This window comes from Fictibacillus phosphorivorans (assembly GCF_001619875.1).
Lineage (GTDB): Bacteria > Bacillota > Bacilli > Bacillales > Fictibacillaceae > Fictibacillus > Fictibacillus phosphorivorans_B.
In genome coordinates this window covers 1-115,343 of sequence record NZ_LRFC01000012.1, presented here as the reverse complement: position 1 = coordinate 115,343, position 115,343 = coordinate 1, and the positions used below count along the sequence as shown (strand labels likewise).

Below are 115,343 nucleotides of genomic sequence, written 5' to 3'. Positions count from 1 at the left end.
TCCTGCGAAACTGGCATTATATTAGCAGAAACATGCAGCACCTACGATAATCAAAAGAATAAACAATACAACGATCAATGCGAAGCCTTTTCCATGCCCGTGTCCACCGTAACCCATGAAAGCCACCTCCTTTAGTCATCTGTACACTATCCTATGCATGACCAGTAATTGACGCATAGGTATTCGCCCTTTTTATCCATTAAAAATTCTATTCTCCATCAATGGCAGTAACAAGCTCCTATAATGATGAGAAGGATAAAAAGAACTAAAATTAATGCAAATCCTCCCCCACAATCATGACCATAACCATAACCCATCATCATACCTCCCTTTTCTTTCTCCATATCATATAGTGATGCGCCCTGTTTTGATTAGACGAATGACCCGGTTTTTAAAATTTTTTTCTCTAAATTGCTCGGATTACCCGTAATTACTGGATTTATAATGTGTAAATTTTCTCATATTTCATTTATTGAATAGGAATACACGCAACGTTTATGCTATAGTAAGAGATGTTAAATTATTACTTCACAGTAGGAGTGTTTAAAAATGAAAAAATGGATGTTATCAGTAGGGCTCACAGCGGGACTTATTTCACTATCCGCTTGTAATAATGCTGGTGGTGCAGATTCTGAAGCCATCGTTGAATCTAAAGCTGGAGATATTACAAAAGAGCAATTCTACAATAAAATGAAGGAACAATACGGTGATCAAGTACTAAATCAAATGATTGACGAAATGGTACTTGAAGATAAATATAAAGTAACAGACAAAGAGATCGAGAAAGAAATGGACAAGATCAAAGAAGAGCTTGGCGGCGAGGATGCATTCAAACAAGCTCTTGAGCAAAACGGCTTATCTGATGAGAAGCAGCTTAAAGAACGCATCAAGTCTATGCTATTAAATGAAAAAGCAGCAACTGAAGGCGTTAAGATCTCTGACGAAGAAATGAAGAAAACGTTTGACGAAAAATTCAAAACAGAAGTAAAAGCAAGTCACATTCTTGTTGATGACGAGAAAACAGCAAAAGAAGTTCAAAAGAAACTGAATGAAGGCGGAGACTTTGCTAAATTAGCAGAAGAGTACTCTAAAGATCCTGGTTCTAAATCTAAGGGTGGAGACCTTGGCTTCTTCGGTAAAGGTGCAATGGTACCTGAATTCGAAAAAGTAGCGTTCACTCTTGATAAAGGTGAAACAAGTGACCTTGTTAAGTCTGATTACGGTGTACACATCATCAAAGTAACGGACAAGCGCGAAAACAAGTTCGAAGACAAGAAAGAACAAATCGAACAAGAATTGAAGCAGCAAAAAGCGAAACCAATCACTGAAATCTTAGAAAACCTTCGCAAAAAAGCGGATGTTAAAGTAAAAGATAAAGCTTTAAAAGAAAAGATGGAAAAGAAAGCTGAGCAGCCACAAATGCCGGAAATGCCACAGCAATAATGTTAAAAACCAGGCCCTTAAAGGGTCTGGTTTTTGTTTTGTACGATTATTTGTACGCATGCAGGAAGCAGCGGGCACTATGATTGGCTGGAAAATCCTTTTGAAAAAAACAGAAGATTTGTTATCACATAAAAACATGTATCATCACATAAAAAATACACGTAATCACATAAAAAAAGCTGATTATCATATTAAATGATCAATCAGGCAAATACCTGTCTTCCTTAGAAAGACAGTCAAAAGACCTGCTATCAGCAGGTCTTTTTCCTAGCTTATTCTACTATCGATCTGATCCATCATTATTATCATCTTCATACCCTGCTGCCACTAGATCTTCCGTATCATCATCTTCAGCGGAGCCTTGAGCTTTTGCTCTCTGAATACGCTCCATGTATACTCTGCCTTCTTCTTCAATGACTCTTTGCTCAATTTCGCGATCTTCCTGAAAGAGAGTGACTATCCGATAACCGCTATAAATAATGCCGCAAAGCACAAAGTACATCCACCATGGAGTTATAGTAAAGAAACTGCCCACTCCTGCCGAATATTCTTTTAACACAAATGCAGCAATGAGTATGGCTCCGAAAAATAATGCAGCGTATCCTTTCATCGATTAACTCCCCCTTAATTAGACAAGCTTTTAATACAGTCTATGAAGGAGCTTTACTAGATATGTCACGAAAGTGCAGGTTCAGGACTTGATTCTTTTTCGGTTTCTGGTTTTCCCTGTAACTGAACTTTTTTATCAAATGCACGGAACATTAAGTAATAAATTCCGGCACTTATTACAGCTAGAACAAAGAGAAGATAAAACGTATTTTCGAATCCAATCCACATTGTTAAAGGGATAGAAATCGGAGCGATCGTACGGCCGATTGTAAAACGCAAACCAGCTGCTGCAAAATATTGACCTCTCATGTTCTCTGGAGCAAGCTTTGAAATAAAGCTTTCTTGAATCCCGACAACCATCAGCTCAGCCGTTGTGAAGATCACCATTGCACCAAATAAAACCCACATAAACGTTGTGCTTCCGAAAACCAGCATGGAAACACCGTACAATAGGGCAGAAAGAACAAACACTCTGCCTTCTTTGAAACGGTTCATCCATTTAGCCATCCAAACTGTACAAAGCGCGACCATCAATCCGTTTAGTGAGATTAAATAACCAAACACTTTTTCTCCAGTCAGAGAAATATCCCAGTTCCCAATAGCAAGCAGCGATTGCTCTGGCACTTTTTCCGTAGTGTACACCGCTAAGAGCAGATCCATCTGCATAAACGTTTGGGCGACAAGAATCCCAGCTAAGATAAACAGCAAAAACAATTTATCACTTGCGATTACCCTATAGTCTTTTAACTGTTCACCGACAGCTTGGTACCATTTTTTATCTGCCCCAACATGCTCGAGCACTTCTTTTTTTACCGGAACTGTTTCACGAATATACTTTGCAAGTACGATCGCTAACACGATACTGACGGCTAAACAAGCAAGCAATAGTTCAAAACGGTATGAGAAAAAGAAAATACTTCCCAAAACAGGACCGAATACTACGGAAATATTAATTGATGTGTAAAACACCGCAAATACTTCACTTCTATGCTTCTCTTCTACTACATCAGCGATCATCGCATGACTTGCCGGCCAGTAAAGAGAACCGAATAGGCCTAAAGCCGAAAACGCGATAAACGTTAATATTGGTGAATCCATCCACGGCGAGTTAGCAAGACAGAAGAAAATAAAGGTTGCAGCCTGACCCCAGGCAGAGATCACCATCATCTTCTTTCTTCCGTATTTGTCTGCGCAATAGCCTCCTATAAGGTTTGTAATGACACCGACTACTTGTGACAAAACCAAAAGCATCCCAGCAGTCGTTTTCCCTAGCTCATCTGAAAAATAGATCGCCATAAACGGGAAGAACATCCAGAATAATAGATTTACAAAAAATTCTCCGATCAATCGAACTTTAATATTGGCATCCCAGTCTTTCCACTTCATGCTGTGTTCACTTCTTTCATTTCATAAATTCCGACACTGTTGTGATCTATACCTGTCTTTTGAGCACTCACTTCGCAAGCAGTGAATAAAGCGGGTTTCTCCAATACACACAGAAAAAAGCCCATGACTATACACGTTGACATGTGCATACCACAGGCTTTTCATTGAAAAGGCGCTTGATTGGCACATGGAGAGATTGCTCAAAAGCAGGTTAGAACGCATAACAAAATAAGCCTTCCCTAAAGGGATTTGACGTTATTATGCTTGCTTTCTTACCTTACCTTGAACAATGCTTTCCATGAGTCATTGCCTCCTAAAAATACGTTTTCTTGACTTCCAATTCCAAATTTATCATAATTCCCAATTTTACACAATGGGTTTTTGTTATTAAATTTTAAGTGGTTGCTTTGTTGCTCTTGAAAGTAGTTGATTTCCGTTACAGATGCTCGCTTTCCGCGGGGCAGACGGTGAGCCACATTCGTACGTTTCACGTATAAGTGTCTCACCTGTCCAGTTGCAGTGGCTAGCCCCTCGAGGTCAAAAGCTAAATGGCCCGTGATGAACAAAGTGCGCCTTCTTTGCCCATTCATGTTTTGCTTGTCGGGGCAAAACGAGCCACTTCTACTTTTCGGACTGCCTGCCTGTCCCACAGGAGTCTCCCATCTTACACTTCAATCAACTGGTCAAGGAAGCCAATAAAAAATTAATAACACTCAATCCTTTAAAGCAATTCTTTAGGAAAGAATTCTAACTTTTAGCAAATTCCGCCTGAAATAAAGGCTTATATAACGATCTATTTTCAAGCGCAAATTGCTTATCTGTAAATTCACCTGGCTGTACTTTTTCCAGTGCTCGGTCCATCATGTTCATTCGAGCATCAAAATTGTCGATCATATGAAGGATCTCAGCTTCACGGATAAGGGGTGCTTTCGGGCTTCCCCACTCTGGTTTGCTGTGGTGGCTGAGCACGAGATGCTGGAGAACGGTAACTTCTTCTCCTTCAATCTCTAACTCGTCTGCTGCCTTGCCAATCTCGTTCACCATTATCGTAATATGACCCAGAAGTTTTCCTTCTAGCGTATAGGAAGCCGCTACAGGTCCCGATAACTCGATAACCTTACCAAGATCATGAAGGATAATTCCTGAATAAAGAAGGTCCGTGTCCAGCGACGGATATAGCTTGCTGAACGCTTTTGCCATATCCAGCATGGATACAACGTGGAATGCTAGGCCTGATACAAATTCATGGTGGTTCTTAACTGCTGCTGGGTATTCTAAAAATTCCGCTTGATGCTTCTTTAGTAAGTGCCTTGTGATACGTTGTATATTTGGATTCTTCATCTCAAATATGTATTTCGTGATCGTCTCTACCATTGTCTCTTGTGTTAGTGGAGCAGTTTCTAGAAAATCGCTGATCTTAACGCCATCAAGTTCCGTTGCAGGGCGAATGGCTTTTAGTTTCAGCTGCATTTTTCCTCTATAATTACCCATTTCACCAGATAGCTTTACGATGGCTTGAGCTGCATAAAGCTCCTCATCCTCAGGAGAACTATCCCACAATTTTGCCTCCACATCACCTGTTTGATCTTGAAGGATCAACGTTAAAAACGGCTTACCGTTACTTGCCGTTCCTTTAACAGATGATTTGATAAGAAAAAATCCGTCGACCATCTCTCCTACCTTATAAAACGCAAGTCCTTTTTTCATCTTTCACCCCGCCTCTCTTTGCTTTAATATAGTATATCACTCTATTTGACTACTTTCTGCAACGCGCTTCTCATGAAAGAGTTCAGCGTTGTCTTTCCTTCTGGTGTTGGTCTGTTATTTGCATCTTAATCTGAAAGGCAACGCCATTTTGCAGATTTTTTGCAATTACATTGCCCCCGTGAAGTTCCGCAATCCTCTTGACGATCGCAAGGCCAAGACCAAACTGGCCTTTGTTTCCTTTGCGAAACGGCTGGAAAATTTCTTCTCCTGTCACTTCCGTTATCTGCTCACCATCATTAAACACTTCAATGACAAATTCGGATCCTTTATAAAAAGCCGATAGCCGGATTGTGTGATGAGCGTACCGCAAAGCATTTTGCACCAGATTATCCAGCAAAATACCCCATTGCTCTTTATCTCCATTCATTTTGTAATGATTACCTGTAATCTCAAAATCAATATCTTCACGTTGATATCTAAAGCGCTCAACAATATCTTCCGCCAAATCGCCAAAGTTAAAATTTTCGGTTGTAACGACATCAAGCTTCACCGCATCAAGCTTTGTGTAATACAACATGTTTTGAACACGCTTTTCCATCCGTTGTGTCTCTCTTAAAATAACATCCATCATATCTTCCGTTGTCTCTTTTGGCATAATTCCATCTTTAACAGATTGCGCGTAACTCTTTATCGTCATAATTGGCGTTTTCAATTCATGTGAAGCGTGCTGAATGAATGTTTTCTGAGCCTGATCATGTCTTAATAGATTCTGCCGCATCTCTTCAAATTGTTTTGAGAGAACGTAGAATTCGTCGTCCCCTTTCCAGTGAAACGGTTCCTGCCAGTTTCGTTTAGCGATCTGTTCGAACCGTTTTCCTAAAATGATGAGTGGTGACCGCAGATAACGCGCAAGCCATATAGCAGGAATAATTGAGAATATTCCGGTGAACAACAAAATGAGTACAAGTCTTAACCAAAGCCGGTTAACCATTTGATCACGATACGTATCCCACATATATGAGATTAAGTACACTTTTTCACCTTTCACATTTGTCTTTGTTGTGATGGCATAAAAGAGTGTCGCGTCTTCATACGTTAATTCGTATCTCCCCTTGTCATTCTTTTGCTCGTATGCTTTTTCAGCCATTTCAACGAGTACTTCCTGTGGTACGGGGTCACCTTGTGAATTTGCATATTTATCGACAATAAGGAAGTGGCCAACATCACGGGCAGCGTTCCTTCTCTCAATAAAATCTGTAGGTGATTCTCCTTCTTGAGGAATCTGGTTCTGTGGATCCCAAACATTCTGCTGCTCATTCTCTATGATCCGGTACGTTTCCTCTGTCAGCGTATCTTTAATAGAAAGCGGATAGATGATGGCTGTTAGTAGACCGATCGTAAATAGCAATAACCCGAAAGAAAGCCAAATGCGCTGGGTTAGATTTAACCGGATCATGACGGTATAATCCTATAACCTGCACCATAGACAGTCTCTAAGTTTAACCTCGGCATCTTTTTGCGTACACGTCTGATCACATCATCTACCGCGCGTTCAGATCCGAAATAATCGTCTCCCCAAACATATTCTAAAATCTCTTCACGCTTACGAGATTTCCCTTTGTTTTCTATTAAATAAAGAAGAACATCAATTTCTTTTCCCGTTAGGTTGATCATTTCACCATCACGCGTAATCTTTCTAGAGATCGGATCAATCGTATACCCCGTTATTTCAATAATTTGCGGCAGGCGGTTTCCCGTTTCATAGATTCTTGTTAATAGTTTTCTTACCCGAATAACTAGCTCTCTAGGCATAAAAGGCTTCGCTAAGTAGTCGTCACTGCCCAGTTCAAGACCCACGATTCTGTCTAAATCTTGGTCTCTTGCAGAAACAAAAATAACAGGTATGTCAGAGTTCTTTTTAATCTCTTTTATGATTTCATAGCCATCCATACCAGGAAGCATAATATCTAAAATCCAAAGGTGCGGTTTGTTTTCCTCAGCGCTTTTAAGGGCGTCTTCCCCATTGTGGAAAACCGAAACATCCCATCCCTCTTTTTCCATATAAGCTTTCAGAACTTGTGCAAGATCTTGCTCATCTTCTACTAAGTAAATGGAATACTCATTAGACATGAGTCATTCCCCTCCTTTGTTTACAATTCAGCGATAACAGATTGGCTTGGCCAATGTATAAGAGGAACAGACGGAACGATTGAAGCTACATGTTTATGGCAGGTAAAGAACAAAATCTGCCTTTCCTGTGCAGCTTTTTGAATCAGCTGCAGTGTGCGTCTTGTTCTCTTTTCATCAAAATTCACTGCAATATCATCCATCAAAATCGGAAAGTCTCTAGGTCCAGCATGGAGGGCAACAGCCATTCGAATCGCCAAATAAACTTGTTCAGCAGTTCCGCGGCTCAGCTCATGCGGGTAAAAACGAGTTCCGTCCTCTTTTATGACCATCAGTTCATTTTTTTCTGTGAACAGGATGGATTGGTATTCACTTTCTGTTATTTTACTAAAATAAACGCTGGAAGTCTCTAAAACCGCTGGCAGCTTTGTCTTTTGATAGTTTTCTTTCACTTTTGAAAGTGCGTGCTGTGCAAGACGTAAGCTCGCCCACTTCTTTACATAGCTGTTCCATTCTTCTTTTAACAGTTCATACCGGTGCAAATGTTCGGAATAACTTCCGTCCTCAAGAAGTTTTGTTAACTCCCAGTCCAATCTTCCCTTTTCTTCCACTTTCTCCGAGTAATCTTTTTGTATGTCTTCTTCCTTTTTCTCCAAATTCTCTATAAGCTGGACCGTATCCTCATAGTGAAGTGTTACACTATTAGCCATTTTCTCTATTTCTTCTGATGAAAAACCAAGCGAGATTAATTGATTAGTAAGTGCAGTTAATTCTTCTTTAAGCTTTGTTAAGCGAGCTTTCTCATGCGCTCTTGTGTAAAAATCAATTTCTTTGGTGACATTTGCTTCTTTCCATAAATTCTTCATTTGGTTCTCAGTGAATGTTAATTTTTTCAGAAGTTCTTCTTTCCGTTCAATGAGCTGTTCACCATTTTTTGAGAGATGCTCTGCTCGCGATCTATTTTTCAACTGATCTTCTAGCGAAGAATAACACGAAACGATCCAGTCTTTCGTGTCGCCGTTATACTCTATTTCCAATACATCAGACAAGGAAGCCGCTTCATGTTCGTATTCTTCTTGCTGTACGTTTAACTCCCGCATCTTTTGAATAGTCGTCTCTTTTTGCTTCAATAATTCCTTTAGCTGAAGAATTCTTTTCATATAACCTGATATCAAAAGTTGATCTACGGTTCCTTTATATCTGTTTTGGAGTGCCCAATGTTCTGCTCTTTCCAAAATGGACGCTTCTTCTACTTCTAAATAATCCAGTTGTTTGGCAAGCTGTACATAGATGTTATTTTCATTAGAAAGCTGAGCAGTTACGTGCATCCACTGCTTCCTGTTCACTTCGTCCTCCATTATTCTGTGAGGTGTATGACTGGGTATTTCTCCACTCGCCTTGTCATTTTTCATGTGGATAAAGGCTAAGATGATGGCAGCAGCGAACACGATAGCGCCACCTAGCATAACGGGTAAAGAACTTGAAGACCAGCCTGACCAAAAAAGCACAATAGCAGCAAAAAGGGGCAGGAGTGCTGAATACAATGGAATGCTTTTTGTCTGATATTTTTTATTTGCGGTCTGGTATTTTGCTACTTCTTCCTCTGATAAGAGCAAATCTTTTTGTTTTGCTTCCTCTTTTTCCAAATGTTCGAGCTTTAATCTTGAATCCTCCAGTTCATCTTCCAATCTGCGCTTTTTGTCTTCTATGTGTCCAGACTGTTTTATAAGATCTTCGAGGTGATGAAGAGAAGATAATGTGAGCGATAAATTCTTTAGTTCTGTTTCAGACCACGTTTCACCGATCGCATCAAACAGCTCTGTTTCTTCCTTTTCAATAAATAGAATCGTACTCTGTGTATCTTGAAGCTGGTTAAAGAGGTGCTCATATCGCGGCAGTTTGTTAAACAGTTGTTTAATCTCTTTTTCATGACGGACTAATTTTTCTTTGATTACAAATGAGTTTTTCTCTTTTTCGGCTTCGATAAGACGGTCCTCTATATATGTAAGTTCACCTTTCAAAAGCGTGCATTCCTTTTGCCAATCCTCATATTTCCCAATTCCGTTTTCAGGAAAACGCAATTCTGTTGAGTCAAAAGAATGCCATTCGGTTTTCAGTTGCTTATATTTTTCCAATACGGGTTTTAGTTCAAACAATCTTTTGACTGAGCGCATTTCTTTTTGCACATCTACCAATTCTTGTTTCGTTTTTTCCAACGCCTTCTCAAGGCTTTCCTTCTGAATTTTAATAGCTAGATAACTTTCATTCTTGCTTTTTAAGCTTTCAAGTGTTTTTCCAACGGACTTTAACTGATCTAATTTTTCATTGATGATCGGTTTTTTTCCAGACTTTTTAAATAAAGCAGATTGTTTCTTCTCAAAAACCTGCTCAACCTCAAGGAGATCACGGTCACCTGAAAGAGCTGTACTTAACAAGAAGTTTCCAAGTTCTTCAGACGAAAGCTTATCCAATTTTTGCAGCCCATCGAGCCCAAAACAAAAAGCACCCGTAAATAAAGACTGCTCCATATTGTCCAGCAACTGAATCAGAAAAGATCCGTCATTCTTCTGTCCTGTTTCATTATAGATCGAGACATCACCAGATACCGAAGAATCTGCTATTCTCTCAATCGTCCACACCCCATGGTTTTGATGCTCAATCGTCATCTTCCCTCCCATTCTGTTTCCGTTCTTCGGCTCATAGCGGCGTTGTGACTGATTTTTTGAAGGAAAGCCAAATAACATGCACTTTATAAAGTCCATTAATGTTGTTTTCCCGACTTCATTTTCACCATAAAGCATTTGTAAGCCGTTATTTTCGAACGATATCTTACAATCCCTCAATCCTCCAAAATGATAGATATGAAGTGACAAGATTTTCATTTTCTCACCTACCTGTTTTTATGCAGCTCAGATATTAGTAAATGTTCTGCTTGTTTCTGAATCTCTTCCCAATCTTGATCCTCAAGCTCTAAAAATTTTCTAGCTGTTTTATGTGTGGTCAACTCTGCAATCGCCTTTTGAAGTTCTAAGTCATCCTCTATAACAGATCGTATATCTTTGAAGAATTCAGACTGTTTAAGCGATCGTTCATCCTGTAAAGATGGCTTCGTTTCATTCTTAATGGAAACCACATGTACGAACGATGTGGTGTAATCATCTTCAAGCAAGATTTCTTGTAGGTCCTCCAAAAACATGCCATCTAATAGATTTTCATAAAGCGGCGTTTGTCCAGACAGTGTAAGAACAAGAAATACACCTTTATACGTTTGTTGATAGGTATTTACTTTTCTTTCACAAAGCGTGATCACTTCTTGAAGACTATCCGCTTCCGTTAGATCAATCATTGCTTCATGCCATTCAATTTCAGATGTAGCCTGAAACACGCTCTCCACTTCCGTACCGTTCAGCGTAACGATATATCCGCCTTTTTCACCTGTTTCTCCACTATGTCTTCCTTGTATGTTTCCTGAATACCGAATTGGCGGTTCTATACTCAGATCTACTTTTTTATGAATGTGGCCAAGCGCCCAATAGTCGTATCCCTTTTTTAATAGCTCAGAAACCAAAAAAGGAGCATACCTGCTGTGGCCGCTATATCCATCTGCCTGGCCATGCAAAATACCAATATGGTACAGATCGTCCTTCTTTTCAGGGTAACTTAACGTACGGTTATCGGTTACAGCCGCTGTTTCATAACTAAAGCCGTGAAGACAGACCATTTTTCTTCCTTCTTTTTCAAAGTGAAATGTCTGAATGCTGTTCCCTTCAAAAAAGTGCACATTACTTGGCCAATCCAGATTGACCCATTGCCCGTCCAATGGATCATGGTTTCCGTGGCTGATATAAACGTGTATGTTATGACTTTCAAGTTTTACAAAACAATTCTTTAGAAAGGACTGCGCTTTTAAACTGCGGTTTCCGCTGTCGTAAAGGTCACCTGCGATAACAACAAAATCTACTTTTTCTGAAATCGCTAGATCAATCAGTCTTTTAAAGGATAAAAACGTACTCTCAGAAAGACGCTTAAAAAGTCCTTCTGGCAGTGAGGAAAGTCCTTTGAACGGACTATCTAGATGAAGGTCTGCACAATGTAAGAATTTTATCATTTCACTCATCCTCTTTTTCTACCATTCTTCCCTTCATTTTATCATATATACGAAAGCACGTTCGCTTACATTCTTTTTTTGGTTATGCATTATGGCTTTTGAAAGTGGGTGATTTCCGCTCCAGGTGGCTCGCTTTCCGCGGGGCAGGCGGTGAGCCACATTCGAACGTTTCACTCTAAGTGTCTCACCCGCCAGCCTGTCCCGCAGGAGTCTCCCCACCTTCCACTCCAATCAACATGCAAAAGAAGAAATTAAAAGCCAAAAGCAACAAACCTTAAAAAAATCACAAATAAAAAAAGAGAGCAACTACACTCTCTTTTAAGGTCCATTTTATACCCCTGTTGTATTTTTCTTTTCTTCTTTTGATAGCAACAGAGCCTGTTTGATTAGTTTTAATGATGGGGCGTTGCCGTACATTAAAACGCCTCCGCGGTAAACCCTTGCTCCGATCACTGCGAATAAAACGATTGCTGCGACAAGCCCTCCAATACCTAAAGCTACTTCCCAAACTGGCAATGACAGCATACCTACCCGGAGCAGCATGAGCATCGGCGTGAATAATGGGAAGTAAGAAGCTCCAGCTACGAATGCAGATTCTGGATTTTCTCGTCCGTACATCGCGATCATGAATGCTGCGACAATTGCAAAAACGATAGGAGTCATAATGTTGTTCACTTCTTCTACTCTGCTAATCAACGAACCAAGCATCGCAAATAGAGTAGCATACAGGAAAAATCCTAGTACGAAGAAGATTAGAGCATAGACAATTAATGGCGTTGGGATCTCGTTCAGTTTAAGTTCTTGTATAATGCTTTCACTTCCACTAAGATTTTCATTTAATTTTACCGCTGCGAATCCACCGATGACGAACAATACGAGTTGCGTAAGGGCGATCAGCACGATACCAAATATCTTTCCAAACATCTGTTTAACAGGTGAAACCGACGAGATTAAGATTTCCATCACACGCGACGATTTTTCGGTTGCCACTTCAACTGCTATCATACTACCGTACATCATGACAGAAACATACATAAAAAATAAAACAAAATAAACGAGAATGTAGACTTGAGCAGCTTCTTCTTCACTCTTTGCCGTATCTGACAGAGATTGTTTTTCAAACGATACTGGAAGATAGATAGCTGCCAGCTGTTCTTGATTCAAACCAATGGATTCTGCTGCCGACTTATTTTTAATCTGTTGAAGTGCTATCTCAATATCTGTGATCAAGTCCTGGCTTGTAACATCCTCTGCTCTATAGCTTCCAGTAATCATTCCTGAAGCATCTTTATCAAGGATTAAAAGACCGTCCAAGTCTCCATTTAACACAGATTTTTCTGCGTCTTTTTCAGATTTATCAACTGCTTCTGCTTTCAAGTCAGCTCCAGCAGCCTTAAGCTGTTCTTGAAGTGCAGGGAGGGTATTTCCCGTGTTGTCAATAACACCAATTTTAGACTCTTCATCCCCGCCAAACATTTTTGTAATCTCACCCATATTTGAAACAACAAATAATAAAGCGATTGTAACAAGTGTTGAGATCAGGAATGGTTTCGATCTTATCTTAGAACGATATGTATGCATCAATACCGTAAAAAATTTATTCATGAACGACACCTACTTTCTCGATGAAGATATCATTTAAGGATGGTTCTTCGAGTTCAAACTTTCGTACAAATCCCTTTGACTGTATCGCTTGAAACAAGTCATGAGCCACTTCTTCCCGTTCTACTTGAAGTGTTATACCATCTGCTGTTAACCGATGTTTCACAACGCCATTCGTCTCTTTTAAGTAAGTTAGATCAAAATCAGCTTTCACCGAAACGTTCTTCTTCCCGAACGATCGCTTAATGTCTTTTAGATTACCTTGAACGACTGATTTCCCTCTATGCATGATGCAAAGGTGCTGACACAGTTCTTCAACATGCTCCATTCTGTGTGAGGAGAACACGATCGTTGTTCCATCTTTTTTAAGTTCATGTACAGCATTCTTTAAAAGTTCAACGTTCACCGGGTCAAGACCGCTAAACGGTTCATCTAAAATTAAAAGTTCTGGTGAATGAAGAACAGCAGCAATAAACTGTATTTTTTGCTGATTCCCTTTAGACAGCGATTCTACCTTCTTATTTAAATATTCTTCTGCTCCAAAACGCTTAAGCCACTTATGAGTTTGTTCTTGTATTTCTGATCGAGTCATGCCGCGCAGCTGTCCGAGATAGATCAACTGCTCTCGAACTGTCAGTTTAGGATATAATCCTCTTTCTTCAGGTAAATAACCAACCAGGTCACTCGTCTCATACGAAATCTCTTTTCCGTTCCAAGTAATCTTTCCTTCTGAAGGTGTTAAAAGCCCTAGAATCATCCTGAATGTTGTTGTCTTTCCAGCACCGTTTGCACCTAATAGACCAAAGATTTCCCCCTTAGGAATTTCCAATGTTATTCCTTCTACGGCTGTAAAACTTCCAAACTGTTTTCTTACATCTTTAATGGTTAACATGAATTTCCCTCCCGTTGTAAAATATACCATATAATTCCTTATACGAGATGATAAAGAACTAAGTTTCGCTCAAATTCTAAAGTTAGCGGCAGGAAAAAATCGTCGAATGTTGAAATGAAACTTAGATACGAAAGGAGTTAGATCACCATGAATACATACGCCTTAACAGCTTATGAAAGTAACGGGGAAAAAATATTGGATGAAAACATAACGGCATCCAACGACTCTGAAGCGAAACAACGGGGAGAAGCCCGTTTGGCTGAACTAAACATGCAAGAAAAAACGCATCGTCTGACTTCACCAAAGGGACAATTGCTTCTTTTCCATCGCTAGTGAAACTCATGGAAACGAGGGGAAAAACAATGAGTGAAGTGATTCTGCGCGAAGCACGATACGATGACAGTTATGAACTATCTTATCTTATGGGCGAGCTGGGTTATCCGACAAAGCCAGAAGAGATGACAGAGCGTTTGGAAACTCTGCTCCCAAATGCAGCGTATGCTTGTTTTGTGGCATGTGTAAACGATCAAGTTATCGGGATGATCGGACTAACAAAAGGAATTTATTTCGAAAAGAACGGCTGTTACGCCCGGATTACTGCACTTGTTGTCAGTGAAGAGTTCAGAGGAAATGGAATTGGTAAAGAGCTCGTTCGTTACGGAGAAGAATGGGCAAAAGAACAAGGCTGTACAGCGATACTACTAAATAGCGGCAAGCAGCGGACAGACACGCATGAGTTTTATCGCAGCCTTGATTATGATGACACCGGATTAAGGTTTATTAAGGTAATGCTTTAAGAATTCGCTGCTATCAATGTTAAAATTGTTCATTCAGAAGCAAGAAGGTCGAGGAAGTGAAGTTTTTGAGGAGCGGAGTGTAGTCCTCCTACATGAGTACCGAGAATACAAATCTGACCAAGAGATTTGCCGCTTATCAATGAACAAAGAAAAAACCGGATGCTGGATCTAGCACCCGGTTTTTCCTATTTGTCCGTTCAGTTTTTTGACCCCGTCATTCTATGTTGTCTATTTAAGGTTAACCCACACGCTCTTTACTTCTGTATAGTTATTTAATGCATAAGATCCCATTTCACGGCCGATACCAGATTGCTTGTATCCGCCAAATGGTGAAGCCGCATCAAAAGCATTATAGCAGTTTACCCAAACTGTACCCGCACGTAATTTGTTAGATACATAGTGAGCTGTTTTTAAGTTCTCCGTCCATAGTCCTGCAGCAAGACCATATTCAGAGTCGTTCGCACGAGAGATTACATCATCTAAGTCTTCAAACGGCATTGCTGCCACAACCGGTCCGAAGATCTCTTCTTTTGCGATTGTCATCTTATCATCAACATCCGCAAAGATTGTCGGCTCAACAAAATATCCTCTATCAAAAGGAGCAGTACCACCAGTCAGAAGCTCAGCACCCTCATCTTGTCCTTTTTGGATATAACCGAGAACGCGGTTATGCTGTTCTTGAGATACTAATGGCCCCATTGTTGTATCAGGATCTAATCCAGGACCTTGCTTGATTTTTTTCGCATGAGACACAAGATCTGCTACGACATTATCAAACGATTTCTTTTGGATATACAGACGTGATCCCGCACAGCAAACTTGTCCTTGGTTGAACATGATTCCGCTTAACGCCCCTGGAATCGCACGGCTCATATCAGCATCAGGCAAGATGATGTTCGGAGATTTTCCGCCAAGCTCAAGTGTTACACGCTTCAATGAGTTAGACGCATTGCGCATGATCAACTTTCCAACTTCTGTTGATCCGGTAAATGCAATCTTGTCCACATTTGGATGGTCAACTAATGCCGCACCTGTTTCACCAGCACCTGTTACAACGTTTAACACACCCTCAGGGAATCCTGCTTCTTGTGCTAATTTTGCCAAGTAAAGTGCAGAAAGAGGTGTTTGCTCAGCCGGCTTCAATACAACTGTACATCCTGTTGCAAGTGCCGCACCCAGCTTCCAAGCTGCCATTAATAGCGGGAAGTTCCAAGGAATGATCTGTCCTACTACGCCAAGCGCTTCATGACGTGTGTAGTTAAAAAAGCTTCCTGCTACAGGAATCGTCTGCCCTACGATTTTTGTTGCCCAGCCTGCATAATAGCGGAAGTGCTCGATCGCAAGCGGAACATCCGCATTCATTGTTTCACGGATCGGCTTTCCGTTATCCAATGTGTCAAGCTGTGCCAATTCTTCTTTATTCTCTTCCATTAATTCTGCTAGTTTGTAAATTAAGTAACTGCGCTTTGAAGCAGGCATCTTTGACCAATATCCTGTTTCAAATGCTGCTCTTGCAGCCTTCACCGCTTTGTCAATATCTTCAGTACCACCTTCAGATACGACTGCTAGTACTTCTCCTGTTGAAGGGTTTAACGTTTCAAATGTTTTACCACTAGCTGAGCTGACCCATTCTCCATTGATAAAATGTTTTTTCGTTCCGTTTAGGAACTCGGCCACCTTTGGTTTTAATTGAAGGTCTACTGTTTTTTCCATTTGAATCCTCCCTTTGCATTGTGGTTCTTACATAAATATTATTCGGCATGATTCATGAAAACCCTTTCATTTTCTACATTTGTAACAAAACTGAAACGTTTTTTACGAAATTCGACGGTGGATGTCGAAGGGAGGCGGAGGTTATGTAGGCGAGCATAAGATTCGTGAACGAGCATAAATCTCTGTGAACGAGCATAAATCTTCACGAACGAGCATAAATCTCCGCGAACGAGCATAAACTCCCGTGAACGAGCATAAACTCCCGTGAACGAGCATAAATCTCCGCGAACGAGCATAAATCCTGCTCTCCCCGCCTTCTCACACAACAAAAAGACTCCTCTCAGACAAAAATGTCCAAAAAGAGTCCCTTATCATTACTAACTTCTCTATTTTTTCAATGTTTGGAAGCGCATCTGCTTTCGGAACACTTCTTTTACCATGTACGGAACACCTAACTGATCGTTCGTACGTGTGATCCACTTCGCTTTTCTCTTTACTTCGTCAGGTGCATTTGCCATCGCCACACCAAGACCTGCGAACTCGATCATGTCCATGTCGTTATACGAATCCCCGATCGCCACCATCTCGTTTGGTGCGATACCAAGTTTCTCACCAAGAAACCTTAAAGCATTCCCTTTTGTTACTTTTTTAGCCGTGATCTCTAACTGGCACTTCGTTGAAGATGAATACTCAAAGTCTGGCATTTGCTCTTTCAAATACTTAATTGCAGATTCGCATTCTTTTTCATCAAAGAACTGCACATCCATTTTTGGCGGTGCCACTTCTTGCGCCAAAATATAATCTCCGAGGTTTTCTGTAAACGAAACCGGGTAAAACAAAGGATCACCTGTGCTTAACGTTAACTTTGCTACAAGCTGGCTTTTTTGTTTCAGCTGATTCCCTATAGAAAAACGTTCATGAACTACTCGCATGTGGCATTCATAATTCTCGAGGATCTCTACAATCTTGTAAGTATCTTCGACCGACAACCTGTTTTCTTGCAGAGGATCATCAAGGGACGCTGATATGAATCCTCCGTTGTGGCTGATCAGATAGCTGTCGATCTTTAACGCTTTTGCGATCTTTTGTGTAGATGGAAAGCTCCTGCCCGAAGCGAGTGTGACATATACCCCTTTTTCCTGCACATAATCAATGGCTTCTTTCGTTTCTCTATCGATACGGAAATTGCTTCGCAGTAGGGTTCCGTCGATGTCAATCGCTAGTAAACGGTATACCATGTTGCTCCCCCCATTTCGCGAAAATAAAGTATAAGAACTCGAGTTAAGTCTATGACCTTGAAACATGCTTTAGAACGCTGACAAGCCTAGGAATTCTTAACACATAATAAAAAACCCCTGTTTCGTAAAGAAACAGGGGTTTATCAAAAGCTGATTATTGTTTTTGTCCAGCTTCATCAACCATTGGTCCGTAAAGTTCTTCCAAAGGCTTTGTGATTACTTTGTTTAAATCATTAATGATCATGCTCATGCGTTGTTCTGCAGCCATAAGCTTTGAGATCGTTTCGTTCTGCTGAACATCAGCAAACAGTTTTTGAGCTTCTTCAATTTCTTCAGGAGTCACTTCTTGGCCGCTCATTTGTTTTTGTTGCAGATTTACTTGAATATCACGGAACTTGCCAAAAAGTTCTTTTGTTTCCGGATTGTTATTTACTTCATCATAGCTTTGTTTTAAAGCTGTAAAGTCCTCACTATTGCGCAGTGCTTTTTCTAAGTCGTATGCAACATCGTATACGTTTGCCATTGGTAAAAAACCTCCTATTGATTAACTACGGTACCCACTATAACAGACTCTACAAAAATAGTACAAGGATACCTTGTAATAATCCGATCACTCCACCTAAAAGAGCTCCTAGCCAAGTGATCATCTTCAGTTCACTTTTCGCGATTGCAATAATGATCTCTTCTAAACGCTCTAGTGAAAATGCTTCTACTTGTTCTTCCACGATCTTTGCCAAGTGCATTTTTTCAAGAAGAACTTCTAATTTTGCTACAAACAGATCAAGACCAGCCGCTACTGCTTTTGGCGTAAGATCGTCTACAATCCATCCTTCTACAGTTCCTGCTAGCGAATGAACGGGTGTATTTAAATACTCTTCGATTGGCAGTCTTGCTGTAATCTCTTTTGCAAGACCTGCTGTAATTTCAGGCAAATCTAGCAACCCTAAAGCCTCGTCCATTTTTTTATCCATGAAATTTCGGTATTCTTGCTGAAGAAGCTGCAGCATTGTTTCGCGTGTGTTTTCATGCTTCATAAACTTAATCAGTTCAGGCTGTACTTTTTCAGCGATACTCACATTTCCAAAGAACATAGACACCATGTTCACGAGCATCCCTTTATCCATTAAAAACGCATCGATTCCGTTAGCCAGTGATTTTCTGCCTTCGTCACTTTCTAAGTACAGGATGCCTTTATTTAAAAGCCAGTCCACTACTTCAGGAAGCTTATCTTCACCCGCAGCAACAAACTTTTCCGGCAGTATGTCTTTCATTTCCTTGCCGTTTGACTCTTCAAGCATGAGTTTCATTCGGTTGGCTAGCCATGCTTCAGTTGTCGTTTGAATACGACTTTGAATATCAGCCACACCAAAATCTTTTTGCAATAATTCGCTGATCGTCATGTCGCTTTTTAAAAAGCGTTTCACTTCACCTTGAACAAGTTCCGTCATTTCTGTACGAAATCCTGAATCGTTAATTTTCGCCTGCACTCCCTCAGCCGTCAGCAGATGATTCGTTACCGTTTCACCTAGCTGAACCGCGAGCTGCTTTCTTCGTTTTGGAATTAACCCAGGTGTGAATGGTATTCTGAATTTCCCAATATATAAGGTGTTAAATGGGCGGAATAACATTTTGATGGCTATCAGATTGGTTAATCCCCCAATTAATGCACCGACCACAACCATGATGATTATTGTAATCCACATATCCATAATGATTCTCTCCAATAACTGCGTATTCTATTTACCTAGTATACGTCATTTCAAAAGTCTCAAGCAATTTGGACACCAATCGGATATCTATTTCTCTACACCAACGGGAAGCAAGTCAACGTAATAAAATCGGTCTTTGTTCGTCAACATATCTTTTGCCAACCGATTCTCGCCTAACTGATACGCAACTGGAATAGAAAAGTTAGGTCCATCAAATACAAAGGTATGGAATTCTCCGTTCTCTCCGCAAATGTCATGCTCTGCGGGAAACTCTTCAATAAATTGTTTGTCTAAAACTCTTCCTGTAAAAGAAGCATCTATTTTATCTGTGTCAGAACAGCAAACAACCGTTTTAAACCCCTTCTCTAAGAACTCCGCTATAATAGCGTCTGATTGTTCTCCCCAAAGAGGAAAGATAGGAGTCAGCCCCGTCCCCTTTAGCATTTTTTCTCGATACACTTTTACATCTTCTAAAAAGATATCCCCAAACATCATATGGTGAACACCGTCAGCAAGTATTCCATTGACCGCTTTCTGCATCCTTTCTTGATACACCTCATTAGAGCAATTCCGTGGAATCCACACGATTCGAAGGGGGATACCTAGAGATTCAGCTTGCTGCTTTAATAGTTCATATCGAACACCATGCATGGTTGTTCGGTCATAGTCTTCCGTTAAAGTTGTCACCAAGGAATCGATCTCCCATTCCCCTGATGTTTGCAGCCTATGCAGAGCTAGAATAGAATCTTTTCCACCACTAAAAGAAACAACAATTCTTTTTCTCATCCTTTTCCTCCACCTTCTTCATTATTCAGGAGGCAGTATAAACTCATAGCCTTCTCTTTTAAGTTCATCTATTAAATCATCCAAGATCATAACCGTTTGCTTTAGCTCATGAAGCAAAATAATCGACCCATGATCTGCATAATTCACGACATTATGTACAATTTGATTTTGGTTGTGCTTAAGCTCCCAATCCAGTCCTGCGACCTCCCATAAGAAAGGAACCACATCTAATTTCTTTAAAACTTGCAATGTATCTTCGTTAAACTGACCGTATGGCGGACGAAAGTATTTTACCTTTTGTCCTGTCAGGCTCTCAATATGTTTTATATTGTTATGAATATCATGTTCCTGTTCATAACAGCTCAGTCTCGTAAGGTCACGATGACGCAATGAATGGCCGCCGATCATATGCCCTTCTTTCAACACCCTTTTCCAGGGTCTTTTTTTATAGAGAAGCCTTGATTGCCAAAAGAACATCGCTTTCACATCATGTTTCTTTAAAATATCCAGCAAGGGAATGAGTACCGAAGACGGGCCATCATCGAATGTGAGTATAAGAGACTTTGATTGCGGCCTATCCCAATTTTGTTGATTCGTCCAGATTTCTTTGTTATTCCAGTCGTACACGACCGTAGAAGTCGTTACTCATGGACAATTTTTCATGATGGCTCCTCCCTTTACATTCTGTTTGTTTAGTAAACCACTTAACATTGTTATAATAATAGCAAGCTTTTTCTTGAAAGGATATGAAAAAGGATGCTCGATAAGTTAAAGAAACATTACGGAAATTCGATAACAACGGATACCTCACAACAGTCAGGGTACCTCTGGTTCATTACAGATGAAGGAACGCGTTTTGGCATATCTCAATCTTCCCTTTCTGATTCAGAGAGCCGATTGCTTCGGTCCATGTTTAACACCTATGAAAATGATACAAATACACCTGCTTATTCTACTGCACAGTTAAAATGGGAATCCATCCTTAAGGGAGACGCATTACTAGATGAAGAAACCTTCTACCGTTTTGTGCACTTTTTTAGCAAGCAGCCGATCACCGATTTTATCTCTTTTTCAGAAGCGGTTAACGGACTCTTTCCTGAAGATGCCGTCCTCCTGTTAAATAAAGACCACAAAGGCGGAGTAATTATTGAAACGTCGAAGCAAGAGTTTATCGACACGCCTTATGAAGCGCTTAAAGACATGCTGTCAACTGACTTTTATATTGATGTTTCCGTCTATATCGGATCCTATCAGTATCAATTATCTCATGCCCAAAAAACTTACGAGCGTGAACAGCAGCAATTTATTGAAGTCAAAAATCAGTTACACCCCAAACCTGTGTATACGATAGCGGATGTGGTTCCTCATTTACTTCTTCAGTCTGCAAACCCGTTGGCAGAGAAAACCTTACAGGCGCTATTAACAGAATGGGATAACGAAGACCAAGAAACATTAAAAAGCATCAAAGTGTTTGCAGAATGCAACATGAACGCTTCACTAGCTGCGAAAAAGCTATACATTCATCGAAATAGTCTCCAATACCGAGTAGATAAGTTTTATGAGAAGACTGGTTTAGACGTCAAACAGTTTAAAAATGCACTAACTGTCTACATGGCCATTTTGTCTTACGAACAAAATAGAAATTTATAACTTTTATAAAGATTGCTGCTTCAGTTGCATTTTGTTTCAATTCCTTCTATGAAAAGTTGATTGGAGCGTAAGGTGCGAGACTCCTGTGGGACAGGCTGGCAGTCCGAAAAGTGGAAGTGGCTCGTTCAGCCCCGACAAGCAAAAGGTGAATGGGCAAGCAAGGCGTACTTGCCTTGTGGACCATTTAGCTTTTGACCTCGAGGGGTAGCCACTGCAACTAGACAGGTGAGACACTTAAAAGTGAAATGATCGAATGTGGCTCACCGCCTGCCCCGCGGAAAGCGAGCACCCTGGAGCGGAAATCAATACTTCCAAACCCTCTTTGTGCACATTGCATAAAGAGGTGTTTTCATTTTAGGCATGTCGTCCATTTACGACTATGGTTCTTAAGGCGTAAACTTAAAACATTAAGAAAACGTTTACATCGGAAGGGGATTTTACAATGGCAGGAATTAAATTAAATAACATCGTAAAACGTTATGATAACAAAGTAACAGCTGTACATGATTTTAACCTTGATATCTCGGACAAAGAATTCATCGTATTCGTAGGTCCATCAGGTTGCGGTAAATCTACGACTCTTCGTATGATCGCTGGTCTTGAAGAAATTTCGGAAGGCGAACTTGTAATCGACGACCGCGTTGTAAACGATGTTGCTCCAAAAGATCGCGATATCGCGATGGTATTCCAAAACTATGCGCTTTACCCTCATATGAACGTTTATGACAACATGGCGTTCGGACTAAAGCTGCGTAAATTCAGCAAAGAAGAAATTGATAAGCGCGTGAAAGAAGCAGCTCGTATTCTTGGCCTTGAGCAATACTTAGACCGTAAACCAAAAGCTCTTTCAGGTGGTCAGCGTCAGCGTGTTGCACTAGGACGTGCGATCGTTCGTGATGCAAAAGTATTCTTGATGGATGAGCCGTTATCTAACCTTGATGCAAAACTTCGTGTTCAAATGCGTGCAGAGATCACAAAGCTTCACCAACGTCTTCAAACGACTACAATCTATGTAACGCATGACCAAACTGAAGCGATGACAATGGCAACGCGTATCGTTGTTATGAAAGACGGACACATCCAACAAGTTGGATCTCCAAAAGAAGTATATGATACGCCAGAAAACATTTTCGTTGGTGGATTTATCGGAAGCCCAGCAATGAACTTCTTAAACGGAACGCTTGAAGACGGTTTCTTTAAAGTGGGAGACACAAGAATTGCAATTCCTGGCGGAAAGATGAAAGTACTACAAGAAAAAGGCTATAACAACAAGGAAGTTGTTCTTGGGATCCGTCCTGAAGACATCCATGATGAGCCTGTATTCTTAGAGTCTTCTTCAAATACGAAAATTGAAGCGAAGATTGACGTTGCTGAATTGATGGGTGCTGAAACGTTCCTATACTCCACTGTTAGCGGACAAGACTTCATCGCACGTGTTGATTCTCGTACTGATATTCAGAACGGACAAAGTATTTCTCTTGCTTTTGACATGAACAAAGCACATTTCTTCGACAAAGAAACTGAAATCCGTATTCGTTAAACCATATTGCTTTGAAAGCTCTGCTTGATTATCAAGCAGAGCTTTTTTCGTTGACGATTATGATGAAATGACATTTTCATGTGATGACTCGTGATTTTTATATGATGATAGACAAAAATTATGTGATGACAGGCTAAAATTATGTGAAACCCCATCATTTTTATGTGATTAGATAATCAATCTAAAATTCCCCTGTTATTTTTTTCTTTATCGGGGAAAATGTTAAATGATTGACGAAACCGCAGTTGGTTTATACAATTAATTCTATAAAATTTGTCGGGATTATCTCGATAAGGAGGACTTCATTTGAAAAACACATTTAAATTCCTTTCGGCGCTTGCCCTATCAGCTGTTCTGCTATCGGCTTGCGGAACCTCTGATCAATCTAAAGATACAGGTTCAGATGCAGAGAAAAAGGAACTAACAATCGGTACGGAGGCTACATATCCCCCATTCTCATACCGTGATAAAAAAACAAACGAAATTACGGGTTATGACGTAGAAGTTGCAAAAGAAGTAGCAAAACGTCTCGATATGAAGCCTAAGTTTGTAGCTACAGAATGGAAGAACATGTTTACTTCCCTGGATTCAAAACGCTTTGACCTTGTAGCAAACCAAGTAACCATTACAGACGAAAGAAAGCAAAAGTACGATTTCTCAACACCTTACACCGTTTCTGGCGGACAAGTAATCGTTAATAAAGACAACAAAGATATAAAAGGGATTGAAGACCTTAAAGGAAAAGTTGTGGGTACAACACAAGGAAGCAACTATGCAGCAGAAGCAGAAAAAGCTGGTGCAAAAACAAAGTTCTATAAAGGGATTGCACAAGTTTTAACAGATCTTGATGTAAACCGTGTTGATGCAGCTATGAACGATAAACTCTTCATCCTCACAGAATTAAAGAACACAGACTACAACGTAAAAGCGGTTGGTGAACCTTTCAACGAAAACGAAATGGCATTCGCATTCCGAAAAGATGATAAGCAGCTAATAGAAGATGTGGACAAAGCCCTTGAAGAAATGAAAAAAGACGGCACGTTGAAAAAACTCTCTGAAAAATATTTTGGAGAAGATGTAAGTGAATAACTTATCAGAAATTCTGATCAACTCCCTCCCCTATCTTTTGGAGGGAGCTGTTTTTACTGTTGTTATCAGTCTAGTTTCTATACTAGGAGCGCTTATTTTTGGATTGGTTATTGCTTTATGCAGGATGTCATCCAATCGATTTTTATCAGGGTTTGCAAAGGGGTATATTTCTTTTTTTAGGGGAACGCCATTATTAATCCAATTATTGATCCTTTATAACGGATTTACTTTTATTTATGTACCAGAAGGATGGCAAGCAGCACTTGCTGGACTCATTCTTCATTTTAGCGCTTATATTGCAGAATCTTATCGAGGAGCGATTCAATCTATTGAAAAAGGACAATGGGAAGCAGCCTTTTCGTTAGGAATGAACAGATATCTTACGTATAAAGAAGTCATTCTTCCTCAAGCTTGGAGAATATCCATTCCATCTGTTTGGAACTCATTGATTGATATCGTAAAGGCATCGTCCTTAGCTTCTGTTATTACCGTACCAGAACTAACGTTGATGGCAGATCAGATAAGTGCCTCTCAGTTAATCGTACTTCCTGTGTTAGTAGAGGCTGCAGTGATCTATTGGATTTTAACTTCTTTACTTGACTGGCTTAGAGTAGTCATTGAAAAACGAATCAGCGTAAGCCAATAAACCTTCATGTCCTTCTATAAGGAAATGAAGGTTTTTATTCCCATTCACCAATGAAAAAAAGCACTTCTTGATGACACGAATCACAATAAAAGACATGAGGACACTGGCTGTCTTTGAAATCTGTCGGATATCCATCTTCCAGCTTAAGTTCATCTGTCTCCATATCGGGACTATAATCATCAAAAAAATCACTTACTTTTCCTTGATCTTGAACAGCTCGCCCGCATTCAGGACATCTAACGTTTATGGTTTGAAAGTTGTTGCATATCGGACACATCGCCATTACTATCACTCCTTAAATCTTGAAAAAGGAGTGGATTGCTCCACCCCCTTTTCATCTAATGCTTTGCTTTCTTTAGCGATTTCCGCCGCTTAATTGCTGCTGACCCATCGCTACCAAACGTTTTGTCATTTCCCCGCCAACCGAGCCATTTGCACGTGCAGTTGTATCTGGGCCAAGTGTAACACCGAACTCAGATGCGATCTCATATTTCATTTGATCGATTGCCTGCTGCGCTCCTGGGACTACCAATTTGTTTCTTCTTGCCATGTGTTTCACCCCCTTATACCTATTTTGTTTCCCAAAGTTTTTCATATGCGCGTTGGATACTGGCAATTTATAGTGCTGTTCCCACTCAAATTTTAAAAATAATTGGACCAATCGTTTATACTGATTTATAGTAAAGAAAATAAAACGGATGATATAGAAAAAGTTGGTGATATGATGTCAAACGAATACGCTGTAGAAATGTTTAGAAAAACCATCCCTTTGTTTCAAGCACTGGGTGATCCTGTCAGACAAGATCTTGTCCTGTTATTAGCTGAAACAGATAAATTGAATGTCACAGATATAGCGAGTCAGTCCCCTATGTCACGGCCAACCGTTTCGCACCACCTTAAAATATTGCGTGAAGCGGGACTTGTTGGAACGGAAAAAAAGGGGAAAGAGATCTTTTATTTTTTAACGCTTGACCAAACCGTTGTGCAGCTAAAACAGTTGATCAATATTATTGAAGATGAATGTATTTTATAAAAATGGCTAGTGCAGGTGTACAAACTGTCGTGCCAGTTACCAATTCCACTCTGCATAAACATGATTTTGAATAATCACGGAATAAATGTCCCTTATCATGGAAAAAGTGACTCTAATCACGGAAAAATAGAACCTTTTCACGGAAAAAGTGACTCTAATCAAGGAATAACTCATGTTCATTACGAAGTATCTGTGTCAGATGGACAAATAAAAGCGATTCAGCATAAGCTGAACCGCTTTTATTTCTTTCTAAGCTGCTTTATACCTGAACGCATGAGGGCAGCTAACTGTTTTTTATTTGAAAAGTAAGCTTTAATTAGCGTTCTTACTTTTCCGTATTTATTGTCATAGGGATACCAATTGATTTCTCGCTGTTTAAGTCCAGCGTCCTTCATTACAGACATCTGACGGGTGAAGATATAAATTCCTTCATCTCCATGATATCTGCCTGTTCCACTGTTTTTCACCCCGCCGAACGGCAAGTGTGGATTTGCAACAGATACCAATACATCATTGATAACAGCACTGCCGGTAACCAATTTTGATGTTACGCGATTCGCTTTTGCTGCATCTTTCGTCCAAACACTCGCATTTAAACCAAACTCTGTGGAGTTCGCTTTTTCAATGACCTCTTCTTCTTTTAGGAAAGTAATCACTGGCATAACCGGGCCAAAGGTTTCTTCCGTCACAACCTTCATATCTTCAGTTATGTTCGTCAAGATCATCGGCTCAATGTACATACCATCTCCCCAGTAATCTGGGTGTTGTCCGGTCAGCAATAATGCCCCTTTTTCAAGAGCGTCTAATACATGATCTCTAATGATGTCTTTTTGATGCGGAAAAGTTAAAGAACCAATGTCTTCACCCATTTTAAGATTTTTGGTTTCTTCAACAAGCCGATCAATAAATTCACCTGCTATGCCTTGCTGCACATAGACTCGTTCGATGGACATGCACACTTGCCCAGCGTTCGTAAAGGCTCCCCAAACTGCACCGTTTACTGCTCGTTTTAATGCGGCATCTTCAAATACAATCATTGGGTCCTTCCCGCCTAGTTCAAGCGTATACGGAATGAATCGCTTGCTTGCTTCAACTCCGATTTTACGCCCTGTTTCAACAGATCCTGTAAAGAAGATGCTGTCAGGATTACCTGAAACAAGTGCCTGTCCAAGCTCTTTTCCTCCATGTGCTACCTGTAGAATATTCTTAGGAAGATTGACTTCTCTCGCAATTTTTTCAATTAAAAGTCCGATTGTCGGCGTTACTTCAGACGGTTTTAAAATGACGGAGTTACCCGCGATTAAAGCAGAAATAACTGGTGTCATTGAAAGCTGAAACGGGTAGTTCCATGGCGAGATGACCAACACCGTCCCTAAAGGAAAATAATCTACATAAGAGGACTTTCCAACAAATAAAAGAGGCGTTGATACTCTTTTCCGCTTTAATATTTTTGGTGCGCGCTTTTCATAATGCTGGATGATATCAATAACAGGCATTAGATCAGCGGTTAGAGCTTCCGTCTTAACCTTCCCTGTTGCTGCACATATTTCATCTACGATCTCATCCATATTCTCTAATAGATGATGCTTCATTTTTTTTATAAAAGACAATCGAGTTTCCAATGAGCGAGTGGACCAAAATTGAAACGCAGCGGACGATTTTTCGTACATATCCGGAACCTGCATTTCTTCTGTTACCAGCCATTGATCAATCGTTTCACCCGTTGCTGGATGCTTAGCCACTAGAACATTTTTCACGTGCGCACCTCCTTTGTCTAAATATTCTTATTTCTTCCATCATACCTTTTTTGTGCAAATGTTGTTTATTTATTTTTCCTGATGTGTTATCATGTTGATATTCTTAAACATATAAACATAAAAACAGAAAGGGATGTATTCCTTATGATAAATAATCAATCAGCTTTAAAAACAGCCTTAATTACTGGAGCTTCAAGCGGAATAGGACTTGAATTTGCAAACCTGCTCGCAAAAGATGGCTATCATGTCGTACTCACGGCAAGAAATGAAAAAAGACTTAATGAGATTGCAAATGGTTTAAGAGCGAAACATGGTATTGAAGTAACGATTTTCTCAAAAGATTTAAGTCTTGCTGATGCTGCAGAAGAACTGACTGCAGAAATTTTGGCAAAAGGGATAGAGATCGATATCTTAATCAACAATGCCGGATTCGCAGCATACGGACCATTTGATGAGACATCATGGAAAGACGAAAAGGATATGCTTCAAGTAAACATCACAGCTTTAACCACCTTAACAAAACAGCTTTTGCCAGGCATGATCAAGCGCAACAGAGGTAAGATTTTAAACGTAGCCTCTACTGCAGCTTTTCAGCCAGGTCCATTAATGGCCGTGTACTATGCAACGAAAGCATATGTGCTTTCTTTTTCAGAGGCGATCGATTACGAACTGCGCCATACTAACGTCAGCGTAACAGCACTCTGCCCTGGGGCAACTGCGACTAATTTTGAGAAAAGAGCAAGTCTCGAGTCTTCTCGCCTTTTCCAATCAGGTACAATGAATGCCCAGGATGTAGCATTATCTGGCTATAACGCACTCATGAAAGAAAAAGCTGTAGAAGTTCCCGGCTTTAAAAACAAAGCATTAGCTAACATCGTTCGATTCTTACCTCGAAAGACCGTTTTGAAAGTCGTACACTATGTACAGGATAAAAAATAAATAGCAGAAATCAGGGAACAGCTTTAGAGGCTGTTCTTTTTTTAAGGTTCTTCTTTAAAAGATTGTTTCTTTAGAGGCATTTGTTTAATTTTCTTCTTTGCCTAGGTTGATTGGAGTGGAGGATGCGAGACTCTCGGCTAGGACAGGTGGGCAGGTGAGACACTTAAGAGTGAAACGTACGAATGTGGCTCACCGCCTGCCCCGCGGAAAGCGAGCAGCCCGGAACGGAAATCAATCACTTTCAAGAGCTACAAAGTTTGCGACTTATGACCGTTTATAATAAAACATTCGAATTAAATAATCATTTTATTTCTTGATATCAAAATAATCAGAGTGTAATATTACACTTAAAGAGAATATATTTTAATACGACCTGTTTTTCATTGACCATACATATACATGAAATGAGGTGGGATAAAATGAACAAAAAATGGATGAGAAACGAAGGACAAAAGTGGGTAGAAGACAATATCATCACGGAGGATCAGCTTGATTTGATTGTTGCACGTTATCCTGATACAGATAACAAACGCAGAGTAACTAGCATTTTGCCTGTTTTAGCTAGTATTTTGATTGGAATCGGTATCTTATCTTTCATTGCATCCAACTGGGGTGAGATTTCCCCGCTCGCAAGACTTTTATTGCTCATCGTAATTATGCTCGGTTTTTACTACACTGGAGATCGCAGTTTAAAAGCAGGGAACGATACGTTGGGAACTTCTCTTAACATCCTCGGTATCATTTCCTTCGGCGCCTCCATTATATTACTGGGACAGACGTTCCATTTAAATGCCGTTGATGCACGTTTATTTGTTTTTTGGAGTTTACCTGCCGTGTATTATTTGTTTAGAGACCGCAACAAACTCTATTACTTCCTCTTGTGTGTGCTAACAGTCGGTGGTCAGCTTTATAGCTTAAACGAATTCCAAAGCTTTAGTTACCTTTTATTTGTCATTTTTCTCTTGGCTGTTGGCGGTTATGTATTCCTTTACCCGACGAATCAGAAGTCATGGGTTTTCACCGTCGGCTTAAGTATTCAAGCTCTAATGTTCATTATTGTTGAGGATATCAATTTCCTCTGGTTCTTCCTATTTGGCTTTGCATTATTTACAGCTGGATTATGGGTTGAGAAGAATGTATTTAAACAGCCGTTTCATACTTTAGGAACACTCATTGGTTTCGGTTATGCTTACGGTTTATATTTCATGCTGACAAATGACTTCTCATCTGATCTTGAACTTCCCGCACCATATGTGTTTCTTCCGATATTGATCGTGATCCTTGCCCTTTCAATCATAGGAAAACGTAAAGAGAACCTTTACATGCACGCATGGGAACTATTAATTTTCGTACCGTTTTTCTATCTTGTAAAAGTAGCTGATCCACTATTGGTAGGTCTCGTTTATTTGATTGTCATGTTTGTTTATTCCGGATTCAAGCTGGCTGAAGGATATCGAAACGAGAACAGGTCACAGATCAATTTCGGAATCGTGCTGTTTTTGCTTGTCTGTCTAATGGGATACTTTAATCTAGCATGGTCATTCATGCCAAAATCCATTTTCTTCTTGCTAGGCGGGATTCTGTTATTTATTCTAAATTCGTTTCTTCAGCGTAAGAAAATGAAGATTTTGAAGAATGGAGGACCGCACCATGACTAAAAAACGCGGCTGGATGATCGCTGCCCTTCTTCAAGTTTTGTTTCTTGTTTTTATTGCCGGAAGTTATTACAGCATTGATTATTTTGGAAAAGAGATAAAAATTAAAACAGTACCCGTCGATCCACGAGATATCTTATATGGAGATTATGTAACGCTTCGATTTGAGATCAGCAGGGTACCCCTCTCAACTTATAAAGGGGATCTGACTGCACTTGACCGTGGAGAACGGAATGCGTATGTTGTACTTCAACCCGATAAAAAGGGATATTATGTAGTAAAGAATGTGTATCCAGAAAAACCAGATGTAAAGGATAACGAGGTTGTTTTAACAGCAAAAGCTGAAAAGACCTGGGGTGACAATTCTTTTGATCAAATTGAACTTACTTATGGGTTTGAACGCTATTATGTTCAAGAAAATACAGGCAAGGAACTTGAGGAGCAAGCTAGTGATATGGATGTTATGATAAGTGTTGCCCCTTGGGGAGCTCATAAGATTGTGGAACTTAATCCTTAATGAGGAGACTCACAAAGTGCTGAAAAGTCTTTGTGAGTCTTTTTATAGATAATGATTGTTGGATTTTGTCGAAAATCGGATAAATAATTTTATACGTGAAATTATTATGGATTACCTCGTATAAATAATGAATTACCTTGTAAAAATTAGAGATTACCTCGTAAAAATATTTTCGAGTTCTATCCGCATGGACAATCTAATCGAACGTCCTTCTCAAATGTACAACCTCTCTATACCCTTCTTATTAGGTTCTTCAAAATCGGTTTGCATTCATTATTCTTCGGTTTAAGATTACCGATTACGGGAAGATTGATAATGAGGTGAAAACTATGTCTGACACAAAAATTATCGATCTAAAAGATGTACTCAATGGGTGGGCTGGGAGCCAGATCTCCATTCGCAAAGAAGAAACAGGCGATATCGATCAAATCAGAATCTCACTTACAGAAGCAACATTTGAACAAAGAGACGCACACGATGACTATTTAGGAGACCACATTTTGTTTTTGCACGGAACAGCTTATGCAGCTGAAGATGGTGCACAAGTTGAACTCCCTACGGTTACGTATGAGATTCCGATTGAAGGCATCAAAGACATCCGAACAGATGATAATATTGTTTCCTTTGAAACAAGCAGAGCTCAATATGTCATTAATAAATAAAGAACTGATCCCATAGGATCAGTTCCTTTTTAGTGCTGCATGCTTTTCGTCACGTCGGTTAGTGAATCAGCTGATACCGCAATTTGACCTACAGCTTGACTCAATTCTTCAATAACTTCAGCCATCACTTCTACTTCTTTTTCCAGCTTACCGCTTCTGTCCGTACTCTCGTCCATTTTTGAAAGAATCGCCACAAAGAAATCCGAAATTTCAGTTGCCTCTGATACACTGTCGTTAATATAGTGATGAATACTTTCAACAGATTGTGAAACAGCCTCTATTCTCTTATGTGTATTCTTTACAAGTTCAGAAACGCCTGAAACGGATGTTTTTGTTTGGTCCGCTAACTTTCGAACTTCATGAGCAACGACCGAGAACCCCTTCCCCGCTTCACCAGCTCTAGCTGCTTCAATTGCTGCATTAAGAGACAAAAGATTTGTCTGTTCAGCGATTGCTGTTACGATATCTACTACATCATTAATTTTCACAGTAGCTTGTTCCAAGTTGATCAACTCTGCAGAAATTTGCTGCGACTGCTCTTTTACTTTTAAAATCATATTCTGATGATCATCGAGTTTACTCTTACCTGCTAAAGAGTTTTTGGAGACATCTGCTGCTGACTCTGCTGTATCTTTTGCAAAAACAACCACTTCATCTGCTTTAGATGTTAATTCTTGAAGTGATGCACTCGTTTGTTCTGAGATGCTTGCCAACTCTTCTACCGAGTCGCCTACAGAAAGCGCAATTTGCTGTTTTTGTTCTTCATGTCTAGCTCTTTCTTTCACCTGCTCTAACTCAAAGGCTTCCAGCACGATCTGCTGCTCAAAATTCAATAGCTTCGTTACTGCTTTTACAGCTAGCTGATAGTCATTTCGGTTTTCAATGTGCTGATCCAAAATGGACAAAAACGAAAGCAGCATGTCCTGAAACGAGCAAATATACCATTTAGGCTTTAAACCAATTTTAAAATGGATATGCGCGATCACTCTTCTTTGTTCAATGTATTCTAGATCAATGATGCCATCGAACATTTCTTGTATATGTTTCATTAAAGTAACTTGAAGCCTCTTAACTGAGCTGTGCTTCTGGATGATCTCCATCAAGCCTGGTACATGTTCTATGTTTTTATAAAATTGATTCACAATATTCTCTATGTTCTCAGAGATCAATGGCTTTAAAGAACGAATAATGGCGAGGTCTTCCGTCGTTAAAGAAATCATATCCAGCTGTTTCTGCCACTCACTCTCTGGTGACAATAAAATCTTAACCTCGTCTTTATACTGGTCTAAAGGGTTCTGAACAGCAGTTGCATTACTCTTTTTCGTAAGAATACTTAAAATTGAAGCCATGTTGGGTTCCTTCTTCCTGTTTTATCACTTGTTATCATCCAAAATGAAGCATTTCCATGCGACTATACTCACATTTTGCATACTCATATGTTTTATCGACGCCATTAAGGGAATCTTTCACTAAACCAAATTAAATACAAAAAATATATACGAGGAGTGGTTCACATGTGGAAAAAGAGATGGGCAGCTGGAACATTAGCAGCTATGTTAACATTAGGTGGATTAACTGCTTGCGGTGACGGTGTTGACCAAGATAACGGTGTAGATGACGGTCAACAAAATGATGAAATGGATGAGAAGAATAAAGAAGAAGGTTAATATGACACAAGTCTAAGTCTATGAGATAACAAAAAAAAGGAGCCGCATCGGCTCCTTTTTTTGTTTAGCTGACTGCTCGTGTTTCGGTTTTTCCTTGTTGAAGCTGATACATCTGGAAGTAACGGCCTTTTACTTCCATCAATTCTTCATGACTTCCGCGTTCAACAATTACACCGCGATCAAGTACGAGAATTTGATCGGCACTTTTAATCGTAGAAAGTCTGTGCGCAATAATGAAGGTGGTTCTTCCACGTTTCAGTACATCCAATGCATCTTGAATGACTGCTTCTGTTTCTGTATCGATACTTGCCGTTGCTTCGTCCAGAATTAGAATTGCTGGGTTGTAAGCAAGTGCTCTTGCAAAAGAAATCAGTTGGCGCTGGCCGGACGAAAGTGTGCTTCCTTTTTCTATAACCGGTTCATCCAATCCCTTTGGCAAGTTATTGATAAATGGCATAGCTCCTACATCAGTAAGTGCCTTTTCCACTTGTTCCCTCGTGATTTCAGGATTATCTAGGCTAACATTGGATGCAATCGTCCCTGAAAACAAGAATGGATCTTGCAGAACGATTCCCATATGCTGACGCAATTCCTGTTTGGAAAGTTCCATAATGTCCTTTCCGTCAATGACGATCTTGCCTTCTTTAATATCATAGAATCGGAATAACAAGTTCATGACCGAACTTTTACCTGAACCCGTGTGGCCAACAAGCGCCACTGTCTCTCCTTGGTTTGCTTCGAATGTTATATTCTTTAGCACGGGTTCACCTTCAACGTAACTAAAGGTAACATCCTGAAACGCTACATTACCTTTGTAACGATCGATCTCTGTTTTTGTAACTGTCTGCCCTGGTTCATCCATCAGTACGAATACTCTCTCTGCTGATACCAATGCCTGTTCAAGTTGTGCAAGCTGGTTGACCATACCTGTAACTGGGTGGAACATACGGTTCAAATAATCAACAAAGGCATAAAGAACACCAATGGAAATAACTGAACCTACTCCAAGCGCCTGCCCGCCAAAGTGCCAGATGAACGCCATAAACGCAAGGTTTTTCAAGAACAGTACCAGATTATGCCCTGTCATCGCGTTTAGACTTAACAGCTTATTTTGGAACGTGAAGTATTCTTTGTTCATCGTTTCAAATTCTTCAGTTGTTTCTTTTTGTCTCTTAAACGCTTGAATAATTGTCATACCATTAATAGATTCATTGATCATTCCGTTGATGTCACTTAGAGTAGAACGGATCTTATGGTTATATTTTGATGCAAACTTACGGTAAACAATGATCCATACAACAAGGATCGGTACAAGAATGAGACAGATTGTTGCCAACTTTGCATCAAGCAAGAACAAGGCAATAAAGATCCCCGTCAAATAGATGATACCTGTAAAGAAGTTTGCTAGTACGTTAATGAAAAGCTCTTTAATCGCTTCTGTATCATTTGTTATACGAGAAACGATCTTACCCGCTGGCTGATTATCAAAATAAGTGATAGCTACACGCTGTACGTGAGCGAACACATCTTGACGAATCTTCTTTATGACCAGATTAGAAGAACGCTGAAGCATATAGCGCTGACCGTATTGAAAGAATGATGCAAATAGCAGCAGTCCTAAATAGATCATTGTCAGCTTCATGATGCCTGCAATTTCCGGCTTATAAAAAGCAAATGTTTCGTTTGTGCTTAACTCATCTGCAGGATATGTTTCTGATTTCCCTTTAAACGAAATCGTCACAGCTCCGTCTTTCGCTGTTCGTTCTCCGTCAAAAGAAATAGGCTGCGAAACAACGTAATAATCTCGTTTTACTTGAATGACTCTTATTTCTTTTCCTTTATTTTCTCCTGAATCAAAATGATCGCTTCGTTTATACCAGTTCCCATCATAGTTCACTGCGGCTTTTTCTTTTTTATCCACTTGATACCATGGTTTTTCAATCCCAAGTATATGGTCATCGATCATGGTCTTTGCGATAAAGGGTCCTGTCAGCTCCGCTCCGATTGCAACGGTCAGCATCAAGAGACCTAGAATAAAGTTCTTTTTATAGTGAAGTGCGTATTGAAACAGGCGTTTTCCAACGTTCATGGCTACACCGCCTTATTATCATTTAAGTTTTGTTCGATCTGCTGGCGTTCATGCTGCTCTTTATACCAGCCATCTCTTGCTATTAAGTCCTCATGTCTGCCTTCGTCTACAATCGCTCCATCATCAATAACGATGATCCAATCTGCGTGTTCAACAGCTGACAATCGGTGAGTTGTAATAAATGTCGTCTTTCCGGCACGCTCTTTACGAATATTTCCGATGATGGCCGTCTCCGTTTTTGCATCAACAGCCGAAAGCGCATCGTCTAAAATTAATATTTCTGGGTCTACGCACAGTGCTCGTGCAATAGATACACGCTGCTTCTGACCTCCTGATAATGCAACTCCCTTTTCCCCTACAAGTGTGTTCAGTCCTTCAGGAAGGAATTGAACATCTTTTCTAAAAGAAGCCATCTCCATCACATGGTTTAGTTTATCCACATCAGCTGAACTGTTGCCGAAGAGGATATTTTCTTGCACCGTTTTAGAGAATAGAATAGCGTCCTGGGGCACATAGCCGATCCAGCCTTGAAGATTTTCAAGCGCAATGTCTTCAATCTCAACACCCGCAAACGAAATCTTCCCTTCTCCAGCTGGATATTCTCTTAAAAGCTTCTTGAGCAGAGTCGTTTTCCCGCTTCCCGTACGTCCTACGATTCCTAGGGTTCCCCCTTTTTTGACCGTAACATTGATGTTCTTTAAGTTATCCACTTCAGAAGACGGGTATCGGAACGTCACATTCTCAAATGAAATCGTGCCCGGATCTTGTAATGGAACAAGATCTTCTCCATTCTTCACGTCTGGTTCGTAGCTAAGTGTTTCGTTAACACGATCAAGTGAAGCACTGCCGCGTTCCATAACATTGATAAGTTCACCGATCGCGATCATCGGCCAGATCAGCATCCCAAGGTACACGTTAAACGTTACAAGTTCACCAAGCGTAATCGTTTTGTGAAACACCATGTAGGCACCGTATCCTAAACCGATCAAGTAACTCATTCCGACTAGCACCTTAATGGTCGGTTCGAAAAGTGCGTCAATACGTGATACAGCCAAGTTTTTTTCAAACACATCTTCTGTTACTTTATTGAAGCGTTCTACATCCGCTTCCTCCTGCACATATGCGCGGATAACACGAACCCCTTGAATGCTTTCTAAGACAGAGTCGTTCATTTCGCCAAATGCATCTTGTGCAACGGTAAACCGCTGATGTACTTTTTTTCCATACTTTTTAATGATATAAGCGATAACAGGGAGTGGGATAAGCGCTGCGAACGTTAATTTCCAGCTGATCATGAATCCCATAACGAAGAGAATTGTCAGCATGAACAAACTTGAATCAACGAGCGTTAATATTCCGAATCCAGCGGTCATAGAGATGGCCTTCAGATCATTTGTTGCTCGAGCCATCAAATCTCCTGTTCTATTTTTCTCAAAAAAGGTAGGTGTCATCTTTAATAAATGGCGCATGAATCTAGAACGCATCGTACGTTCAATAATAAAAGCACCTCCAAACAGCTGATACATCCAGATATACATCGTGACGTACATCGAAATCAGAACGGCTACAAAGATTCCGAGCGTCTTCATCATATCTTCTCTTGTAATCGTACCCATATGAATGGAATCAATAATATTTCCTATGAGTTTTGGTGGGATGATCTCAATAATCCCTACTCCAGTCAGCAGCACCACTGCAACTGTGTACCGAATCCAATGCCTCTTAAAAAACCAGGCTAACTTACCTAAAACTGAAAACATATAAGTCTCTCCTCTCGATCTCTGTTACTCTTAAACAATCGTTTAAACGAGCTACCCAAAAAGTGTATGATCCTTGCGTTCTAGCCACACATTTAGTCGTTTCTTTTCCATCTGTTCTCCTCCTAGATTGGTAGTTATCTATTGCAAAAGAAGAGTAATTCTCCTAAGCAAGCAAAAAGAAAAAAGCATACCACTCGAACGGCGATATGCTTCATTAACCATAAAAAAACACACGTCACGACTGGTGTGACCTGCGTACGAATATGTATGTAGATACGAAAAAGGAATAGAAAGGAATCCTAATACATCTCTTGGGGCAGGCCATGATATGAAGTTGTAGAATTGTTATCTAATACAATAGAGACCAAAACTTGAGTAACAATCATTACTTTCACCATGACACAACCATCCTTTCCATAATTTTGTAGTTTGTAACTTTGGTAATCTTAACACTATTCTAATAACTATGTCAATTGCTTTTGAATATGCAAAAAATATTATCCGCTGTTTAATATATGACTTTAGGATGCAGGTGGTGTGTCCAATTTCACCCTAGTCCGTTAAAAAAATAAAGATGGGAACATGGATCTAAACAGGAATTTAGGCAAAAGAAAAAAGCAGCCATTATTAAACGGCTGCTATGATCTACAGAATCTTTCCATCGCTCATTTTAATTATATGATCAGCATAACGAAGCATATCTTCGTCATGTGTAACGATTAGAGTAGTCATTTTTAATGTTTTCGTTAAATCCCGGATTAACGACATTACCTCATTTGATTTTTTGGAATCTAAACTTGCAGTAGGTTCGTCGGCAAATAACACTTTAGGTTTATGGATGATTGCACGAGCAATGGCAACCCGTTGTTTTTCACCTCCCGATAGAGAAGAAGGATAAGCATCTTTACGATGTTCTATGCCAACTAATTGTAAGACTTTGTTTATTTCTTGTTTCGTTTCATTCTTCTTCATTTTGGATGCAGAAACATCCAGCATTAAGATCAGTTGTTCTTCTACTGTGAGAAAGGGAACAAGATGCGCAAATTGAAAAACAAAACCAAATTTACTTGCCCGGATGTTCCGCACTTGTTCTGGTCTCATCGTGGTCATGTTTTCGCCTTCAAATAGAACGTGACCATCTGATGCCCGTTGTAGTCCTGCAGCGATTGTAAGAAGTGTACTCTTGCCAGATCCTGATGGACCTACTAGAGCGGTTATCTCACCTTCATGGAGAGACATGCTGATTCCTTTTAAAATTTCCTCCTTAACGTCACCAACAACATAAGTTTTTCTGACATTATCCATCGTAAGCATTTTTCAATTAAACCTCCCCTTGTTGAATCGCCTGTAATGGTTCTACTCTCTTCATTTGTATTCCAGATAACGTAGCTCCAATAAACCCGATAATCAGAAAGACAGCAGCCAATTGCAAGGTTGTCTCAATGGTTAATATAAAAGGGATGTCCTTAGGTGCAAGACTCGTGAATAATTGGCTAAAAGTAATAGAAAGCGCCAGTGCTGAAAGTGTTATAAACAACATTTGTGTCCACATCATTTTAAATAAATCACTTGTTTTTAAGCCTATCGCTTTTAAAATACCGAATAGACCAATTTTTTGAACGTTCATCATGTAGAAAAAGATACCGAAGAGCATTCCACTAATCACTACCAAGAACCAAATGATCATATTTAATGACGTTTGTTCTGCACTATAACTCGGAATCGTTTTAAGGAAATCACGATTTGAAAAAGATTGCAGATCCTTAAACAACAGAGATGATTCTGCTGTTGGTACAAAGACGAGCTGCATGTCTTCAGTGCGGTAAATCTCTTTATAATTCTCCATACTTATATAGGCTACAGGTGCGTGGCTAAACTTCTTCTGATCCACAAAACTCTTTACGACTAGCTTTCCACTAAATTGATCATGAGTTAATGTATCTCCGACTTTTATGCCTTCCTCCTCTAATGAACGGTCAAGTACAATTTCCCCGGGTTTTACTTTTTGGAATAATTTTGATTCCGTAGATGTGACAAAAGCTACACTTCGCTGTTTGCCACTTTCATCGTTTAAAAAGCCCATCTGAATCGAGAATGCAACAGCTTCTTTTTGTTGGCTGTTTATTTTTTCTTGGATATCCGGATCTATTCTCGATAAATTATAGGTTCCTTCTGCTTCTTTATTCATATATAACTGGCCGCTCGGCAAGTCTTTTATGAGCGAAGCATTATCTTGTGATAATCCATTTGCCAAACCTGAAATAATAAACGTTAATAAACTAACTAGTAAGATGATTGAACCTAAAATGGAGAATCTGACTTTATTCTTTACAATCTCTTTCAACGCAATGTTCATAACCTCTCCTCCAATCTCGTTTTAACATCTCCTAGTCTAGAGGTGTAATATGAACAGACGATGAATAACAAGTTACAAATGTTTTGGAGCAAAAAAAACGTGCCGTGCATCGCTACTTAAGTTTAATAGCAATGCCTGACACGTTTAAAAATGCTCTTCTATGAATTAGGTAATTCAACAACAATGGTAGTTCCCTCATTTTCTTTACTATTCACATCCGTATGACCACCGTGCAGTTTAACAATCGTAGCAACGATGGATAGGCCAAGTCCGGTCCCTTCAACAGCCCGTGAACGTGCTTGATCTGCACGATAAAAGCGATCAAATATCCTGTCTATCTCCTTATGATCCATTCCTATTCCTGTATCTATAAAAGTGATAAATATCGACTTCTCTCTCTTTTCAATTGTGATATCAATACTACCGTTTTGTTTATTATACTTAATGGCATTCGTTAAAAGATTATCCCATACAGCATTCAATAAAGAAGGATCACCGAAAAATTCTGTATCTGGAAGGGAAAAGCGTATCATGAGTCCCTTTTCATTTATCATCCATTGATAATTTCGTACTAGTTCTTTAATCTGCTGTGCCACATTGAATGTTTTTTTCTGTAAGATTTCCTCATTGCGATCGAGTGAGGCAAGAAGTAATAATTGTTTTGTTAGTGAAGAAAGCCTGCTAATTTCACCGTTTATTACAGATATATAGTGTGTTGTTTCACTTGAACTCAGTGATTCCTTTTCTAACAGATTCGTGTATCCTTTTATATTGGATAAGGGAGATTGGATGTCATGAGAGATGTTAGATATAAATTCTTTCCTCATCTCATCTAATTGTTCTAACTTCCGCGACATCTGTAAAAAGCTGCGAGATAACTCCCCTAACTCATCTCCACGTTTTAGATCTAGTTCAACGTTAAAGTTACCTTGTGAAAGTGATTTTGTGGCAACCGATAATTTAGATATTGGCTTTACTAAATATTTTGTGCTCACGACTACCATAACGATGCTAAACATAATCATCAAGGTAAATAACCAGCTGAATAGAATATGCATTTCATTAAAGAGCAGTTTGATGTCAGGTCTAATAAATAGCGCATAGCTTGTCCCATCATGATTTAAAGGTACACCGATCGTGTTTTTTAACTCATTTGCAAAAAAACCTGTCACAAATGTTTCTTTCGGAAAATGAAGGATTCCATGATAGACATCACCGTTTAATACGAACTCTTTCGTTGAAGCAGATAACTCCTTGTTTCGAAAAGATGCTCCAAAATAGGATTCCTCTCCTGAATTTCCAACCAAATAGAGTTGATAGCCCATCTTCCCTAGGTTTTCAAAGTATTCGTTTAGCTCAAGATTGGGGTGGTCTTCAATAAATGACACCATTTCTAGTGCGATTTTTGTGTTTTTCTGATCATTATAGGGTTTTAATTTCTGTTGATAATAGGTATTAGAGATAACAAAAGCGATTAAGCCACTTATAAACATGATGCCTATTGTAAGGACTACAAATTTTACGTAAAGAGACTTCATCGTTTGGCCTCCAATAAATAACCCACCCCACGTACTGTTTTAATTTGAAAATCATCTGTTAATTTATAAAAACGTTCTCTTAATCTTTTTACATGAACATTTACGGTTCGTTCATCTCCTTCATAGTCAAGACCCCAAATATGTTCAATTAACTGTTCTCTTGTGAACACTTGCATGGGGTTTGATATAAAAAAATACAACAATTCAAATTCTTTTAAAGGTAATAGTATAGTTAGATCACCGATGTGAACTTCATAGCTTTTTTTGTTAATAACTGTACGGCCTAAACAAATCTTGAAATCATCCAATTGATTATCATAGCGCCTTAATAAGGCTTTAATTCGAAAGAGTAATTCTTTCGGTTCAAAAGGTTTTACTAAATAGTCGTCTGTTCCGGATATGTAACCTTGTTCTTTATCCTCGATTTGATTTTTAGCCGTTAAGAGGATTATGGGAATGTCATACATCTCCCTTATCTCTTTTGTTAGTGTATATCCGTCCATATAAGGCATCATCACGTCCACAACTGCCAAATCACACTTTTTTTTACGTAATAGGTCTAAAGCTTCTACACCGTCTTGTGCTTGAAGTACATGATATCCAGCTTCAGACAGATGAAGATCTACAAGCTTTAGAATATGGCTATCATCATCGACAATGAGAATATTCGTCATTATTCAATACTCCTATTCTGTTATCCGTTTCATTATCCATAACCTATATTATGGATTATTCCCTGCATTAGTTGTAAGCACCATTAGTCTATACGATTTAAAATGTAATCACAAATTACAGTAGTTCCTATCCCACACCTTCCATCCATAACAAAAACCCGCCACAAAAAGTGACGGGCTTCCACATACATGTTTTTATCCCAACTGACGAGTAAGGTTTGCCATCTCAATCGCAGACACAGCTGCTTCCCAGCCTTTGTTTCCTGCTTTTGTTCCAGCACGTTCAATCGCTTGTTCAATTGAATCTACTGTAAGCACCCCAAAGATCACGGGAACGCCGCTTGTCATCGATGCTTGCGCTACTCCTTTAGCCGCTTCGTTGCATACATAATCGAAGTGTGGCGTAGAACCTCGAATCACCGCTCCTAATGTGATTACTGCATCATAGTTCCCGCTGTCAGCCATCTTTTTAGCGATCAACGGGATTTCAAACGCACCTGGAACCCATGCGATATCAACATCATCTTCTGAAATTCCGTGTCTCTTAAATGCGTCCTGTGCCCCGGAAACTAGCTTATCAGATATAAAATCATTGAAACGCCCTGCAACGATTCCTACTTTTAATCCTGTACCAACTAAATGTCCTTCAAATAATTTTGCCATTTAACGTTTCCTCCTGTATTTAGAAATGAAGCATATGCCCCAATTTGCTCTTTTTTGTTTTTAAATACTCTTCATTGTTCTTATTATGAGGCATCTGAAGTGCCACACGTTCTGTTACTTCTAAGTCATACCCTTTCAATCCCGTAATCTTTCTTGGGTTATTCGTTAAAAGTTTCATTTTGGTGATTCCGAGCTCTTTAAGGATCTGAGCCCCTATTCCATAATCACGCAAATCGGGTGCAAACCCCAGCTGCTCATTCGCCTCCACTGTATCGAGGCCTTCCTCTTGAAGCTTATAAGCTTTCATTTTATTGATGAGTCCGATGCCGCGTCCTTCTTGTCTCATGTATAATAAAACGCCACGACCTTCTTTTTCAATCTGAGAAAGTGCAGCATGAAGCTGAGGACCACAATCACAGCGAGCTGACCCAAACACGTCACCTGTCAAACACTCAGAGTGAACACGAACAAGCACAGGTTCATCACGATTGATCTCACCTTTTATAAGAGCCACGTGTTCTTTCTCATCCAGAACATTTGAAAAACCAATCGCTTTAAAATCACCAAACTCAGTTGGTAGATTAATTTCAACTTCACGATTCACCATCTGTTCGGTTTTGTTTCGGTACGTGATCAGATCTTTAATGGTAATCAACTTCATGTTGTGCTGTTTTGCTAGTTCAACAAGCTCAGGAACACGAGCCATCGTTCCGTCTTCTTTCATGATTTCACAAATTACACCGGCAGAGTGACTGCCGGCTAAATTAGCTAAGTCAATCGCCGCTTCTGTGTGTCCAGCTCGTCTTAAAACCCCGCCTTTTTTTCCGATTAACGGAAAAATATGACCAGGACGCTTAAAGTCAGATGGCGCAGATTCACTGTTCACAAGCTCTCGAACAGTAGCTGCTCGTTCTTGCGCAGAAATCCCTGTTGTTGTAGAAATGTGATCGACGCTTATTGTAAAAGCCGTTCCGTGTGAATCCGTGTTAGCCGCTACCATCGGTGAAAGATCTAGCTTTACCGCAATTTCTTCAGAGATCGGTGTACAAACGAGACCACGTCCGTGTGTCACCATAAAGTTGATTGTAGCAGGCGTTATTCCCTCAGCCAGCGCAACAAAGTCACCCTCGTTTTCACGATCTTCATCATCTACTACGATTACAATTTTTCCATCTTTAAGATCAGCAACTGCTTCTTCTATGGAGTGAAACATGAACTCTCCTCCTAAAATCCGTGCTCTTGCAAGAAATCAAGAGACAGCTTTGACTTTTTTGTAGTATCTTCTTTCGGTGACAACATATTGTGTACATATTTTGCAAGCATGTCACATTCAATGTTCACGATGTCACCCGTACCCTTTGAACCTAGAATCGTATGTTCTGCTGTATGAGGAATCAAAGAAACGGTAATTGAACTTGTAGTGACTTCGAATATAGTGAGACTCGTCCCATCTACACATACAGAGCCTTTCAACATGAAATAGCGCATCAGATGGTCAGGCAATGCAATCGTATAATAGATGGCATTCTTCTCTGGACGCTTTTCAATAATTGTTCCTGTACCATCAACATGTCCGGAAACAAAATGTCCACCGAACCGACCACCAGCAGCCATCGCTCGTTCAAGATTGACCGCATCACGATTGTTTAACAGTCTCAATGCGGAAGAACGAAACGTTTCAGGCATAACATCCACAGTAAACTCCCTTGTATTAAAAGAAGTCACCGTTAAACAAACACCGTTTACCGCTATACTGTCTCCAAGGTTTACATCTTTCAGTACTTTTTCAGCCGTAACGGTAAGTACGATCGTTTCGTTGCCTTTTGAGATGGATTTTATCGTACCTTTTTCTTCAATAATGCCTGTAAACAAAAAGCTTTCCCTCCCATTGTTGTTTTTGGTAGTAGTTAATTTCCGTTCCAGGTGATCGCTTTCCGCGGGGCAGGCGGTGAGCCACATTCTTAACGTTTCACTTTTAAGTGTCTCACCTGCCAGCCTTAAGGAAGTACCCTTGCTCCTGCGTCTAAAAGCAAATGCTACCGAGGTAAGCTTCCTCGTCACATGCCTTGCTTAGAAGTTTTTCAAGTGGTAGGCACGCACCTTCCACTCCAATCAACTTGTCAATGAAGCAAAGAACAAATAGATAAAAAAGAACTACCCTTTAGAAAATACTTCGTCGTAAATATGCAAAGCGGGAGTCTAAATTACATAAATAAAAATAACCCCGGAAACAAGTTGTTTCCGGGGTTTGTGTTAAAAGTATAACGAAATAAACCTTTAATATCCCTATTTTACATACAGGCAATTAAAAGCGTTCACGTTCCTTCTCCCATCCAGACTTTACTGTCGGCTTCGGAATTGCACCGAATCCACCGTTTCTGCTAAAGCAAAACCGGGTCACGGACTGAGAGGCTTTTGCCTCATCACCGCCGGTTGGGAATTTCACCCGACCCCGAAGGACACTATTTACTTATGTTCATTATAAATAAACAATAGATTGAATTCAAACATGACTGCTCTTATTGCCCGATAATTAATTTTTCTTTCGGATAATGAATGTGTTCTGTCACTACTTTCCCTCGGATAATGAAGAGGAATGACAGTACACCGATTCTTCCTATAAACATGAGCAGCATGAGAATAACTTTTCCGGTTGAGCTTAAATCACCAGTAATTCCTGTTGAAAGCCCTGTTGTTCCGAATGCTGAGCAAACTTCAAAAAAGAGATACTCGATCGGCATCGGGTCTGTAATCGCTAGGATAATCGTAGACGTCGTACAGAGCACCATCGCAACGATAATAACAATAAACGATTTCTGAATATCTTCAGGATAAATTTCACGCTTAAAAATCTTAATCGTATTTCTTCCTTTAGCGTAAAAGAGAATGGCTAAAAGGGCTACAGCGAAGGTTGTTGTTCGAATTCCTCCACCCACCGAGCTTGGTGATGCCCCAATAAACATCATTACACCTAAAAATAGTAGGGTTGGCACAGTGAATTCAGAGACATCCATCGTTGATAAACCGCCGCTTCGTGTTGTAACAGACTGGAATAATGAATAGAATAGGGTTTCATGCCAAGATTTCCCTTCAAAGAACGCATGTGACTCTAATACATAAATACCGATCGCTCCAGCAACGACTAATACGGCAAATGTTGTGGTTGTTACTTTAGTAAATAGTGTAAACGTGTATCGTTCTAAATACTTTCTCTCTTTTATAAAGTTATTGATCTCTACTAAAACAGGAAACCCTATGGCCCCTGCTGTAATCAAGAACATCGTAACAATTTGAACGAGATAATCGTGGCTAAAGGGGATCAGCGAGCTTCCTGTTATATCAAACCCTGCATTTGTCGTTGCCGTAACAGATGCGAAAAATGCGTGATACAACACCTCTAACTCTGTATCATAATAAGGTTGAAACAGGATAAAGAACAATATGGTTCCTACAATCTCAATCCCAATAATTAGTGTTAAAATTTGCTTCATCAGCTGTACAAGCCCTGCAAGCGTCGATTGATTTTGATCCGTCATGATCAATTGGCGCTCTCTCATCCCAATACGCTTACCGATCAAGAGCCAGATTGCTGTACCTAATGTCATCACTCCGATACCACCGATCTGTACAACGATCGCAAGGAGTATGACCCCTATATGATTGAAAGTTTCAGAGATATTGACAGAGGTTAGACCCGTAACACTTACAGCACTGACTGCCGTAAATAATGTATCAATAAATGACAGCTTAACTCCCTCTTTATGTCCGACTGGCAAACTCAATAAAATGGTCGCTATTATGACAGACAATAAATAAAAGAAAACAATAAGTTGAACAGAAGTTAAAAAAGTCTTTTTTTGTTGTGTCGTTCCAGTATTTTTAAACATAGATCTTGTCACCTGTCGAGTGAATTTTTCTGTAACCTTCTGAAATCTTAACAATAGCATTTCCATTTAACAAGGTGAAATTGAACATTTGTTAAAAAAAGACTGTATAACTCTAACCCATCTATTTCTCAGAAGCGATTTTCTGTTCAATCTGTCTTTTAAGCTCACTAGAATGATCGACTTTTATAATCACTCTTGTGACGTTCTTCTTAAATCCGTAGATAATGGTTGATTGGACCGTTTTCTTCAACACTAACTCGATCTCTGGTTTTTCAGGAATAAAATCACTTACTCTTGCTTCAAATGTATATTTCTTTTCAGTTGCAGGAATCTCCTCTGGCCCTTCATATGTCTTCAATTCTTGTATCGCGCTAAACGGCAGCTCCAGTCTTTTCATAAATCCTACATTCATAATTAGTGTTTGATCTGAAACGATAAGCGGGACTTTCTTAACAGCCTGCATCTGACCGACCAGAAAAAGAATGGAATAGATGTTAAGGAAAAGAAGAATGAGTGAGACCGTATGATTCACTTGACTGAAGAAGTAGTGAAGCCCTACAGATTCTATGATGAGTGCGTGGATAAGCATCAGTTGAAGAGCAACATAGCTCGTATTCTTATGGTATGTAAAAGTGTTATCAGCAGTTAAAGGCGCTATACGCCAGGAAAACAGCGCATAATAAAGCATCGTAACTTCACTCAAAACAGCATCAACCAACCTGCTTTGAACAAAGTGCATGTTAACTGCACGTTTCATTTTAATTAAAAATGGAATCTCAGCTGGCAGTTCCATATATGTCTTTTTAACATTTGGGAACTTTTTGCATATCAAGATCAATAAATAAAGTTCAATTGTGATAAAACCCGCTTCTAAAAGTAGAAGAGCTTTTGGAACTGCAGAAAAGTTATTCAATAAAAAGTCAGGAATGATATACGAGGCGAGACCATAGCTTACAAGCGCAACAAGTAATGTCAGTTTCCAAGAATATCGTTTGCGGATAATAAAATAATAGGTGAGCAGCGGGATAACGAGAAGAAAGTCAAGCAAGGAGCCGATTACAACACTATTTGGAACAGGTTGGAAATAGGAAGTCTGGTACAAAATCACGTTGCTTCCGATCACTAAGAAGCATAGTGCAAGAAAAAGTACCCATCGAATAGGTCTAATTAGCGTGTCATTCATAAAATCCCTCCTCACCTTTAGTATACAATAAATACCATTTAATTCTTTTAATTCCATACTCCGTCACAAAAAGTTCAAAAAACAGACCACTACGCTTTAAATAGCGTGTGGTCTTTTCTCGTAAAGTTTGACTTTTCTTTTACCGGGATAAAAACAAGCAGACAGAAACACAAAGCAACGAATTCAAGCGAGAGAATATACAACGGATGAGGTCCTAAATAATCCATTAAAGATGCATTGTCTGGTTTCTTCATCAAAAACATATAATTTGCCCCTATTAAGATATTAATCATATATACTCCAAGGGCGTATACATTCAGCCAAAGAAAGGACATAAAAAAACGGGCCCAGCTTATTCGATAAGATTTTATGATCCCGTAATATAAGGCTGTCCACACGATGAAGGCATGTGCTATAAAATATTGAATAAATCGAAAATGCCACGGCTCTTGATATAACTCGGGTGTCAGTAACCCCTGTATAGCCCCTGTTAAACCAAAAAGATAAACAAAACCAAACAGCTTTCGGTTATCTGTTAACAATAAAACAATACTTAATAAACTATTTAAACTGCAAAGCTGCAGTGGCAAAAAGTACTTCACGTTCCACATATCGTTATAGATTGCCCAGAAGTGGTAAGAAACTTCAGAAAATATCAGGCCCATGAGCAGAACTGTCTTAACCACATGCTTTCCTATTATCTGAAAACGCAGCACATATATTGTTACACTTACAATAAAAATCAAACAAAGTATGAATACATGCTCTGTACCAAACATCTTAAAACCCGAAGAACCTGGGCCAAACCAATTCTCCATTTATCCCCCTCCATCTTTACATATAGATATTCAAACCCTATTAGAGATTTTCCTTTTAAAGGTATTATTTTTGTTGCTTAACGTAACAGTGTTATGTTACATTGTTTTCAAGGAGGTTAAACATGGAAAATCTAATCTCAAAAAAAGATCTGCTCGAAGCAGCTAATATCTCATACGGTCAACTGTACCGCTGGAAAAGAAAAAACTTGATTCCCGAGAGCTGGTTCATTCGAAAATCCACATATACTGGTCAAGAAACTTTTTTCCCAAGAGATGATATGTTACTGCGAATTGAAAAAATCAAATCACTAAAAGATGATTTATCACTCGATGAACTAGCTGATATGTTTTCTCCCTCTCCTGCTTTAACTTCATTATCAGCAGAAGAACTCACCAAACGTAACATTGTTTCAAATACATCTTTAGAAATGTACATCAGTCATCATGGTACAACCAATTCCTTTAATTTTAATCAATTACTAACTTTGTATGTTTTAGACAAATTACTCCAAACAGGCGAAGTCAATCGTTCTGAAGGGTTGGATTTGTTAGACGTGCTCGCTAAACATTCACAGAATCTGAAAAGCAATGAAAGTGAATTGATCTTTATTCGCAAGATGGGTGTGTCCTTTTTTATCCTGACACCAGAACCCGCTAAGTTGTTCGTAGAATCTCAAGCAAAAATCATTGTTCATTATAAACTCAATCAGTTCACAGAAGAACTTAAATTAAAACTTTCTTAAACGTTGAGGAGGAATTAAGCAATGGAGAAAACAGCAAATAAAAACATCAGTATTTCTGGATCAGGAACTTCTTCTGGCGGTGAGTATAACCAAGTAAAGGTGAACGGTTCCGCTCATATTAACGGTGATTTGACGTGTGAAGAGTTCAAATGTAATGGCAGTGCACATATTGAAGGAAACATGACAACGGAAACTGCAAAAATCAACGGCTCTACTCATATTGAAGGAGATATAGACGCCAAAGAGATGACGATCAACGGCAGTGCTGATATTGACGGCAATCTGTTTTGCAAAGAATTAAAGGTGCAGGGCTCCTCATCTGTTAAAGGCGACTTAAAAGGAAAAGAAATCATTATACGCGGTTCAGCTTCTGTACAAGGAAATGTCTCATGTGAAGAAGTAGATGTTAAAGGTCAGGTAAAGATTAAGGGAGATTGTGAAGCTGAATCCTTTGAGGCACATGGTAATTTTAAAATTGATGGTCTGTTAAACGCCGGCACAATTGACATTGAATTGCTACGACATTGTGAAGCGAAGGAAATAGGCGGAGAAAATATTTCAGTGAAAAAGACGAGAGATTCTTCAGGTTTTAAAAAACTGATTAAATTCTTTATGAGCAACCATAACGATCAACTTACAGCCGAAGTCATTGAAGGTGATCACCTTTACCTCGAACACACCCACGCTGAAATCGTTCGCGGAAATACGATTGAAATCGGTCCAGGGTGCGTGATTAAAAGAGTGGAATACAAGACGAGTCTAGAAGTTAATGAAAGTACAAAAATCGGTGCACAGGAGAAAATTTAGTAAGATGCACATTGTTAAGGCATTTATTTTTCCTCATAGTGCTCATCCATTCCATATAAAAGCTGCCTTAAACAGATGTTTAAGGCAGTTTTCTCATTCATTGACTTCCAGCTGTTACCTTCAACCCGATAATTCCTGTAATAACAAACGCTAAGAATACAAAACGAAGCAGCGTTTTCGGTTCACCAAAAAGAATGATGCCTAAAATCACTGCACCTGCTGCACCAATTCCCGTCCATATGGTATACGCTGTTCCGATCGGCAGCACTTTTGTAGCCTGAGACAAATAATAAAAACTTATAATCATACCGATAACCGTTATGACCGATGGCCAAAGCCTAGTAAAACCATTCGTATATTTTAACCCGATTGCCCAAACGATCTCAAAAATCCCTGCAATAAATAAGTAGACCCATGCCATACTAAATGACCTCCTAAAATAAATAAAGCCCGGGAAGATATAGTATCTATATCCTCCCAGGCTTTTATCCTTCCGTGTACACTTTGTATCTAAAGTGCGCTTTCTCTCGGACCAGGCTAGTAAATGCACTACGGAACCCTAGAAAGCTTTCCGTTTATTTTATCAAAAAAGGGTAATTTGTGCCAGGAATTAACTTGCTTAATATTTATTTTGAAGTGATGCGTTTTACCTTACAGCTTGGGTGTTCTTTTTCGATGGTTTCAAACAGTGTTTGGATAAAAGACTCTTGTGATAATGAAATCTCCGTATCTCTCTTCAATTGAACCAATGCGCTTACTCTATAGAGCATAGGAAAGTCTTTTACCGTTAATTTCACGAGTTCCCCATCTTTTAATTCCTTTGCTACCATTGTTTCTGTTAGAAGAGACACGCCCACACCGTTTTTTATCATGTCAAGCGCCGTTTGTGGAGGCACTTCTACGTTATGAAATGGGATTAAATCCTTTTGTACGTTCTTGGTTTCAACACTCCAATCTACCAATAAGTAAGGTTCAGCACGCTTTAACTCAGGTAACTCAATCCTTTCTTTTTGAGCTAATGGGTGATTACAATGCGCCACAAAAATTAAAGGTTCTTGTAGTTGCAAAAGACTTCTTAATTCAGAGTTAAAAAAAGGATATGTCATGAGGCACATTTTTACGTAGCCTTCATAAAGCATCTCTAATAGTTCTTGGTTATGACCCGTATGGATGATGATCCCTAGATCAGAATTCTTTTTGTATAGTGTTGTAAGTGTTGAAGAAAAGTAATGGGTTGCAAGTGTAGGCAGCGTTCCAATAGCAAGAGTCCCCCCTTTTCCTTCTTTAATCAGTCTCGATTGTTCGATTCCTTTATAAAGGGTTGCTAGTGCTTGTTGAGCAAAAGGTAGAAAGGTTCTTCCCAATAGCGTTAATTCTAGCTTGATACCTCCCCTTTTAAACAGCTCTCCTCCTACTTCCCCTTCAAGATTCTTTATTCGTATGCTAATGGCCGGCTGTGAAATATCCATCATTCGTGCAGCCTTGCTGAAGCTACCGCTTCTGACCACTTGATCAAACGCTTGTAATTGATTGAAATCCATTCGTTCCACCACTTACCTCATTAGTTTTTTTTAATAATGAATATAACTTATATTATATTGTTAAATACACAACATTCAAATACACTTTTTCTTATTAGAAAGGAAAAGGCTTGTCTTAAGGAAAGAGCCTTAGAAAAAGAAAGGGTGTACGAAATTTGTCTATTCAAAATGTCTTTAAATTTCCTCATCTTGTTATTTTATGGATCAGCCAATTGTTTTCAGCTATTGGAGATCATTTGTATGTTGTAGCCATTACGTGGATTGCCATTCAAGAGCTGGGTTCCTCTGCTGCTTATGTAATTGGTGCGGGGACTTTTTCCGCTTTATTCTTCGGCGTGTTAGGCGGTATATATGCTGACCGCTGTAATCGATTGAAAACGATGATTGTGACAGATCTACTCAGAGCTTTACTGGTTGCATGTATTCCCGTTATAGAATGGGTGACTGAGATTCATCTATGGCACCTCGTTATAATTAGTGTAGCTGTATCAGGCTTAGGTACTTTTTTTAATCCATCTCTTCAATCAAGCTTGCCTTCCCTTTGCAAAGACCCGAAGTTATTACAGCAAACAAACGCCTTAATGGATACAACTCATCGTTTGGCAAGGATACTCGGTCCCGGTTTAACAGGCGTTTTTCTTTTGTTTCTCCCACTACCGCACTTCTTTTCATTCGATTCTTTAACGTTTGTGGTTTCTGCCATTGCTCTAACGTTTATTCGAAAATCATTTCTTAAAACTGACGATCATCTACAAAGCAAACCTACTCATAAAGTGCAGACACCATTAAGAGATTTAACTCAAGCGTTCATCTTACTTCGTCATCATAAACTTCTTGTATGGGCATTGATCAGTTTGGGACTTGTGAACTTGTGCTGGGGTGCTGTTTACATGGTAGGAGTTCCCCTTTTAACCGAAAAGGTGTTAAACGAAAGTATAGCTTCATTTGGACTAATTGGAGGCGCTTATGGTGTTGGTAATATCATCAGCTTATTGGTTGTAGGCAACATGAAAAGAAACATGGTTTATATGTATATCGGACACCTCATCTTAGGTATTGGATTCATCGTTATCGCTTCAGCCGATACCCTATGGGTCGCACTACTCGGAGCTGTTATTGCTGCATTCGGTAGTCCAATGGGAGATATTCTTTTACTTACAATAATTCAGACGGATTTTCCTGAAACTCAGATTGGGAAGATCTATAGCTTTCGTTCTCTTATAGGAGGACTAGGCCTTTCTTTAGGTACGTTACTGGCAAGTATGTTCTATCGGCTGTTACCGATATCGGTTGTTATGTTTATTTTTTCAGCGATCATAATCGGCATTGGACTATCAGGAATTATGATTTTAAAAAGAATTAACCTTAAGCCTGTTTTCCATTACAGCAAATAAATAAAGGCAACCCTAGGGCTGCCTTTATATTTCTTTATCCTGCGCTTCTTTCAAGAGAAGTACTCCACGCTGTTAAAAGAACTGCACCGAATACCATAACTCCACCAATCCAAGGTGTATGAATGATACCGATCGAATCCACTATGATACCTCCGACAAATGCACCAATCGCAATCCCAAGGTTAAACGCAGCGATGTTGATAGCAGATGCAACATTTACCGCAGACGGTACATATCTTTCGGCAAGTTTCACAACATAAACTTGTAGACCCGGAACATTCATAAAGGCTAATAACCCTAATAGGAAAATCGTAATGGTACCTGCAACTTTAAATGGTGCAGTAAACGTTAAGATAACGAGAATAATGGCTTGGACAACAAACATCCAGAACAATGCTTTAATCGGATTTTTGTCTGCAGCTTTACCTCCAACGGTATTACCGATTGCAACCGCAATTCCGTAAACAAGGAGAATCCAGCTAACCGCTTTAGGAGCGTAGCCCGTTACATCTTCAAGTATAGGTGCGAGATACGTAAAAGCTACAAATGTTCCGCCATATCCTAGAGCTGTAATTGCAAAGGCTAATAATAAGCGTCCGTTCTTGATAATTTTTAGTTGATCTTTAAGACTTGAAGGCGGTGCTTCTTTTAAATTATTTGGAATTAATATGGCACTTGCGATGATAGCAACGACACCTAATAATGCAACAGCCCAGAACGTTGCTCTCCATCCTAATGTTTGGCCAATAAATGTTCCTAAAGGCACGCCTGTTACGGTTGCAACCGTTAGCCCAGTAAACATAAAGGCGATGGCACTTGCTCGTTTATGCTCAGGAACAAGATCAGCTGCGATTGTAGCTCCAATTGAAAAGAACACGCCATGTGAAAATGCCGTAATGAACCGAGCGATCAATAACAGGTTAAAACTTGTTGATAATGCTGCTATACTGTTTCCAGCTATAAAAATAACCATTAAAAGCAGCAACAATGTCTTTCTGTTCATTTTATTCGTTAACGCTGTAAGAACGGGTGCTCCAAAGGCAACCCCCATGGCATACCCAGATATGAGTAAACCAGCTAACGTAATGGTTATATTTAAATCAGATGCTAATGATGATAAAAGTCCAACAGGTACAAATTCTGTTGTTCCGATTCCAAAAGCTGAGATCGCTAATGCTAATAGTGCGGGAAAACCACCTTTTGATTTTGGCGCGGTTTCCACTTTCACTGCTGTTGAATTCATCTATAAATCCCTCCATTGATTTTTAAATAAGCCATGCACTAGTCATTTGGATGACTCGATGTTATTATGAATCTTACACAAACTTAAAGTAAGTACGCACTTTTAAGTAATGTAGGCACTTTTAAGTAACAATTGAATGATGGAGGTGTTTTATTCATGAAAAAGTACAATATACCCGTTGAAGCCGCACTGGAAGTCATCGGCGGAAAGTGGAAAGTGGTCATTTTATGCCACCTTATAAAAGATAAGCGAAGAACCGGTGAATTGAAACGATTAATGCCCGGAATCACGCAAAAAATGCTTACTCAGCAGCTTCGTGAGCTGGAAGAAGACGGCGTAATCCTCCGCGAAGTGTATAACCAAGTACCGCCTCGTGTTGAATATTCTTTAAGTGATTATGGCTGGTCACTAAAAGGGATTTTAGACTCACTTTGCGCTTGGGGCGAGCAGCATATTGAGAAAACTTACCCAAATAAAGAAGAGGTTTTGGTTCAGACTGAAGAACTAGAACAGGTATAGATAGTGAAAAGGACAGCCACACCGGCTGTCTTTTTTAGTTTTATCAGCAAAATAATATTGTTAAGTAAAAGTTAATACATTATTAGAAAAACATGAGCATTCGCACAGGGGGGAACTGGCATGAACCTGAACCGTCTATCAGATGATGAAATGCTGAATGCTATTAAGAACGGTCTAGAGAAGACCCTCTCTCCTCAAAAAATTATTATCGTAGGAGCAGGAATGGCTGGGCTTGTCGCGGCTTCCCTCTTAAAAAACGCTGGCCACGATGTTATTCTTTTAGAATCTACTCATCGTGTCGGAGGCCGCGTCTATACCGTAAGAGCTCCTTTTACACATGGTAACTATTTTGAAGCAGGTGCTATGCGTATTCCTGAAATGCACAAACTCGTTTTGGCATATATCGATAAATTCAAATTGGCTAAAAATGAATTCATAAACAGCAATCCGCATGACCTTCTTTTTGTTAATGGCATTCGTACAACGAATTGTGAATACGAAAAAACTCCGGATATGCTCGGTTTTCCTTTTATGGAAAATGAGAAAGGCAAAACAGCTGAACAGCTTATTCAATTTGCCGTTCAGCCTATTTCTGATTTTCTTGAAAAAGATCCTGAAAAGAAATGGCCGATTGTTATTCGAAATTTTCAGCACTACTCGTTAGACCATTATTTACGCAATAATCCGTTTGGAAGATCCCTATCCCCCGGTGCGATCGAGAGCATCAAAGTTCTCTTATCACTGGAAGGTCTTCCTGAGCTCTCTTTTTTAGAAGTGTTGCGCGACATCTTAATCATCTTCCAGCCAAAAATAAAATATTTCGAGATCACAGGCGGCTACGACCAACTGCCCAGAGCCTTTCTTAAAGACTTAAGGCATCACATCTATTTTGGTCAAAAATTAACGAAGATCGTTCAGGACCAGACAAAGGTGAAACTCTATACAGAAAGTCCGCAAACTCTGCACCGCTTCTCTTTCGAAGCCGACAGAGTTATACTGACTCTTCCTTTTTCTGTTCTTAACTTTGTTGATATAGAACCGTTTGAATCCGTTTCTTATTACAAGCGAAAAGCAATTCGAGAGCTTCATTATGTCCCTTCTATAAAAATCGGGATTGAATTTAAACATCGATTTTGGGAAAAAAATGGCCTTAAAGGCGGTAAAACGGTTACCGATCTAGCAACACGTTTCACACACTACCCAAGCCATAACAGACAAGATACATCATCAGGCGTTGTAATAGGAAGTTATACATGGGAAGATGATACGTTTCCTTGGAGAAGTTCCTCTAACGAGATGAAGATTAAAGAAACCCTTAAATACCTCGCACAATTTCATGGCAAAGACGTTTATCATTATTTTGTTACAGGCGCTAGTCATGATTGGTCAACTGACTTGAATGCTGGAGGCTGCTTTACGATGTTTAAACCTTATCAGGAGTTAGAATTGTATGAATCGATAAAATCAATAGAAGGAAGATTGCATTTTGCGGGTGAACATACAACCCTTAAGCATGGATGGGTTGAAGGTGCTGTAGAGTCAGGGATTCGGGCAGCTATTGAAATCAATGGAGGGTAAATAGATATCATCCACTTTACGTGAATAAATTTCATTTAATGTGAAATTATTTAAAATAACGTGAATATATCTCCATTAACGTGAAATTATTTAAAATAACGTGAATATAATTTTTCTTGTATGCTGGAAACGAACAATTCACGATAATGTCTATCTTAAAAACACAAATTGAACATTCCAATAAAATAAAAGCTTAAAAATAAGCCGACTTTTCTAATAGAGTCGGCTTTTTCTTAAACACCTGTTTAATTTTTGGCAAGATATCTCTCTAATATAATGTTTCGATGGTGAAGTTCGTGCCCTGCGATAATCATCATTAGTGCGGAAACTGAAACTTCATGGCCATTTGCTGTGCCTATTTTGGATCGAGCTTCTTTAGGTAAACTGTTAATCAGCTGAATCGTTGCTTGGCGAACGGCAACAAAATGCTCTAATAATCTCTTCATCGAATGGCTATCAAAATCAGCTTCTTCCACATATGCATTCTCATCATATCCTGGCAATGAAACTCTATCTCCGCGCGCGATCGAAAGTAATCTGTAGCTCATGATTCTTTCTGTATCCACCACGTGACCGATCACCTCTTTTATACTCCATTTGCCTGCTGCATAACGATGTGCGCATTTCTCTTCACTCAACATACTCATCAATCCAACTGTTTCACGCATTTGATCTTCAAGAATTTGAACCATATCCCCTTTTGGCACTAGCTTTACATACGTTTTATAATAATCCGCGTACTTATAAGTTTCTGTCATATACTTTTCATCCTCTCCTTATTTTTCAAGTTCCTATATTTGTATTTTTCTACTAATATTATGAAAACGCAAGAAAAGAGCTAGTCCATTTTCACATAGGACTCGCTCTCTTCTGTAGATTTCTATTCCAACTCTATTCCAACACACTCCAAATGTCCTCTGGTCCACCGCCAACATACCAGGCTGCGGTTCCGCGCAAATGATACTTCTTTACAAGGTCATAACGAAGCTTCATTGAATCCTCGTCTTCTACCCAAATCTGATGTTTTTCGCCATTTTCCATAAACTCTACATAGTTCTGCGAAGTGCTGTCATCCCACTTTTTTGTTAACCCTTTTTCTCGGATCAGCTTCTCTGTTTCAATGATGGTTCTATCGACACTTCTGACTTTTCCGCTATTGTCAGTTATCCATTCTCTCGTGTAAAAAGGAACGCCAAGTAAAATTTTATGTCCAGGGACTTCTTCTAGCAGTAGCTTGATCCCTTCATCTGTCCATGGAAGGGATGCAACAGACCCTGCCTTTGGAGAACTTCCCCAATGTTCATCGTAACCCATCAATACAATAAAATCCGCTGCTTCTCCAAGGCCAGCCCGATCCAAACTTCCTGACCAGAATGGATCATCATTTTCACGGCTAACATCTACTGAGACAAAGATTCCATACGGCTGAAGTTCCTTTTTTAATTCCTGAATGAACGTAACATAATCCTTCTTATTCTTAGGATCAATGTTTTCAAAGTCTACATTGATTCCTTGACTCTTCGTTTGCACTAAAGATTTCTTTAAGCTGCTGATCACTTTCTGACGATTTCCTGCATCAGAAAGAATGAAGTCAGTCAGTGCTGGATCAAATCTGTTCCCAAATAGTGGCCATACTTGCTTGCCTGCTTTAGCAGCAGAAACGGCATAGTGATTATCCTCATTTAAGCTGATCAATTTCTCATAACTAAGTGTATACCACCTAGGTGATACCACATCTAACCCATTGATGCGGAGTTGTTTTTGATACGAATCATGTTTACCATTATACTTCCAGCCAAGATTGAAACGATCCTGTTTACTCTGTTTAACAGCTGATTGTTGAACCCATCCGGTTTTGCCGTCTAATAGCTGCAGCTGATAAAACCCTTCAGGGATTTCTAAGTCGGTACCTGGTTGCAGGACAACAGCATCTACCTGGTTATTTTTTATAAGGCGATCGATCGAAGTGTTATACGCTCTTGCAATTTTCCAGAGTGAATCCGCCCTCTCTACCTGATGACTTACTAAATCCCGAGGTATGATTAAACGCTGTCCTACATATAGCCGCGAACCAATCAAACGATTTTCTTTCTTAACTTCATTTACAGTTACCCCATAGTGCCGGGCTACTAAATATAGCGTATCCCCTGTTGCAACCGTATGAATTACCTCCCCATCTACCGCCTCTTTTCGCTTAATGATAGGATATTCTTCACCTCGTACCAAATTTGTTACAACTTGTGATTGCATTTTTGATGACGTGAAAGCAGTAGTACTTGATGCAGAAACCTTGCCAACTGAAATTGGCTCAGCCCCGTATACGTGTCTAGAATGACAGACACTAACAAATAACACGGCAATAATTAGACTAAATTTATACACAGTTCCCCTCCAGTTTCCCCTTTTTATCTACGTTTCTAGGGTACATGGTGGATAGAGCGAACTGAACAGGTACTTAGTGGAAATCATGCTTCTAGTCATCCATCTATTAAAATCTCATAGTCAAACGTGTCTTTTTAATATTTGCTAGTCTAACATACAGTCATTTAAAGGGGATTTTCATAGGATGTAGGACAAGTACACTACTATTTTCTTTAAAAGAAAGAAAGGGACGAAGAACGTATGACTATTCACATCATCATTTCCGTTTTCGTCTTCCTAATGACTATGTTAGTTATATTTTGGAGACCAAAAGGTATAAATGAAGTCTGGCCCGCCACGATTGGGGCAGCGATTATCCTGCTTTCAGGAATCGTCACTCAAGAAAACGTTTTTGATATCATTCATAAAATAGGCGGGGCATCCATAACCATCATTTCAACGATTGTAATGGCCGTCATATTAGAAAGCTTTGGATTTTTTCATTGGGCCGCATCAAGACTTGCAAGCTTAGCAAAAGGTTCTGGCTATCGCCTTTACTGGTACATCCAACTGCTATGTTTTCTAATGACGCTTCTGTTTAACAATGACGGAAGTATATTAATTACAACTCCGATCCTCATTCTGCTTCTCAAAAACTTCAGGTTGAAACCACACCAGCAGCTCCCATATCTATTAACCGGTGCTCTCACCGCAACCGCTTCTAGCACACCAATTGGCGTCAGCAACCTTGTCAATTTAATAGGATTGAAAATTGTTAATATGACTCTTTTTACACAAACAGCTATGATGTTTGTTCCGACGTTGTTAGGCCTACTCTTCATGTCTTGCCTTATGTTTGTCCTCGTTAAAAAAAACCTGCCTAAAAAACTTCCAGGTTTAAGTTTTGATATTGAACAATTCTTCTTCACAAAAAAATTCCATCCTCTTACCGGAACAATATCAGTAGAAACGAAACGCCAGCGAACAAAATTCATGTTAAAAATAATTGGTTTTGTTTTTATCATTCGCTGTTCGATTTTTGTTGCTTCTTTCTTTTCCATTCCCATTGAGATTGTTGCGGTTTTTGGTTCCTTGGTGCTGTTAGTCTGGAGATGGTATTTCTTGAGGACAATGCCATTTGATATTTTAAGAAAAACACCTTGGCACATCTTGCTCTTTGCGTTTTCGATGTATGTTCTTATATACGGGCTTCATAATTCAGGGTTAACTGAGACCCTTTTAAGTATTTGTGAACCCATTATTGAGAAAGGACTTTTTGAGTCTACTTTATTTATGGGAGGATTAATCTCTGTCCTTTCAAACCTTTTTAACAATCACCCTGCATTATTGATTGGTACGATTGCCTTAACAGAGATGAACTTGGACCCGTTTACTTTAAAAGCCATGTATTTAGCTAGCATTGTAGGCAGTGACATCGGTTCATTATTGCTTCCGATTGGAACACTCGCATCCTTAATCTGGATGCACATTTTAAAACAAAACAAAGTGAAAGTGAAATGGAAAGATTATTTAAAGTTATCGTTAATTACAATCCCCCTTACATTAATCGTAACTTTGCTTATGTTGTATGTTTGGATTTATCTGTTTTTCTTACCAAATGGATAATCTCATCATTACTAAATAAAAATAGGAGAAGATTATATTGAATGACTTTAAACATTTATTAAATAAAAATGTAAAATTAAAAGTAGCCGGTCATCTTTTAGAAGGACGATTTTGTGATTTTGGAAACGATATCTTGGTTTTATATAGAGAAAGTAAGTACTTGTACATTCCGCTTACGCACGTTCAGAAAATCATACTTTCCGATAAAGCTGTAATTGAGGACAACTCCCTGTCCCCTGATTTACCTTTCGCAAAAGAAAATCATACGTTTTTTTCCTATCGAATGATGTTACGCAATGCAATCGGGTTATATACTCAGATTCGAGTGGTAGGAAAAAACCCGCTCCACGGAACAATCGTAAATGTTCTAAGCGATTATTTCGTATTTTACTCCCCTGTTTATAAACAGATCTTTATCCCCTTATCACATCTTAAATGGTTAACAGTGTATGAACAGGACAACTCCCACTATTCAATGTATAATCCCATCCCACAAAAGCAGTCCTTTAGCCGGTCATTCGAAGAACAATTAAAGAAGTGGGAAGGAAAATTAATCGTGTTTGATATGGGAGAAGATCCTGATAAAATAGGCATACTTAATAGCATCAAGGGGAACTTAGCAGAACTCATAAGCACAACTGGAGAAAAGGTTTATTTTAAATTAAACCACGCGAAAACTGTTTATTTGGCTTAACCCCCTCCAAGACCTTGAACGTTAACATGACGATTCAATTCTTTTTTTTTCCAATTAGAGCAAAACACTTCTTTCAAATGAATTATCTAGTATAAAATATACGTATTCACTGAAATCACCTAAAAATACGTAAGATCTATAAAGGGGAATTATTATGATACAAAGTAAAAACGTAAAGGAAAAAGTTCTTTCCATACTTGAAGATAAAATACAAATTATTAAAAAAGATGAAGGCGCAATCTATCTAGTTGGCCCGATCAGACTGCCTGTTAATCTATATGGAGAAACCGTTGTGTTCAACTGGTATTGCTGGCTCGAAGGCTGCGAACAAACAGATAACTTTGAGGAAGTGATCGACAAGCTCTCTTCATCAAATTTAGCTGAATACCAGCAGTCCAGCGTTTTAGTTTATGGTGACTTTGAATACAGCGATGAAGCGCTCATTCGCATGCATTCAATCTGCCACACTGGAGATATTTTTGGCAGCAAACGCTGTGACTGTGGCTACCAGCTTAAACAGTCCATGAAAATGATTGTAGAACATGGAACAGGCGCTCTCTTTTATTTAGCAAACCACGAAGGGCGCGGTATCGGTCTCTTTAGTAAAGCAATGGCCTATCTTCTTCAGGAAAACGGACAAGATACAGTAGAAGCAAATGAAAGTCTTGGATTTGTAGACGATTCCCGCAACTATGCAGATGCGATTGAAGTACTTAAAGCACTACGTTCAAAGCCGGTAACGCTTATTACGAACAATCCGAAAAAATTAGAAGCGCTCCACAATGCAGGACTTTCCGTTACGGCAAGAGCTCCGATTTGGGGTGATGTTTCTGAATACAACGAAAAATACTTGCAAACGAAGATCAACCGATCTGGTCACTTAGACGAAGGAGTATTTACGAATGAGTAGTCACGAATTTTATATGCAGCTCGCTTTAAGCAATGCTCAGGCGATGAAAGGCCAAACAGATCCTAACCCGTTAGTTGGGTCTGTCATTGTTAATCATAATGAGATCGTCGGTGTTGGCACACACCTTAAAGCTGGGGAGCCTCATGCAGAGATTCATGCCATTCGTATGGCTGGTGAGAAAGCGAGAGGTGGAACAATCTATGTTACACTTGAACCTTGTTCTCATCATGGAAGAACAGGACCGTGTGCTGTAGCAATCGTTGAAGCCGGGATTAAAAAAGTGGTTATTGCTGCACTTGATCCTAACCCACTCGTTTCAGGTAGAGGCGTGCAGATCTTAAAAGATGCTGGAATTGAAGTTGAAACAGGCGTACTGCAAGAGGAATCAGAACGCATGAACGAAGTCTTCAATAAGTTTATCGTTGAGAAGATTCCTTTTGTAACGTTAAAGTCAGGGATTACACTTGATGGAAAAATCGCGAGCCATACGAATAATAGCAAATGGATTACGTCTACTGAAGCTCGTTTAGATGTCCACAGACTTAGAAATGAAAATCTGGCGATACTCGTTGGCGTAAACACTGTGATTCATGATGATCCTGAACTTACCACTAGAATTCCTAACGGACGCAACCCTATCCGTGTTGTAATGGACTCAACGCTTAACATTCCTTTGGATTCAAAAGTTGTAACAGACCATCAAGCAGAAACATGGATTTTCACTTCAGAAAATTACAACGTTCAAAAGAAACTTCAGCTTGAAGAATCTGGTGTAAAAGTTTTCGTTGCAGGCGAAGCTCGTGTAAATCCCTTGCAGGTTTTAAAAATTTTAGGCGATAACTTGATTTCCTCGCTCTTAATTGAAGGCGGCGGAACCATCAATGCTGCTTTTTTAGAAAATAAACTTGTCGATAAAACTGTTTTTTATATCGCACCTAAATTGATAGGCGGGCAAAATTCTCCTTCGTTTTTCGGAGGTACAGGAATTGAAAAAATGGCCGATGCTATTCAGCTGCAGAATATGACGGTAACACAAATAGGACCAGACTTTAAGTTCACGGGTTATCCTAAATACGAATAAGAGGTAATGAAAATGAGATTTGGCTTTGATATCGATGATACACTCATCAACTTACGACAACATGCTTTTCATATCTACAATAAAAAATTGAAGCAAGATGTTCCTTTGGATGTTTTTCATACGATAGAAACCCTTGAGATTCATGAACCGTTTGGCCTGTCCACAAAAGAAGGCAATCAGCTTTGGATCGATTCTATGGAAGAAATCTATTTTACAGACTGTCCTGCCTACCCTGATGCGATCGAAGTCCTTCAAGAACTCGATAAGCAAGGTCATGAAATCTACTACATTACAGCACGTCCTGCAAAGCATTGTGAGGAAACAAAAAAATGGGTTGAGAATGCAGGATTTCCTGTACAAGAAGGGCGATTCTTCTGCGGTATGAAAGATGAAGAAAAGATCCACACGATAAAAGACTTAAATCTTGATTTTTACTTTGATGATAAGCCGAACGTTTTAAATACGCTTACAGATGAGCCTGTTCAGCTATACGTTAGGCACCAAAACTATAATAAAAACTTGGATATGCCGCGTTTAACCGACTGGTCAGAGTTAAAAGAAATTATTAAAAAACATAACGATAAGAAATAGCACTCTGCCAATAATGGGTTCTCCTTTAGGGAGACAATTGTAATTCGCAAGCCTTTTAGTAGGTGAAATAGCACGATAAATGGATAGTAATTGACTTTAAAAAGGATCAGATTTTTCCTCTGGTCTTTTTCTTATATTCTTAGTCAATTTTAGCACCCGATTACCGAAAAGTGCTGCAGCATCATGTTTTACGGTACGTGTTCTTTTATTTATTACACTTTCGCTCAATCGAATGGGGTTTTCGCTCAGTCAGGGGTCTGTTTCGCTCAATCAGGGGTCCGTTTCGCTCAATCGGAGCTCCGTTTCGCTCACAACACAGCTGATTTCGCTCAATAGCTTAAAAATTGTTCTTTTTAACTAAAAATGACAGGTCTTTGACAAGTGAATTCGAATACCCATTCGCAGCGTGACAATAGTTATTGGCAATTTGCGAAAACATGTGGAATTAATGTGATAATTAAGGTCATAAAAATGGTGTTTTTTATCAAAACCTTACGTTGCGTTTTATAGTGCTATAGTTGCTATGCAATTTGGCTAGTATATTCTTGGTTTCTTCCTCAAAAGAGATCCCGTTAAACTACCTATAGTGTGCTTTTTTTCTGCACTCCTTGTCATCCACTCCCATATCATGATGTGTAAGTCTTATGTTAATGAATGGTGGTGACATCGAAATTGATCGAGATAAAAAAATCTCGCTATGGCAGAGGAATCTTTGCTACACGTTCTATTAAAAAAGGTGAACTGATTCATGAGGCACCCGTTATCGTATGTCCGGATGATCAATATAAAAAACTTAAAAAAACGGCTTTGCGAGATTATTATTTCAATTGGGGAAAGAATTACGATCATGTTGCCGTTGCTTTAGGCTACGGTTCACTGTTCAACCATTCTTATAAACCAAATGCAAAGTTTGATAACAATTTAAAGCAAGAAACAGTAGACTTTTATGCCATTAAAAACATTAAAGCAGGAGAAGAAATTTTTGTGAATTATAATGGAGATCCTGACGACAAAGCTCCTCTTTGGTTTGATGTCTATTAAAGTAGCGCGGTAAAAACGTGCTATTTTTTATGTGCTCATTTTGGTGTATGTTAAATAGCATGGAGGTTGTATGGTATGTTGCTATTTTTATTTCTTTGTTTGTTGACTGTTGGGTTTTTTATAGAGATCATACAAAAACATGTATTCAAGATTAAAGAGCCTGACATCCATGATTTATGGGCTGAATTAGAACATGAGGAATGGTATCAGGAATTATGCAAAGTCCCTGAGATCAAGAAGTGGATTGAACTTGATAAACAGAACGGTTTATTAAAAGATCCCTATTATGTCCGAAAAATTATCGATCAAGCGGGACATCGTGAAGGTTATATACGCTACATAACAGATAAAACGAAGTAAGTGCTCAAACAAAAGTCTGATCTTTTGTTTGAGTTTTTTTGTGGTTAAGATAAATCTTTGTTTAACTCAGTTTATTCTCCTGGGCGTTCTCTTTAAAACTCGTGGGAGAATAGATAATTTCCATACAGAATAATGCCTTCAAATTAATACAATACTAACTCATATTTAAGTAAATGGAGGAACGTATGAGAATTCAGCCTGGTGTAGCTCCTATACATATTTATACGCTCTTAATTCTTTCATCAGGCCTGGTAAACCATGTTCTGATCATACCCGTTATTCTATCAGCCTCTGGAAGAGATGCGTGGGTAAGTATTCTTCTTTCTCTTCTTCCTTATATTCTTTTTATAGGGCTTATTGGTTCTGTTTTGAAAAAGTTAGGAAACCAAAACTTTTTAGAATATATTAAAACGCGACTTGGACCTATACCCATGTATCTGCTTACAGGTGTATTTATCCTTTACTTTTTCTTAAATGCATCTATTACTTTCCGAGATACCATTACTTGGACAAAAACAAATTATTTAATGGACAGCCCTTCTCTCGCTCTCGCTATTTTATTAGGATTGCTCTGCTTCTTTGGGACGTATAAAGGGCTTCAGGAATTAAGCATTGTCGCTTTAATTGCCTTACCTTTCGTGGTAACATTCGGCATATTTATTGCTTTTGGAAACATTCCTCATAAAGACTATTCCATGCTTTTGCCCATTGCCGAAAATGGCTGGTCTCCTGTCTTCAAAGGGGGCGTATATGTATTATCAGGGTTAACAGAGTTAAGTACACTTCTATTTCTTGTACATCACACAAACAAAACACTGAAGTGGAAACACATCATATTTGTTAGCTTCGTTTTAATAGGACTTATGTTAGGACCGACTATGGCAGCCATTGCAGAGTTCGGTCCTTATGAAGGAAATAAATTAAGATATCCTGCTTTTGAGCAATGGAAGCTTCTCACGATCAGTAAAGATATCACCAGAATGGACTTTCTATCTATCTTTCAATGGATCTCGGGTGCTTTTATTCGAGTGAGTTTATTGATGTTCTTGGTTACTAAACTGGTTGATGTCAAGAAACACCGGGTATGGTTAGTTGCTTCCCTTTATATACTTGCAGTTGTTTATACACTTGCTCCCTTACCGAATATATCGATATTTAACTTTTTGTATCAATACTTCTTCCCCATCCAAATGTATGTCATGTTGCCTATAATCTCGATTATCTGTCTTTATGTTCTAGTTAAGAAATGAGGAATCCATAATGAAGTTTATCCATCGTAACGAAAATAATAAGACAAATGAACTTCTTAACTGGTTTAGGCATTCCACAGACGTAGTGGTAAAGAACGATCTTATTGCGGAAAAAACCAATTCAGTCTATACCCTCTTATTTTGTAAAGGACTAATCAACGTCCAGCTATTAGAGGATAGGTTGCTTCCCTTTTTGAATAACGTTATTAGAGAGGATACTACTGCCATCTATCCTTCTCTAAAAAGTCTGTATGTCGTTCATGAGATCTCTATTGAACCAGCAAACAAAAGAAAGATTGAACAAAGCTTGTTCTCTGGACAAGTACTCTTAACAAATTCTGAGAATCCTCGCGTCTATGCAATCAATCTTGCAGATACACCAAAGAGAACACCAGAAGAATCGAATACGGAAATCTCAATACGTGGGGCACGAGATGGTTTTATAGAAGATTTAGAAACAAATTTTGCCTTAATTCGAAAACGTCTTAAAACCGCTTCTCTCAACAGCAAGTCTTTTAACATCGGCAGAAGAAGCCAAACGGCTGTTTCATTACTTTTTATTGAAGATATTATCGATCCAGATCTTGTTGCGAGAGTAGAACAGCGTCTTTCTAGAATAGATATAGATGCACTCGTATCAAGCAGTGAATTAGAAGAAGAATTATCCGATTCTACATTTTCCATTTTTCCGTTAATTGATAATACAGGCCGGCCTGATTTTGCAGTACAATCTTTAATTCAAGGAAGATTTGTCATTATTGTAGATGGTTCACCAACAGTTCTTATCGGACCTGCTTCTCTTGCAATTACGTTGAAGTCTCCAGAGGACGCACATGCCAGTTTTTACATGGTTTCGTTTGAACGGGTTCTTCGGGTTACAGGACTGTTTACAACTATCTCTTTACCTGGGCTATGGGTAGCCTTGACAACTTTTCACCCTGATCAGCTTCCTTACCCTTTGCTTGCAACCTTAACACTCTCACGAACAGGATTACCATTATCGCTGCCACTCGAAATGATAATCATGGTTGTTCTCTTTGAATTGTTTAAAGAAGCAGGCGCAAGACTCCCTCGAGCCGTTGGTCAAACCGTAGCGGTATTAGGGGGATTAATCGTTGGGGATGCCGCGATCCGAGCAGGTTTAACCTCCCCTACAACACTTGTTGTTGTAGCTATTACGATGATTGCGAGTTACACGTTCGTAAATCAATCACTGAGCGGGAATCTGCTTTTTCTTCGCATTTTTAACCTTATTATGTGTGCAGCGTTTGGATTGTTTGGCTACTTCATCTCCGTGCTTAGTATATTCTTGTTGGTCGGTTCTCTTCGTTCCTTTGATTATCCTTATCTAGGATCTTTTGCTTCACCGAATGCTACTGATACGATAAAAACCTTTCTTAAAGCGCCTTTTAATCTTATGAAGAAAAGATCCTCCTATCTATATCCAAAAGACTCTACTCGCCAAGGTGATCGGAATGAAAATTAAGATCCTGTTCATGTTGTCGATTCTATGTCTTCTGTGTACAGGGTGCTGGGGATCGAGAGGCATTAACGAGCAACTTTATATTGAGGCTTTAGGTGTGGATTACAAAGATGGAAAATATATTGTTTATACCGAATCAGCCATTTTTTCATCGATCGCTAAACAAGAAGGTGGAGGTGCTCAGGCTTCAGAATCTCCCGTATTGGTAGGAAGAGAGGAAGGAGATACTCTCACGATGGCATTCAGAAAGTTAGAGAAATCTTCCCAATTTCCTCTATACTATGGACACGTACAAGTCATTCTTTTAAGTGAAAGAGTAATTAAGGAAAAACTGAGTGACGTAATCTCTCACATCGGCCATGATCCTCTAATCCGATTTACCTCTTGGATCTTTGGTACATCAGAAGACATTACAGACGTATTAAAGGCAAAATCATTATTTAAACAAGCACCTACCTATAAAGTTCTGTTTCATCCAGATGCGATGTTGCAAAGAAACCACTCTGTGAATCCACTGACCATGCAGGTACTGTTAAGAAACGGCAACGAACCATTTGGCTCAACCATTATTCCAAATGTGAAGTTAGTTAAAGGAAAGTGGCGTGAAGATAACGATAAGCCTGTGCTGCCTACAATAAACGGCGGTTATGTACTTGGGGATATGAAATTTAAAGGAAAGTTTAATGATGAACAGCTTCTTGGACTAGAATGGTTAACAAATGAAAGGAAAAAGAACAAACTTGAAGTTGCATTAGGAGATACTGTTGTACAGCTGGAAATGAACGGATATAAGATACGTCTAAAAAAGCCTGTTCAAAATGTGCTCAAGTACACAGTCGAAGTTAAAGCAAAAGCAACAATTGATGAGAATTTACGTGTGGTACCTCGTAAAGAACTCGAAACGAGAATCGTTCAAAAGATGAAGCAGGACATAAGAAAAACTTACTTAAATGGACTTTCTATAGACAGTGACTTATACAATTTAACACGCTCTACTTATCGGAGATCACCTTCACTCGTTAAAAAATATGCTTTGCAAGAAAATTCCTTGGAATCCATAAAAGTGGATGTTCAAATCATTCATGCTGGCACCCAAAAGTATAAAAAATAAACGAGTATGCACAGCATACTCGTTTTATTTTTTTAACGCATGAATCGCTTGTTTAACGTTTGCGTATGTTTTTATGGATGAGAAATTAATTCCTTCAGAAACGGCATTTATGGCTAACTCAGGACGCAGACCTGTCACAAGCACCTCTATTCCAAGCAAGCCTAATACACGGTAGATATTAAAGATATGAGAAGCCACTTCAGAATCAATATTGACGATTCCAGAGAAATCCATGATTAAACAATCAACTTGCAGCTCAGGAATTTTTGGAAGTACATTATTTAAAAGATGTTCTGTACGGTCTGAATCAATGGTTCCAATCAAAGGCAAGACAGCAAGACCATCCTCGATCGGAACAACTGGTGTAGAAAGTTCACGAAGCTCTTTTTTTGTTCTTTCCAAAATTTCCTCTGACTTACGTTCAAAAGCAAGTACCGTTTCATTTAAACTCAAATCTAGCATATGATGCACACGCTTAAGAATTAAAATAACATCTTCTTTGGACAAACCAAATTCTACACTTATATTTAAAATAAAGTCTGCAAACACCATTCGAGTGTCAGGATAACGAATTAATATCTCTGAGATCCTATTGTGTTTAGCTGCCGCATTTTCCCCGTTTTCTCTACTCCATTGCAAAAGTTTTTCAGGCACTGATCCTTCTTCACAATCTATGGATTCACTTAGAAACGATAAAAATTCTGCATAAACTTTTATTGCTTGATTAATATCTTCGTCACTTACCTGAAAACTAAACTTTTTAATAATATCATCAACGATCTTATTAGCTAGAAGTTCAGCGTTTTCTTTTAGATAATGAGCAACCGTTAATGTAGTTTTCAATCTCTTCACTCCATTTCACGAAAAAATAGTTTTAAAACGTACCTTTAATAATTGTATCAAAAAAAAACCAGTAAATGGGTAAATAGTGAAATTAATATGAACTACAAATTGTGGAATTATTTTAAATACCTTCTAATATTTTCAGTAAATATTAAGATTATGTAAACCTTAATTGTATAGGCTTGTAATGAAGAGATCGACATGTTATCGTGATTTCGAAAACCGATATAGATATTCGATATTGGAATGCAACTTTAGGTGGTGATTTCATGGAAGAGAAAGTTTTAAGGAAACTGTTTCTAGGCTTTATTCAAATACACATCCTTCATCATGCACTCGAACACCCGATCTATGGCGTTTGGATGTTAGAAGAGCTCAGAGAACACGGCTACAACATTAGTACCGGTACTCTCTATCCCATTCTTCACTCCATGGAGGCAGACGGACTTTTAGTAAGAGAAGACAAAAAGGTCGAAGGGAAAATAAGAAAGTATTACTCAGCTACAGATAAAGGCAAATTCATACTAGCAGAAGCTCGAACTAAAGCTTATGAACTATTTAAAGAAATTAAAGATTAAGAGGTGAATTACATTGAATAGCAAGAATAATCGATTAAAAACATTGTTAGAAATCCTATTCGTTTCTACTAGACTTGGTTTAACTTCTTTTGGAGGACCTATCGCACATCTCGGATATTTTCATGAAGAGTATGTTAGAAAAAGAAAATGGATGGATGAAAAAAGCTACGCTGACCTTGTTGCTCTCTGTCAATTTCTTCCCGGACCTGCGAGCAGTCAGGTCGGTATCGGTATTGGAGTTATGCGAGGAGGCGTCTTAGGTGGAATCGTATCCTTTATTGGCTTTACCCTCCCTTCTGTTATCGCCCTTGTTTTATTCGCGCTTATCCTTCAAGGTTTGAATGTAGCCGACTTAAGCTGGATTCACGGCTTGAAGCTTGTAGCTGTTGCGGTAGTAGCACATGCTATTTTAGGAATGGCTGAAAAATTAACACCTGACCTAAAAAGAAAAACGATCGCTTTATTTGCTCTAGTTGGCACTTTGCTCTGGCAAACCGCTTTTTCACAAGTTGGTGTCATACTGGTTGCAGGAATTGCAGGGTTTCTTTTATATCGCGAACAGACCAAAAGCGATGATTCCAAATACGAATTTCCCGTTTCAAAAACGTTCGCTGCTATCTGCTTATCCATCTTTTTTGCTTTGCTTGTCATCTTGCCAATCTTAAGAGAGAGTACATCCATCAGCTGGATTGCTGTTTTTGATAGTTTTTATCGTTCAGGTTCTTTAGTTTTTGGTGGCGGTCATGTTGTACTTCCATTATTAGAGCGTGAATTTGTGCCAACGGGTTGGATCAGTGAGGAAGCTTTCCTCGCTGGTTATGGTGCTGCACAGGCAGTACCTGGCCCATTGTTTACATTTGCCGCTTATATCGGAGCAGTGATGAACGGATGGAAAGGCGGATTACTCGCAACGTTTGCGATTTTTTTACCAGCATTCCTATTAATTCTCGGTTCTCTTCCGTTTTGGAACATGCTGCGACGTAACCCAAAGATAAAAGGTGCATTAATGGGGGTCAATGCAGCTGTAGTCGGTATTTTAATATCTGCTTTCTATAAGCCAATTTGGACAAGCACCATTCTAAAGCCAATCGATTTTGCATTTGCAGCTATCCTATTTAGCTTGCTCGTTTATTGGAAACTGCCTCCTTGGGTCATTGTTGTGACAGGAGCAATCGGCGGTTTGTTGATGTCCCTTCTTTAAAAAAGAAAGAAACTGCTAACCTGGGCAGTTTCTTTCTTTTTACATCCATAATCATTTTTCACAGCACTTTTCCTCTTCACTATCATTTTGGCAACATTCTGCATCAATCTCTTTAATTTCAATTTTGCAGCATCCACTATCTTCTTTTTTACTGCCAATCAGTTTAACGATAAGGTTCACCTTTTCTCACCTCCTTTCTTAAGGAATGCATTTTTAAATCAGATAGAAAATAAATCCTGATACAGTGGACATGGTTATAACCGAAGCTACAAAAGTTAGTACAAGCTCCTTTTTAAAAATAGATTTCAAAAGAACGACCTCTGGTAAGCTTGCACCAGCAGAACTAATCATAAGAGCCATTACAGGTCCTAAAGCCATTCCTTTTGCAATCAGAACTTGAGAAATCGGAATCATACTAGACAGTCTGATGTATAACGGAATGCCTATAACCGCTGCAATGGGGATAATCCACCATTTATCACTTCCAAACGTACTTGCAATCCATTCAGTCGGTACAATACCATGAATGACTGCTCCTATTGCAGCGCCTGCAATCAAATATGGATAGACACTCTTCATTAAATTTAATGTTTCTAATAGAGCTCTTTTTACATTAAAGTTTTTCGTTTCCCTTTCATAACCGGTCATCACGACATTTTTCACTGAACTCTCAAACCCAAGAGCATTTAATAAGAAACCTATGATGACAGATAAGATAGCTGTTACGATTGTATAGATGATCGTTACTTTCCAGCCAAGGATGACTCCCATAATGGTTATAATCGTTGGATCTAGTACAGGTGATGCGAATAGAAACACCATGACTATTGAGAAAGGCATCTTTTTCTTTATCATGTTTACGATGACAGGAATCGTTGAACATGAACAAAATGGGGTGACAAAGGCAAAAATCAAGGCGAAAAGTGCTGCTAATCCTTTATTCTTACCACTCAGAAACTTCTCCACTTTTTCGTAGGGGATATACGATTGAAGCAAATTAATGATAAAGGAGATAGCAATAAACAAAACGGTCAATTCTAAAGCGATACTCAAAAAACTTTTAAATGTTTCCATCCACATCATTTTTCTTCTCCTTTTTTATCAAGCGCAACAAACTTGAATCGATTGTTTTAAGTTCATTCTTGAAGACAGTGAATCAAGATGTAATACAAATTTTTTTCGAAGTGGGATCTCGAGGTTTCTTTTGTCAATTGCTCCATTTCTCTTCGTTTCATCTCTGACATCTTTCTAGATAGTAAAAGTTCATAACAAAATCTCTCCTCCTGTTATATTAAAAAAATTTGATCTATACATCAAAAAAAATTGATGTATTATGTAAAATTGAAGTACTACATATTTTGTAGTACACAATTTAACAACAAGATGGAAGAAACACACAGCATAATTGATTTGATAAAAGGTCTTTTAACTCTTTGATATTCAATGAATAATAATTCCATGTTCCCCTTTTTTCTTTCTTTATCAGATCTGCTTCTAATAATATCTTTAAGTGATAAGAAAGTTTGGATTGAGGCATATCGATAATAGGTGTTAGATCGCAAACACAAACACTCTCTTTCAAAGCTAAAATATTTATAATCTGCAAACGCTGTTGATCGGCAAGTGCTTTAAACTTCTGTTCATATTTTTCAAAATCAATTGCAGATACATTCATATTGTTCAGTAAAGGTATTTCCTTCTCCATTACACCATCTCCTAACATCAAAAATTATTGATGTATTTATAGTATATCCTTTATTTACTAATTTGCAACTATTAAATCAAAATAATTTGATTTTAATCTTCACAACTTCTACACAACTACCCATTATGCTTAAAATACGCATTTCATATTCAGGTGTATTTATGAAGTATGGGTACTCTATTTTTAGAAGGAGGATAAAAAAATGAAAACGACTAAGAACGTTATCGCCATTTTAATGCTAGCAATTTCACTCATACTCTCAGCTTGTGGGAATAATCAAACCGAAGAAAATCACGATGGTATGGATCATGGAGAAATGGATCATTCTGGTTCAGGTGAAGTTCCAAAAGGTCTGAAGAAAGCAGAGGATCCAACCTTTGAAGTGGGCAGCAAAGCCATTATTAAAGCGGAGCATATGAAAGGCATGAATGGTGCAGAAGCTACGATTGCAGGTGCTTATGATACGACTGTTTACACTGTGAGCTATACGCCAACAACAGGAGGCAAAAAGGTGACAGACCACAAGTGGGTCATACACGAGGAAATTAAAGATGCAGGCGATAAACCTCTAGCTGCCGGGACTGAAGTTATCCTGAACGCAGACCATATGAAAGGGATGAAAGGGGCAAAAGCCGTTATCGATTCTGCTGAACAAACTACAGTCTACATGGTGGACTATACCCCTACTACCGGTGGTAAAAAAGTAACCAATCATAAATGGGTTACCGAAAGCGAGTTATCAGCTGAATAAGCTGTATATTGCATTAGCTTTTGCACCATTTTTAGTCCGTGAAAAAAATTAATGGGCCTTCAAAAATGTTTATAGGCCCTTGAAGAATAGTTATCGGCCTTCAAATTTTTTTATAGGCCCTTGAAAAATAGTTATGGGCCCTCAAAATAATTTATAGGCTTTTCGACAAAAGAACACAGGCAGTACGTTTGCTACTCCCAAAAATTAATTGCCCAAAAAGGCTGGCCATTTAAAATCAAATGCCGGCCTTTTCCCTATTAAACTTTATCTTAACTTCTGTCCCTGTTCCAGACTCACTGTTGATCCAAATTTCTCCACCATGTGCTTGAACAATCCTTTTTACAATGGTTAAGCCAATCCCACTGCCACCATGTTCTCTGCTCCTGGATTTTTCTCCACGATAAAAACGTTCAAACACTTGTTCAATCTCTTCTTTTGGAATGCCGATTCCAGTATCTTTGACTGAAAGGAAAATAGAGTCATTATCTGTTTTTGTTGAAATATTCACCTTCCCCCCAGCTGGTGTATAGGTAAGTGCATTACTTAACAAGTTTATTAATACTTGCGCAATTCGTTTCGAATCTATGCTTAGTTCAATGTTACACTGCAATTCTGAATGTAGTGTAACATTCTTTTGCACAAACGCTCCTGCAACAGCATCCATACTTTTCGTAATGATCGTATTCAGGTTCGCCTCTTTCTTATTTAATGAGAACTCTGGTGCTTCCATAGCTGTTAAATGCTCTAAATCTTGAACTAAAGAAATCAGGCGTTCAATTTCTTCTTTAAGGGAATGTATTCGATCTGAAGTTGGCAGGAAAACACCATCTTCAAAGGCTTCAAGGTGACTTTTAATGGTGGCCAATGGTGTTCTCAGTTCATGGGCGATATCGGAAGTCATGTTTTTTCGAGATGTTTCCTGTAATTGAAGTTTAGAAGCAAGCAGGTTTAGAGAATTTCCAAGATCATTTAGTTCATCATTCCCTAGTGTTTCTATCCTTACTTCAAGCTTACCTTTTGCCATCTTTTCAGCCGCTTCTCTCATTTCTACCAACGGTCTTGATAAGTTTTTCGCCACAACATAACTAATCATACAAACTAAAATAATGGCACCTATCGAAGTCCATAGAACAGAACTCAATAAAGCCTTCTCAAAATGATGGGTTAAAGGCTGTATACTTTGAAACTCGGGCACATCTCTTTGAAACATCGTGATGTGATAATGAACCTCGAACATGATAATGAGACCTGCTATAAGGACGATAGATGACGCGGCGAAAATAAAAATAAGAGTTAACTTTGCATGCAGTCCTTTAAACATGACCGCCTCCTGTAAACTTGTACCCTACACCAAACACAGTAACAATATAGGTTGGATTTTTAGGGTCATTCTCCAGCTTATACCTAAGATTCTTCACATGCTGATCGATGGTCCTGCTATCTCCTTCAAAGTCAAAGCCCAAAATCTTTTCCACTAATTCTTCTCTAGAGAAAACACGATTAGGATGCCTTCCAAACGTAAGCAGCAACTTGTATTCATTAGGTGTAAGATTGACTGTTTCTCCCTTTACGAATACCTCTTGCTTACCAGCATCAATCTTTAAATCTCCTCCGTTATATGTAACCTGCTCAGCAAGTAATTCTCCATTTCCTGAACGGCGTAGAATCGTCTTGATCCGCATAACAAGTTCACGCGGGCTAAAAGGCTTTGCCATATAATCATCAGCACCGAGCGCCAAACCGTTTATACGATCTTCTTCCTTAACTTTTGCAGTCAGCATCAAAATAGGGATCGTGTGAGCCTGTCTAATCCTTTGACAAAGTTCTTCTCCACTCATATCTGGGAGCATAAGATCAAGAACCACAAAATCAATTGAATCCTTGTTCATTCGTTTTAATGCATCCGTTGCATTTAGAGCTTCAAGTGTATGAAAACCTTCATTCTTCAGATAAGAAGAGACAACTTCCAATAACTTTGGTTCATCTTCCACAATTAAAATGGTTTTCACGTTAACTCCCCCAACAGGTATAGTACTGTTATTATAACGGATGATGAGTAGTGATATAAAAAATAGAACTGACTCTAGAATGAGTGCAGTTCAAAAAAATAGGTTTATAGGTCTTCAAAAAGTTCATAAGTCTTCTCCATACATTTTATGGTATTTACGACAAAGTGTTGTTGGTTGATCTTATAAGTACTACAACTATAATGTGTTTTAACAATACGGAATACCTAATCATTTAGATAAAAATAAACTTAAAGCGTTGAGAATTTGTTTATGAGTAAAATTAAAACAGTAACCCAAATTACCAAAATCACGCCGCCTGCTATCCAATTCTTCGGAAGCTTCTTGTTATGATTAGCAGCCTGATTCTTGCATTCTTCTAGAATAGATGGAGAAATCAATCGAAAAACCATGACGATCCCTAAAGGAAGAAGAATAATATCATCCAAAAAACCTAAAAACGGGATAAAATCAGGAATTAAATCGATAGGACTTAATGCGTAGGCAACGACAGTGATCGCCAATGCTTTCACATAGATTGGAACGTCTTTGTGTTGTGATACTAAAAATAAGACATAGAGCTGTCTTTTTATCTCTTTTGCCCAGTGCTTTATTTTATCTATAAATTGCCTCATTTACACCATTCACCTTCTACTCGTTATGATTCTTCATTCGTGTTATAAGTTTATCACTGTCGGGGAGACCTTTTATAGAGAATAACCAATCTTTAACCCTGCAAATGCTAAAAGGATTCCTAAACTGTAACTGAGCACTATATAAAGAATCAATGTTTTCCATTTCTTTTTCATATGAAGCTGAATGTTTTCTAGCTTAAACGTTGAAAAAGTTGTGAACGCACCGAGAAAACCTGTTCCAAAAAGTAGAAATAGGGAATGATTCATATTCGATCCGATCACGAGCCCTAAAAGAAATGAACCTACCAAATTAACGACTAAAGTACCTAATGGCAACTCTCTTTTGTTGTACTGATTGATTCTTTTAGACGCAGCAACTCTTGAGATAGCTCCAAAAAAACCGCCTGCCGCTACAAGGAAACTAGAGATCATGATACATCCCCCTTAACTCTGCTGTGTCTTACTTCTCCTAACCAATGACCTGCAAAGGAGAATATTATGCCGCCGAACAAGCTTAAAGAGACATATGTAAAGGCAGTGCCTAGACGATTTTCTTGCATTAATAACAATGCATCTGCACTAAAAGTAGAAAAGGTTGTAAACGATCCAATTAAGCCCGTTCCCAATCCAGATATAATTTCTGGTCGCATTATTTTACGGGTAGCAACTCTTGTAGTGAACCATCCTAAAGCAAAACACCCTAGTAAATTCACTATCAATGTAGAAATTGGAAATCCGGATAAAGTCTGATTCACGAACATCAGTCCAACATAATAACGTATTAGGGCTCCTACAATACCGCCGATCCCAATAAATAAATAGATCATGTTATCCCCCCGGTAATTCATTAAGAAAAACACAGACTCCTACCAGAGCAGCTGGTAGGAGTCATAGGCAGTTGAATACATTACAGACGAACTCCATCGTCTAAACTAATTTTCAAACATGTTCAGTTGCTTATCTCTAGTTTAACATTTTTTCACATTCCGAGACTCATCATTATTAGGTCAAAAAGTCATCCAGAAGTTTATCTCAGCTTAGTTAAAGTATTGGGATTGTACATGGAAATCCCACCTTTTTTAAAAAGTTATTAAAGTGTTTTGGTCATTAAGAAGTCAATTTGTTCTTCATCACCCATATAAAAAGAGTGAGTTCCCGTTTGAACGAATCCCATTTTGTTATAGAAAACAATAGCATTTTCATTTTTTTCCCATACGCCTAGCCAGATTTTCTTTTTATTACTTTCTATCGCAATGTCCCTAGCTTTATTTAGTAGAAATTTACCAAGCCCATGTTTTTGAAACTTTTTCCTTATATAAATCCTCTCGATCTCAAGCGATTCATCACCCATTTTTTCTGACTGACTATCATCAGTATTTAGCTTTAAATATCCAGCGACTTCAGTATTTACATATACAAAATAGAATTGTGATGAAATGTCGGAGAGTTCTTTTTCTAATTGTCTTATATTAAATGCCTTTTCCAAATAGGCATTCATGTTTTCAGGAGAATTCTGTTGCTTAAATGTCTCATAAAACGTTTCTGAGCTAATTTCTTTAAGTATGTGTGAATCTTCAAGGGTACACTTTTTTAAGTTTATAGCCATTATACATACCGCTCCTTCTAATCAATAATTTCTCTTGTTTCCCTTTTTTACATATTCCCAGTCTTTTTCAATGTTTTTTCTTACTCTTTGAAGAAGAATAGAGATGTTATCTATTTCTTTTTCGGAAAATCCCTCTAGCGCTATGAAATTCGAATAATCATGTTCTCTTTTTATGAAAGGATACACATTGTTCCCTTTCTCTGTTGGAAAGAGTTTTTTAATTTTTTTATTTTGTTGATCATCCTTCTTTTCAATAAATCCATTCATTTCAAGTTTTTTAATAGCCCGAGCCGCAGTTGTACGATCTACCTTTATCATCTCTGCTAACTTTTCTTGAATGATTCCCGGGTTTTCACATATTCTCACTAGGTACAAATACTGCCCTTTTGTAAGGTCATATTCTTTGAATTCAATATTACTAATTGATTCTAAAGCCCTGGCTATCATTCCAATTTCACGAAGAATTTCTTTCATAATAAGCTCCTCAAAAATCACCTTTTTGTTGTAATTGCAACAATACATATAAATTAACTTATTTTTGTTGTAAATGCAATAAAAATAAACCTCGAATAAAAAGCACCCCGAGTAGAGTGCTTTTAAACAAATGTTTAATTTTAGAGATACTTCCGATGCACCGTCTTCCCATCAAACGTGAAGAGAACAGGCTTCTGCTCGATCTTCGTCTCCATGTGAACAGGGCGTCCCCACAGGTGATGAAGATGCGGCAATACTTTTTCGAGATACTTCACATCCAGTTCCATATCTTCATAACTATGAACGAGATAGAGCTCCCCATTTTTCATATAGTCTCCATCATTTACTGTAATATAAGGAAAACCGCCGTTTACCCGCATGCTCACTAGCTGATCACGAACCTCTTCCCACTGCTTGTCGACGATCTTATATTCCTTGCCTTGCTTTTGGAAAAGGTACATGTCTTCCCGCTGAGCGAGATCTTTCGTTAAATAGTTTCGGATAAATGACATATCAGATTCCAGTTCACGAACTTCAAACATCTTTTCGCGACCTGAGCCTGCTTTTACCCCTTGTCGTAACAATTCCTCATTAGGATTATTATAGCGTTCCTCGATATCTTTGAAGATCTGCAAGCCGAGATAATACGGATTGATCGAAGTCTTCGAAGGTTGGACAACACCCGCGTTCAGTTTAGCGAACTCGATCGTCTCATGCGAAGTGAGATCCATCTCCTGCAGGATTTTTGCGTGCCAATAGCTAGCCCAGCCTTCGTTCATGATTTTCGTTTCAAGCTGCGGCCAGAAATAAAGCATCTCTTCTCTCATCATGGATAAAATATCACGCTGCCATTCTTCAAGCTCACGGCTGTATTGCTCAATAAATAAGAGTATGTCCTTTTCAGGCTGCGGCGGGAATGACTTTTTCTTTTTCAAAGCTGGTTTTGGACCCTTTTTATCATCCAGTTTCCATAGATCATCATAAGGTGTTTCTTTCTTTGGCGTGAACTCTTCCTCGTCTTCAAATACATAATTTAGTTTGTTTCTTACAAGGGAAGGATCAATGTGTTCTTGTATGGCTAGAACTGCGTCTAGGAACTGTTCTACCTCTTTTTTGCCATATAAATGTTCGTATTGAGCCACACGTTCAGCTGTTGCAGTCATACATTCAACCATATCTCTTCTTGTATTGGAAAAGCGAACATTGTTTTTAAAGAAATCACAATGCGCAAGAACGTGAGCAATAATTAATTTGTTCTGTATGAGGGAATTCGTATCCAGCAAGAACGCGTAACAAGGATCAGAGTTAATGACGAGCTCATAAATTTTGCTCAGTCCTAAGTCATACTGAAGCTTCATTTTGTGAAACTGTTTTCCAAAACTCCAATGAGAAAAACGCGTTGGCATCCCGTACGCACCAAATGTATAGATAATATCTGCAGGACATATTTCATACCGCATTGGGTAAAAATCAAGGCCAAAGTGGTCAGCGATCTCCGTTATTTCAGCAATTGCTCTTTCAAGCTCTTTATTTTGCAGTTCCCAGTTCATATTTTCCCCCTCCTGCTATTTCCTTACTTCTAACTGTATGAAAGAAAACAGGCATTCATGAGAAAACAGCACGGAAAAATTGGACGGGGTACAAAGAATAAGACGGACTCCCCATCCGAAGTCCGCCTATCTTCCTTATCTGGCTTGATAAATATCTATCATACACGCCCAGCCTGAACAATTATCGGGTGTACGTAATTTTTCAATCCAAACTTTTTCCTTTTCCGCCTCATTCCTTTTTATCATCACTTTCGCTTCTGTAGGGTTCATTCCTGTTCTTATCCATACAAAGTTACCGTTAAGCAGCGTCTTTGGATAGACATCTGCTTCACCAATACCGGGCTTCGTTAATTTCGTTGAACTTCCATTACTAACATTTACACTTGCTAAGAACGGCTTGGATCTTTTTTCTTCAGGTACATCCCATCCCCATTCAATTTGTCTGCTCACTATCATTTCCTTATCGCTTCTCCAGGTGAAATCTCCATCCGCATATCCAGGAAATCCAAAGTTGGTTTCCTTGTTGCTTTTGGCATCCCAAACCGTTAACCGTTTATTTTCAGAGATTAGCCTGCCAATTCCTTTAATAAAAGCCAACTTCTTTTTATTTGGAGACCAATGAAACCAATTCGGCTGATCTAACATATTTCCAATCATTTTAGTTCGGGAACCATCTAATGAGACAACCATTAATGTATTGCTGTCAGCTGACATTGACGCAGTAGGACAAGCAATAAATGCAAACCATTGATCATCCGATCCCCATTTAAATTCCGTCGTACCAATCGCAAAGAATGTCTGACTCATCTTAGGCAGTGTAGTTATGTTCTCCACTTTTTTTAGATCACCATTTGCATTTACAGGAACATAGAATAGTCGAACTGGACTCCATCCATCTGGTTCTAAATTGGCAGATGACGATACAACAAATCCTTTACCATTAGGTGCCCAGCTGTAGTTGCCTGCTCCAAGAATGACATTTTGAAAAGATGTGGCAGGCTTGGAAAGGTCGATTACATTTAATACACTACTGCTTTTCCAAGCGAGTTTGGAATCGACAGGAGACCAATTCGTTAAACTCACTTCGCCATCAAACACTTTTCTTTTTAAACGAGTGACACGGTTATACACCCACAATTCATTGTGATTTCCTGACACATAGCTGATATATGTGCCATTACTTGAAAAACGAGGGTGGGAAACGCTTGATCCTTCAACAATCCTACGCTCCAACTCCCCTTCTTTTAGCCAAAGGCCGTCTTCCCGAACGAAGGCTGCCTTATCATCAGCAGCTTCAATTAATTGCGGATGATTGATCATCACCAAAATTAAACTTAATGTGATAAAAATACAACGCATCACAGTAATCACCTCATTAGTAACATGAACGAAATGAGGAATTTCATACAAAAAAGCTCAGAAAGCATTTTTACCTTCTGAGCTTGCACCATATTATTCTCCTGTTTCAGCAAAACGTTTAATTCGAGCTGAGATCTCGTCACGAACACGCTGGAATTCGCTCCACTCTTTCCCTGCTGGGTCATCAAATCCCCAGTGTTCACGTTTTTTGTGAGGTGGTGTTGCCGGGCATACATCATTTGCATGTCCACAAAGTGTAACGACTAAATCTGCTTTTTCTAAGATTTCTTTATCAATTACATCAGATGTTTGATTCTTAATATCAATATTCACTTCATTCATCGCTTTGATTGCGTTTGGATTCACACCGTGCGCTTCAATCCCAGCTGAATATACATCATATTTATCACCAAGATAATGGTGTCCAAATCCTTCTGCCATCTGAGAACGACATGAATTTCCTGTACAAAGGAAATAAATGATTGGTTTAGCCATTTTTTAAAAACCTCCTGTAGTAAAAGAACTTCTTTCGAGACCATCATAATATAAGTGTATTCTTATATCAATATTTATTTATATATTCTTTGACATTCTATATAAACATATGGTTATATACTAATGAGGTGAAATCGATATGGAACTAGAACAGTTAACTGAGTGTTACAAAGCAATGGCAGATAGAACACGCTTGAATATCTTAGCCTTACTTCGCCATGAAGAATTATGTGTATGTGAGTTAGTTGAGATCTTACAAATGACACAACCTAGTATTTCACAGCATCTACGAAAATTAAAGCAAGCTAAACTCGTTAAGGAAAGACGCAACAGTCAATGGATCTTCTACTCCATTGATGGAGAAATGTATCCTTTTATTAAAGCAAACTTAGAAGCCCTACCTGACATGTCCGAAAAAATTGAGCAATTAAAAGCGTCAGGCGGAAAAGTTTGCTGCTAACTTAGAAAGACTTGATATTGGGGGAGTTTTTATGGACAGCATGGCGATTATGGCCGTCGCTGTATTTTTAGTTACGATTATTTTTGTAATTTGGCAGCCAAAAGGGCTGTCTATCGGCTGGTCTGCTACAGCAGGTGCCATTATAGCACTTCTTCTTGGAGTAGTTACACTCGCTGATGTTTGGACCGTTACCGGAATTGTTTGGAACGCCACATTGGCTTTTGTAGCGATCATACTCATATCCATTATTTTAGATGAAATTGGTTTCTTTGAATGGTCAGCTCTAAATATGGCAAGGTTAGCCGGCGGAAACGGAAAGAAGATGTTTACGTATGTGATCCTTCTTGGAGCTGCAGTTTCGGCATTCTTTGCAAATGATGGTGCAGCATTAATCCTGACACCGATCGTACTTGCTCAAGTTCGAGCACTTCATTTTAAAGAAACGATGATATTGCCATTTATTATGGCGAGTGGATTTATAGCAGATACAACATCACTGCCACTTGTTGTTTCAAACTTAGTAAACATCGTGTCCGCTGATTTCTTTAACATCGGATTCGTTGAATATGCAAGCCGAATGATCGTGCCGAACATCTTTTCTTTAGTTGCAAGCATGCTTGTTCTGCTAATTTTCTTTGGAAAAGACATTCCAGAGAACTATGATACTTCGCAGCTCAAACATCCGAAAGAAGCCATTCAGGATGAAAAGTTGTTTAAGTTGTCATGGGTCATTCTTGCTGTACTTTTAATCGGGTATTTAACCAGTGAGTTTATAGGCATTCCTGTTTCCTTTATCGCTGGTGCGGCAGCCCTTTTCTTTATTATTGCAGCTCGCAAAAGCCCGGCCATTCAAACAAAAAAAGTGGTAAAAGACGCACCATGGACTGTTGTTGTCTTTTCTATCGGTATGTATGTCGTCGTTTACGGACTTCGTAATGCAGGTCTGACTGATATGCTCGGGAGCTGGATTCAGGTTATTGCCGATCAGGGATTGTTCGCTGCAACCATTGGTATGGGCTTTTTAGCCGCTGTATTATCTTCTGTTATGAACAACATGCCAACTGTTATGATTGATGCCCTAGCTATTCAAGGAACGGAAACATCTGGTGTTATCCGTGAAGCATTAATCTACGCAAACGTAATCGGCTCAGACTTAGGACCAAAAATTACACCGATCGGGTCACTAGCCACGCTTCTATGGCTACACGTGTTATCCAAAAAAGGTGTAAAAATCACATGGGGCTATTATTTCAAGATTGGTATCATCTTAACCATACCAACACTTTTCATTACCTTAACCGGCCTCTATTTATGGTTGATGATTATTTCATAAGAAAAGGAGAGTTCACATTATGATACAACGCATGCATGTCGCTGTTAACTGTTCAGATTTAGAGAAATCTCTTGAATTCTATAAAAGCTTTTTTGGTACTGAACCAACAAAAGTAAAAGACAATTATGCAAAATTTGAGCTTGATCAGCCTGCACTTCATTTTTCACTAAACGCCCGACCTTTTGCAAAAGATGGTGTACTTAATCATTTGGGATTTCAAGTAAACAATACTGATGATGTTCTTGCCATGGGTGAGAGACTACGAAAGGCAGGACTGCTTTTAATTGATGAGATGAACACAACGTGCTGTTATGCTGTCCAAGACAAAGTATGGGTATATGACCCAGACGGCAATGCATGGGAGATCTTCTATACAAAAGAAGACTCTGAATTTGAATCAGCAGGAGATGCACGAGATCTTTCACTTTGCTGTGCGCCTCCTCAACAAACTCAACCGATCACATTAGGTTTTACAAAGAAATAAAACGCGAAAAAATCCCTCTGCATGACAAATATGCAAGGGATTTTTATTTGGTTTATAAGGTGGATAAGGCGACAATTTCCGCGATACGGATAATAATCTGCTCATTATACTTATGATCACAGCTCATCACACATAATGTAATGTAATCCTTCTCAACTGCTCTTAGTCTACCTTCATACGTTTGATTTGTAGTATCCACCACGACCTGTCTCTCCAAAAGACGTTTTGCAGCTCTTCTGAAGTCTTTCACATTCACAGCACTCACCTTCCCTATTTTGCACTGCAAACAAGGGGCTTTCTATACTATTACATGCAAAAAAAGAAAAAGAGACACGGACAAACACCCTGTGTACATGACTATTCTTGGACAATCACGCATATTATGTAGAAATAACCTTAGACAGGGATGAATGCCATGTTTAGACGAACAATAGCTATTTTCTTTGGAAGTGTATTGCTTGGTATCGGCATCAATGGTTTCATTGTCCCTTTTCATCTGTTGGATGGCGGAATGATCGGCATCAGCCTTCTCATTAAGTATGTATGGGGGTATAAGGTGGGTCTTACTATTATAATCTTAAGTGTTCCCATCTATCTATTAGCATGGAAGCTGGAACGCCGCTACTTTATAAATAGCATACATGGATTGTTAGCATCGTCGCTCATTATAGATCTCCTCTCCCCTTTAAAAGGCGTATTTTCTGTTTCTGTCATGGAAGGCTCTGTTATTGGAGGACTATTTATTGGAACAGGCATCGGCTGGATGCTGAGGCATGAAACAAGTACGGGTGGAACCGACCTGATTGCTCTCTTTTTATCCCGCTGGTTTTCAATTAATGTGGGCATGGTCATCTTTTTGATTGACGCTGCGGTTATCTTAGTAGGACTTTATGTAATGGGCGAAGGAATCCTCTTCTACTCGCTTGTAACCATTCTTTCTGTGGGCTTTGCAACGATGACAATGACCCTTATCCGCTCGATTAAATACTATAGAAGCTTTTAAGGGGTCTGACCCCCAACAATTTATTCCCCGCTTCAATTTACTGCTTACTTGCTGGGTGTTTGTTCAATTCATTGCACTCAACCGCAAGCCTTTCTTTTTACTTGGTTTACAAGAAACATTATTTCCTTTCATACTTAGGACGATTATAAAAGAGGACACGAAATACGTGATATCACGTATTTTGTCTCCTCTTTTTTCACTCTACCCTAAAATATCAAGCCAGATCTTCATTGATGTTGCAATTATTAGTGCAGCCAATATTAATTGTAGAATCTTCGTATTTATCTTCTTACCGAACTGAGCACCAAGCGGTGACGCAATTAAGCTTGCTACAACCATGATTATTGCTGGCCATAACAACACTTGCCCAGTTGTAATCTTCCCGATTGTTGCTCCTATTGAAGAAATAAAGGTGATTGCAAGTGAAGTAGCAATCGTCATTCGGGTTGGTATCTTAAGAACAACGAGCATGATTGGTACAAGGATAAACGCTCCTGCTGCACCAACAACACCTGCTGCTCCCCCGACAACAAAGGCTAACACAGCTGCCAGCCATTTGTTAAAGGTAACTTGATCTAACGGAATATTATCTATTCCTTTTTTGGGAATAAGCATCATTACAGCCGCTAAAGTGGCTAAGACTGCATAAACAATGTTGATTTGCCCCTCAGTCATACCTTGTGAACCGTATCCACCAATAAAACTGCCTAACAAAATGGATCCACCCATATAAACAATCAGTGTTTTGTTCAAATAGCCACCTTTTCGATAAGCCCAAACTCCCCCTATCGTAGCGAAGAATACTTGAACTGCACTAATTCCAGATACTTCATGAGCAGAGTATGCTGTGAAGCCTAACATTGCTGGAATATATAAAAGCATTGGATATTTGATGATTGAGCCCCCAATACCCACCATCCCTGATATAAAAGATCCTATAAAACCAATTAAAAAGATCGTAATGATAAAAGTAAATCCCATGACTTCACCTCCCTCTAACCTGATGTTACTTAGATAAATAAGTTAATCTTAGACTCATCTGCATCAGCAAGATAAGAGGCTACTCCAGCATAATCAAGCCCGTCAATCAGTTCATCTTGAGTAATACCCATAACGTCCATTGACATCGTACACGCAACCATTTTCACATCTAGGTCTTGAGCCATGTCGATTAATTCTTTAAGTGTTACGATGTTTTTCTTTTTCATCGTATACTTCATCATCCTTCCGCCTAATCCACCATAATTCATTTTAGAAATACCTAGCTTTTCAGGTCCTCTTGGCATCATTTTCGCGAACATTTTATCCATGAAAGTTTTATTCACATTTACGTACTCTTCTTTTCGTAGGATGTTTAATCCCCAGAAAGTGAAAAACATCGTTACTTGTTTCCCCATAGCCGCTGCTCCTGTTGCGATAATAAAACTTGCCATCGCTTTATCAAGATCACCGCTAAATACAACCATTGTTGATTTATCTTGTGTTTGTTGTTCCATCTTAGAATTCTCCTTTTCAATCAGATACCCATACCCATATAGGTATATGATTCTTTAAATTTTTTTGGGGTTATCCCTTTTGAATATAAAACTTAAATACGCCTTCTTCTTCTTTGTGTTCTAGCAATTCATGACCTGATGATTTAGACCAAGCTGATAAGTCGTTAACTGCACCTTTATCAGTTGTAAGTACTTCCAAAACGTCTCCGCTAACAAGAGTATCCATTGCCTTTTTAGTTTTTACGATTGGCATTGGGCAAGATAACCCTTTTGTATCTAAAGTTTGTGTTACGTTCATTTGAAAAACCTCCTAGTTATTATTTAAGTTTTATTTATTCAGTGATCGCACAGCGGTTTGGACCAATTTCCATATCACGCTGTTCATCCGTTGAAGGATCAATTTTACCCATGTTCGTTTCACGAATTTCTTGGTACGCGTTTGGCTGCGGCGGTAAGTTTTCCGTTACAGCCTTACGGAACTCATCTTCACTCTTAATGTTCAATCCTTCGTTCTTTTCAAACAGCTCGCCTAGAGGAGCTTGAACAGCACCTTTTTCATCCAGTTCGCTGATTTTACCAAAATGGGCTGGCAATACTACTAGATCTTTTGAAAGATTGTTGTATTTGTTGTATAAAGAATCGCGCAGATCACTCACCCAGTCCTCAGCTTTACCGGCAAGGTCTGGACGTCCGATTGAATCAACAAATAAAATATCTCCAGAGAGCAGGTATTGTCCGTCAACAATCATAGAAGTACTTCCGATCGTATGACCTGGTGAATAAAGAGGCTGAATTTCAATCTTTGTATTACCGATCGTAATGTCTTTTCCTTCTTCTAATGCTTCATAAGAGAACGTGACTTCTTCAGCATCCTTTGGAGGCAGCCAGTATGATGCGTTCGTCTTTTCCGCAAGACGGCGTCCGCCTGAAATGTGGTCAGCATGAAGGTGAGTATCAATCATGTGCTTAACTTCAATATTGTGTTGTTTAGTAAAATCTTCATAAGCTTCAATCGTACGAGCAGAGTCAATGATTGCCGCTTCACCATTTGATTCAACGAGATAGGATAGGCACCCTTTACCGATTCTGTTGAACTGATAGATAGAACCTCCATCCTTTAAGTCCCCGATCTTTACAGGCATCAAGTATTCACTCCAAGCTTTCATACCGCCTTCAAGATAATTAACATCTTTAATACCTGCTTCATCAAGCATCTCAGCTACCATTACAGAAGATCCTTCTTTCGCACAAACAACCAATACATCTTCTTTAGGAAGGTGTTCTAACACATCTTCTACACCATCAATTAGATCGAAATAAGGACGATTGATGGACTCAATACCTTTACCTTCGATTTTCCAGTCTTTATAATCACTTTCATTACGAACATCAAGGATAAACATTTTGCCTTCTACAACACGTTTTGCTACTTCTTTAGCTGATAATGCCTTAATCATTATTGAATACCTCCCCAGGTATATTTTCAGTTAAAATTTTTTATTTTGATACTACAGGGCCATTCCACTCTGCCATGCCAGGCAATACATTTTTCACACGCTCAAATCCATTTTCAGCTAAGATTTGGGCGGCCATATCACTTCTTGATCCGGTACGGCAAATCACATGAATTTCTTTGTTCTTTTCAAGCGTATCTAATCTACTTTCAAGTTCTCCTAAAGGAATAGATATTGCCCCAGGTATACGTTTGAACTCATACTCTGCTGGTTCTCTAACATCGAGTACAACCGTGTCACCGTTATTCTCTGCCAATACTTTTTCTAACTCATCGTTTTGAATCGTATGCTCAAATTTAGCCGCCTCTTTTACTTCACCAGGGTTGGATTTTCTTAGATAGTGCTTCAGAACATCTCCCTCTTCTTTTGTACCTAAATATTGATTTCCCGTATTTCTTGCCCATCCTTGAATATCAGCTAAAGAACCTTTATCTGTAGCTTGAACTTCAATAACCTGACCTGCTGCAAGCTGATCCATCACTTTTTTTGTACGTACGATGGGCAACGGACAAGATAATCCCTTACAATCTAGAATTTGATCTACTTTAATACCCATTTCTTAAAACCTCCACATACTCTTTATTTTGTATCGTTGTTCCATTTAAGCATGCCGCCAGTCATATTAATGACTTTAAAATTGTTAGCAGTTAGTACATTGCAAGCTTTCTCACTACGTTTTCCAGAACGGCAAACCATAATATATTCTTTTGCTGCATCTAACTCGTTCAATCGATAAGGAATTTCCCCGAGTGGTATATGTTTAGCTCCTATGATCATTCCTTGAGCGACCTCATCATTTCCACGGACATCAATGATGTTTAACTGATTTCCTTCTGTCATTAAACGATTTACTTCTTGTGGTTCAATTGTTTTTAAAGACATCGTTTTTTCCCCTCTCTTATAAATGATAATGATTAGATACCAATACCCGTATAGGTATATTAAAAGCTAAAAAAATAATGCAACTCTACTCCAAATACCCATAGGGGTATATTAAATGACAAAAGAGAATCTGTCAACAGCGTATACTTATGACAGATATTAACGGCTTTTAACAAGAAGTTGCACAGCTTCTTTAACTAAGTCTGAGTTCATTTGGTCCCCGTTTTCCATTTGATCACGCAAACATTGTTCAAGGTTTGTGCCGACAATTAATCCAATCGTGCGATCAATAGCCGTTCGTGAAGCAGAAAGCTGTGTAATAACGGCTTTACAATCTTGATCTTCTTCCAACATACGCAAAACTCCACGGATTTGACCCTCAATTCTTTTTAGACGATTTTTCATTTCTTGTGTGTATTCCAAATCAGCACCTCCTCTTCATAAAATACCTATAGGGGTATATTACAGCTGTTTTAATAACTTGTCAACCATTAGAAAAAAAGGGCTGTAAGACAATTGCCTTACAGCCGTTCCTTCTTTTTATTGTGCCACTTTTTGCATTTTTTCATGAACTATATCCATAACTGCTTTTTTCAAGTTAAGTAAAGCTTCTTTAGCTTTTTCATCCGTATCGGCTTTAATACCAAAATAAAACTTTACTTTTGGCTCTGTCCCTGATGGTCTTACGCAGAACCAAGAACCATCTGACAACTGATACTTAAGAACATTGGATTTTGGAAGATGGATATCGTACTTTTCATTCTTCTCTACATTGTATTTAACACTTGCTTTATAATCTTCGGAAACCGTCAACTTTTGCCCATTGATCTTAAGAGGCATATCAGCTCTGAAACCAGCCAATAAATTCTCGATCTGTTCCGCGCCAGTTTTCCCTTTAAGTGTAAGTGACTCTAAATCTTCTTTGTAGTATCCGTGCTTTTCATAAACATCTGTTAACGCATCAAAAAGTGTTTTTCCTTGTTTTTTGTAATAAGCAGCCATTTCTGCTCCCATTAAACATGCTTGAACAGCGTCCTTGTCTCGCACGAAGTCTCCGATTAAAGAACCATAACTTTCTTCATATCCGAAGATAAAAGTATGTTTTCCGCTCTTTTCGTATTCTTTAATTTTTTCACCAATAAATTTAAAACCTGTCAGGGTATCTTCACACGTTAATCCGTAAGATTCAGCAATCACTCGCCCCAGTTCGGAAGTTACGATCGTTTTGAAGATTATTCCCTTGGAACAAAGACTGCCTTTATCTTTACGTTGAGAAAGAATGTACTCAATCATTAGTGCACCAGTCTGATTCCCCGTTAGAATCTCATACTCACCGGAACTGTTTTTTGCAGCAATTCCTACTCTGTCTGCATCTGGATCTGTAGCCATCAGAATATCAGCATTAACTTCTTTGCCATACTTAATAGCCAGTTCAAATGCAGCATGCTCTTCTGGGTTTGGAGATTTAACTGTTGAGAAGTTTGGATCAGGCTGCTCCTGTTCTTTTACTACCGTTACGTTCGTAAATCCTAACTGCTCCAAACCTTTTCTTACAGGTATGTTTGCAGTTCCATGAAGTGGTGTAAAAACAATGCTCAAATCATGCATCTCTTTAATCGCTTCACCGTTTAAGCTTATTTTTGTCAGCTGTTCCATGTATGCTTTGTCTATTTCTTCACCGACTACTTGGATTAAGCCGATGTTCTTCAGCTCTTCTTCTGGCTTAACTTGTATAGATAGCTCATCTTTAACATCGTTTACCTTTTCAATAACTTCATCTGCTTCTTTCGGAGGCAGCTGCCCGCCATCTGGACCATATACTTTATAGCCATTATATTCAGGCGGATTATGGCTTGCTGTAACAACGATACCGCTATACGCTTTTAAATATCTAACGGCAAAAGATAGTTCAGGAGTAGGCCTTAAGCTTTCAAATACATAAGCTTGAATTCCTTGTGTTGCTAATGTCTTGGCAGCTTCCATAGCGAATTCAGGGGATTGATGTCTTGAATCATAAGCAATGACAACTCCGCGCTTTTTTGCTTTCTCTCCTTGCTCTCCAATAAAGTGAGCAAGTCCTAACGATGCTTTTCGTACTGTGTATGTGTTCATTCTGTTTGTACCAGGGCCTATTTCTCCTCGCATACCACCAGTGCCAAACTCTAAGTTTTTATAAAAGCAGTCTTCAAGTGCAGTCCTGTTTTCTCTCATTCCTTCTAATGCAGTTTTTAACGGTTGTTCCAGTTTTTCATTTTGTATCCACTTTTCATAAGCTGTCTCCCAGGACATAGTACTGCCTCCTTCTAGTTTATAAAAATTATGTATGTTGATTTTTATTTAGTTTCGATATAAATCGAGTTATTCCTGCCATATCTATTAAATCCGGCCTTTATTATACCGCTTTCAGCACAAAAATAAAACCTGCCCAAATCAGCTTACGTTAATTTGACATGATTCACGATATTTCCCGAGAAATAGAAAAAAAGCGGCAAGCATCATTCGCTCAACCGCTTTTCATTTATTATTTACTTTTATCTTTCTGAACAACACTATACAGATCTAAACGCCGATCTCTAAGAAGCGTTACCCTTCCTGTCTTGCGCTGTCTTCTTAAGATTTCCAAATCTACATCACCTACAACAACCGTTTCAATATTAGGGTGGCATTCTCCAACAATCCCGTCTCTAGGGAAGGAAAAATCTGAAGGTGTAAAGATGCCTGACTGGGCATACTGAATGTCCATGTTTTCCACTTGGGATAAGTTGCCTACTGTTCCTGCAATCGCTGTATAAATTTCGTTTTCAATGGCACGAGCTTGCGAACAGTAGCGAACACGCAGATATCCTTGGCGATCTTCTGTACAGAATGGGGTGAAGATAATCTTTGCACCTTGATCTGTTACGATACGTGAAAGCTCTGGGAATTCGATATCATAGCAGATCAAAATCGCAATCTTACCACAATCCGTATCAAACACTTGAACTTTATCTCCTGCCGTTATACCCCACCATTTACGTTCATTTGGAGTAATATGAATTTTATATTGCTTATCGATTGTACCGTCACGTCTAAACAAGTAAGCAACATTGTAGATATCTCCATCCTCTTCAACGAAATGAGAACCGCCAATGATATTTACGTTGTAACGTACTGCTAGGTTCGTGAACAATTCAATGTATTGCTCTGTAAACTCTGTCAGTTTTCGAATCGCTAAGCTTGGACTTTTTTCTTCACAGAAGGAAAGCAGCTGTGTAGTAAGGAGTTCTGGGAAAACCGCAAAATCTGAACCTTGGTCAGAAGCAACATCTGTATAATATTCAACTTGTGTTGCGAAATCCTCAAATGATTCGATGGTCTTCATCATGTATTGAATGGTCGTGATTCGAACCGGTTCACTCGTTTTAAAGTGCTTCTTCGTTTTATTAGGAATATAATCAACGTTATTCCATTCCATAAGCGTTGCATATGCGTTAGATTGTTTGTCATCCGGAAGATAGCTTTTGTTTAAACGCATAACTGTGAAACCATTCATGAGCTGAAAGGTTAATACAGGGTCGTAAATGTTATGTTGGATAACCTCTCTTACATATTCTCTTGGTGTCATTTCCTTAGAATGCTTATGGTAGTTTGGAATTCTCCCACCGAGAATGATACTTTTTAGATTATTTTGTTCTGCCAGCTCTTTGCGTGCCTCATATAGACGAGCACCAATCTTCATCCTGCGGTATTCAGGATGTACCATAACTTCAATCCCGTATAAATTAAAACCTTCCGGATCGTGATTTGTAATGTAACCTTTATCTGTAATCTCGTTCCATGTATGTTTGTCATCATACTCGTCAAAGTTCAGCATTAAGCTTGAGCAGCTTCCAACAATCTTTCCTTCATACGTTACGCAAAACTGTCCCTCTGGAAAAATTCGAAGATGGCTTTCTAATTGATCCCGTTCCCAAGGCTCCATGTTATCCGGAAAACAAATCTGCTGAAGTTCTAAAATCTCATCTATATCCTCAAACTCAATATTGCGCAGCTCTATCTTTTTCTCAAATTTTGATACATCAATCTCACTCATGTTATCCGCTCCTCTAACCTGCTTCTATTCATTACTTCCAATTTTTCATTCGTTCATAGAGTGAACCTGTAAAAAATTCAAGCTCATTGCCATCAAGATCTGTGAAGCTGACAGTCATTCCGCCGCCTCTTTCAACAGGTCCTCTTGTGATGCGTACTTTGTTTTTTAAAAGCTGTTTAACTGCCTCTCCAAACTTCTCTTCTTTAATTGTAAATGCAACATGATCTATGCCTGTTTGGTCTTTATTCATAGGTTTTGCATTTTTGATTTCAAGTAAACATATCCAAATTCCGCAGAAATCCAAGTATACATCTGTATTCCCTTTATGAACGATTTTAGCACCTAAAATATCACTATAAAATTCAACAGACTTGGGTAAATCTGAAACTTTTAAGGTAATATGATTAATTCCACATACTTCAATCATATTTACTTGTCTAATCTCTCAGCTTGTTCAATTAGTGCAGTTAATTTCATCTCTGCCATCGTTTCCATTACATGATCAACTTCGCTAAAAGTCATATGCTTGGTAACTGGATTGGGAATGGCCACACAATATAATCCCGCTTTCTTAGCAGCAACTGATCCATTCACTGAGTCTTCAAAAGCGATTGCTTCATTTGGTTGTACCCCTAGCGCTTTAACCGCCTCAACATATAGAGCGGGGTCAGGTTTAACGTTTTTAACATCATCAGCCGTTTTGATAACCTCAAAATGATGCATTAAACCACTTCTTCCAAGATGCTCTTCTACCCATTTTCTTGATGAACTAGAGGCAAGCCCAATCTTTAATCCAAGCTCTTTTGCAGCTTCAAGATAATCCTCAATACCTGGGAGCGGCTGTTGCTCCAAAATCAAGGCAAGAGCTCTTTCTGTCTTCTTTTCTCTTAGTTTGTCATGATCTAGCTTCTTATTGATCTGCCTCTCTAAATATTCGTATGGATTAAAATCAGAATGGGTACCGATACACTCTCCCCAAACTTCTAATGGCAAGTCGCTTCCATGTTCCTGATACAATTCCTGAAAAGCATTGTAATGCTGAGTTTCTGTATCAAGAATTGTTCCATCAAAATCAAATACAAGTGCTTTGATCACGGTAACCCCATCCTTATCTATAGCGTTTTATCTTATTTTCTTAAACTTTTTATAAAGACGCAAGAAAACCGTTTTTTAAGGCTCTTTTAGCATACATTGCTGTTCTTGGAAGTAGTTGATTCCAGTTCCAGGACGCTCGTTTTCCGCGGGGTGTGCGGTGAGCCACATTCGTACGATTACCTCTTAAGTGTCTCACCTGTCTAGTTCCAGTGGCTAGCCCCTCGAGGTCAAAAGGTAAGTGGTCCAGAAGTCAAAAGGCGCATTCCTAGCCCACTCACCTTTTGCTTGTCGGGGCTGAACGAGCCACTTCCACTTTTCGGACTGACCGCTCGTCCTAGCCGAGAGTCTCGCTACCTTGCACTCCAATCAACTTATCGATAAAGAGAATAAACAGATATAAAAGCAACAAATCTTTAGAGATGAGCCTCTATCAGTGAAGCACATTAGTTCTAAACATAATCTTTTTCCCATTGCTTGTTGCGATAATCGCACCAAGCTGATCTGTTCGATACACAGTCATGTTCCGGTTATCTAACCGATACAACACTTCTTTTGATGGGAATTGATAGGGATTATTCCGTCCAACCGATATAACCGCTGTTTTAGCTTTTACTTTTTTCAAGAATTCCATGGTCGTACCCGTATTAGCCCCATGATGCCCTAATTTGATAACGTCAGCTTTATAGCCGCCACGGCTCAAAATCTCTTTTTCTTCCTCAGCGCCTGCATCTGCCATCAAAAGAAACGTTTTTTTGCCATGCTTAATTTTTATCACGGCTGAGTAATCATTTATATGTTTATAGTAAGAGCCTTTTGGAGCAAGCATTTCGACTTTCACAGAAAACCCCATCTTGAAATTCACTCCTGCTTTCGCTCGATCAACAGGAATTTGTTTTTCGTTTATCACTCGAAAGAGATCGTGATAATATTTTGTATCGTATGGAAGGTTTGGCATGTACAAAACACTGACAGGAAACTCGCGAATGACATCATCCAATGATCCAATATGGTCATGATGAGGATGAGTCGCAACTACAATATCAAGTTGAGTCACACCTTCTCTCTTCAAGTAAGTGATAATCTCTTCCGCATCATGTTCATCGCCTCCATCAATCAGCATGGTTTGGCCATTAGGAGCTTTAACCAAGATACAATCCGCTTGCCCTACATCTAAAAAGTGGATGGTTAGCGGATCAAACCAATCTGCATGAGCTTTTTGCGGTACTGTCATACATATCAGTACAACGCTCAAAAAAAACGCAGCTAACTGTTTAGTTGTTTTCAAATCTCACACCCCTTTACTTTCAAAATTTCGTCCCGAATACATATCCTTAGTTATATGTAATTCTGCAAATTTCAACAACAAAACCCGCTATCCAATACATGGATGCGGGCGTTTTGTTTTTTCAATAGTTGATTTTTGCTAAAAGAATATCTGCTAATAAAATGCAATCTCTTCTTAAAGATTGTGCTTTAAAGTAATTTGATAGTAATTTGATTATTTTCTTCTTCGCAAAGTTGATCGGAGTGAAAGATACGAGACTCTCGGCTAGGACAGGCGGGCAGGTGAGACACTTATACGTGAAACGTACGAATGTGGCTCACCGCCTGCCCCGCGGAAAGCGAGCAACCTGGAACGGAGATCAACTGCTTTCATCACCAACAGATATCCCAAAAATATCCTTAAACACCCACTTCATTCTTCTTAAAGAAGCTCTTCATAGCATGATAAACATCAGCTTTCTCTTTTAAAATATAATGACTAAACTTCGGATTATCCATATTCTTATACACACTCATCAAAGTGGAATGCCGGTTATATGCGTTTACTTCCCCATAACCAAACATGTTGGAATGTTCCATAATCTGCTGAACGAGTTTCACACACCTTGCATTATCACTCGTTAGATTATCACCATCTGAAAAGTGAAACGGGTAAATGTTATAGCGGCTTGAAGAGTATTTCGTCTCGATGAGTTCAAGAGCCTTTCGATAAGCTGATGAACAGATCGTTCCACCGCTCTCCCCTTTATTAAAGAAATCTTCTTCAGAAACGACCTTTGCTTCGGTATGATGAGCAATAAACTCAATTTCTACTTTTTCATACTTCGAACGCAGAAAACGTGTCATCCAGAAAAAGAAACTTCGTGCCATATACTTTTCCCAAATCCCCATCGAACCTGAAGTATCCATCATTGCTAATACAACAGCCTTGGATTCAGGTTTTACGACTTCGTTCCATGTTTTAAAACGAAGATCGTCATTATGAATAGGTGCTACACTCGGTTTACCGACTAACGCGTTTCTTTTAAACGCCGTTAAGATGGTTCTCTTTTTGTCTACGTTACCCATAAGTCCCTTTTTTCGAACATCGTTAAACTCGATCTTTTCTAATACGATCTGGTCTTGTTCTTTCTGTTTAAGATTCGGCAGTTCCAATTCTTTAAAAAGCATCTCTTCCAATTCTAAAATGGAGACCTCTGCTTCTGCATAATCCACACCCGGTTTATCGCCTGCTGGTCCTTTTCCTTTTCCAGCTCCGCTTTGTCCGGCACGTCCATCTCTGGCTACTACATCCCCCACCTGGCTATCTCCGTCACCTTGGCCTACGTGCTTGTTTTTGTCGTAGTTGTATCGGATTTTGTATTCATCCATAGAACGGATTGGTATTTTAATGACGTCACGTCCGTTGGATAAAATGATATTCTCTTCACTTATCAAATCCGGCAAGTTGTTTTTAATGGCTTCCTGCACTTTTTCCATATGCCTTTGATGATCTTGATATCCTTTTCGGTGGAGGGACCAGTTTTCCTGAGACACAACAAAATTGTTCTTATCCGGTTCACTCATTGCTAATCCCCTCCAGAGCAGCAAGATAGAATGCTGCTTTTTCTTGATCAACCCAAGACATATCCTGTATTTTAGAATCAGCTAATATCAGAAAAAAAGGGTTGGTTACTCTATCATATGCACGTACTCCTTATAATTGCTAAACTTTCACGATAAAAAAAGCCCTCTTTTCTAAAAAGAAAAGAAAGCTTGTTGTGTTATTTTTTGTATTCCTTTTTGTCGTGCTGCTGGGGATCTGGCGTTTTTCCACTCTTACGAACTTCTTCGTTCGTTGAAACATGTTCCATTACTTTGCCATGTTCTTTCATTTCCTCAAAGTTAGAAACCATTGATCCATTCTTTCGTTTTGGGTCATTATTTTGTTTTGTCATAGGAATTCACCTCTTACAGAGAATTTTCCCCATTTACTCCTTTTTAAAACCATTAAAAACTTTCATCTCGTCGACTGGCCAATAACGAATATTTGCTTCTCCTACAATATCAGTCATCTCTACAAAACCAATATGGCGACTGTCGATGCTATGCAGCCTATTATCGCCAAGTACGAAGATCTTGCCTTTTGGAACCGTGTCATGTCCCGTAATCTCTTCAAGGGTGAAGTTTCCAGTCAATGTCCGATTACCCGCAAACTTTTTAAATTCTTGAAGATAAGGTTCAGCTACTGCTTTGTTGTTGATATAAAGTTTGTCATCTTTATACGCAATATGATCTCCGGGCAGGCCGATTACTCGTTTTATATAATCTTCTTTCGGATTTGCTTTGAACACAACAAGGTCGAACCGTTCTGGATTTCCGATTTCATAGCCTATCTTATTGATGATCAGACGATTTCCATTTTGAATCGTAGGCATCATTGATTCACCATATACAACATATTGTTCGATCAGAAACTTTTTTATAATAATAGCAAGAATAAGTGCAACTCCAATTGCTTTAATCCAATCTACTAATCCGTTTCTTTCTTTTCGAGCCGAGCTCATACAGCTCACTTCCTTTAGTTAGCTTATTAGTATCAATTTACCATTTTTAAATAAGTAAATACAAGTTCAATTATTTTTATCATAAACATGATGACAAATTTCTTTTGAGAATTTGTTTAGTTTTCCCTATTTTTTTGTAAAAAAACACACCCAAGACAACCTTTCATCGTGTCCGGGTGTGTTTCGCCATTTTATCGGTTCAGTAAACTACCTACATATCGCAGTAGTTCGTTGGCACTAGTTGAATTGTAGCCATGCTCATCAACTAAGCGCGCAATAACTTCATTAATCTTTTTCAGTTGTGACTCATCTGGTGTTTTAGACGATGTTGTAATTTTAACAACATCTTTAAGATCAGCAAACAATTTCTTCTGAATCGCTTCTCTTAGGCGCTCGTGAGAATTATAGTCAAATTTCTTTCCTTTTCTTGCATATGCTGAAATTCGAATAAGTATTTCTTCACGAAACGCTTTTTTGGCATTCTCTGAAATCCCGATCTGTTCTTCAATCGATCTCATTAATTTTTCATCAGGACTCATCTCTTCACCAGTAAGCGGATCACGTAATTTATTTTTATTGCAATACGCCTCAACGTTATCGAGGTAATTGTCCATAAGCGTTTTTGCAGACTCTTCATACGAGTAAACAAACGCTTTTTGTACTTCTTTCTTCGCAATATCATCGTACTCTTTACGAGCTGCCGAGATAAAGTTAATAAACCTTTCTTTATCTTCCTTCGATATGGATGCATGATGATCAAGCCCGTCTTTTAATGAACGCAGAACATCTAACGCGTTGATAGAAGGTGACTCTTTACGAATAATGGCTGAAGAAATTCGGTTAATCACGTAACGTGGATCAATACCTGACATACCCTCATCCGAAAATTCTTTCTTCAATTCTTCAAGATCCACATGATTGAACCCTTCAACGATCTCCCCATCATACATTCTCATCTTCTTTAATAAATCCATTCCTTGTTTCTTTGAATCTTTTAATCGTGTCAGTACTGAGAACGTTGCTGCTACCCTTAATGCGTGAGGGGCAATGTGAACATGTGACATATCACTCTCAGAGATCATCTTCGCATAAATCTTCTCTTCTTCTGAAACTTTTAAGTTATACGGAACACCCATCACGATAATTCTGGAGTGAAGCGCCTCATTTTTCTTGTTTGCGATAAAAGATCTGTATTCGGATTCATTGGTATGAGCTACGATAAGCTCATCAGCCGAAATCAGGGCGAAACGGCCGGCCTTAAAGTTACCCTCCTGTGTGAGTGAAAGAAGGTGCCATAAGAACTTCTCATCACACTTCAGCATTTCCTGGAACTCCATCATCCCTCGATTCGCTTTATTCAGTTCACCATCAAAACGATAAGCACGAGGATCAGATTCAGATCCGTATTCAGCAATCGTTGAGAAATCGATGCTGCCCGTTAAGTCAGCAATATCTTGTGACTTTGGATCAGATGGACTGAACGTTCCGATTCCTGTTCGCTTGTCTTCAGAGAAAAAGACGCGCTCTACCATTACATCTTCAATGCGATTATCATATTCGTGTTCTAACCTCATCGTATTTAGAGGGGACAAGCTTCCTTCAACACGAATGCCATAATCCTCATAAAAATCTTTTCTAAGGTGCTGCGGAATGAGATGAAGCGGATCTTCATGCATCGGACACCCTTTGATCGCATAAACCGCTCCCGCAGGTGTTTTTGTGTACTGCTCCAATCCTCTTTTCAACATCGTAACTAACGTGGATTTACCACCGGATACTGGCCCCATTAACAACAATATACGTTTACGGACATCAAGGCGTTTAGCGGCAGGATGAAAATACTCTTCAACAAGTCTTTCGATCGATTCTTCTAAACCAAAAATTTGATCGCTGAAAAAATGATACACCTTTTGACCATTCTTTTCTGAAATTCCAGCATCTTTAATCATGTTGTATACTCTTGAATGCGCAGACTGGGCTACAAATGGCCGATCTCGTAAAATATCAAGGTATTCAGCGAAGGTACCTTCCCAGGCTAAACGCTGTTCTTCTTCACGATGCAGTTGGATTCTCGATAAAATATCCATGAGTACCTCCTTGATTGTATTGGCTCCATCAAGTGTTAATCTACTCTATGCGGGGATGTCCGTAATCATTCTGTTTGAATAGTGATTTTTTATTTAAAAAACGAAGAATCTCTCTTATCCCTTTCATGGTAAAATATGTTTATCATTGTGTTTTGAAACGGAGAAAGTACTATGAATCAGAAGCTTGGCCTTGTTGCGCTGCTCTTTTTACTGAGTGTTGTGTTCTTTTCCTTTGTTGGATTAAGAAATGAATTCGAAAACTATATTCCGTTTCAAAAAGCGGTTCAAACGCTCGCAAAGGTAGAAAATATTGACCTTGATGAGAACAGCCGTCTTCTCGACCAAAACGGGAATCTTCTTTTCGAATTCAGAGGTGAAGAAAGCCGTATCTATCTGTCTTATAAAGAAATACCCGAATATATCCGCCAAGCGTTTATCGCAACAGAAGATCAATACTTCTTACAGCATCATGGTATAGACGGTAAAGCAATCGCTCGCGCATTTATTGCCAACTCAAAAGACGGAGGCATTCAGCAAGGCGGAAGCACAATAACACAGCAACTGTCACGCAATCTTTTTTTAACACAAGAACGTACATATGACAGGAAATTAAAAGAATTACTAATCTCTTATCGAATTGAGCAACAGTTAACAAAAGAGGAGATCCTCGAGCTTTATATCAACACCATCTATTTCCAAAATGGTGTGTACGGCATTGAAAAAGCGAGCCGTTATTACTTTAATAAAACGGCTACTGAGCTTACATTAGGGGAATCCGCACTCCTTGCAGCGATTCCTAACAATCCGGAGCTATATAATCCATTAACAAAGCTCGACAACACAAAGAAACGGCAAAAATGGATTTTGGATAAGATGAGGAACCAGGGATTTATCGATGAAGCATTGTATGGTGCGGCAATTAAACAACCGATTAAATTAAATGTTTCACAGCAGACTGTCCCCTTTCCTGAAGTTGTTGGTTATATTAAAGACGAACTGCTGAGCTTGCTGGCTGAGGCGCCAAGTAATAAGGGATTGACGGCCAAAGAGCTTGTGCTTCAGAGAGACAAACTGTTAAGAAGCGGTGTTGTCGTTGAAACGTCATTAGATTCTAAGTTGCAGACAGTAGTTTTGCAAGCGATTAAAGGGCGCTTGCCTTATTCAGGTGTAGAAGGAGCTGCTGTAGTTGTAGATCATGCTTCGAAACAGATAGTCGCCATGGTAGGAGGTAAACAAGTCGGTTTAGATGAATTCAACCGAGCCTATCAAGCAAAAAGGCAGCCGGGCTCTGCGATTAAGCCACTTCTCGCTTATGCACCGTATGTTGATGTGTTCGGGGCAAAACCGCATTCACTCCTATCAGCAGCGAAGATTTGTGAAGGGAATTATTGTCCAAACAACTACGGTGGGGCGTCTTATGGGACGGTCTCATTAAAAAAAGCGATGGCAAGTTCAATTAATACAGCCGCTGTCCGTGCATTAAAGAAAACAGGTGTAGAGAAAGCTTTTTCTTATTTAGATCTCTTTGAATTTTCATCTGTTACGCTTGAAGATCATCAGCTTGCAAGTGCACTCGGCGGTTTTTCGAATGGCTTTTCTCCGCTTGAACTTACTAGTGCCTATACGACTTTTAGTTCAAACGGAACGTATGTTAAACCTAGATTGATAACAACTGTAAAGGATAAGAGCGGAAGGGTTTTGTATAAATGGAACGAACAGCCTGTTAGAGTATGGAGTGAGAAGACAAACACCGTGATGCGTGAAATGCTTGAAGCCGTAACAGTTTCTGGAACAGCAAGGGACGCAAGGTTTTCGGGCTCGACGTACATTGGTGGAAAGACCGGAACGACAAACGATGTAAAGGATCTTTGGTTTGTAGGGCTGACAGATCGCTATACGGCTGGCGTTTGGGTAGGCCGTGATACACCTGGCAGTCTTCGATCGATTGAGAAATCTTCTCCTGAAGTGATGATTTGGCGAGATATTATGAAAAAAGCATATCAGAAATGAATGAAGAAACCTGTCACTCGTTGAGCGACAGGTTTTTTAGTGGTACATGCGTACTTATAAATCGGCATTCTACGAAAATTTTGGCTATTTCCGCGACTTTCTATATTAATCCCGCGAGATTTGGGTTAAATCCCGCGAAAAAGCCAAATAATCCCGCGAGAACTCATGATATACCCGCGAGTTTGCACTATTCAACAACGCGGCTAATACCAAATAGGATAAAGGTCTATGTAATCGCCGCAACGAATGCATTATAAAGTCGCAGCACCGTATAAACAACAATCAAACCGAAGCCTGCCCAAAAGAACAAGTGCATGAATACCATGCCGATAATGCCAAATGTAGTTAAGTTTCCGCCGATTCTCAGTAAAAGATAAAAGAAGTACACAAGTGATGCTGCGACAAACACGATACATATGAGCAACACAGAGTGGTTAAAGATAATGGCAAGCATACCGCCAGCAAAAAAGAACCATCCCCCGCTTTTTCCTTCCTGAAGAAGCGTCCCTTCTGAATCACTCGAGAAAAAGAACAAACTTAAATGAGTCAGTGTATCAGACAATAACTTCAGAGCGGCAAATCCCATAAAGAACAATAAAAATAAACAAAAACCGACAGACAGGTGTATCACATGATCTTTAAACAGTTCCTGCATTCCTTGATAAACGCCAAAGTATTTTAGCTTATCAATTAAAAGTCTTTCAAAGTAAATGGCAAAACCCGAGCTGAACAGGATAATCGAAAACAACGGAAGATACCCTGTCATATAAACGTTCTTCTTCATTAGCGCAACACGAATCCCCTCAAAATGTTAAATCTTCGCAGAAATGCATTCCCATGAAAACCGTTTTCATTTATAATGAGTAGAGAGAATGGAAAGAATAAGACTACTTTCAAAGGAGGAGTTCAAATGGATTTTATCCTCATCCTACTCGTGATGCTCGCCTTCCTGACTGCAATCTTTACAGCAGGCTACAACGATCGTCCTGGAAAAAACTAATCCATGTACATATGGAAGTAAAAACGTCCCTTTTTAATCAAGGACGTTTTTTTATTTGGATCTTTTCTCTAGAAGATTATTGTTTTCGTTCATTGTGATTGCTCATTCTCTTCATTGACAAGTTGATTGGAGTGCAAGGTGCGAGACTCCTGCGGGACAGGCGGGCTGGTGAGACACTTAAGAGTGTAACGTCCGAATGTGGCTCACCGCCTGCCCCGCGGAAAGCGAGCACCTGGAGCGGAAATCAACCACTTCCAATAGTCAACAGTTTATTTCAACTCTCCAAAACTTTGCTGACGCAGCGCTTCATAGATTAAGATCGCTGCTGTATTCGATAAGTTCAATGAACGAATATGTTCATTCATCGGAATGCGCAAACACCTTTCCATGTTCGCATCGATTACCTCTCGAGGAAGTCCCTTTGTTTCTTTTCCAAAAATAAAAAAGACATCCTTCTTTGAATCCGAGTAATCAAAATCTGAGTATGTTTGTTCACCAAATTTGGTTATATAATAAAACTCACCATTAGGATATTCACTATAAAAGGCATCCAAAGAATCATGATGAAACAATTTTACATGCTCCCAATAATCAAGCCCAGCACGCTTTAAGTATTTGTCTTCCAAAGAAAAGCCGAGTGGATGAATCAAATGCAAGTGTGCGCCGGTCCCTGCACAAGTCCGTGCGATATTTCCTGTGTTTGCAGGAATTAACGGTTCAAATAATACAACATGTATAGCCAAAAAGCTCACCTCAAAAACAATATTCCAACAAGTACTTATTATAGCACTTTTTTAGGAATATCACTCTTTCGAAGGCAAGCTTTCCCCTTACAGAATATGAAAAAATTTATATTGAATACGTTTTGTATATGCAGTTGAATCTTCATAGCCCCAATACCGCATTCTGCTGTTTGTCGTATGTGCATTTACGAGTGGTTCACCAGAAGGATCCTTTGCAACAACAATTGTCGTATGCTGATAATGGCCGTCACCATCAAAGTCATAGCAGATTACATCTCCCGGCAATAACAAATGAGCTGCAGACTTTTCTTGGGCTTGAAGACTTGATTTCGATCCGCTCAAATACCACCTAAGCGCATTCGCTACAGACCAGCTATAGCTCCAGGAATTGTTTCGCATCCACCAGCCCTTAGACTTAATAGATTGAGATGTCATCGGAATCCCGCCAGCATGAAGACTTTGTGAAATATAATTCGTGCAATCATTCTCAAACGATTTATAAGCAGGATTAAACGTATTCCACCATCGCTCTGCATATCTTACAGCAGCAAGTCTGTCATAACCGCCTTTCGTGGGTGCGATCGATTCATTTTCACGTTCGATCTTCGGCAATTCACGATAATTGCCTTCAACGTTAACGGGTTCATCACTTTTCATATCACCTTCTTGAAAAATGGCTCTCCGTTCTTGAGACATCTCTTCTACATAAAAGTCAAATCCATGCTTAATCAAGAAACTATAATGGACCAAATAATCTACCTGCACCTTTCCCGCCGTCTCAGTCGTTCGCAAAACACTTCCATTCGTTTGGTTGTTCACGATATACGCATTTCTATCGGTATACATTTGTTTTTTACGTATAAAGCTTTCTTGTTCTTCTCGTAAAAAGAAGCCTCTTCCATCTGCATCTGCATGAATCATCCACTGCGATTGGTTTTGAATATAAGCTTTAAGTGTTTCCATCCACATCAGACATCCCTCCTGCTTTTACTAACATATGAGTGAGATATCAAAAAAAAGAACCCTTTAAGGGCTCTAGGATGTCTTCTTACAGCTATTCTGTTCAATCGATAATAATATTTCTTTTTTGTCTAATCCCCCGCCGTATCCAACAAGTGCTCCATTACTCCCAATAACGCGATGGCATGGAATAAATACCGGTACAGGATTCTGGTTATTCGCGCTGCCTACAGCACGAACAGCTTTAGCTGCTCCAATGCCTTGAGCAACTTCCTTGTATGAACAAGTCGAACCATAAGGAATAGTCGAAAGCTGGTTCCATACCTTCTTTTGAAAAACGGTACCAAACAAATCGTAGTTCACGCTAAACTCATGCAGGTTGCCTGCAAAGTATGCATGTAATTGCTGAACGGCATCTTCCAAATACACAGGAGAATGTATAAGTTCTCCCTTAATAAAATGTTTAGCCATCCATGAACGTAAAGATGGAAGGTTATCCTCCATTGAACCAAAATCGAGACGGCAGATTCCGTTCTCCGTTGCAATGATTGTTAACGGTCCGATTACGCTTTCCATTTCTTCGTAATAGAGTAACGTTTTAATCTGACACATAATTATCCCTTCTTTTCATTACTTGACCTTACTATATCGGACACTCCAAACATATGCGATTACGAAATTTCTTGATTTCGAACCATTTTCAGTCCCTTTTCTATCTCTAGCTGTACCAAATCGTCTTTTTCGCGCTCTTTTGCAGATAATAGTTCCAATTCCGCACCATCTCCGCCAATCTTACCAATTGCCCAAGCTGCCGTTCCTCTTATTACAGGTCTAGGGTCATGGTTTAATACGTTTACGAGATCTGATACAGCTGTTTTATCTTTAAAATGAGCTAAAGCGATAATCGCATTGCGCTGAATCGGTTTCTTCCCTCTCCAGCTGCCTGAAACATACCCGAATTTTTCTTTGAACTCTCTATTGCTCATAGACAACAACGGCTTTAATAGCGGCTTTGCAATCTCTGGATCAGGCTCCATTTCAACGTGGTGGTGAAAATCTTTCCCCTTATTTTCAGGACATACTGTCTGACACGTATCACAGCCATAAAGCCGATTTCCTAATTTGTCTCTATATTGGTCAGGCAGAAAACCTTTTGTTTGGGTTAAAAAAGCAATACACTTAGACGAATCGAGCTGTCCTCCTTGCACGAGTGCACCAGTCGGGCATGCCTCAACACATTTGTTGCAGGAACCGCATTGATCTTCCATTGGCGTGTCTGGCGGAAGTGCCAGGTTTGTGATCATTTCTCCGAGATACATATAGGAGCCAAACTCGGGAGACATGATCGCACAGTTTTTAGCACTCCATCCGATACCCGCTCTTTCAGCGACAGCCCTGTCTGAAAGTTCACCTGTGTCTACCATTGATCTCACATTTGCTTCTGGAACTTTTTTTATAATAAAATTCTCCAGCAATGAAAGCTTTTCTCTTAATATATGGTGGTAATCTTTCCCCCATGATGCTCTGCAAAAAATACCTCTTCGTTCTCCCTTAACACTTCTTGGAGCGTTTTTCATTTTGGAAGGATATGCTAGAGCGATAGATATAATGCTCGAAGCACCCGAAAGCAGTCTCTCAGGCTCTGTTCTTTTCTCAATATCACTTTCTTCAAATCCTGATTGATAGCCAAGGTCTTGCTGTAATCGGAGACGTTCTTTTAGCTCACCAAAGACATCAGCTTGTGCGAAGCCAATTTTGTCAATTCCGATTTCTTTACTATATGCAACAATCTCTTCTTTCAACTGGGCACTTGTCACGCATATCCCTCCTTTACATTTATTTTCCACACTTATGTTAAACTACAATTATCTATAAAACCGAAACGGGGTTCGATGATGATCACTATTTCTTCAAAAATAAACGAACTTGTCCCAAATTTTAAAATAGGTACAATTACATACCATGATATCGCGATTAGCGAGTCACCGCAAATGATAAAAGGGAGATTCCAGCTTTTTACAGAATCACTGCGTCTTGAAGAAAAAACGGCTGCAGATTACCCTGGTGTTGCTGAATACCGCTCCGTCTTTAAAACGCTAGGTACTGATCCTTCAAGGTACCGTCCCGCTTCAGAAGCGCTATTGCGACGTGTTATAGGCGGAAAGGATCTGCCTTCGATCAATTCTGGAGTGGACGTTAATAACTTTTTCTCCATTCGTTTTGCCATTCCAATCGGCCTATATAATCTCGATCAGATTAAGGGTGATGTGGAGATTCGCATCGGTCGTGCTGAAGATTTGTATGAGGGATTGAACGGACGTGAGATGAATATGGAAGGCAAACTGTTGTCCGCTGACTCCTTTGGTGCTTTTGGCAGTCCGATTGTAGACTCCAAGCGAACGATGGTGGATGAAACGGTTCGCAACGCGCTGCATATCGTCTATTTGCAGCCCTCAATGGATAAAAATGAAGCGGCCGAATTATTGGAGTCAATGGCTAAGATGTTCACACAAGTGAATGGGGGAAGTGCTGAGATTAGCATCATTTAACGGCGTTTTTTCATTTTGAGCATTTGATGCACTACATTCCTATTTGTCGACTCGCCGATATATGTTAAAAACTAGCCGGATTAATGGAATAACTCGCTGTATTATGATGTAATCTGGCCGGATTATTGCTTATACTCGCCGTATTCACTGCTCACATCATGAAAAACAAAAAAATGCAGGGCTTCATTGGATCAACGAAGCCCTGCATTAAAACCTACAACTAACTTATTCTATATATAAGCAGAATATAGGACATTTATGACAAGTTCTTTTAAACAATTTTATAATTTTGATACAGCCAAACTCCTTTTTATTCGACAAGCGTGTATTTAACTGACAATGTAGCTTCAATTTCGTCTCCTTCATACAGTTCAAACACGTATTCAGGAAGAAACAAGTCATCTCCTCTTCCTAAGATGATGTTCACTTTACTCCCGCCATTTACAAAGTAATTACCAAATCCGTTCACTGGCTCTACTTTATATCTACCTGGAGGAATGTCTTTCCCAGCTTCAAAGACGCCAGCAACTAAAGTTCTAGGTTCCTTCTTTTTTGCCAGTATGCCTTTATTTAATTTATCAAGCACACTTTTCTTATTCGAGACCTCACCGCTGATCTTTTTTAATTCACCATTCTTTTCATCGACTTGATTCACTAACGTATCGATTTCTTTTTGAATATTTTCCTTTTGACTGACCAACCCTGAAACTTCTTCGTACTTCATTTGCAGTCCATCCAATTCAGCCTGCTTATTGCTTTCCTCTTCCTCCATCGCTTCCACTTTTTCTTCTATATTTTTCAGCTCACTTCTCAACTCTGTGATTTCACCGTCAATTTCATCTGCTGTAACTTTTTTATCATACAATAGAACGGAAGCATTGTTAAAGCCAACAGAATGTGCAGCTACGGAACTCACAACTACTAACACTAGAGCGATTAAGCCTAGATACACCCACTTCTTGTTAATTAAAGATGTATCAAACTTCATCAGCAACCCCCTATTGAGTCAAAAGTATGTAGTGCTATATCTTTACTTTATTTTTCTAAAAAATCATTATGCTTTTATCCAAAATAAAAACCCCTTGAACAAGGGGCATGTGAGTCATCACTATAAATATCGAAATAATACAAGGATAGAAAACACTAAAAGAATAAGCATGACAACAAGAAGCCGTAATGATTGAAAAATCCTTACCAGCAAGCCGTTGATCATGTGCATATAGTGAAAGATATCTGCCGTAATAAAGGTTATCGAAACCAAGGAGATCGTAATGAGTATCAAACAAACCGTGACACGCCGATCTCTATACATAACATAGCTAACCTCCTTTACACCTACATATTCAGTGTACAAGAAGAAGATTCAAAAAAGTTCCCGGCCAAAGAGCCTGGGAACTTTTTTATTTGTATTATACAGTTTGCAATCAGCCCGCTAAATCCAGTTTTTGCGGCTGACTTTTCGCTTTTGTAAACAAGTATACTGCTATCGACAAAAGACTGAAGGCAAGTAGATAGACGAGTAGTACGCTCATATTCGCAAAAGCAGAGCTTGTGTTATTCAACGTAATAAGCGCTTTAAAGCCAGCGATCGAATAAGTGAACGGTAAAAACTCACTTAATGTACGCAAATTTTCTGGCAGCATAGCTATTGGCAAGTTTGCTCCTGTTGTTGAAAGCTGAAGAATCACAAGTGCAAATGCAATAAAGCGTCCGATGTTTCCAAATGAAGCAAAGAATAACACGATGCTTGTGAACACAATACTCACAAAAACAGCAAAAGCTATAAATCCAACTGGGTTTTGAACTTTTACATGTAAGAAAAGCAGAACGACAGTTGATAGCAGCAATGCTTGTACAATCGCAAGTGCACCGAGGTTCAAAAACTTAGCTCCGAACCAAGAAATTGCAGAGATCTCTTGAGGTTTCTTAAAGTTAATGAAAAGTGACATGATCAAGATACCCACAAATAATGCGAGTGAAAGTACATATGGTGCCGTTGAATCACGATATAATGGGTATTTATTAACCGTTTCACTTTTCAGTTCTACTGGTGATGAGAACATGCTTAAATTTTTATCAGTAGCCGCTTTAATCGTGCTCGTTTTTTCCGCCCCATCCTTAAGACCCGATGATAGCTCGCTGCTTCCATCATTTAATTGTCCCGCACCATCATTTAGCTTTGTTACTCCTTCAGTCAATTCACCCCAGCCCTTTTCAACCGAAGTGTTGCCATCCCGAACCTGTAACATTCCAGAGTTAATTTTAGTTGCACCAGCTGTCAGATCGCGCCAGCCTTTTTCAACCGAAGAGTTACCCGCTGAGATTTGAGTTGCCCCATCGTTCAACTGAGTAACCCCAGTCGTTAACGCTGTCCAGCCCGTATTAACCGATTGGTTTCCTGCAGCGATTTGGGACGTTCCTGCGTGGAGCTCTCCAACCTTACCGACCATCGTGTTCCAACCGCTTTCCACAGAAGCCGTTCCCTGTTGAAGAAGAGGGACCTTTTCGCTTAGCGTTGTTACTCCGTTATCAACTAAAGTTTGACCAGCAACGAGTTGATTTACACCGTCTGCCAAAGATTTTGGATTAGGTACTTCATTCGCTGTGAAGGCAGCCGCGATTGATGCCGCTCCTTGTTTGAGAGCCTCAAGCTGCTTCCCTTTTTCTGGGTCAGCAGTTTTTTGAGCTAACGCCTGACTCGTTCCATATATCTTCATAAAAGCAGGATCGTTTTGCAGGTCTGGGTGATCTTTTAAGAAAGCTTGAAGATCTGATGATAAAACTTGTAGACCAGCTCCCAATTGCTTTGATTCATCTACTACCGTACTTACTCCGGCAGAAACAGCTTGTGTCCCAGGTGCAAGTTCACCCTTTATCGCACTTTGAACACCTTTTAATCCTGCAAGAACTCCAGATGTACCCTGCTTTAATTGAGGGATATTATCGCCAAGCTGCTTCGCTCCAGCAGCTAAATCTTTAATGCCTGACTGCTTGTCCTTCAATCCTTGCAATAATAATCCAGTACCTTCATTCGCTGCTGCAGAACCAGCAGCTAGTTTAGAAATATCCCCAGATTTTGCTTGCAGAGATTTGAGCATTTCTGCAGTCCCAGCACTTAGCTGTTGAGATCCATTCGCGAGTTTGCTGATGTCTGCTTGTTTAGCTGATAAAGAATTAACCATTTGTCCCGTTCCATTTTGGAGCTCTTTTGCTCCATTGGCTAATTTCGAAATGTCAGCTGTTTTGTTTGTAAGCGATTCCAAAAGTAAGCTCGTTCCGTCATGGAGATCAGACATTCCTGTATTTAGTTTACCTGAACCGTCTGCTGCTTTTTGAAATCCATCAGAAACGTCTCCGAGACTTGCAAACATGTTGCTCGCATACTTTTCTGTAATCTTATCCCCCAGTTTTTCTCTTAACTTTTCTGTAGCACTTCTCGTTACCTGAGCTGCCATGAAGTTTAAACCTTCATTTTGAATATATTTCAACTCAAGTTTTTGCGGATTATCTTCTAAAACCGTTGTCACTCTTTGAGAAAAGTCTTCAGGAATTTCAATAACCATATAATACTTTAGGCTATCAAGACCCTTCTTAGCTTCAGTAGAGCTGACAAAGTCCCATCCGAGATCCTGCCCTTTCTTTAAATCTGCGACCAAATCATTCCCTACATTGATCGGCTCATCATTCGACAGTGCGCCTTTGTCCTTGTTGACCACTGCTACAGGCAAGTTTGACAAATTGTCGTACGGACCCCATTTTGGTGATAATAGAATACCACCATAGACGACCGGAACAAGCAGCGCAGCAATAACAGAAATCAATACCCCTTTTTTTGCTGCCAGCTTTGTCATCTCAGCCAAAAATAAGCGAAAGACACTCATCCCTTTCCCCCCCGTTTATACAAAATAAGAACATTTTTGTAAAAGTGAATGAGTATTCACATCTACTAGAATGTATAATTCTAATAAATATGTATAAATCCTCCTTACTTATCAGAAAATTGTAAAATATTAAAATATTTAAGGGAGATATGACCTATTTTTATGTAAAATAAAAGCGAATACTGCAGAAAACAGTATTCGCTTCATTTAAAGATTTTCTTTTTTCTTGAGCTCTAATAACCCCATATCTATACAAGCTTTTATAGATAGCTTTTTTTCTTTGGATGGAAACTTAATCTGAATAAATTCCTCATTTACATTTGTAATTTCGCCCGTTCCGAAAACCCTATGAACAACTGTTATACCTGCACGTATTGCTTCCTTTTCTCGGATAGCATTTGGATTGTAAGGAACACCATTTACCTTTTCTCGATCACTTGCCCCAATTTCTTTTTTTATTCTAATATTTTTTTGAGTTATGATCCCTTTAGGTGAAGATAGATCAGGAGGATTGATAATGTTCTTAACATCAGCAACAAATAGGGATTCTTCAGCCTTTTTTCCGTCCCGATAATCATAAGAAATAAGTTTTAATTGTTTTTTTGCCCTTGTCATTCCTACATAAAAAAGACGAGTCGATTCTTCCATCAAACCGGTTTCAGTTCGATCTTCACTAGAAGGTATGATCCCTTCTACTAAATCAATCATATATACCTTCTCAAACTCAAGACCTTTTGAGCTATGAAATGTGGAGAGCGTTACTGAATTCTGCCCTTTCATCCTTTTGGCTCTCTTTAAAACAGCTTCCAAATGCCTCAGCCTTTTTGCAAAATCCTCAAGACTCTCTAAGTCAGAAGCAATCTCCTCAAGCGTATCTAAAATGCCAATCAAGGTATCGATACGAAATCCGAGATTCTTACAGGTCTTTTCAAGTGCCTTATCATAACCTAACCGATCCCTGATAACTCTAATAGCTTTAAGCGGCTTCATTTCTTTCATTTCTTTAAACGTTTCTTGGCTTGCTTTCAATAACTTAACTTGATATTCCTGTAATTTCACATGTTTCAGCAAGTTATCAAATACAGAATCATTCGTATTCAATTGCTTTAAAGCATTCATCTGCTGCTTACTAATATAGCCGTTAAATTTTAAATGAATCTTCTCTAGAATATCTAGCCGTTTATCCGTAAAAGCCATGCGCATAAAATTCAATATATCCTGAACGACCCAGTGTGAAAAGAAGCGATTATCAGCATCCTTCATATAAAAAGGAATCCCTGCACGATCAAAATCATTCATTAAACCTATTGAGGAGGAATTGTTACGGTATAAAATAGCGATATCCTTTAAATCCTCTTCCTCTTGAAGTTCCTTAACCAAGTATTTGGATTGTTCTTTAAAATTGATGAGATTACTTATTTCTATCGGTTTATACAGAGGATTCTCTGTGAACATGTTCTTTTCGTACCTATTCTTGTTTCGTTTAATAAATTGATTAGATACTTTCACGATATCCTGTGTTGATCGATAGTTCTGCTCCATAAACAGGATTACAGCTTCAGGATACACCTTTTTAAATTCGAGTAAATAAGCAGGCTCAGCACCTCTCCAGCTATAGATTGATTGATCATCATCGGCTACTACACATAAGTTCTTATGATTTGAAACCAATTTTTCTATAATGGAATGCTGCACCAGCGAGGTATCTTGACTTTCATCGGTTAAAATATAATCATATCTTTGCTGGTACAGCCTCAGCAAATTCTCATTACTTTCTAATACCTCATTACAAATGGTAAGCATATCATCAAAATCCAATAAAATATGATTTTGATCAGCACGCTTAAATTCTTCATATTGAATAATGATTTGTTCAGCTTTTGGAACATCACAAGACACAGTTGACCATTGTTCTCTAGGAAGCATTTTATTTTTAATATAGCTGATATACGTTGTGAGCTCTTCCATTTGGTCCTCAGTTATATTCTCACCTACGATTGACTTAAACAAGTTTCTCAATATCAGCTTCTTATTCATCTGAATGTTTTCATCCCGTGCTGCATTCTCGTCTAATTCTTGCTCCCCTTCAATAATTCGAAAAGAAATCCCCATCTGTCTGTGGTAATTTCTAACGACTTCAAAAGCAAAGCTATGTATGGTCGAAAAGTCTGCGGGTTGAAGATCAGGATAAAATCGCACATAGCGTTCTTTCATATCGTTTGCCGAAGCTTTACTGAATGTAACTGCTTTTATACGCCATGGATCTACGCCTTTTTGCTTAATTAAATAGCCAATACGCATGATGATCGTAGTTGTTTTCCCAGATCCTGGCGATGCGAGCAATAGAAGAGGTCCCTCTGTGTGGAGTACTGCTTTTTTTTGAACATCATTTAAAGAGATTCCTAAATCTTTTTTCATTTTAGCGAAGAAGTCATCCATTATTGCGTACCCCCTTTGGTGAAATGAAATGGTTAGGCTAAGTTAAAGTACAAAGTGTTAAAAACCAAATAAAAAACTCCCCACAGATGTGAGAAGTTTTAAGTTCAAATGTTAAGTTAAGTAAAATGGTACCGGTGGTCGGGGTCGAACCGACACTCCAGAAGGAACACGATTTTGAGTCGTGCGCGTCTGCCAATTCCGCCACACCGGCATTTGAATCTTTTTTGAATTGGAATTATGGAGGCGGCACCCGGATTCGAACCGGGGGATAAGGGTTTTGCAGACCCGTGCCTTACCACTTGGCTATGCCGCCAGAATATAAAAAATGGAGCGGAAGACGGGATTCGAACCCGCGACCCCAACCTTGGCAAGGTTGTATTCTACCACTGAACTACTTCCGCAAACATTTAATTAACTTTTTAATTAACTTATAATATGCTGTTAAAGGCATCTTATGTTATAAAAATAAAAATGGCTGGGCTAGCTGGATTCGAACCAACGCATGACGGAGTCAAAGTCCGTTGCCTTACCGCTTGGCTATAGCCCAACACTTTAATATTAATGGGGCGGACGAGGGGAATCGAACCCCCGAATGTCGGAACCACAATCCGATGCGTTAACCACTTCGCCACGACCGCCACAGTATATATTTGGCAGGGGCAGTAGGAATCGAACCCACACCAAAGGTTTTGGAGACCTTCGTTCTACCTTTAAACTATGCCCCTATATAAGGAATTAAAAGATGGTGGAGGGGGACGGATTCGAACCGCCGAACCCGGAGGGAGCGGATTTACAGTCCGCCGCGTTTAGCCACTTCGCTACCCCTCCACAAATGAAGACAGGTTTTATTATAAAACATAAACACCCTGTTTTTCAATACGTTTTTTATTCCATTTAAGGAAGAAAAAACTGGTGCCGGCTAGAGGACTTGAACCCCCAACCTACTGATTACAAGTCAGTTGCTCTACCAATTGAGCTAAACCGGCAAAAAAAATGGTGGCTCGAGACGGAATCGAACCGCCGACACGAGGATTTTCAGTCCTCTGCTCTACCGACTGAGCTATCGAGCCAAGAAACAATGTCTTGGTGTTGTAAAGCCACCGTTTAAATAAAAATGGCGGACCCGACCGGGGTCGAACCGGCGATCTCCTGCGTGACAGGCAGGCATGTTAACCACTACACCACGAGTCCAAATTGGTTGCGGGGACAGGATTTGAACCTGCGACCTTCGGGTTATGAGCCCGACGAGCTACCAGACTGCTCCACCCCGCGATGATAAAAATATGATATTTTTAAAGTTTAAATGGTGGAGGATGACGGGTTCGAACCGCCGACCCCCTGCTTGTAAGGCAGGTGCTCTCCCAGCTGAGCTAATCCTCCATATTTTAAGTTGGTTATGTATATATGTGGTGACCCGTACGGGATTCGAACCCGTGTTACCGCCGTGAAAGGGCGGTGTCTTAACCGCTTGACCAACGGGCCATTTATTTGAACTAGAGAGTATGTATCTGGCGGAGAGCAAGGGATTCGAACCCTTGATACGGGGTTGACCGTATACACGATTTCCAATCGTGCTCCTTCGACCTCTCGGACAGCTCTCCAATATGGCTCCACAGGTAGGACTCGAACCTACGACCGATCGGTTAACAGCCGATAGCTCTACCACTGAGCTACTGTGGAATATGTATGGCTCAGCGACGTCCTACTCTAACAGGGGGAGACCCCCAAC

Annotated in this window: 117 protein-coding genes, 15 tRNA genes and 2 riboswitches; of the genes, 38 read left to right on the top strand and 94 right to left on the bottom strand. The window is 39.2% G+C overall.

Annotation, left to right across the window (positions count from 1 at the left end; genetic code table 11):
* Nucleotides 1-21 precede the first annotated feature (21 nt).
* Both AWM68_RS21025 and AWM68_RS21020 read right to left on the bottom strand, forming a co-directional pair.
* Nucleotides 22-117, bottom strand: a complete 96-nt coding sequence (locus tag AWM68_RS21025) for a YjcZ family sporulation protein (protein ID WP_082820636.1) — start codon at nt 115-117, stop codon at nt 22-24.
* 101 nt (nt 118-218) lie between these two features.
* Nucleotides 219-317, bottom strand: a complete 99-nt coding sequence (locus AWM68_RS21020; RefSeq protein WP_419865578.1) for a YjcZ family sporulation protein — start codon at nt 315-317, stop codon at nt 219-221.
* 232 nt (nt 318-549) lie between these two features.
* On the opposite strand from AWM68_RS21020, the gene AWM68_RS08650 reads away from it, so the two are divergent.
* A complete protein-coding gene (locus AWM68_RS08650) occupies nt 550-1,443 on the top strand; it encodes a peptidylprolyl isomerase (RefSeq protein WP_066239982.1) in 894 nt (297 codons plus the stop codon).
* Nucleotides 1,444-1,723: 280 nt separating this feature from the next.
* Here the strand turns inward: AWM68_RS08650 and AWM68_RS21015 are convergent, their stop codons facing one another.
* The 10 genes from AWM68_RS21015 to AWM68_RS08600 form a co-directional block, all read right to left on the bottom strand.
* Nucleotides 1,724-2,053: a sporulation YhaL family protein gene (locus tag AWM68_RS21015; RefSeq protein WP_082820634.1), complete on the bottom strand. Its 330-nt coding sequence runs from the start codon at nt 2,051-2,053 to the stop codon at nt 1,724-1,726.
* A 65-nt stretch (nt 2,054-2,118) separates the two neighbouring features.
* Nucleotides 2,119-3,438, bottom strand: coding sequence for an MDR family MFS transporter (locus AWM68_RS08640; protein ID WP_066239979.1), 1,320 nt, complete (start codon nt 3,436-3,438; stop codon nt 2,119-2,121).
* Between the two features lie 272 nt (nt 3,439-3,710).
* Entirely contained in the window at nt 3,711-3,929 is a 219-nt protein-coding gene (locus tag AWM68_RS21350) for a hypothetical protein (RefSeq protein WP_156488349.1), read from the bottom strand.
* 256 nt (nt 3,930-4,185) lie between these two features.
* The gene (gene yhaM / locus AWM68_RS08630; RefSeq protein ID WP_066239974.1) at nt 4,186-5,145 is read right to left on the bottom strand and encodes a 3'-5' exoribonuclease YhaM; all 960 of its coding nucleotides are present in this window, start codon (nt 5,143-5,145) and stop codon (nt 4,186-4,188) included.
* An 82-nt stretch (nt 5,146-5,227) separates the two neighbouring features.
* Nucleotides 5,228-6,601: a sensor histidine kinase gene (locus tag AWM68_RS08625; protein WP_066239972.1), complete on the bottom strand. Its 1,374-nt coding sequence runs from the start codon at nt 6,599-6,601 to the stop codon at nt 5,228-5,230.
* Complete coding sequence (locus AWM68_RS08620; protein WP_066239969.1) at nt 6,598-7,275, bottom strand: response regulator transcription factor; 678 nt, start codon at nt 7,273-7,275, stop codon at nt 6,598-6,600. The genes AWM68_RS08625 and AWM68_RS08620 overlap by 4 nt, the downstream gene beginning before the upstream one ends.
* Before the next feature lie 20 nt (nt 7,276-7,295).
* On the bottom strand, nt 7,296-10,154 hold the full coding sequence (locus AWM68_RS08615) for an ATP-binding protein (protein WP_066239966.1): 2,859 nt from the start codon (nt 10,152-10,154) through the stop codon (nt 7,296-7,298).
* 8 nt (nt 10,155-10,162) lie between these two features.
* On the bottom strand, nt 10,163-11,380 hold the full coding sequence (locus tag AWM68_RS08610) for a metallophosphoesterase family protein (protein WP_066239963.1): 1,218 nt from the start codon (nt 11,378-11,380) through the stop codon (nt 10,163-10,165).
* Nucleotides 11,381-11,710: 330 nt separating this feature from the next.
* Entirely contained in the window at nt 11,711-12,985 is a 1,275-nt protein-coding gene (locus tag AWM68_RS08605; RefSeq protein WP_066239960.1) for an ABC transporter permease, read from the bottom strand.
* Nucleotides 12,978-13,874, bottom strand: a complete 897-nt coding sequence (locus AWM68_RS08600; RefSeq protein ID WP_066239957.1) for an ABC transporter ATP-binding protein — start codon at nt 13,872-13,874, stop codon at nt 12,978-12,980. The genes AWM68_RS08605 and AWM68_RS08600 overlap by 8 nt, the downstream gene beginning before the upstream one ends.
* A 147-nt stretch (nt 13,875-14,021) precedes the next feature.
* Here AWM68_RS08600 and AWM68_RS08595 point away from each other — a divergent pair, with 147 nt between their 5' ends.
* Both AWM68_RS08595 and AWM68_RS08590 read left to right on the top strand, forming a co-directional pair.
* A complete protein-coding gene (locus AWM68_RS08595; protein ID WP_066239956.1) occupies nt 14,022-14,207 on the top strand; it encodes a YhzD family protein in 186 nt (61 codons plus the stop codon).
* Nucleotides 14,208-14,236: 29 nt separating this feature from the next.
* On the top strand, nt 14,237-14,671 hold the full coding sequence (locus AWM68_RS08590; RefSeq protein ID WP_231868400.1) for a GNAT family N-acetyltransferase: 435 nt from the start codon (nt 14,237-14,239) through the stop codon (nt 14,669-14,671).
* A 228-nt stretch (nt 14,672-14,899) separates the two neighbouring features.
* On the opposite strand, the gene AWM68_RS08585 is transcribed toward AWM68_RS08590, so the two are convergent.
* The 6 genes from AWM68_RS08585 to AWM68_RS08555 all read right to left on the bottom strand — a co-directional run bounded on the left by AWM68_RS08585 (nt 14,900) and on the right by AWM68_RS08555 (nt 20,744).
* Complete coding sequence (locus AWM68_RS08585; RefSeq protein WP_066239954.1) at nt 14,900-16,384, bottom strand: aldehyde dehydrogenase family protein; 1,485 nt, start codon at nt 16,382-16,384, stop codon at nt 14,900-14,902.
* Nucleotides 16,385-16,770: 386 nt separating this feature from the next.
* Nucleotides 16,771-17,622: a Cof-type HAD-IIB family hydrolase gene (locus tag AWM68_RS08575; protein WP_066239948.1), complete on the bottom strand. Its 852-nt coding sequence runs from the start codon at nt 17,620-17,622 to the stop codon at nt 16,771-16,773.
* A gap of 154 nt (nt 17,623-17,776) precedes the next feature.
* Complete coding sequence (locus AWM68_RS08570) at nt 17,777-18,145, bottom strand: YlbF family regulator (protein WP_066239946.1); 369 nt, start codon at nt 18,143-18,145, stop codon at nt 17,777-17,779.
* A gap of 49 nt (nt 18,146-18,194) precedes the next feature.
* Complete coding sequence (locus AWM68_RS08565; RefSeq protein WP_066239943.1) at nt 18,195-19,331, bottom strand: DUF445 domain-containing protein; 1,137 nt, start codon at nt 19,329-19,331, stop codon at nt 18,195-18,197.
* A gap of 87 nt (nt 19,332-19,418) precedes the next feature.
* Nucleotides 19,419-20,117, bottom strand: a complete 699-nt coding sequence (locus AWM68_RS08560; protein ID WP_066239941.1) for a diphthine--ammonia ligase — start codon at nt 20,115-20,117, stop codon at nt 19,419-19,421.
* 21 nt (nt 20,118-20,138) lie between these two features.
* Nucleotides 20,139-20,744 (bottom strand): polysaccharide deacetylase family protein, encoded by a 606-nt coding sequence (locus AWM68_RS08555; protein ID WP_231868399.1) that lies wholly within the window; start codon nt 20,742-20,744, stop codon nt 20,139-20,141.
* Between the two features lie 129 nt (nt 20,745-20,873).
* Between AWM68_RS08555 and AWM68_RS08550 the strand changes: the two genes are divergently transcribed.
* The 4 genes from AWM68_RS08550 to AWM68_RS08535 all read left to right on the top strand — a co-directional run bounded on the left by AWM68_RS08550 (nt 20,874) and on the right by AWM68_RS08535 (nt 25,042).
* Nucleotides 20,874-21,767: a PucR family transcriptional regulator gene (locus AWM68_RS08550; RefSeq protein WP_066239937.1), complete on the top strand. Its 894-nt coding sequence runs from the start codon at nt 20,874-20,876 to the stop codon at nt 21,765-21,767.
* Nucleotides 21,768-22,209: 442 nt separating this feature from the next.
* Nucleotides 22,210-23,307, top strand: coding sequence for an ABC transporter ATP-binding protein (locus AWM68_RS08545; RefSeq protein WP_066239934.1), 1,098 nt, complete (start codon nt 22,210-22,212; stop codon nt 23,305-23,307).
* A 306-nt stretch (nt 23,308-23,613) separates the two neighbouring features.
* Nucleotides 23,614-24,396, top strand: a complete 783-nt coding sequence (locus AWM68_RS08540; RefSeq protein WP_066239932.1) for a transporter substrate-binding domain-containing protein — start codon at nt 23,614-23,616, stop codon at nt 24,394-24,396.
* The gene (locus AWM68_RS08535; protein ID WP_066239930.1) at nt 24,389-25,042 is read left to right on the top strand and encodes an amino acid ABC transporter permease; all 654 of its coding nucleotides are present in this window, start codon (nt 24,389-24,391) and stop codon (nt 25,040-25,042) included. The genes AWM68_RS08540 and AWM68_RS08535 overlap by 8 nt, the downstream gene beginning before the upstream one ends.
* Before the next feature lie 34 nt (nt 25,043-25,076).
* Here the strand turns inward: AWM68_RS08535 and AWM68_RS08530 are convergent, their stop codons facing one another.
* Complete coding sequence (locus AWM68_RS08530) at nt 25,077-25,325, bottom strand: hypothetical protein (RefSeq protein WP_066239927.1); 249 nt, start codon at nt 25,323-25,325, stop codon at nt 25,077-25,079.
* 72 nt (nt 25,326-25,397) lie between these two features.
* Nucleotides 25,398-25,592, bottom strand: a complete 195-nt coding sequence (locus tag AWM68_RS08525; protein ID WP_066239924.1) for an alpha/beta-type small acid-soluble spore protein — start codon at nt 25,590-25,592, stop codon at nt 25,398-25,400.
* Nucleotides 25,593-25,763: 171 nt separating this feature from the next.
* On the opposite strand from AWM68_RS08525, the gene AWM68_RS08520 reads away from it, so the two are divergent.
* Nucleotides 25,764-26,075 carry an ArsR/SmtB family transcription factor gene (locus AWM68_RS08520; RefSeq protein WP_066239922.1) on the top strand — a complete coding sequence of 104 codons (312 nt, stop codon included), beginning with the start codon at nt 25,764-25,766 and terminating at the stop codon, nt 26,073-26,075.
* Nucleotides 26,076-26,314: 239 nt separating this feature from the next.
* On the opposite strand, the gene AWM68_RS08515 is transcribed toward AWM68_RS08520, so the two are convergent.
* Entirely contained in the window at nt 26,315-27,832 is a 1,518-nt protein-coding gene (locus tag AWM68_RS08515; RefSeq protein WP_066239918.1) for an aldehyde dehydrogenase family protein, read from the bottom strand.
* 144 nt (nt 27,833-27,976) lie between these two features.
* Here AWM68_RS08515 and AWM68_RS08510 point away from each other — a divergent pair, with 144 nt between their 5' ends.
* The 5 genes from AWM68_RS08510 (at nt 27,977) to AWM68_RS08495 (ending at nt 31,605) form a co-directional block, all read left to right on the top strand.
* On the top strand, nt 27,977-28,771 hold the full coding sequence (locus tag AWM68_RS08510) for an SDR family NAD(P)-dependent oxidoreductase (protein WP_066239915.1): 795 nt from the start codon (nt 27,977-27,979) through the stop codon (nt 28,769-28,771).
* A gap of 154 nt (nt 28,772-28,925) precedes the next feature.
* Nucleotides 28,926-29,051 carry a hypothetical protein gene (locus AWM68_RS21995; RefSeq protein WP_269446785.1) on the top strand — a complete coding sequence of 42 codons (126 nt, stop codon included), beginning with the start codon at nt 28,926-28,928 and terminating at the stop codon, nt 29,049-29,051.
* 139 nt (nt 29,052-29,190) lie between these two features.
* Nucleotides 29,191-30,429: a DUF2157 domain-containing protein gene (locus AWM68_RS08505; protein WP_066239913.1), complete on the top strand. Its 1,239-nt coding sequence runs from the start codon at nt 29,191-29,193 to the stop codon at nt 30,427-30,429.
* Complete coding sequence (locus AWM68_RS08500; protein ID WP_066239910.1) at nt 30,422-30,943, top strand: GDYXXLXY domain-containing protein; 522 nt, start codon at nt 30,422-30,424, stop codon at nt 30,941-30,943. Before AWM68_RS08505 ends, AWM68_RS08500 begins: the two co-directional genes overlap by 8 nt.
* A gap of 329 nt (nt 30,944-31,272) precedes the next feature.
* A complete protein-coding gene (locus AWM68_RS08495; RefSeq protein ID WP_066239908.1) occupies nt 31,273-31,605 on the top strand; it encodes a hypothetical protein in 333 nt (110 codons plus the stop codon).
* Between the two features lie 29 nt (nt 31,606-31,634).
* Here the strand turns inward: AWM68_RS08495 and AWM68_RS08490 are convergent, their stop codons facing one another.
* On the bottom strand, nt 31,635-32,954 hold the full coding sequence (locus AWM68_RS08490; RefSeq protein WP_066239906.1) for a globin-coupled sensor protein: 1,320 nt from the start codon (nt 32,952-32,954) through the stop codon (nt 31,635-31,637).
* 165 nt (nt 32,955-33,119) lie between these two features.
* Here AWM68_RS08490 and AWM68_RS21710 point away from each other — a divergent pair, with 165 nt between their 5' ends.
* Complete coding sequence (locus AWM68_RS21710) at nt 33,120-33,272, top strand: hypothetical protein (protein WP_197468147.1); 153 nt, start codon at nt 33,120-33,122, stop codon at nt 33,270-33,272.
* Between the two features lie 64 nt (nt 33,273-33,336).
* Here AWM68_RS21710 and AWM68_RS08485 read toward each other — a convergent pair whose 3' ends face one another.
* The 12 genes from AWM68_RS08485 to AWM68_RS08430 form a co-directional block, all read right to left on the bottom strand.
* Nucleotides 33,337-35,361, bottom strand: coding sequence for an ABC transporter ATP-binding protein (locus AWM68_RS08485; RefSeq protein ID WP_066239903.1), 2,025 nt, complete (start codon nt 35,359-35,361; stop codon nt 33,337-33,339).
* Between the two features lie 2 nt (nt 35,362-35,363).
* A complete protein-coding gene (locus AWM68_RS08480) occupies nt 35,364-37,121 on the bottom strand; it encodes an ABC transporter ATP-binding protein (protein ID WP_066239899.1) in 1,758 nt (585 codons plus the stop codon).
* Nucleotides 37,122-37,766: 645 nt separating this feature from the next.
* A complete protein-coding gene (locus AWM68_RS08475; RefSeq protein ID WP_066239896.1) occupies nt 37,767-38,435 on the bottom strand; it encodes an ABC transporter ATP-binding protein in 669 nt (222 codons plus the stop codon).
* 7 nt (nt 38,436-38,442) lie between these two features.
* Complete coding sequence (locus tag AWM68_RS08470; protein ID WP_066239891.1) at nt 38,443-39,477, bottom strand: ABC transporter permease; 1,035 nt, start codon at nt 39,475-39,477, stop codon at nt 38,443-38,445.
* A 158-nt stretch (nt 39,478-39,635) separates the two neighbouring features.
* Nucleotides 39,636-41,015, bottom strand: coding sequence for a sensor histidine kinase (locus AWM68_RS08465; protein WP_066239888.1), 1,380 nt, complete (start codon nt 41,013-41,015; stop codon nt 39,636-39,638).
* Complete coding sequence (locus AWM68_RS08460) at nt 41,012-41,689, bottom strand: response regulator transcription factor (RefSeq protein ID WP_066239885.1); 678 nt, start codon at nt 41,687-41,689, stop codon at nt 41,012-41,014. Before AWM68_RS08460 ends, AWM68_RS08465 begins: the two co-directional genes overlap by 4 nt.
* A gap of 195 nt (nt 41,690-41,884) precedes the next feature.
* Nucleotides 41,885-42,352, bottom strand: a complete 468-nt coding sequence (gene ribH / locus AWM68_RS08455; RefSeq protein WP_066239884.1) for a 6,7-dimethyl-8-ribityllumazine synthase — start codon at nt 42,350-42,352, stop codon at nt 41,885-41,887.
* Nucleotides 42,353-42,371: 19 nt separating this feature from the next.
* Nucleotides 42,372-43,565 carry a bifunctional 3,4-dihydroxy-2-butanone-4-phosphate synthase/GTP cyclohydrolase II gene (locus AWM68_RS08450; RefSeq protein WP_066239880.1) on the bottom strand — a complete coding sequence of 398 codons (1,194 nt, stop codon included), beginning with the start codon at nt 43,563-43,565 and terminating at the stop codon, nt 42,372-42,374.
* An 11-nt stretch (nt 43,566-43,576) separates the two neighbouring features.
* Complete coding sequence (ribE, locus tag AWM68_RS08445) at nt 43,577-44,224, bottom strand: riboflavin synthase (RefSeq protein WP_066239876.1); 648 nt, start codon at nt 44,222-44,224, stop codon at nt 43,577-43,579.
* A 445-nt stretch (nt 44,225-44,669) separates the two neighbouring features.
* A riboswitch (FMN riboswitch) is annotated at nt 44,670-44,816 on the bottom strand.
* Between the two features lie 55 nt (nt 44,817-44,871).
* On the bottom strand, nt 44,872-46,239 hold the full coding sequence (locus AWM68_RS08440) for a TrkH family potassium uptake protein (RefSeq protein ID WP_066239873.1): 1,368 nt from the start codon (nt 46,237-46,239) through the stop codon (nt 44,872-44,874).
* 121 nt (nt 46,240-46,360) lie between these two features.
* Entirely contained in the window at nt 46,361-47,422 is a 1,062-nt protein-coding gene (locus AWM68_RS08435; RefSeq protein ID WP_066239870.1) for a hypothetical protein, read from the bottom strand.
* An 89-nt stretch (nt 47,423-47,511) separates the two neighbouring features.
* Nucleotides 47,512-48,240, bottom strand: coding sequence for a TIGR02206 family membrane protein (locus AWM68_RS08430; RefSeq protein ID WP_066239869.1), 729 nt, complete (start codon nt 48,238-48,240; stop codon nt 47,512-47,514).
* Nucleotides 48,241-48,362: 122 nt separating this feature from the next.
* Here AWM68_RS08430 and AWM68_RS08425 point away from each other — a divergent pair, with 122 nt between their 5' ends.
* Complete coding sequence (locus AWM68_RS08425; RefSeq protein WP_066239866.1) at nt 48,363-48,983, top strand: YhbD family protein; 621 nt, start codon at nt 48,363-48,365, stop codon at nt 48,981-48,983.
* Nucleotides 48,984-49,004: 21 nt separating this feature from the next.
* Nucleotides 49,005-49,790: a polymer-forming cytoskeletal protein gene (locus AWM68_RS08420; protein WP_066239863.1), complete on the top strand. Its 786-nt coding sequence runs from the start codon at nt 49,005-49,007 to the stop codon at nt 49,788-49,790.
* A gap of 97 nt (nt 49,791-49,887) precedes the next feature.
* Here the strand turns inward: AWM68_RS08420 and sugE are convergent, their stop codons facing one another.
* A complete protein-coding gene (gene sugE / locus AWM68_RS08415) occupies nt 49,888-50,211 on the bottom strand; it encodes a quaternary ammonium compound efflux SMR transporter SugE (protein WP_066239858.1) in 324 nt (107 codons plus the stop codon).
* Between the two features lie 51 nt (nt 50,212-50,262).
* A riboswitch (guanidine-I (ykkC/yxkD leader) is annotated at nt 50,263-50,364 on the bottom strand.
* Between the two features lie 52 nt (nt 50,365-50,416).
* Nucleotides 50,417-51,331, bottom strand: a complete 915-nt coding sequence (locus AWM68_RS08410) for a LysR family transcriptional regulator (protein ID WP_066239855.1) — start codon at nt 51,329-51,331, stop codon at nt 50,417-50,419.
* A 155-nt stretch (nt 51,332-51,486) separates the two neighbouring features.
* Between AWM68_RS08410 and AWM68_RS08405 the strand changes: the two genes are divergently transcribed.
* Nucleotides 51,487-52,725, top strand: coding sequence for an MFS transporter (locus AWM68_RS08405; protein WP_066239851.1), 1,239 nt, complete (start codon nt 51,487-51,489; stop codon nt 52,723-52,725).
* A 34-nt stretch (nt 52,726-52,759) separates the two neighbouring features.
* Here the strand turns inward: AWM68_RS08405 and AWM68_RS08400 are convergent, their stop codons facing one another.
* Nucleotides 52,760-53,968, bottom strand: coding sequence for an MFS transporter (locus AWM68_RS08400; RefSeq protein WP_066239848.1), 1,209 nt, complete (start codon nt 53,966-53,968; stop codon nt 52,760-52,762).
* Between the two features lie 156 nt (nt 53,969-54,124).
* On the opposite strand from AWM68_RS08400, the gene AWM68_RS08395 reads away from it, so the two are divergent.
* Nucleotides 54,125-54,487 carry a winged helix-turn-helix transcriptional regulator gene (locus AWM68_RS08395; RefSeq protein ID WP_066239845.1) on the top strand — a complete coding sequence of 121 codons (363 nt, stop codon included), beginning with the start codon at nt 54,125-54,127 and terminating at the stop codon, nt 54,485-54,487.
* Nucleotides 54,488-54,607: 120 nt separating this feature from the next.
* A complete protein-coding gene (locus tag AWM68_RS08390; protein WP_066239843.1) occupies nt 54,608-56,065 on the top strand; it encodes a flavin monoamine oxidase family protein in 1,458 nt (485 codons plus the stop codon).
* A gap of 245 nt (nt 56,066-56,310) precedes the next feature.
* On the opposite strand, the gene AWM68_RS08385 is transcribed toward AWM68_RS08390, so the two are convergent.
* Nucleotides 56,311-56,823 carry a DinB family protein gene (locus AWM68_RS08385; RefSeq protein WP_066239839.1) on the bottom strand — a complete coding sequence of 171 codons (513 nt, stop codon included), beginning with the start codon at nt 56,821-56,823 and terminating at the stop codon, nt 56,311-56,313.
* Nucleotides 56,824-56,956: 133 nt separating this feature from the next.
* On the bottom strand, nt 56,957-58,447 hold the full coding sequence (locus AWM68_RS08380) for a glycosyl hydrolase family 18 protein (protein WP_066239836.1): 1,491 nt from the start codon (nt 58,445-58,447) through the stop codon (nt 56,957-56,959).
* 240 nt (nt 58,448-58,687) lie between these two features.
* Between AWM68_RS08380 and AWM68_RS08375 the strand changes: the two genes are divergently transcribed.
* The 10 genes from AWM68_RS08375 (at nt 58,688) to AWM68_RS08330 (ending at nt 68,573) form a co-directional block, all read left to right on the top strand.
* Nucleotides 58,688-60,052, top strand: coding sequence for an arsenic transporter (locus tag AWM68_RS08375; protein ID WP_066239832.1), 1,365 nt, complete (start codon nt 58,688-58,690; stop codon nt 60,050-60,052).
* A 37-nt stretch (nt 60,053-60,089) separates the two neighbouring features.
* A complete protein-coding gene (locus AWM68_RS08370; protein ID WP_066239829.1) occupies nt 60,090-60,746 on the top strand; it encodes a hypothetical protein in 657 nt (218 codons plus the stop codon).
* Between the two features lie 154 nt (nt 60,747-60,900).
* Complete coding sequence (locus AWM68_RS08365) at nt 60,901-61,656, top strand: GTP cyclohydrolase II (RefSeq protein WP_066239825.1); 756 nt, start codon at nt 60,901-60,903, stop codon at nt 61,654-61,656.
* Complete coding sequence (ribD, locus tag AWM68_RS08360) at nt 61,649-62,737, top strand: bifunctional diaminohydroxyphosphoribosylaminopyrimidine deaminase/5-amino-6-(5-phosphoribosylamino)uracil reductase RibD (protein WP_066239822.1); 1,089 nt, start codon at nt 61,649-61,651, stop codon at nt 62,735-62,737. Before AWM68_RS08365 ends, ribD begins: the two co-directional genes overlap by 8 nt.
* A 12-nt stretch (nt 62,738-62,749) precedes the next feature.
* Nucleotides 62,750-63,328, top strand: coding sequence for a 5' nucleotidase, NT5C type (locus AWM68_RS08355; RefSeq protein ID WP_066239820.1), 579 nt, complete (start codon nt 62,750-62,752; stop codon nt 63,326-63,328).
* 672 nt (nt 63,329-64,000) lie between these two features.
* A complete protein-coding gene (locus AWM68_RS08350) occupies nt 64,001-64,369 on the top strand; it encodes an SET domain-containing protein (RefSeq protein WP_066239816.1) in 369 nt (122 codons plus the stop codon).
* 75 nt (nt 64,370-64,444) lie between these two features.
* Nucleotides 64,445-64,729: a hypothetical protein gene (locus tag AWM68_RS08345; RefSeq protein ID WP_066239812.1), complete on the top strand. Its 285-nt coding sequence runs from the start codon at nt 64,445-64,447 to the stop codon at nt 64,727-64,729.
* 185 nt (nt 64,730-64,914) lie between these two features.
* Nucleotides 64,915-65,979, top strand: coding sequence for a GerAB/ArcD/ProY family transporter (locus tag AWM68_RS08340; protein ID WP_066239808.1), 1,065 nt, complete (start codon nt 64,915-64,917; stop codon nt 65,977-65,979).
* A 10-nt stretch (nt 65,980-65,989) separates the two neighbouring features.
* Entirely contained in the window at nt 65,990-67,465 is a 1,476-nt protein-coding gene (locus AWM68_RS08335) for a spore germination protein (protein ID WP_066239805.1), read from the top strand.
* The gene (locus AWM68_RS08330; RefSeq protein ID WP_066239803.1) at nt 67,455-68,573 is read left to right on the top strand and encodes a Ger(x)C family spore germination protein; all 1,119 of its coding nucleotides are present in this window, start codon (nt 67,455-67,457) and stop codon (nt 68,571-68,573) included. The genes AWM68_RS08335 and AWM68_RS08330 overlap by 11 nt, the downstream gene beginning before the upstream one ends.
* A gap of 24 nt (nt 68,574-68,597) precedes the next feature.
* Here AWM68_RS08330 and AWM68_RS08325 read toward each other — a convergent pair whose 3' ends face one another.
* Entirely contained in the window at nt 68,598-69,416 is an 819-nt protein-coding gene (locus AWM68_RS08325; RefSeq protein WP_066239800.1) for an STAS domain-containing protein, read from the bottom strand.
* A gap of 269 nt (nt 69,417-69,685) precedes the next feature.
* Here AWM68_RS08325 and AWM68_RS08320 point away from each other — a divergent pair, with 269 nt between their 5' ends.
* Nucleotides 69,686-69,994, top strand: coding sequence for a PadR family transcriptional regulator (locus AWM68_RS08320; protein WP_066239798.1), 309 nt, complete (start codon nt 69,686-69,688; stop codon nt 69,992-69,994).
* Nucleotides 69,995-70,007: 13 nt separating this feature from the next.
* Entirely contained in the window at nt 70,008-71,195 is a 1,188-nt protein-coding gene (locus AWM68_RS08315) for a chromate transporter (RefSeq protein ID WP_419865577.1), read from the top strand.
* Nucleotides 71,196-71,246: 51 nt separating this feature from the next.
* On the opposite strand, the gene AWM68_RS21990 is transcribed toward AWM68_RS08315, so the two are convergent.
* From AWM68_RS21990 to AWM68_RS08305, 3 genes are all read right to left on the bottom strand, one after another.
* Nucleotides 71,247-71,375: a hypothetical protein gene (locus tag AWM68_RS21990; RefSeq protein WP_269446784.1), complete on the bottom strand. Its 129-nt coding sequence runs from the start codon at nt 71,373-71,375 to the stop codon at nt 71,247-71,249.
* 33 nt (nt 71,376-71,408) lie between these two features.
* Nucleotides 71,409-72,275: a permease gene (locus AWM68_RS08310; protein ID WP_066240083.1), complete on the bottom strand. Its 867-nt coding sequence runs from the start codon at nt 72,273-72,275 to the stop codon at nt 71,409-71,411.
* Between the two features lie 292 nt (nt 72,276-72,567).
* The gene (locus AWM68_RS08305) at nt 72,568-72,900 is read right to left on the bottom strand and encodes an ArsR/SmtB family transcription factor (RefSeq protein WP_156488345.1); all 333 of its coding nucleotides are present in this window, start codon (nt 72,898-72,900) and stop codon (nt 72,568-72,570) included.
* A 202-nt stretch (nt 72,901-73,102) separates the two neighbouring features.
* On the opposite strand from AWM68_RS08305, the gene AWM68_RS08300 reads away from it, so the two are divergent.
* A complete protein-coding gene (locus AWM68_RS08300) occupies nt 73,103-73,651 on the top strand; it encodes a YdhK family protein (RefSeq protein ID WP_066239792.1) in 549 nt (182 codons plus the stop codon).
* A gap of 235 nt (nt 73,652-73,886) precedes the next feature.
* Here the strand turns inward: AWM68_RS08300 and AWM68_RS08295 are convergent, their stop codons facing one another.
* The 10 genes from AWM68_RS08295 to arsC form a co-directional block, all read right to left on the bottom strand.
* A complete protein-coding gene (locus tag AWM68_RS08295; protein WP_066239789.1) occupies nt 73,887-74,972 on the bottom strand; it encodes a sensor histidine kinase in 1,086 nt (361 codons plus the stop codon).
* The gene (locus AWM68_RS08290) at nt 74,965-75,660 is read right to left on the bottom strand and encodes a response regulator transcription factor (RefSeq protein ID WP_066239787.1); all 696 of its coding nucleotides are present in this window, start codon (nt 75,658-75,660) and stop codon (nt 74,965-74,967) included. Before AWM68_RS08290 ends, AWM68_RS08295 begins: the two co-directional genes overlap by 8 nt.
* Before the next feature lie 248 nt (nt 75,661-75,908).
* Nucleotides 75,909-76,292, bottom strand: coding sequence for a YkvA family protein (locus tag AWM68_RS08285; protein WP_066239784.1), 384 nt, complete (start codon nt 76,290-76,292; stop codon nt 75,909-75,911).
* A gap of 72 nt (nt 76,293-76,364) precedes the next feature.
* Entirely contained in the window at nt 76,365-76,724 is a 360-nt protein-coding gene (gene crcB / locus AWM68_RS08280) for a fluoride efflux transporter CrcB (RefSeq protein ID WP_066239782.1), read from the bottom strand.
* Complete coding sequence (gene crcB, locus AWM68_RS08275; protein WP_066239780.1) at nt 76,721-77,119, bottom strand: fluoride efflux transporter CrcB; 399 nt, start codon at nt 77,117-77,119, stop codon at nt 76,721-76,723. The genes crcB (AWM68_RS08280) and crcB (AWM68_RS08275) overlap by 4 nt, the downstream gene beginning before the upstream one ends.
* 263 nt (nt 77,120-77,382) lie before the next feature.
* Nucleotides 77,383-77,898, bottom strand: a complete 516-nt coding sequence (locus AWM68_RS08270) for a GNAT family N-acetyltransferase (RefSeq protein WP_066239776.1) — start codon at nt 77,896-77,898, stop codon at nt 77,383-77,385.
* Nucleotides 77,899-77,919: 21 nt separating this feature from the next.
* Nucleotides 77,920-78,372: a MarR family winged helix-turn-helix transcriptional regulator gene (locus AWM68_RS08265; RefSeq protein WP_066239774.1), complete on the bottom strand. Its 453-nt coding sequence runs from the start codon at nt 78,370-78,372 to the stop codon at nt 77,920-77,922.
* A 140-nt stretch (nt 78,373-78,512) separates the two neighbouring features.
* On the bottom strand, nt 78,513-79,922 hold the full coding sequence (locus AWM68_RS08260) for a SpoVR family protein (RefSeq protein ID WP_066239771.1): 1,410 nt from the start codon (nt 79,920-79,922) through the stop codon (nt 78,513-78,515).
* A gap of 135 nt (nt 79,923-80,057) precedes the next feature.
* Nucleotides 80,058-81,284 carry a hypothetical protein gene (locus tag AWM68_RS08255; RefSeq protein WP_231868397.1) on the bottom strand — a complete coding sequence of 409 codons (1,227 nt, stop codon included), beginning with the start codon at nt 81,282-81,284 and terminating at the stop codon, nt 80,058-80,060.
* 90 nt (nt 81,285-81,374) lie between these two features.
* Nucleotides 81,375-81,776 carry an arsenate reductase (thioredoxin) gene (arsC, locus tag AWM68_RS08250; protein WP_066239768.1) on the bottom strand — a complete coding sequence of 134 codons (402 nt, stop codon included), beginning with the start codon at nt 81,774-81,776 and terminating at the stop codon, nt 81,375-81,377.
* Between the two features lie 139 nt (nt 81,777-81,915).
* Between arsC and AWM68_RS08245 the strand changes: the two genes are divergently transcribed.
* From AWM68_RS08245 to AWM68_RS08235, 3 genes are read left to right on the top strand one after another with little or no spacing between them, the layout of a single operon-like run.
* Nucleotides 81,916-82,236, top strand: a complete 321-nt coding sequence (locus AWM68_RS08245) for an ArsR/SmtB family transcription factor (protein WP_066239766.1) — start codon at nt 81,916-81,918, stop codon at nt 82,234-82,236.
* Nucleotides 82,237-82,276: 40 nt separating this feature from the next.
* Nucleotides 82,277-83,569 carry an arsenic transporter gene (locus AWM68_RS08240; RefSeq protein WP_231868402.1) on the top strand — a complete coding sequence of 431 codons (1,293 nt, stop codon included), beginning with the start codon at nt 82,277-82,279 and terminating at the stop codon, nt 83,567-83,569.
* Nucleotides 83,570-83,588: 19 nt separating this feature from the next.
* Complete coding sequence (locus AWM68_RS08235) at nt 83,589-84,053, top strand: ArsI/CadI family heavy metal resistance metalloenzyme (RefSeq protein ID WP_066239762.1); 465 nt, start codon at nt 83,589-83,591, stop codon at nt 84,051-84,053.
* A 52-nt stretch (nt 84,054-84,105) separates the two neighbouring features.
* Here AWM68_RS08235 and AWM68_RS08230 read toward each other — a convergent pair whose 3' ends face one another.
* A complete protein-coding gene (locus tag AWM68_RS08230) occupies nt 84,106-84,309 on the bottom strand; it encodes a DUF2642 domain-containing protein (protein WP_066239759.1) in 204 nt (67 codons plus the stop codon).
* Nucleotides 84,310-84,468: 159 nt separating this feature from the next.
* On the opposite strand from AWM68_RS08230, the gene AWM68_RS08225 reads away from it, so the two are divergent.
* Nucleotides 84,469-85,056, top strand: coding sequence for a YitT family protein (locus AWM68_RS08225; RefSeq protein ID WP_066239756.1), 588 nt, complete (start codon nt 84,469-84,471; stop codon nt 85,054-85,056).
* 201 nt (nt 85,057-85,257) lie between these two features.
* On the opposite strand, the gene AWM68_RS08220 is transcribed toward AWM68_RS08225, so the two are convergent.
* The 16 genes from AWM68_RS08220 to AWM68_RS08150 all read right to left on the bottom strand — a co-directional run bounded on the left by AWM68_RS08220 (nt 85,258) and on the right by AWM68_RS08150 (nt 100,032).
* Entirely contained in the window at nt 85,258-86,037 is a 780-nt protein-coding gene (locus AWM68_RS08220; protein WP_066239753.1) for a sulfite exporter TauE/SafE family protein, read from the bottom strand.
* A 29-nt stretch (nt 86,038-86,066) separates the two neighbouring features.
* Nucleotides 86,067-86,552, bottom strand: coding sequence for a DsrE/DsrF/DrsH-like family protein (locus tag AWM68_RS08215; protein ID WP_066239750.1), 486 nt, complete (start codon nt 86,550-86,552; stop codon nt 86,067-86,069).
* 70 nt (nt 86,553-86,622) lie between these two features.
* Nucleotides 86,623-86,850: a sulfurtransferase TusA family protein gene (locus tag AWM68_RS08210; protein ID WP_066239747.1), complete on the bottom strand. Its 228-nt coding sequence runs from the start codon at nt 86,848-86,850 to the stop codon at nt 86,623-86,625.
* A gap of 34 nt (nt 86,851-86,884) precedes the next feature.
* On the bottom strand, nt 86,885-88,009 hold the full coding sequence (locus AWM68_RS08205) for an MBL fold metallo-hydrolase (protein WP_419865576.1): 1,125 nt from the start codon (nt 88,007-88,009) through the stop codon (nt 86,885-86,887).
* Between the two features lie 40 nt (nt 88,010-88,049).
* Entirely contained in the window at nt 88,050-88,622 is a 573-nt protein-coding gene (locus AWM68_RS08200; protein WP_066239740.1) for a sulfurtransferase TusA family protein, read from the bottom strand.
* 23 nt (nt 88,623-88,645) lie between these two features.
* Entirely contained in the window at nt 88,646-88,948 is a 303-nt protein-coding gene (locus AWM68_RS08195) for a rhodanese-like domain-containing protein (RefSeq protein WP_066239737.1), read from the bottom strand.
* Between the two features lie 159 nt (nt 88,949-89,107).
* On the bottom strand, nt 89,108-89,371 hold the full coding sequence (locus tag AWM68_RS08190) for a metal-sensitive transcriptional regulator (RefSeq protein WP_066239734.1): 264 nt from the start codon (nt 89,369-89,371) through the stop codon (nt 89,108-89,110).
* A 117-nt stretch (nt 89,372-89,488) separates the two neighbouring features.
* Nucleotides 89,489-91,237 carry a phospho-sugar mutase gene (locus AWM68_RS08185; RefSeq protein ID WP_066239731.1) on the bottom strand — a complete coding sequence of 583 codons (1,749 nt, stop codon included), beginning with the start codon at nt 91,235-91,237 and terminating at the stop codon, nt 89,489-89,491.
* Between the two features lie 232 nt (nt 91,238-91,469).
* Nucleotides 91,470-93,020, bottom strand: coding sequence for a bifunctional GNAT family N-acetyltransferase/carbon-nitrogen hydrolase family protein (locus tag AWM68_RS08180; RefSeq protein WP_066239729.1), 1,551 nt, complete (start codon nt 93,018-93,020; stop codon nt 91,470-91,472).
* Between the two features lie 31 nt (nt 93,021-93,051).
* Nucleotides 93,052-93,444, bottom strand: coding sequence for a VOC family protein (locus AWM68_RS08175; protein ID WP_066240078.1), 393 nt, complete (start codon nt 93,442-93,444; stop codon nt 93,052-93,054).
* Between the two features lie 5 nt (nt 93,445-93,449).
* Nucleotides 93,450-94,115 (bottom strand): HAD family hydrolase, encoded by a 666-nt coding sequence (locus AWM68_RS08170; RefSeq protein WP_066239727.1) that lies wholly within the window; start codon nt 94,113-94,115, stop codon nt 93,450-93,452.
* A 430-nt stretch (nt 94,116-94,545) separates the two neighbouring features.
* Nucleotides 94,546-95,400, bottom strand: a complete 855-nt coding sequence (locus tag AWM68_RS08165; protein ID WP_066239725.1) for a ComEC/Rec2 family competence protein — start codon at nt 95,398-95,400, stop codon at nt 94,546-94,548.
* 398 nt (nt 95,401-95,798) lie between these two features.
* Nucleotides 95,799-96,965: a sporulation protein YhbH gene (gene yhbH, locus AWM68_RS08160; protein ID WP_066239723.1), complete on the bottom strand. Its 1,167-nt coding sequence runs from the start codon at nt 96,963-96,965 to the stop codon at nt 95,799-95,801.
* Between the two features lie 197 nt (nt 96,966-97,162).
* Nucleotides 97,163-97,336 (bottom strand): hypothetical protein, encoded by a 174-nt coding sequence (locus AWM68_RS21345; protein ID WP_156488344.1) that lies wholly within the window; start codon nt 97,334-97,336, stop codon nt 97,163-97,165.
* A gap of 33 nt (nt 97,337-97,369) precedes the next feature.
* Nucleotides 97,370-97,945, bottom strand: a complete 576-nt coding sequence (lepB, locus tag AWM68_RS08155) for a signal peptidase I (protein ID WP_066239721.1) — start codon at nt 97,943-97,945, stop codon at nt 97,370-97,372.
* A 191-nt stretch (nt 97,946-98,136) separates the two neighbouring features.
* Nucleotides 98,137-100,032, bottom strand: a complete 1,896-nt coding sequence (locus AWM68_RS08150) for a PrkA family serine protein kinase (protein ID WP_066239717.1) — start codon at nt 100,030-100,032, stop codon at nt 98,137-98,139.
* Nucleotides 100,033-100,203: 171 nt separating this feature from the next.
* Here AWM68_RS08150 and AWM68_RS08145 point away from each other — a divergent pair, with 171 nt between their 5' ends.
* Nucleotides 100,204-102,042, top strand: coding sequence for a transglycosylase domain-containing protein (locus AWM68_RS08145; protein ID WP_066239715.1), 1,839 nt, complete (start codon nt 100,204-100,206; stop codon nt 102,040-102,042).
* Nucleotides 102,043-102,268: 226 nt separating this feature from the next.
* Here the strand turns inward: AWM68_RS08145 and AWM68_RS08140 are convergent, their stop codons facing one another.
* From AWM68_RS08140 to queG, 5 genes are all read right to left on the bottom strand, one after another.
* Nucleotides 102,269-102,826, bottom strand: a complete 558-nt coding sequence (locus tag AWM68_RS08140) for a DUF5366 family protein (protein ID WP_066239713.1) — start codon at nt 102,824-102,826, stop codon at nt 102,269-102,271.
* Nucleotides 102,827-103,311: 485 nt separating this feature from the next.
* Complete coding sequence (trmL, locus tag AWM68_RS08135) at nt 103,312-103,785, bottom strand: tRNA (uridine(34)/cytosine(34)/5-carboxymethylaminomethyluridine(34)-2'-O)-methyltransferase TrmL (RefSeq protein WP_066239710.1); 474 nt, start codon at nt 103,783-103,785, stop codon at nt 103,312-103,314.
* An 87-nt stretch (nt 103,786-103,872) separates the two neighbouring features.
* Nucleotides 103,873-104,754, bottom strand: a complete 882-nt coding sequence (locus AWM68_RS08130; protein WP_082820627.1) for an amidase domain-containing protein — start codon at nt 104,752-104,754, stop codon at nt 103,873-103,875.
* A gap of 66 nt (nt 104,755-104,820) precedes the next feature.
* Nucleotides 104,821-105,357 (bottom strand): methylated-DNA--[protein]-cysteine S-methyltransferase, encoded by a 537-nt coding sequence (locus tag AWM68_RS08125; protein ID WP_066239708.1) that lies wholly within the window; start codon nt 105,355-105,357, stop codon nt 104,821-104,823.
* 59 nt (nt 105,358-105,416) lie between these two features.
* The gene (gene queG, locus AWM68_RS08120; RefSeq protein WP_066239705.1) at nt 105,417-106,562 is read right to left on the bottom strand and encodes a tRNA epoxyqueuosine(34) reductase QueG; all 1,146 of its coding nucleotides are present in this window, start codon (nt 106,560-106,562) and stop codon (nt 105,417-105,419) included.
* A 75-nt stretch (nt 106,563-106,637) separates the two neighbouring features.
* Between queG and AWM68_RS08115 the strand changes: the two genes are divergently transcribed.
* Nucleotides 106,638-107,294 carry a B3/B4 domain-containing protein gene (locus AWM68_RS08115; RefSeq protein ID WP_066239703.1) on the top strand — a complete coding sequence of 219 codons (657 nt, stop codon included), beginning with the start codon at nt 106,638-106,640 and terminating at the stop codon, nt 107,292-107,294.
* Nucleotides 107,295-107,604: 310 nt separating this feature from the next.
* On the opposite strand, the gene AWM68_RS08110 is transcribed toward AWM68_RS08115, so the two are convergent.
* From AWM68_RS08110 to AWM68_RS08020, 19 genes are all read right to left on the bottom strand, one after another.
* Complete coding sequence (locus AWM68_RS08110; protein WP_066239700.1) at nt 107,605-108,282, bottom strand: coiled-coil domain-containing protein; 678 nt, start codon at nt 108,280-108,282, stop codon at nt 107,605-107,607.
* Between the two features lie 120 nt (nt 108,283-108,402).
* Nucleotides 108,403-108,606: a hypothetical protein gene (locus AWM68_RS08105; RefSeq protein WP_066239698.1), complete on the bottom strand. Its 204-nt coding sequence runs from the start codon at nt 108,604-108,606 to the stop codon at nt 108,403-108,405.
* Nucleotides 108,607-108,718: 112 nt separating this feature from the next.
* Nucleotides 108,719-111,175, bottom strand: coding sequence for a YhgE/Pip family protein (locus AWM68_RS08100; RefSeq protein WP_066239695.1), 2,457 nt, complete (start codon nt 111,173-111,175; stop codon nt 108,719-108,721).
* Nucleotides 111,176-111,382: 207 nt separating this feature from the next.
* Nucleotides 111,383-113,614, bottom strand: a complete 2,232-nt coding sequence (locus tag AWM68_RS08095; protein ID WP_066239693.1) for an ATP-dependent helicase — start codon at nt 113,612-113,614, stop codon at nt 111,383-111,385.
* Nucleotides 113,615-113,740: 126 nt separating this feature from the next.
* A tRNA-Leu gene (locus tag AWM68_RS08090) sits at nt 113,741-113,825 on the bottom strand.
* A 27-nt stretch (nt 113,826-113,852) separates the two neighbouring features.
* Nucleotides 113,853-113,927, bottom strand: a tRNA-Cys gene (locus AWM68_RS08085).
* Between the two features lie 13 nt (nt 113,928-113,940).
* A tRNA-Gly gene (locus AWM68_RS08080) sits at nt 113,941-114,015 on the bottom strand.
* Between the two features lie 71 nt (nt 114,016-114,086).
* Nucleotides 114,087-114,161 (bottom strand) — tRNA-Gln (locus tag AWM68_RS08075).
* A gap of 15 nt (nt 114,162-114,176) precedes the next feature.
* Nucleotides 114,177-114,252: transfer RNA gene (locus AWM68_RS08070), tRNA-His, on the bottom strand.
* A 13-nt stretch (nt 114,253-114,265) separates the two neighbouring features.
* Nucleotides 114,266-114,339 (bottom strand) — tRNA-Trp (locus tag AWM68_RS08065).
* An 18-nt stretch (nt 114,340-114,357) separates the two neighbouring features.
* Nucleotides 114,358-114,442: transfer RNA gene (locus AWM68_RS08060), tRNA-Tyr, on the bottom strand.
* Between the two features lie 82 nt (nt 114,443-114,524).
* Nucleotides 114,525-114,600: transfer RNA gene (locus AWM68_RS08055), tRNA-Thr, on the bottom strand.
* 8 nt (nt 114,601-114,608) lie between these two features.
* A tRNA-Phe gene (locus tag AWM68_RS08050) sits at nt 114,609-114,684 on the bottom strand.
* Between the two features lie 45 nt (nt 114,685-114,729).
* Nucleotides 114,730-114,805: transfer RNA gene (locus AWM68_RS08045), tRNA-Asp, on the bottom strand.
* 4 nt (nt 114,806-114,809) lie between these two features.
* Nucleotides 114,810-114,886 (bottom strand) — tRNA-Met (locus tag AWM68_RS08040).
* Between the two features lie 32 nt (nt 114,887-114,918).
* Nucleotides 114,919-114,994, bottom strand: a tRNA-Val gene (locus tag AWM68_RS08035).
* 27 nt (nt 114,995-115,021) lie between these two features.
* Nucleotides 115,022-115,096, bottom strand: a tRNA-Glu gene (locus AWM68_RS08030).
* Nucleotides 115,097-115,123: 27 nt separating this feature from the next.
* A tRNA-Ser gene (locus AWM68_RS08025) sits at nt 115,124-115,215 on the bottom strand.
* Between the two features lie 4 nt (nt 115,216-115,219).
* Nucleotides 115,220-115,294, bottom strand: a tRNA-Asn gene (locus AWM68_RS08020).
* Between the last annotated feature and the right edge of the window lie 49 nt (nt 115,295-115,343).

Bases quoted from the DNA above. Each gene is read 5' to 3' on its own strand.
- AWM68_RS08625 (WP_066239972.1), bottom strand. From the start codon at position 6,601: ATGATCCGGTTAAATCTAACCCAGCGCATTTGGCTTTCTTTCGGGTTA.
- AWM68_RS08395 (WP_066239845.1), top strand. From the start codon at position 54,125: ATGAAAAAGTACAATATACCCGTTGAAGCCGCACTGGAAGTCATCGGC.
- AWM68_RS08610 (WP_066239963.1), bottom strand. From the start codon at position 11,380: ATGATAAAATTCTTACATTGTGCAGACCTTCATCTAGATAGTCCGTTC.
- AWM68_RS08485 (WP_066239903.1), bottom strand. From the start codon at position 35,361: ATGAACGTTGGAAAACGCCTGTTTCAATACGCACTTCACTATAAAAAG.
- AWM68_RS08490 (WP_066239906.1), bottom strand. From the start codon at position 32,954: ATGGCTTCAATTTTAAGTATTCTTACGAAAAAGAGTAATGCAACTGCT.
- AWM68_RS08330 (WP_066239803.1), top strand. From the start codon at position 67,455: ATGAAAATTAAGATCCTGTTCATGTTGTCGATTCTATGTCTTCTGTGT.
- AWM68_RS08320 (WP_066239798.1), top strand. From the start codon at position 69,686: ATGGAAGAGAAAGTTTTAAGGAAACTGTTTCTAGGCTTTATTCAAATA.
- AWM68_RS08340 (WP_066239808.1), top strand. From the start codon at position 64,915: ATGAGAATTCAGCCTGGTGTAGCTCCTATACATATTTATACGCTCTTA.
- AWM68_RS08235 (WP_066239762.1), top strand. From the start codon at position 83,589: ATGATACAACGCATGCATGTCGCTGTTAACTGTTCAGATTTAGAGAAA.
- AWM68_RS21710 (WP_197468147.1), top strand. From the start codon at position 33,120: ATGTGGAAAAAGAGATGGGCAGCTGGAACATTAGCAGCTATGTTAACA.
- AWM68_RS08450 (WP_066239880.1), bottom strand. From the start codon at position 43,565: ATGTTTCACTCCATAGAAGAAGCAGTTGCTGATCTTAAAGATGGAAAA.
- AWM68_RS08440 (WP_066239873.1), bottom strand. From the start codon at position 46,239: ATGTTTAAAAATACTGGAACGACACAACAAAAAAAGACTTTTTTAACT.
- AWM68_RS08475 (WP_066239896.1), bottom strand. From the start codon at position 38,435: ATGCTTACGATGGATAATGTCAGAAAAACTTATGTTGTTGGTGACGTT.
- yhaM (WP_066239974.1), bottom strand. From the start codon at position 5,145: ATGAAAAAAGGACTTGCGTTTTATAAGGTAGGAGAGATGGTCGACGGA.
- AWM68_RS08100 (WP_066239695.1), bottom strand. From the start codon at position 111,175: ATGAGTGTCTTTCGCTTATTTTTGGCTGAGATGACAAAGCTGGCAGCA.
- AWM68_RS08525 (WP_066239924.1), bottom strand. From the start codon at position 25,592: ATGGCAAGAAGAAACAAATTGGTAGTCCCAGGAGCGCAGCAGGCAATC.
- AWM68_RS08640 (WP_066239979.1), bottom strand. From the start codon at position 3,438: ATGAAGTGGAAAGACTGGGATGCCAATATTAAAGTTCGATTGATCGGA.
- ribD (WP_066239822.1), top strand. From the start codon at position 61,649: ATGAGTAGTCACGAATTTTATATGCAGCTCGCTTTAAGCAATGCTCAG.
- AWM68_RS08500 (WP_066239910.1), top strand. From the start codon at position 30,422: ATGACTAAAAAACGCGGCTGGATGATCGCTGCCCTTCTTCAAGTTTTG.
- AWM68_RS08140 (WP_066239713.1), bottom strand. From the start codon at position 102,826: ATGAAGAAGAACGTTTATATGACAGGGTATCTTCCGTTGTTTTCGATT.
- AWM68_RS08215 (WP_066239750.1), bottom strand. From the start codon at position 86,552: ATGGAACAACAAACACAAGATAAATCAACAATGGTTGTATTTAGCGGT.
- AWM68_RS08520 (WP_066239922.1), top strand. From the start codon at position 25,764: ATGATGTCAAACGAATACGCTGTAGAAATGTTTAGAAAAACCATCCCT.
- AWM68_RS08595 (WP_066239956.1), top strand. From the start codon at position 14,022: ATGAATACATACGCCTTAACAGCTTATGAAAGTAACGGGGAAAAAATA.
- AWM68_RS08615 (WP_066239966.1), bottom strand. From the start codon at position 10,154: ATGAAAATCTTGTCACTTCATATCTATCATTTTGGAGGATTGAGGGAT.
- AWM68_RS08530 (WP_066239927.1), bottom strand. From the start codon at position 25,325: ATGGCGATGTGTCCGATATGCAACAACTTTCAAACCATAAACGTTAGA.
- AWM68_RS08095 (WP_066239693.1), bottom strand. From the start codon at position 113,614: ATGGATGACTTCTTCGCTAAAATGAAAAAAGATTTAGGAATCTCTTTA.
- AWM68_RS08220 (WP_066239753.1), bottom strand. From the start codon at position 86,037: ATGGGATTTACTTTTATCATTACGATCTTTTTAATTGGTTTTATAGGA.
- AWM68_RS21025 (WP_082820636.1), bottom strand. From the start codon at position 117: ATGGGTTACGGTGGACACGGGCATGGAAAAGGCTTCGCATTGATCGTT.
- AWM68_RS08245 (WP_066239766.1), top strand. From the start codon at position 81,916: ATGGAACTAGAACAGTTAACTGAGTGTTACAAAGCAATGGCAGATAGA.
- AWM68_RS08420 (WP_066239863.1), top strand. From the start codon at position 49,005: ATGGAGAAAACAGCAAATAAAAACATCAGTATTTCTGGATCAGGAACT.
- AWM68_RS08205 (WP_419865576.1), bottom strand. From the start codon at position 88,009: ATGATTAAGGCATTATCAGCTAAAGAAGTAGCAAAACGTGTTGTAGAA.
- AWM68_RS08365 (WP_066239825.1), top strand. From the start codon at position 60,901: ATGATACAAAGTAAAAACGTAAAGGAAAAAGTTCTTTCCATACTTGAA.
- AWM68_RS08480 (WP_066239899.1), bottom strand. From the start codon at position 37,121: ATGTTTTCAGTTTTAGGTAAGTTAGCCTGGTTTTTTAAGAGGCATTGG.
- crcB (WP_066239782.1), bottom strand. From the start codon at position 76,724: ATGATCTCTAGTTTCCTTGTAGCGGCAGGCGGTTTTTTTGGAGCTATC.
- AWM68_RS08560 (WP_066239941.1), bottom strand. From the start codon at position 20,117: ATGAGAAAAAGAATTGTTGTTTCTTTTAGTGGTGGAAAAGATTCTATT.
- AWM68_RS08265 (WP_066239774.1), bottom strand. From the start codon at position 78,372: ATGAAAGAAATTCTTCGTGAAATTGGAATGATAGCCAGGGCTTTAGAA.
- AWM68_RS08605 (WP_066239960.1), bottom strand. From the start codon at position 12,985: ATGAATAAATTTTTTACGGTATTGATGCATACATATCGTTCTAAGATA.
- AWM68_RS08375 (WP_066239832.1), top strand. From the start codon at position 58,688: ATGACTATTCACATCATCATTTCCGTTTTCGTCTTCCTAATGACTATG.
- AWM68_RS08430 (WP_066239869.1), bottom strand. From the start codon at position 48,240: ATGGAGAATTGGTTTGGCCCAGGTTCTTCGGGTTTTAAGATGTTTGGT.
- AWM68_RS08465 (WP_066239888.1), bottom strand. From the start codon at position 41,015: ATGAAGTCTCTTTACGTAAAATTTGTAGTCCTTACAATAGGCATCATG.
- AWM68_RS08390 (WP_066239843.1), top strand. From the start codon at position 54,608: ATGAACCTGAACCGTCTATCAGATGATGAAATGCTGAATGCTATTAAG.
- AWM68_RS08470 (WP_066239891.1), bottom strand. From the start codon at position 39,477: ATGAACATTGCGTTGAAAGAGATTGTAAAGAATAAAGTCAGATTCTCC.
- AWM68_RS08385 (WP_066239839.1), bottom strand. From the start codon at position 56,823: ATGACAGAAACTTATAAGTACGCGGATTATTATAAAACGTATGTAAAG.
- AWM68_RS08260 (WP_066239771.1), bottom strand. From the start codon at position 79,922: ATGAACTGGGAACTGCAAAATAAAGAGCTTGAAAGAGCAATTGCTGAA.
- AWM68_RS08210 (WP_066239747.1), bottom strand. From the start codon at position 86,850: ATGAACGTAACACAAACTTTAGATACAAAAGGGTTATCTTGCCCAATG.
- arsC (WP_066239768.1), bottom strand. From the start codon at position 81,776: ATGGCTAAACCAATCATTTATTTCCTTTGTACAGGAAATTCATGTCGT.
- AWM68_RS08510 (WP_066239915.1), top strand. From the start codon at position 27,977: ATGATAAATAATCAATCAGCTTTAAAAACAGCCTTAATTACTGGAGCT.
- AWM68_RS08225 (WP_066239756.1), top strand. From the start codon at position 84,469: ATGTTTAGACGAACAATAGCTATTTTCTTTGGAAGTGTATTGCTTGGT.
- AWM68_RS21020 (WP_419865578.1), bottom strand. From the start codon at position 317: ATGGGTTATGGTTATGGTCATGATTGTGGGGGAGGATTTGCATTAATT.
- AWM68_RS08270 (WP_066239776.1), bottom strand. From the start codon at position 77,898: ATGGCTATAAACTTAAAAAAGTGTACCCTTGAAGATTCACACATACTT.
- AWM68_RS08240 (WP_231868402.1), top strand. From the start codon at position 82,277: ATGGCGATTATGGCCGTCGCTGTATTTTTAGTTACGATTATTTTTGTA.
- AWM68_RS21015 (WP_082820634.1), bottom strand. From the start codon at position 2,053: ATGAAAGGATACGCTGCATTATTTTTCGGAGCCATACTCATTGCTGCA.
- AWM68_RS08495 (WP_066239908.1), top strand. From the start codon at position 31,273: ATGTCTGACACAAAAATTATCGATCTAAAAGATGTACTCAATGGGTGG.
- AWM68_RS08425 (WP_066239866.1), top strand. From the start codon at position 48,363: ATGGAAAATCTAATCTCAAAAAAAGATCTGCTCGAAGCAGCTAATATC.
- AWM68_RS08550 (WP_066239937.1), top strand. From the start codon at position 20,874: ATGCTCGATAAGTTAAAGAAACATTACGGAAATTCGATAACAACGGAT.
- AWM68_RS08110 (WP_066239700.1), bottom strand. From the start codon at position 108,282: ATGAAGTTTGATACATCTTTAATTAACAAGAAGTGGGTGTATCTAGGC.
- AWM68_RS08355 (WP_066239820.1), top strand. From the start codon at position 62,750: ATGAGATTTGGCTTTGATATCGATGATACACTCATCAACTTACGACAA.
- AWM68_RS08295 (WP_066239789.1), bottom strand. From the start codon at position 74,972: ATGTTTAAAGGACTGCATGCAAAGTTAACTCTTATTTTTATTTTCGCC.
- AWM68_RS08145 (WP_066239715.1), top strand. From the start codon at position 100,204: ATGAATCAGAAGCTTGGCCTTGTTGCGCTGCTCTTTTTACTGAGTGTT.
- AWM68_RS08185 (WP_066239731.1), bottom strand. From the start codon at position 91,237: ATGTCCTGGGAGACAGCTTATGAAAAGTGGATACAAAATGAAAAACTG.
- AWM68_RS08620 (WP_066239969.1), bottom strand. From the start codon at position 7,275: ATGTCTAATGAGTATTCCATTTACTTAGTAGAAGATGAGCAAGATCTT.
- AWM68_RS08345 (WP_066239812.1), top strand. From the start codon at position 64,445: ATGTTGCTATTTTTATTTCTTTGTTTGTTGACTGTTGGGTTTTTTATA.
- AWM68_RS08130 (WP_082820627.1), bottom strand. From the start codon at position 104,754: ATGTGGATGGAAACACTTAAAGCTTATATTCAAAACCAATCGCAGTGG.
- AWM68_RS21345 (WP_156488344.1), bottom strand. From the start codon at position 97,336: ATGACAAAACAAAATAATGACCCAAAACGAAAGAATGGATCAATGGTT.
- AWM68_RS08600 (WP_066239957.1), bottom strand. From the start codon at position 13,874: ATGTTAACCATTAAAGATGTAAGAAAACAGTTTGGAAGTTTTACAGCC.
- AWM68_RS08435 (WP_066239870.1), bottom strand. From the start codon at position 47,422: ATGAATGACACGCTAATTAGACCTATTCGATGGGTACTTTTTCTTGCA.
- sugE (WP_066239858.1), bottom strand. From the start codon at position 50,211: ATGGCATGGGTCTACTTATTTATTGCAGGGATTTTTGAGATCGTTTGG.
- AWM68_RS08195 (WP_066239737.1), bottom strand. From the start codon at position 88,948: ATGTCTTTAAAAACAATTGAACCACAAGAAGTAAATCGTTTAATGACA.
- AWM68_RS08575 (WP_066239948.1), bottom strand. From the start codon at position 17,622: ATGGTATACCGTTTACTAGCGATTGACATCGACGGAACCCTACTGCGA.
- AWM68_RS08305 (WP_156488345.1), bottom strand. From the start codon at position 72,900: ATGGAGAAGGAAATACCTTTACTGAACAATATGAATGTATCTGCAATT.
- AWM68_RS08285 (WP_066239784.1), bottom strand. From the start codon at position 76,292: ATGAGGCAATTTATAGATAAAATAAAGCACTGGGCAAAAGAGATAAAA.
- AWM68_RS08585 (WP_066239954.1), bottom strand. From the start codon at position 16,384: ATGGAAAAAACAGTAGACCTTCAATTAAAACCAAAGGTGGCCGAGTTC.
- AWM68_RS08590 (WP_231868400.1), top strand. From the start codon at position 14,237: ATGAGTGAAGTGATTCTGCGCGAAGCACGATACGATGACAGTTATGAA.
- AWM68_RS08565 (WP_066239943.1), bottom strand. From the start codon at position 19,331: ATGGATATGTGGATTACAATAATCATCATGGTTGTGGTCGGTGCATTA.
- yhbH (WP_066239723.1), bottom strand. From the start codon at position 96,965: ATGAGTGAACCGGATAAGAACAATTTTGTTGTGTCTCAGGAAAACTGG.
- AWM68_RS08570 (WP_066239946.1), bottom strand. From the start codon at position 18,145: ATGGCAAACGTATACGATGTTGCATACGACTTAGAAAAAGCACTGCGC.
- AWM68_RS08105 (WP_066239698.1), bottom strand. From the start codon at position 108,606: ATGTATAGAGATCGGCGTGTCACGGTTTGTTTGATACTCATTACGATC.
- AWM68_RS08180 (WP_066239729.1), bottom strand. From the start codon at position 93,020: ATGAGTGAGATTGATGTATCAAAATTTGAGAAAAAGATAGAGCTGCGC.
- AWM68_RS08125 (WP_066239708.1), bottom strand. From the start codon at position 105,357: ATGTGTCAGATTAAAACGTTACTCTATTACGAAGAAATGGAAAGCGTA.
- AWM68_RS08505 (WP_066239913.1), top strand. From the start codon at position 29,191: ATGAACAAAAAATGGATGAGAAACGAAGGACAAAAGTGGGTAGAAGAC.
- lepB (WP_066239721.1), bottom strand. From the start codon at position 97,945: ATGAGCTCGGCTCGAAAAGAAAGAAACGGATTAGTAGATTGGATTAAA.
- AWM68_RS08115 (WP_066239703.1), top strand. From the start codon at position 106,638: ATGATGATCACTATTTCTTCAAAAATAAACGAACTTGTCCCAAATTTT.
- AWM68_RS08200 (WP_066239740.1), bottom strand. From the start codon at position 88,622: ATGGGTATTAAAGTAGATCAAATTCTAGATTGTAAGGGATTATCTTGT.
- AWM68_RS08300 (WP_066239792.1), top strand. From the start codon at position 73,103: ATGAAAACGACTAAGAACGTTATCGCCATTTTAATGCTAGCAATTTCA.
- AWM68_RS08650 (WP_066239982.1), top strand. From the start codon at position 550: ATGAAAAAATGGATGTTATCAGTAGGGCTCACAGCGGGACTTATTTCA.
- AWM68_RS08400 (WP_066239848.1), bottom strand. From the start codon at position 53,968: ATGAATTCAACAGCAGTGAAAGTGGAAACCGCGCCAAAATCAAAAGGT.
- AWM68_RS08335 (WP_066239805.1), top strand. From the start codon at position 65,990: ATGAAGTTTATCCATCGTAACGAAAATAATAAGACAAATGAACTTCTT.
- AWM68_RS08310 (WP_066240083.1), bottom strand. From the start codon at position 72,275: ATGTGGATGGAAACATTTAAAAGTTTTTTGAGTATCGCTTTAGAATTG.
- AWM68_RS08410 (WP_066239855.1), bottom strand. From the start codon at position 51,331: ATGGATTTCAATCAATTACAAGCGTTTGATCAAGTGGTCAGAAGCGGT.
- AWM68_RS08545 (WP_066239934.1), top strand. From the start codon at position 22,210: ATGGCAGGAATTAAATTAAATAACATCGTAAAACGTTATGATAACAAA.
- ribH (WP_066239884.1), bottom strand. From the start codon at position 42,352: ATGGCAAAATTATTTGAAGGACATTTAGTTGGTACAGGATTAAAAGTA.
- AWM68_RS08460 (WP_066239885.1), bottom strand. From the start codon at position 41,689: ATGACGAATATTCTCATTGTCGATGATGATAGCCATATTCTAAAGCTT.
- crcB (WP_066239780.1), bottom strand. From the start codon at position 77,119: ATGATCTATTTATTTATTGGGATCGGCGGTATTGTAGGAGCCCTAATA.
- AWM68_RS08150 (WP_066239717.1), bottom strand. From the start codon at position 100,032: ATGGATATTTTATCGAGAATCCAACTGCATCGTGAAGAAGAACAGCGT.